Source organism: Actinoplanes lobatus (assembly GCF_014205215.1).
Taxonomy (GTDB): domain Bacteria; phylum Actinomycetota; class Actinomycetes; order Mycobacteriales; family Micromonosporaceae; genus Actinoplanes; species Actinoplanes lobatus.
Genome location: NZ_JACHNC010000001.1, coordinates 9953034 through 10067069 on the forward strand (window position 1 = coordinate 9953034; position 114036 = coordinate 10067069).

The 114036-nt window shown below is 72.1% G+C and carries 100 protein-coding genes and 3 pseudogenes (2 of these 103 running past the window's edge); 50 read left to right on the forward strand and 53 right to left on the reverse strand.

Going from position 1 to position 114036, the window contains the following annotated elements:
- A protein-coding gene (locus BJ964_RS49430) for a bifunctional NAD(P)/FAD-dependent oxidoreductase/class I SAM-dependent methyltransferase (RefSeq protein ID WP_188126403.1) crosses the window boundary here: on the reverse strand, positions 1–1203 show its 5' portion. 372 nt of this gene lie to the left of the window's left edge; only the first 1203 of its 1575 coding nucleotides appear in the window; the start codon lies at positions 1201–1203; the stop codon falls past the left edge of the window.
- A 73-nt stretch (positions 1204–1276) separates the two neighbouring features.
- On the opposite strand from BJ964_RS49430, the gene BJ964_RS45170 reads away from it, so the two are divergent.
- Positions 1277–1882 carry a helix-turn-helix domain-containing protein gene (locus tag BJ964_RS45170; RefSeq protein ID WP_188126404.1) on the forward strand — a complete coding sequence of 202 codons (606 nt, stop codon included), beginning with the start codon at positions 1277–1279 and terminating at the stop codon, positions 1880–1882.
- Here BJ964_RS45170 and BJ964_RS45175 read toward each other — a convergent pair.
- The 4 genes from BJ964_RS45175 to BJ964_RS45190 all read right to left on the reverse strand — a co-directional run bounded on the left by BJ964_RS45175 (position 1859) and on the right by BJ964_RS45190 (position 7400).
- Positions 1859–2797, reverse strand: a complete 939-nt coding sequence (locus tag BJ964_RS45175) for a phosphoglycerate dehydrogenase (protein ID WP_188126405.1) — start codon at positions 2795–2797, stop codon at positions 1859–1861. The genes BJ964_RS45170 and BJ964_RS45175 overlap by 24 nt on opposite strands.
- 18 nt (positions 2798–2815) lie before the next feature.
- A complete protein-coding gene (locus tag BJ964_RS45180) occupies positions 2816–4315 on the reverse strand; it encodes a glycosyltransferase family 39 protein (protein ID WP_188126406.1) in 1500 nt (499 codons plus the stop codon).
- A gap of 221 nt (positions 4316–4536) precedes the next feature.
- A complete protein-coding gene (locus tag BJ964_RS45185; protein ID WP_188126407.1) occupies positions 4537–5223 on the reverse strand; it encodes a hypothetical protein in 687 nt (228 codons plus the stop codon).
- A 77-nt stretch (positions 5224–5300) separates the two neighbouring features.
- Positions 5301–7400 (reverse strand): PhoX family protein, encoded by a 2100-nt coding sequence (locus BJ964_RS45190; RefSeq protein ID WP_188126408.1) that lies wholly within the window; start codon positions 7398–7400, stop codon positions 5301–5303.
- Between the two features lie 322 nt (positions 7401–7722).
- On the opposite strand from BJ964_RS45190, the gene BJ964_RS45195 reads away from it, so the two are divergent.
- The 8 genes from BJ964_RS45195 to BJ964_RS45230 all read left to right on the forward strand — a co-directional run bounded on the left by BJ964_RS45195 (position 7723) and on the right by BJ964_RS45230 (position 15841).
- Positions 7723–10218: an alpha-L-arabinofuranosidase C-terminal domain-containing protein gene (locus BJ964_RS45195; RefSeq protein ID WP_188126409.1), complete on the forward strand. Its 2496-nt coding sequence runs from the start codon at positions 7723–7725 to the stop codon at positions 10216–10218.
- A gap of 10 nt (positions 10219–10228) precedes the next feature.
- Positions 10229–11650 (forward strand): glycoside hydrolase family 43 protein, encoded by a 1422-nt coding sequence (locus BJ964_RS45200; RefSeq protein WP_188126410.1) that lies wholly within the window; start codon positions 10229–10231, stop codon positions 11648–11650.
- A gap of 90 nt (positions 11651–11740) precedes the next feature.
- Positions 11741–12178: an RrF2 family transcriptional regulator gene (locus BJ964_RS45205; protein ID WP_188126411.1), complete on the forward strand. Its 438-nt coding sequence runs from the start codon at positions 11741–11743 to the stop codon at positions 12176–12178.
- A gap of 14 nt (positions 12179–12192) precedes the next feature.
- A complete protein-coding gene (locus tag BJ964_RS45210; RefSeq protein ID WP_188126412.1) occupies positions 12193–13398 on the forward strand; it encodes an FAD-binding oxidoreductase in 1206 nt (401 codons plus the stop codon).
- A 152-nt stretch (positions 13399–13550) separates the two neighbouring features.
- The gene (locus BJ964_RS45215) at positions 13551–13940 is read left to right on the forward strand and encodes a YbaB/EbfC family nucleoid-associated protein (RefSeq protein WP_188126413.1); all 390 of its coding nucleotides are present in this window, start codon (positions 13551–13553) and stop codon (positions 13938–13940) included.
- Entirely contained in the window at positions 13940–14260 is a 321-nt protein-coding gene (locus BJ964_RS45220; RefSeq protein WP_188126414.1) for a hypothetical protein, read from the forward strand. Before BJ964_RS45215 ends, BJ964_RS45220 begins: the two co-directional genes overlap by 1 nt.
- Complete coding sequence (locus BJ964_RS45225) at positions 14257–15246, forward strand: hypothetical protein (RefSeq protein ID WP_188126415.1); 990 nt, start codon at positions 14257–14259, stop codon at positions 15244–15246. The genes BJ964_RS45220 and BJ964_RS45225 overlap by 4 nt, the downstream gene beginning before the upstream one ends.
- Before the next feature lie 13 nt (positions 15247–15259).
- Positions 15260–15841 carry a DUF6346 domain-containing protein gene (locus BJ964_RS45230; protein ID WP_188126416.1) on the forward strand — a complete coding sequence of 194 codons (582 nt, stop codon included), beginning with the start codon at positions 15260–15262 and terminating at the stop codon, positions 15839–15841.
- On the opposite strand, the gene BJ964_RS45235 is transcribed toward BJ964_RS45230, so the two are convergent.
- On the reverse strand, positions 15824–17269 hold the full coding sequence (locus tag BJ964_RS45235) for a flavin-containing monooxygenase (protein WP_188126417.1): 1446 nt from the start codon (positions 17267–17269) through the stop codon (positions 15824–15826). The two genes, BJ964_RS45230 and BJ964_RS45235, sit on opposite strands and share 18 nt — an antisense overlap.
- Entirely contained in the window at positions 17266–18936 is a 1671-nt protein-coding gene (locus tag BJ964_RS45240; protein ID WP_188126418.1) for a GMC oxidoreductase, read from the reverse strand. The genes BJ964_RS45235 and BJ964_RS45240 overlap by 4 nt, the downstream gene beginning before the upstream one ends.
- Before the next feature lie 187 nt (positions 18937–19123).
- Between BJ964_RS45240 and BJ964_RS45245 the strand changes: the two genes are divergently transcribed.
- The 3 genes from BJ964_RS45245 (at position 19124) to BJ964_RS45255 (ending at position 21774) form a co-directional block, all read left to right on the forward strand.
- Positions 19124–19987 carry an alpha/beta fold hydrolase gene (locus tag BJ964_RS45245; RefSeq protein ID WP_188126419.1) on the forward strand — a complete coding sequence of 288 codons (864 nt, stop codon included), beginning with the start codon at positions 19124–19126 and terminating at the stop codon, positions 19985–19987.
- Positions 19988–20029: 42 nt separating this feature from the next.
- Positions 20030–20296 carry a type II toxin-antitoxin system TacA family antitoxin gene (locus tag BJ964_RS45250; protein ID WP_188126420.1) on the forward strand — a complete coding sequence of 89 codons (267 nt, stop codon included), beginning with the start codon at positions 20030–20032 and terminating at the stop codon, positions 20294–20296.
- Between the two features lie 149 nt (positions 20297–20445).
- Positions 20446–21774, forward strand: a complete 1329-nt coding sequence (locus BJ964_RS45255) for an IS4 family transposase (RefSeq protein ID WP_239163895.1) — start codon at positions 20446–20448, stop codon at positions 21772–21774.
- Between the two features lie 643 nt (positions 21775–22417).
- Here the strand turns inward: BJ964_RS45255 and BJ964_RS45260 are convergent.
- On the reverse strand, positions 22418–23644 hold the full coding sequence (locus BJ964_RS45260; RefSeq protein WP_229807156.1) for a cytochrome P450: 1227 nt from the start codon (positions 23642–23644) through the stop codon (positions 22418–22420).
- Positions 23645–23739: 95 nt separating this feature from the next.
- Between BJ964_RS45260 and BJ964_RS45265 the strand changes: the two genes are divergently transcribed.
- The gene (locus BJ964_RS45265; protein WP_188126422.1) at positions 23740–24837 is read left to right on the forward strand and encodes a steroid 3-ketoacyl-CoA thiolase; all 1098 of its coding nucleotides are present in this window, start codon (positions 23740–23742) and stop codon (positions 24835–24837) included.
- Positions 24838–24849: 12 nt separating this feature from the next.
- Entirely contained in the window at positions 24850–25017 is a 168-nt protein-coding gene (locus BJ964_RS45270) for a hypothetical protein (RefSeq protein ID WP_188126423.1), read from the forward strand.
- 41 nt (positions 25018–25058) lie between these two features.
- Here the strand turns inward: BJ964_RS45270 and BJ964_RS45275 are convergent, their stop codons facing one another.
- From BJ964_RS45275 to BJ964_RS45285, 3 genes are all read right to left on the reverse strand, one after another.
- Complete coding sequence (locus BJ964_RS45275) at positions 25059–26111, reverse strand: DUF3068 domain-containing protein (protein ID WP_188126424.1); 1053 nt, start codon at positions 26109–26111, stop codon at positions 25059–25061.
- A 76-nt stretch (positions 26112–26187) separates the two neighbouring features.
- Positions 26188–26958, reverse strand: a complete 771-nt coding sequence (locus BJ964_RS45280; RefSeq protein WP_188126425.1) for an SDR family oxidoreductase — start codon at positions 26956–26958, stop codon at positions 26188–26190.
- Entirely contained in the window at positions 26955–28130 is a 1176-nt protein-coding gene (locus BJ964_RS45285; RefSeq protein WP_229807155.1) for an acyl-CoA dehydrogenase family protein, read from the reverse strand. The genes BJ964_RS45280 and BJ964_RS45285 overlap by 4 nt, the downstream gene beginning before the upstream one ends.
- A 63-nt stretch (positions 28131–28193) precedes the next feature.
- Between BJ964_RS45285 and BJ964_RS45290 the strand changes: the two genes are divergently transcribed.
- The 6 genes from BJ964_RS45290 to BJ964_RS49655 all read left to right on the forward strand — a co-directional run bounded on the left by BJ964_RS45290 (position 28194) and on the right by BJ964_RS49655 (position 35693).
- Positions 28194–29693: a FadD3 family acyl-CoA ligase gene (locus BJ964_RS45290; protein ID WP_188126426.1), complete on the forward strand. Its 1500-nt coding sequence runs from the start codon at positions 28194–28196 to the stop codon at positions 29691–29693.
- Between the two features lie 150 nt (positions 29694–29843).
- Positions 29844–30701: an enoyl-CoA hydratase gene (locus BJ964_RS45295; RefSeq protein WP_188126427.1), complete on the forward strand. Its 858-nt coding sequence runs from the start codon at positions 29844–29846 to the stop codon at positions 30699–30701.
- A complete protein-coding gene (locus tag BJ964_RS45300; RefSeq protein WP_188126428.1) occupies positions 30698–31813 on the forward strand; it encodes an acyl-CoA dehydrogenase family protein in 1116 nt (371 codons plus the stop codon). The genes BJ964_RS45295 and BJ964_RS45300 overlap by 4 nt, the downstream gene beginning before the upstream one ends.
- A complete protein-coding gene (locus tag BJ964_RS45305; protein ID WP_188126429.1) occupies positions 31810–32820 on the forward strand; it encodes an acyl-CoA dehydrogenase in 1011 nt (336 codons plus the stop codon). Before BJ964_RS45300 ends, BJ964_RS45305 begins: the two co-directional genes overlap by 4 nt.
- The gene (locus tag BJ964_RS45310) at positions 32817–33779 is read left to right on the forward strand and encodes an acyl-CoA dehydrogenase family protein (RefSeq protein WP_188126430.1); all 963 of its coding nucleotides are present in this window, start codon (positions 32817–32819) and stop codon (positions 33777–33779) included. The genes BJ964_RS45305 and BJ964_RS45310 overlap by 4 nt, the downstream gene beginning before the upstream one ends.
- A 63-nt stretch (positions 33780–33842) precedes the next feature.
- A complete protein-coding gene (locus BJ964_RS49655; protein ID WP_188126431.1) occupies positions 33843–35693 on the forward strand; it encodes a serine/threonine-protein kinase in 1851 nt (616 codons plus the stop codon).
- 3 nt (positions 35694–35696) lie between these two features.
- On the opposite strand, the gene BJ964_RS45320 is transcribed toward BJ964_RS49655, so the two are convergent.
- From BJ964_RS45320 to hsaA, 5 genes are all read right to left on the reverse strand, one after another.
- The gene (locus tag BJ964_RS45320; protein ID WP_316254237.1) at positions 35697–36230 is read right to left on the reverse strand and encodes a Uma2 family endonuclease; all 534 of its coding nucleotides are present in this window, start codon (positions 36228–36230) and stop codon (positions 35697–35699) included.
- 180 nt (positions 36231–36410) lie between these two features.
- Positions 36411–36965 carry a 3-hydroxy-9,10-secoandrosta-1,3,5(10)-triene-9,17-dione monooxygenase reductase subunit gene (gene hsaB, locus BJ964_RS45325; protein ID WP_188127536.1) on the reverse strand — a complete coding sequence of 185 codons (555 nt, stop codon included), beginning with the start codon at positions 36963–36965 and terminating at the stop codon, positions 36411–36413.
- A gap of 5 nt (positions 36966–36970) precedes the next feature.
- The gene (gene hsaC, locus BJ964_RS45330; RefSeq protein ID WP_229807154.1) at positions 36971–37879 is read right to left on the reverse strand and encodes an iron-dependent extradiol dioxygenase HsaC; all 909 of its coding nucleotides are present in this window, start codon (positions 37877–37879) and stop codon (positions 36971–36973) included.
- Between the two features lie 69 nt (positions 37880–37948).
- Positions 37949–38746 (reverse strand): 4,5:9,10-diseco-3-hydroxy-5,9,17-trioxoandrosta-1(10),2-diene-4-oate hydrolase, encoded by a 798-nt coding sequence (gene hsaD, locus BJ964_RS45335; protein WP_188126434.1) that lies wholly within the window; start codon positions 38744–38746, stop codon positions 37949–37951.
- Positions 38747–38750: 4 nt separating this feature from the next.
- Positions 38751–39917 carry a 3-hydroxy-9,10-secoandrosta-1,3,5(10)-triene-9,17-dione monooxygenase oxygenase subunit gene (gene hsaA, locus BJ964_RS45340; RefSeq protein ID WP_188126435.1) on the reverse strand — a complete coding sequence of 389 codons (1167 nt, stop codon included), beginning with the start codon at positions 39915–39917 and terminating at the stop codon, positions 38751–38753.
- A gap of 82 nt (positions 39918–39999) precedes the next feature.
- On the opposite strand from hsaA, the gene BJ964_RS45345 reads away from it, so the two are divergent.
- From BJ964_RS45345 to BJ964_RS45355, 3 genes are read left to right on the forward strand one after another with little or no spacing between them, the layout of a single operon-like run.
- Positions 40000–41124 (forward strand): Rieske 2Fe-2S domain-containing protein, encoded by a 1125-nt coding sequence (locus tag BJ964_RS45345; protein WP_188126436.1) that lies wholly within the window; start codon positions 40000–40002, stop codon positions 41122–41124.
- Between the two features lie 40 nt (positions 41125–41164).
- Positions 41165–41407 carry a hypothetical protein gene (locus BJ964_RS45350; RefSeq protein ID WP_188126437.1) on the forward strand — a complete coding sequence of 81 codons (243 nt, stop codon included), beginning with the start codon at positions 41165–41167 and terminating at the stop codon, positions 41405–41407.
- Entirely contained in the window at positions 41407–42441 is a 1035-nt protein-coding gene (locus tag BJ964_RS45355; RefSeq protein WP_188126438.1) for a ferredoxin--NADP reductase, read from the forward strand. The genes BJ964_RS45350 and BJ964_RS45355 overlap by 1 nt, the downstream gene beginning before the upstream one ends.
- Before the next feature lie 156 nt (positions 42442–42597).
- On the opposite strand, the gene dmpG is transcribed toward BJ964_RS45355, so the two are convergent.
- The 5 genes and pseudogenes from dmpG to BJ964_RS49665 all read right to left on the reverse strand — a co-directional run.
- A complete protein-coding gene (dmpG, locus tag BJ964_RS45360) occupies positions 42598–43602 on the reverse strand; it encodes a 4-hydroxy-2-oxovalerate aldolase (protein WP_203832561.1) in 1005 nt (334 codons plus the stop codon).
- Positions 43580–44458 (reverse strand): acetaldehyde dehydrogenase (acetylating), encoded by an 879-nt coding sequence (locus BJ964_RS45365; protein WP_188126440.1) that lies wholly within the window; start codon positions 44456–44458, stop codon positions 43580–43582. Before BJ964_RS45365 ends, dmpG begins: the two co-directional genes overlap by 23 nt.
- A complete protein-coding gene (locus tag BJ964_RS45370) occupies positions 44455–45381 on the reverse strand; it encodes a 2-keto-4-pentenoate hydratase (protein WP_188126441.1) in 927 nt (308 codons plus the stop codon). The genes BJ964_RS45365 and BJ964_RS45370 overlap by 4 nt, the downstream gene beginning before the upstream one ends.
- A gap of 281 nt (positions 45382–45662) precedes the next feature.
- Positions 45663–46916: pseudogene (locus BJ964_RS49660) on the reverse strand (FAD-binding protein); the annotation flags it as partial.
- A gap of 204 nt (positions 46917–47120) precedes the next feature.
- Positions 47121–47675, reverse strand: a pseudogene (locus tag BJ964_RS49665) (FAD-dependent oxidoreductase); the annotation flags it as partial.
- Positions 47676–47712: 37 nt separating this feature from the next.
- Between BJ964_RS49665 and kstD (BJ964_RS45390) the strand changes: the two are divergent.
- From kstD (BJ964_RS45390) to BJ964_RS45410, 5 genes are all read left to right on the forward strand, one after another.
- On the forward strand, positions 47713–49290 hold the full coding sequence (gene kstD, locus BJ964_RS45390; protein ID WP_188126442.1) for a 3-oxosteroid 1-dehydrogenase: 1578 nt from the start codon (positions 47713–47715) through the stop codon (positions 49288–49290).
- 62 nt (positions 49291–49352) lie between these two features.
- Positions 49353–50684, forward strand: coding sequence for a hypothetical protein (locus BJ964_RS45395; protein ID WP_188126443.1), 1332 nt, complete (start codon positions 49353–49355; stop codon positions 50682–50684).
- A 23-nt stretch (positions 50685–50707) separates the two neighbouring features.
- A complete protein-coding gene (locus BJ964_RS45400; RefSeq protein ID WP_188126444.1) occupies positions 50708–51682 on the forward strand; it encodes a glutamate ABC transporter substrate-binding protein in 975 nt (324 codons plus the stop codon).
- A gap of 88 nt (positions 51683–51770) precedes the next feature.
- Complete coding sequence (locus tag BJ964_RS45405) at positions 51771–52304, forward strand: NfeD family protein (protein ID WP_188126445.1); 534 nt, start codon at positions 51771–51773, stop codon at positions 52302–52304.
- Entirely contained in the window at positions 52305–53807 is a 1503-nt protein-coding gene (locus BJ964_RS45410; RefSeq protein ID WP_188126446.1) for a flotillin family protein, read from the forward strand.
- 16 nt (positions 53808–53823) lie between these two features.
- Here BJ964_RS45410 and BJ964_RS45415 read toward each other — a convergent pair whose 3' ends face one another.
- The 6 genes and pseudogenes from BJ964_RS45415 to BJ964_RS45435 form a co-directional block, all read right to left on the reverse strand.
- On the reverse strand, positions 53824–54438 hold the full coding sequence (locus BJ964_RS45415; protein ID WP_188126447.1) for a hypothetical protein: 615 nt from the start codon (positions 54436–54438) through the stop codon (positions 53824–53826).
- A gap of 42 nt (positions 54439–54480) precedes the next feature.
- Positions 54481–55629: a lipid-transfer protein gene (locus BJ964_RS45420; protein ID WP_188126448.1), complete on the reverse strand. Its 1149-nt coding sequence runs from the start codon at positions 55627–55629 to the stop codon at positions 54481–54483.
- Positions 55626–55973, reverse strand: a complete 348-nt coding sequence (locus tag BJ964_RS48885) for a hotdog family protein (RefSeq protein WP_229807160.1) — start codon at positions 55971–55973, stop codon at positions 55626–55628. The genes BJ964_RS45420 and BJ964_RS48885 overlap by 4 nt, the downstream gene beginning before the upstream one ends.
- Before the next feature lie 12 nt (positions 55974–55985).
- Positions 55986–56828, reverse strand: a pseudogene (locus tag BJ964_RS45425) (bifunctional MaoC family dehydratase N-terminal/OB-fold nucleic acid binding domain-containing protein); the annotation flags it as partial.
- A gap of 6 nt (positions 56829–56834) precedes the next feature.
- Entirely contained in the window at positions 56835–57977 is a 1143-nt protein-coding gene (locus BJ964_RS45430) for an acyl-CoA dehydrogenase family protein (RefSeq protein WP_188126450.1), read from the reverse strand.
- A complete protein-coding gene (locus tag BJ964_RS45435; protein WP_188126451.1) occupies positions 57958–58914 on the reverse strand; it encodes an acyl-CoA dehydrogenase family protein in 957 nt (318 codons plus the stop codon). The genes BJ964_RS45430 and BJ964_RS45435 overlap by 20 nt, the downstream gene beginning before the upstream one ends.
- 102 nt (positions 58915–59016) lie before the next feature.
- Here BJ964_RS45435 and kstR point away from each other — a divergent pair, with 102 nt between their 5' ends.
- Entirely contained in the window at positions 59017–59649 is a 633-nt protein-coding gene (gene kstR, locus BJ964_RS45440) for a cholesterol catabolism transcriptional regulator KstR (RefSeq protein WP_188126452.1), read from the forward strand.
- Positions 59650–59652: 3 nt separating this feature from the next.
- Here kstR and BJ964_RS45445 read toward each other — a convergent pair whose 3' ends face one another.
- A complete protein-coding gene (locus BJ964_RS45445) occupies positions 59653–60084 on the reverse strand; it encodes a type II toxin-antitoxin system Rv0910 family toxin (protein WP_188126453.1) in 432 nt (143 codons plus the stop codon).
- Positions 60085–60097: 13 nt separating this feature from the next.
- On the reverse strand, positions 60098–61741 hold the full coding sequence (gene kstD / locus BJ964_RS45450; RefSeq protein ID WP_188126454.1) for a 3-oxosteroid 1-dehydrogenase: 1644 nt from the start codon (positions 61739–61741) through the stop codon (positions 60098–60100).
- 110 nt (positions 61742–61851) lie between these two features.
- On the opposite strand from kstD (BJ964_RS45450), the gene BJ964_RS45455 reads away from it, so the two are divergent.
- On the forward strand, positions 61852–62544 hold the full coding sequence (locus BJ964_RS45455; RefSeq protein ID WP_229807152.1) for a PaaI family thioesterase: 693 nt from the start codon (positions 61852–61854) through the stop codon (positions 62542–62544).
- Between the two features lie 5 nt (positions 62545–62549).
- Here the strand turns inward: BJ964_RS45455 and BJ964_RS45460 are convergent, their stop codons facing one another.
- Positions 62550–63767: a hypothetical protein gene (locus BJ964_RS45460; protein WP_188126455.1), complete on the reverse strand. Its 1218-nt coding sequence runs from the start codon at positions 63765–63767 to the stop codon at positions 62550–62552.
- 59 nt (positions 63768–63826) lie between these two features.
- Entirely contained in the window at positions 63827–64879 is a 1053-nt protein-coding gene (locus tag BJ964_RS45465; RefSeq protein WP_188126456.1) for a pectinesterase family protein, read from the reverse strand.
- Positions 64880–65004: 125 nt separating this feature from the next.
- On the opposite strand from BJ964_RS45465, the gene BJ964_RS45470 reads away from it, so the two are divergent.
- Positions 65005–66555 carry a serine hydrolase domain-containing protein gene (locus tag BJ964_RS45470; RefSeq protein ID WP_188126457.1) on the forward strand — a complete coding sequence of 517 codons (1551 nt, stop codon included), beginning with the start codon at positions 65005–65007 and terminating at the stop codon, positions 66553–66555.
- A gap of 118 nt (positions 66556–66673) precedes the next feature.
- Here the strand turns inward: BJ964_RS45470 and BJ964_RS45475 are convergent, their stop codons facing one another.
- Positions 66674–66967: a hypothetical protein gene (locus tag BJ964_RS45475; protein WP_188126458.1), complete on the reverse strand. Its 294-nt coding sequence runs from the start codon at positions 66965–66967 to the stop codon at positions 66674–66676.
- A gap of 286 nt (positions 66968–67253) precedes the next feature.
- On the opposite strand from BJ964_RS45475, the gene BJ964_RS45480 reads away from it, so the two are divergent.
- Positions 67254–68171 carry a replication initiation protein gene (locus BJ964_RS45480; protein WP_188126459.1) on the forward strand — a complete coding sequence of 306 codons (918 nt, stop codon included), beginning with the start codon at positions 67254–67256 and terminating at the stop codon, positions 68169–68171.
- 6 nt (positions 68172–68177) lie between these two features.
- Here BJ964_RS45480 and BJ964_RS45485 read toward each other — a convergent pair whose 3' ends face one another.
- Positions 68178–69794, reverse strand: coding sequence for a TM0106 family RecB-like putative nuclease (locus tag BJ964_RS45485; protein ID WP_188126460.1), 1617 nt, complete (start codon positions 69792–69794; stop codon positions 68178–68180).
- Positions 69795–69866: 72 nt separating this feature from the next.
- Positions 69867–70829 (reverse strand): DMT family transporter, encoded by a 963-nt coding sequence (locus BJ964_RS45490; RefSeq protein WP_188126461.1) that lies wholly within the window; start codon positions 70827–70829, stop codon positions 69867–69869.
- Between BJ964_RS45490 and BJ964_RS45495 the strand changes: the two genes are divergently transcribed.
- On the forward strand, positions 70828–72216 hold the full coding sequence (locus BJ964_RS45495) for an aminotransferase-like domain-containing protein (RefSeq protein ID WP_188126462.1): 1389 nt from the start codon (positions 70828–70830) through the stop codon (positions 72214–72216). The genes BJ964_RS45490 and BJ964_RS45495 overlap by 2 nt on opposite strands.
- Positions 72217–72322: 106 nt before the next feature.
- On the opposite strand, the gene BJ964_RS45500 is transcribed toward BJ964_RS45495, so the two are convergent.
- Entirely contained in the window at positions 72323–73675 is a 1353-nt protein-coding gene (locus tag BJ964_RS45500; RefSeq protein ID WP_229807151.1) for a protein adenylyltransferase SelO, read from the reverse strand.
- A gap of 522 nt (positions 73676–74197) precedes the next feature.
- Between BJ964_RS45500 and BJ964_RS45505 the strand changes: the two genes are divergently transcribed.
- Positions 74198–74590: a DUF2752 domain-containing protein gene (locus BJ964_RS45505; protein ID WP_188126463.1), complete on the forward strand. Its 393-nt coding sequence runs from the start codon at positions 74198–74200 to the stop codon at positions 74588–74590.
- 26 nt (positions 74591–74616) lie between these two features.
- Positions 74617–75135, forward strand: a complete 519-nt coding sequence (locus BJ964_RS45510) for an RDD family protein (RefSeq protein ID WP_188126464.1) — start codon at positions 74617–74619, stop codon at positions 75133–75135.
- 105 nt (positions 75136–75240) lie between these two features.
- Here the strand turns inward: BJ964_RS45510 and BJ964_RS45515 are convergent, their stop codons facing one another.
- Positions 75241–75831 carry a hypothetical protein gene (locus BJ964_RS45515; RefSeq protein WP_188126465.1) on the reverse strand — a complete coding sequence of 197 codons (591 nt, stop codon included), beginning with the start codon at positions 75829–75831 and terminating at the stop codon, positions 75241–75243.
- Between the two features lie 76 nt (positions 75832–75907).
- Positions 75908–76372, reverse strand: a complete 465-nt coding sequence (locus BJ964_RS45520) for an Asp23/Gls24 family envelope stress response protein (RefSeq protein ID WP_188126466.1) — start codon at positions 76370–76372, stop codon at positions 75908–75910.
- A gap of 189 nt (positions 76373–76561) precedes the next feature.
- On the opposite strand from BJ964_RS45520, the gene BJ964_RS45525 reads away from it, so the two are divergent.
- The 5 genes from BJ964_RS45525 (at position 76562) to BJ964_RS45545 (ending at position 79961) form a co-directional block, all read left to right on the forward strand.
- Entirely contained in the window at positions 76562–76921 is a 360-nt protein-coding gene (locus tag BJ964_RS45525) for a PadR family transcriptional regulator (RefSeq protein ID WP_188126467.1), read from the forward strand.
- Positions 76918–77907, forward strand: coding sequence for a permease prefix domain 1-containing protein (locus BJ964_RS45530; RefSeq protein WP_188126468.1), 990 nt, complete (start codon positions 76918–76920; stop codon positions 77905–77907). Before BJ964_RS45525 ends, BJ964_RS45530 begins: the two co-directional genes overlap by 4 nt.
- A gap of 165 nt (positions 77908–78072) precedes the next feature.
- Positions 78073–78726 (forward strand): hypothetical protein, encoded by a 654-nt coding sequence (locus BJ964_RS45535; protein WP_188126469.1) that lies wholly within the window; start codon positions 78073–78075, stop codon positions 78724–78726.
- Positions 78727–79009: 283 nt separating this feature from the next.
- Positions 79010–79615 (forward strand): hypothetical protein, encoded by a 606-nt coding sequence (locus tag BJ964_RS45540; protein ID WP_229807150.1) that lies wholly within the window; start codon positions 79010–79012, stop codon positions 79613–79615.
- A 121-nt stretch (positions 79616–79736) separates the two neighbouring features.
- Positions 79737–79961: a hypothetical protein gene (locus tag BJ964_RS45545; protein WP_188126470.1), complete on the forward strand. Its 225-nt coding sequence runs from the start codon at positions 79737–79739 to the stop codon at positions 79959–79961.
- Here the strand turns inward: BJ964_RS45545 and BJ964_RS45550 are convergent.
- Positions 79884–80906, reverse strand: a complete 1023-nt coding sequence (locus BJ964_RS45550; RefSeq protein ID WP_188126471.1) for a hypothetical protein — start codon at positions 80904–80906, stop codon at positions 79884–79886. The genes BJ964_RS45545 and BJ964_RS45550 overlap by 78 nt on opposite strands.
- Before the next feature lie 229 nt (positions 80907–81135).
- On the opposite strand from BJ964_RS45550, the gene BJ964_RS45555 reads away from it, so the two are divergent.
- Genes BJ964_RS45555 through BJ964_RS45565 form a run of 3 tightly spaced genes read left to right on the forward strand, consistent with a single transcriptional unit; the run spans position 81136 to position 85233 of the window.
- The gene (locus tag BJ964_RS45555; protein ID WP_188126472.1) at positions 81136–82080 is read left to right on the forward strand and encodes a hypothetical protein; all 945 of its coding nucleotides are present in this window, start codon (positions 81136–81138) and stop codon (positions 82078–82080) included.
- A gap of 4 nt (positions 82081–82084) precedes the next feature.
- Entirely contained in the window at positions 82085–83350 is a 1266-nt protein-coding gene (locus tag BJ964_RS45560; RefSeq protein ID WP_188126473.1) for a hypothetical protein, read from the forward strand.
- On the forward strand, positions 83347–85233 hold the full coding sequence (locus BJ964_RS45565) for a caspase family protein (RefSeq protein ID WP_188126474.1): 1887 nt from the start codon (positions 83347–83349) through the stop codon (positions 85231–85233). Before BJ964_RS45560 ends, BJ964_RS45565 begins: the two co-directional genes overlap by 4 nt.
- Here the strand turns inward: BJ964_RS45565 and BJ964_RS45570 are convergent.
- From BJ964_RS45570 to BJ964_RS45585, 4 genes are all read right to left on the reverse strand, one after another.
- Positions 85230–85928, reverse strand: coding sequence for a Crp/Fnr family transcriptional regulator (locus tag BJ964_RS45570; RefSeq protein WP_183221892.1), 699 nt, complete (start codon positions 85926–85928; stop codon positions 85230–85232). The genes BJ964_RS45565 and BJ964_RS45570 overlap by 4 nt on opposite strands.
- A 112-nt stretch (positions 85929–86040) precedes the next feature.
- Positions 86041–87084, reverse strand: coding sequence for a hypothetical protein (locus BJ964_RS45575; protein WP_188126475.1), 1044 nt, complete (start codon positions 87082–87084; stop codon positions 86041–86043).
- Positions 87085–87243: 159 nt separating this feature from the next.
- Complete coding sequence (locus BJ964_RS45580; protein ID WP_188126476.1) at positions 87244–88518, reverse strand: hypothetical protein; 1275 nt, start codon at positions 88516–88518, stop codon at positions 87244–87246.
- 14 nt (positions 88519–88532) lie between these two features.
- Complete coding sequence (locus BJ964_RS45585) at positions 88533–91160, reverse strand: CHAT domain-containing protein (protein ID WP_188126477.1); 2628 nt, start codon at positions 91158–91160, stop codon at positions 88533–88535.
- 89 nt (positions 91161–91249) lie between these two features.
- On the opposite strand from BJ964_RS45585, the gene BJ964_RS45590 reads away from it, so the two are divergent.
- The 6 genes from BJ964_RS45590 (at position 91250) to BJ964_RS45615 (ending at position 99466) form a co-directional block, all read left to right on the forward strand.
- The gene (locus BJ964_RS45590; RefSeq protein WP_188126478.1) at positions 91250–91915 is read left to right on the forward strand and encodes a vWA domain-containing protein; all 666 of its coding nucleotides are present in this window, start codon (positions 91250–91252) and stop codon (positions 91913–91915) included.
- 257 nt (positions 91916–92172) lie between these two features.
- Positions 92173–93120, forward strand: coding sequence for an FHA domain-containing protein (locus tag BJ964_RS45595; RefSeq protein ID WP_188126479.1), 948 nt, complete (start codon positions 92173–92175; stop codon positions 93118–93120).
- A 1-nt stretch (position 93121) separates the two neighbouring features.
- Complete coding sequence (locus BJ964_RS45600; protein ID WP_188126480.1) at positions 93122–94459, forward strand: hypothetical protein; 1338 nt, start codon at positions 93122–93124, stop codon at positions 94457–94459.
- Entirely contained in the window at positions 94456–95802 is a 1347-nt protein-coding gene (locus BJ964_RS45605) for a hypothetical protein (protein ID WP_188126481.1), read from the forward strand. The genes BJ964_RS45600 and BJ964_RS45605 overlap by 4 nt, the downstream gene beginning before the upstream one ends.
- On the forward strand, positions 95799–97655 hold the full coding sequence (locus BJ964_RS45610; protein WP_188126482.1) for a vWA domain-containing protein: 1857 nt from the start codon (positions 95799–95801) through the stop codon (positions 97653–97655). Before BJ964_RS45605 ends, BJ964_RS45610 begins: the two co-directional genes overlap by 4 nt.
- Before the next feature lie 5 nt (positions 97656–97660).
- A complete protein-coding gene (locus BJ964_RS45615) occupies positions 97661–99466 on the forward strand; it encodes a protein kinase domain-containing protein (protein ID WP_188126483.1) in 1806 nt (601 codons plus the stop codon).
- Positions 99467–99568: 102 nt separating this feature from the next.
- Here the strand turns inward: BJ964_RS45615 and BJ964_RS45620 are convergent, their stop codons facing one another.
- The 5 genes from BJ964_RS45620 to BJ964_RS45640 are packed head-to-tail and all read right to left on the reverse strand — an operon-like array spanning position 99569 to position 106148.
- Positions 99569–99757 carry a hypothetical protein gene (locus tag BJ964_RS45620; protein WP_188126484.1) on the reverse strand — a complete coding sequence of 63 codons (189 nt, stop codon included), beginning with the start codon at positions 99755–99757 and terminating at the stop codon, positions 99569–99571.
- Positions 99750–101309 carry a TRAFAC clade GTPase domain-containing protein gene (locus BJ964_RS45625; RefSeq protein WP_188126485.1) on the reverse strand — a complete coding sequence of 520 codons (1560 nt, stop codon included), beginning with the start codon at positions 101307–101309 and terminating at the stop codon, positions 99750–99752. The genes BJ964_RS45620 and BJ964_RS45625 overlap by 8 nt, the downstream gene beginning before the upstream one ends.
- A complete protein-coding gene (locus BJ964_RS45630) occupies positions 101309–103702 on the reverse strand; it encodes a GTPase-associated protein 1-related protein (protein WP_188126486.1) in 2394 nt (797 codons plus the stop codon). Before BJ964_RS45630 ends, BJ964_RS45625 begins: the two co-directional genes overlap by 1 nt.
- Before the next feature lie 2 nt (positions 103703–103704).
- The gene (locus BJ964_RS45635; protein ID WP_203832554.1) at positions 103705–104880 is read right to left on the reverse strand and encodes a hypothetical protein; all 1176 of its coding nucleotides are present in this window, start codon (positions 104878–104880) and stop codon (positions 103705–103707) included.
- Positions 104880–106148 (reverse strand): hypothetical protein, encoded by a 1269-nt coding sequence (locus tag BJ964_RS45640; RefSeq protein WP_188126487.1) that lies wholly within the window; start codon positions 106146–106148, stop codon positions 104880–104882. The genes BJ964_RS45635 and BJ964_RS45640 overlap by 1 nt, the downstream gene beginning before the upstream one ends.
- Before the next feature lie 43 nt (positions 106149–106191).
- Between BJ964_RS45640 and BJ964_RS45645 the strand changes: the two genes are divergently transcribed.
- Positions 106192–107628, forward strand: a complete 1437-nt coding sequence (locus BJ964_RS45645; RefSeq protein ID WP_229807159.1) for a vWA domain-containing protein — start codon at positions 106192–106194, stop codon at positions 107626–107628.
- On the opposite strand, the gene BJ964_RS45650 is transcribed toward BJ964_RS45645, so the two are convergent.
- The 6 genes in view from BJ964_RS45650 to BJ964_RS45675 are tightly spaced (at most 23 nt apart) and all read right to left on the reverse strand, a layout consistent with a single transcriptional unit that may run on beyond the window.
- Complete coding sequence (locus BJ964_RS45650) at positions 107613–109310, reverse strand: Hsp70 family protein (RefSeq protein WP_188126489.1); 1698 nt, start codon at positions 109308–109310, stop codon at positions 107613–107615. The genes BJ964_RS45645 and BJ964_RS45650 overlap by 16 nt on opposite strands.
- Entirely contained in the window at positions 109307–109816 is a 510-nt protein-coding gene (locus BJ964_RS45655) for a hypothetical protein (RefSeq protein ID WP_188126490.1), read from the reverse strand. The genes BJ964_RS45650 and BJ964_RS45655 overlap by 4 nt, the downstream gene beginning before the upstream one ends.
- A 23-nt stretch (positions 109817–109839) precedes the next feature.
- The gene (locus BJ964_RS45660; RefSeq protein WP_188126491.1) at positions 109840–110232 is read right to left on the reverse strand and encodes a hypothetical protein; all 393 of its coding nucleotides are present in this window, start codon (positions 110230–110232) and stop codon (positions 109840–109842) included.
- On the reverse strand, positions 110232–112865 hold the full coding sequence (locus tag BJ964_RS45665; protein WP_188126492.1) for a hypothetical protein: 2634 nt from the start codon (positions 112863–112865) through the stop codon (positions 110232–110234). The genes BJ964_RS45660 and BJ964_RS45665 overlap by 1 nt, the downstream gene beginning before the upstream one ends.
- On the reverse strand, positions 112855–113982 hold the full coding sequence (locus tag BJ964_RS45670) for a hypothetical protein (RefSeq protein WP_188126493.1): 1128 nt from the start codon (positions 113980–113982) through the stop codon (positions 112855–112857). Before BJ964_RS45670 ends, BJ964_RS45665 begins: the two co-directional genes overlap by 11 nt.
- On the reverse strand, positions 113979–114036 hold the final stretch of the coding sequence (locus BJ964_RS45675) for a protein phosphatase 2C domain-containing protein (RefSeq protein ID WP_188126494.1). The gene runs 863 nt beyond the window's last position; 58 of the gene's 921 nt are visible here — the last part of the coding sequence; its start codon lies beyond the right edge, outside the window; it ends in the stop codon at positions 113979–113981. The genes BJ964_RS45670 and BJ964_RS45675 overlap by 4 nt, the downstream gene beginning before the upstream one ends.

Sequence of the window (114036 nt, forward strand, 5' to 3'; positions counted from 1 at the left end):
CCCGGCCCCGGCCGCGTGCCCGGCGGCCCGCTCCAGGGCGACCGTCGAGATGTCCACACCGGTCACCTCCCAGCCGCGTTCGGCGAGCCACACCGTGTCGGCGCCCTCGCCGCAGCCCACGTCCAGGGCACGTCCCGGGGTCAGTCCGGGCACCTCGGCGACCAGCTGCGGGTTGGGCCGCCCGCTCCAGATCGCGTCCTTGCCGCGGTAGCGCTGCTCCCAGGCCTCCTCGGTGAACATGGTGGAGATCCGCTCCCGGTAGCCGTCCACCGCCCGCCGGGTGTCCTCGGCGATCAGGTCCATGTTGATCGCGGCGGCGGCGGTCTGCCCGCCCGCGGCGGCCACCACGACGGTCGCGCCCAGGTTCGTCACGTTCCCGGCCACCCACACGCCGGGCACCCGGGTCGCCCCGGTCTCGTCGGCCGGGATCCGGCTGCCCAGCACCAGCCCGTGCATCTCGAACGGCTCGGCCGGAAGGTCCAGCGACTCCAGCACCCCGGAACGGGCGGCGAACCGGGGCCCGGCCACCAGCGCGTCCACCGCGACCGTCTCGCCGGACGCCAGCCGCACCCCGGTCATCCGGTCCCCGGACACCTGAACGCCCACCACCTCGCCGGCCACCACCGGGATGCCCCGGGCGGCCAGTTCCTCGGACTGTTCGGCGCCGGGCGCGGGATGGCCGTGGAGCAGGATCAGCACGTGCGGGCTGAGCTGCCGCCACATCTGCGCCTGGAGCAGGCTCAGCGGCCCGGTCACCAGCACGCCGATCCGCCTGTCCCGCAGCTCCCACCCGTGGCAGTACGGGCAGTGCGCCACGTCCCGGCCCCACCGTTCGGCCAGCCCCGGGATGTCCGGCAGCTCGTCGACCAGGCCGGTGGTGACCAGCAGGCGCCGCCCGCGGACCAGCCGGCCGTCGTCGATCGCCACCCGGAACCCGTCGCCGTCACGGACCGCCGACTCGGCGCGGCCGGTCAGCAGTTCGGCGCCGTAGCCGATGACCTCGGCCCGGCCGGCGGCCAGCAGCTCGGCCGGGGGTGTGCCGTCCCGGCCCAGGTAGTTGTGCATGTGCGCGGCCGGGGCGTTGCGCGGCTCCCCACTGTCGACGACGAGCACCGACCGCCGGGAGCGGGCCAGGGCCAGCGCTCCGCTCAGTCCGGCCGCGCCGCCGCCGATCACCACGACGTCGTACGTCTGCTCCTCCACGGCGTACTCCTCTCTCGCCTCTCCCGCTCACCGTGCCCAACACTCCGGCAGGACGGCAACTAATGTTGCTGTTATGGCAAAAGACCTGGAGTCCGCGCTCGCCGCCGTGGGGCCCCGGCTGCGCGAGCTGCGCCAGCGGCGCGAGATCACGCTCACCCGGCTGGCCGAGACCACCGGGATCTCGGTGAGCACGCTGTCCCGCCTCGAGTCGGGCAGCCGCCGCCCCACGCTGGAGTTGCTGCTGCCGCTGGCCGAGGCCTACCAGGTCACCCTCGACGAGCTGGTGGACGCGCCGGAGACCGGCGACCCGCGGGTCCGGGCGCGGCCGATCCAGCGAGGCGGGCACACGTACGTCCCGCTCAGCCGGCGGCCGGGCGGGTTGCAGGCCTTCAAGCAGATCCTGCCGCCCGAACCGGGGACGTGCGGGGTGGAACAGCAGACCCACGAGGGTTACGAGTGGCTCTACGTGCTGTCCGGGCGGGTCCGGCTGCTGCTCGGCGACCACGACCTGGTGCTCACCCCGGGCGAGGCGGCCGAGTTCGACACCCGGCTGCCGCACGCGATCCTCAACCCCGGACCGGAGCCGGCCGAGGTGCTCAACATCTTCGGGCCGCAGGGCGAGCGGGTGCACGTGCGCGCCCGCTCGACCCGCGGGTCAGGAGACGACGTTGCGCAGTGAGCCGCCGCTGCGGTAGGCCGCCAGGTTCTCGCCGAGCAGCGCGGACGCGCCCTCCGGACGGCCGCCGGCGGCGTGCGGCGTGATGATCACGTCGGGTTCGTCCCACAGGCCCGAGGCCACCGGCAGCGGTTCCTCGGCGAAGACGTCCAGGGCCGCCCCGCCGAGCCGCCCGGCCCGGATCGCGGCCAGCAGCGCGTCCTCGTCCAGGGTGGCGCCGCGGCCCACGTTCACCACCCAGGCGTGGGCGGGCAGCCGGTCCAGGATCGCGGCGCCCAGGACGCCGGCCGTCTCGGGGGTGGCCGGCAGGATGTTGATCAGCAGGTCGGTCTCCGGCAGCAGGCCCGGCAGGTCGGCGTCGGTCACCACCGGGAAGCCGTGCCGCTCGCCGGCGCCCCGGGCCACCCCGGTCACGTGCGCGCCCAGCGCGGCGAGCAGCGGGGCCAGCCGCGCCGCGATCCCGCCGAAACCCCAGATCACCACGTTCGCGTCGCGCAGCGTCCGGAACGCGCCCGGCTCGTCCACCGGTTGCGGGCCGCCCCACTCGCCCGCCCAGCGGCGGCCGATCTGCGCCCGGACCAGCCGATTGAGCCGGCGGGCGGCGGCCAGCACCAGGCCCAGCGTGTGCTCGGCGACGGTCCGGTCGTGCAGCCCCAGCCCCGCGGTGACCACCACGTCGGCGGCGAACCCGGCGGCCAGCACCGCGTCCGGCCCGGCGGCGAGCGTCTGCACCCAGCGGACCGCCTTGAGCCGCTGGGCCGCGTCGGACAGGTTCTCCGGCGTGTTGCCCCACACCACCAGCACCTCGGCGTCGGTGTGCTCGTCGGGGAGCGGGCGGCGGACGTCGTAGACGGCGGTGGTCACGCCGGCGGGCAGGTCCGGGTCGAGGGGGATGGTGTCGGGGAGCAGAACCTTCATGGCGGTCAGCTTGCCAGCTCAGCCCCGTAGTTCGTAGAGCGCGACGGTGGCCCGCTTGGGCTGCCAGACATCGACCTGGCGGTAGCCGCCGGTGAGCATCGCGCGCAGCTCCGGCCGGATGGTGAGCGGGTCGGCGACCCGGTCGCCGAGGACCAGCCAGACGCGGCGGGCGCCGGCCAGCCGGGCGGCCGTGTCCGGGTACTCCTCGGCGATCAGGGTGCCGGTCCGCGCCGACGGGACGCGGACCAGCGGGTCGGCCGGGACGACCGGCTCCGCGGCCAGGTAGTGGTCCATGCCGGCCCGGATCGACCGGTTCCGGGCCGGATAGACGACCACGTCCCCGGGCCGCGCCTCCCGGCCGATGATCGTCGCGACGGCCCGGTAGTCCGGCCCGTTCTTCGCGGTCTGGGCCCGGACCGCCCGCTGCCCCGGCACCGCGACAGCGGCGAGCACCAGCAGCACCGTCACCACCCGCGTCACGGTGAACCGGGACCAGCCGTCCCGGCCGCCGGTCAGCGCGACCGCCGCCAGGATCGCCACCGGGGCCAGCACCACCAGCAGGTAGCGGGCCACCCACATGGGCGAGATCAGGTAGGACACGGCGGCCAGGACCGTCAGCGGGCCGAGGGCGAGCAGCGCGACCGGGACCAGGCGGCGCAGCGGCCGCCAGGAGACCAGCGCCACCATGCCGATCAGGAACCAGGCCACCTCCCGCGAGCCGGCGATCCCGGCCGGCATGCCGGCGATGCCGCGCACGGTGATCGGGCCGACCCAGTGCAGCTGGGCGTCCTGCTGGCGCAGGCCCAGCCAGGCGATCGGGGCGAGCGGCAGCAGGGCGGCCAGCACCGTGCCGCCCCAGACCAGGGCGCGCCGGCGGCGCCTCCCGCCGGGTTGCAGGGCGACCAGGGCGGCATGCGCCACCAGGGTGGTCAGGGCGAGCAGGTGGAAGAGACCCAGCATCAGCACGCTCAGGCCGTAGGCGATCCACCGGTACGCGCCGCCGCGCCGGATCGCCTCCACCAGCAGGAGCAGCGCCAGGACCGAGAAGAAGCAGGCGAAGGCGTACGGGCGGGCCTCGGCCGCGTACCGGGTTGTGTTCGGCACGACGCACAGGATCAGTCCGGTGACCAGCCCGGCCAGCGGGGTGAACAGGCGCCTGCCCAGCTCGGCGGCGACCGCCACGCCGGCCGCCATGGCCACGATCGAGGGCAGCCGCAGGGCCACCTCGCCGGTGCCGGCCAGCCCGGTCCACCAGTGCAGGAGCAGGTAGTAGAAGCCGAAGACGGCGTCGATGTTCGGCGCCGTGGCGAGGATCTGCGGCACCGACCGGGAGGCCATCTCCGCGGAGGTGACCTCGTCCCAGCTGAGCGTGGGCCGGCCGGCCTGGATCAGGGCGATGCCGAGCATCAGCACGCCGGGCACCGCGGCCGGCAGGATCCGCAGCAGCCACGCGGCCACCCGGGAGCGGCGCCCGGGATCCGGGACGTCGCCTCCGGCCCCCCGGCGTGGCGGTGCCACGCGCGGATCGAAAACGTCCGGCCTCATCGTGGTCGGCGTCTCGGTCAAACCTGTCACCCCCGCAGGTGTTACGGCCCCTCAACGCCTAGGAACACGCCGGGCAGGGCCGTACGGATCACTTCGTAGCCCTTTTGAGCCGTGGGCCACGCACTTTCAGTGACCATGGAGCCGTGACCGGCCCCGAGATGATCACCATCCGATGATGGCGCGAATGAGGGACGTCACCGGGAGATTCGGGCCGATTCGGCCACGGTGCCGATGGCGGCCCGGCGGCCGGGGTCCGCGGCGTACTCCCGGATGATCCTGGCCAGCAGGTCGGGGTACGGGGTCGGCACCAGGACCGTGCGGCCGCTCGCGCGGCGCAGGCGGACGGACGGGATCGACCGGCGGCCGCCGGCGGTGATCGCGCCCGGCCCGGTGAGCTCGTCCCAGCGGATCAGGTGGTCGCGCCACGGTCCGCGCCGCAGCACCCCGGCGGGCTCCACCCGGATGCCGCGGGAGAACAGGGCCGTGTTCCAGGCGAAGACGATCAGCAGCACCGCGAACAGCGAGTACCATCCGTCGAAGGGCCAGTCCAGTTCTCCCCGGACCAGGTCGCCGATCGTCTCGGAGATGCCGAGCGGCACCCACATCAGGGTCTGGGCGACGGCCAGGCAGGTGGAATAGGGCACCACCGGTGTCTCGAACGCCGCCTCCCCGGTCGGCACCAGCGGGGCGCCGGACCGGTCGCGCAGGAGATGCCCCATCACCACCAGGAACAGCGCCAGGACGATCGAGCCGAACACCAGCAGGATCCCGAGCACCGGCTGGTCGACCGTCTGCACCGCGACGCCGAGAAGCACCGCGGCCAGCAGGGCGGCGAACAGAACCGGTTGCGGGCGGCGGGCAGCGGCGTACAACACGTTCACGAAGATCACTGTAGGAAGTGGACGCCAGGACGGCCGCGGCGTGGCACGCCGCGGCCGTCGGAGTGTTGCCCGGTGGATCAGCTGCCGACCGGGCCGCCGTCCTTGCGCCAGGTCACCACGACGCCGGGCTTGGCGAAGTCGCCGTCCGGCCAGACCGAGGCGGGCTTGTCCACCGACGCGCCGGTGATCTCGCCGGGGTGCTGGACCGCCACGAACACCGAACGGTCGTCGGAGGTGATGAAGGGGCCGCAGGTCTCGGCGCCCTTCGGCACGGTGAGGAACTGGCGCAGCCGGCCCCGCTCCCGGCCCTCGACCGGCGTCGCGAAGAGACCGTCGTTGCTGCCCAGCGCGTTGCCGTCGGTCGAGATCCAGAGGTTGCCGGCGCTGTCGAAGGCGACGTTGTCCGGGCAGGAGATCGGGGAGACCGCCGTCTTGTCGTAGCCGCCGAAGTAGGTGTCGGCCGCGGCCGGGTCGCCGCACACGATCGGCAGCTGCCAGGTGAAGGTGGCGCCGGTGTGGTCGCCCCGGTCCTCGGTGATCTCGAAGATGTGGCCGTGCTTGTTGGCGTTGCGCGGGTTGGCCTCGTCCGGCTTGGCGTTGGTGCCGACACCGCGGTTGGTGTTGTTGGTCATCGCCGCGTAGATCTTGCCGGTGCGCGGGCTCGGCTGGACGTCCTCGGGACGGTCCATCTTGGTGGCGCCGACCGCGTCGCCGGCCAGGCGGGTGAAGGTGAGCACGTCGATCGCGGTCATGCCGGGCACGTACGACGTGTTGCCGGACACCAGCTTGATCCACTCGCCCCGGCCGTCGAACTTCCCGTCGGCGGGCGGCTTGCCGGTGCCGTCGATCTCGGCCGGGTCGCTGTCGCCGGTGACCTTGGCGACGTAGAGCGTGCCCGACTCCAGCAGGGTCAGGTTGTGCCGGCGGGCCCACGGCGAGTCGCTGTCGATGTACTTCTTGTCCGAGACGAACTTGTACAGGTAGTCGAACCGCTCGTCGTCACCCATGTACGCGACGACCCGGCCGTTGCGGGCGACGATGACGTTGGCGCCCTCGTGCTTGAAGCGGCCCATGGCGGTGTGCTTGCGCGGACGGCCCTCGGGGTCGAACGGGTCGACCTCGACGACCCAGCCGAACCGGTTCGCCTCGTTCGGGTGCAGGGCCAGGTCGAAGCGCTCCTGGGCCCGGTCCCACTTGCGGCTGCCGCTCGGGTAGCGGGCGGTGGTGCTGATGCCGTACCGGTTGAGCTTCGGCTTGACGTCGGCCGCGACCGCGTCACCGCCGACGAGGTACTGGTTGAAGTTCTCCTCGCCGGAGAGCACGGTGCCCCACGGGGTGACGCCGCCGGCGCAGTTGTTCAGCGTGCCGATGACGATCCGGCCGGACGGGTCGGCGGCGGTCTTGACCAGCGCCGAGCCGGCCACCGGGCCGGTCAGCTCGAACTCGGTCGCGAGCGCGGTGATCCGGCGGTTCCAGCGCAGCCGGCGGCTCTTGGCCGGCTTCCACCGGCCGGTGCGGCCGACCCGCTCGATCTCGACCACGGACAGGCCGTGCGCCGCGATGGCGATCTTGAGTTGCTCGACGGTGAGGGCGTCCATGGTGGTGAAGCCACGGAACATCAGGTCCTCGTTGGTGTATTCGTGGTTCACCACGAGCAGCGCCCGGTCCCGGTCACCGGGGATCGGGATCACGCCGACGAAGTCGTTGTTGTAGCCGAACTGCTTCGACTGGGCGGCCGCCGTCTGCTTGTCGACGTCGAACGCCGGCGCGCCGGGCTCGACCGGATCGCCCCAGCGGATCACGACCGACGACTGGTACCCGGCCGGGATGGTCACCTGGTCCAGGGTGTTCGGGGCGACCGTCTCGAAGGTGAGCCGGCCGGCCCTGCCGCCGTGGCGGGCGGCCTCTACCGGGGCGGCCGGGGCGGCCGCGGCGGGGCCGGCCGCGGCGAGCGCCGAGCCGCCGAAGCCGAGCACCATCGCTCCGACGGCACCGGCCCGGACCACGCCGCGGCGGCTCATCTCGGCGTTGACGACGTCTCCGAGGTAGGGGTTGGCCGACTCGTTCGGCACGGGGTGGTCACACGCGTTGCCGCATCGGTACAGACAGGTCATCGCGTCGCGACTGCCACCGCTGTGTCCCAGCAGCGGAAGCAGGCGGCGGTTGAAGTCCGGCATCGGTTCAGTTCTCCTCGGTCTCACGTCACCGCGCTCGGTGACGGGCTGCCCGGACGCTAAAAGCCCAGGTGTACGGCGACCACCCCGGTCGGGTGCCCCCGAGGTGAACGAGGCGTGAACGTCCTCCGCACGTTGCCGCCCGGAGAACCGGTGTAGCCCAGGCCGCTAGTTAACGCTAACAAGATCCAGTCTTTGCGGTTGCAGCGCTGCAAATCCTGGTCGTGAAACACTTGACAGCCCTGTCGATGTTTGCGTACACATTGCGGAGCCCCTATACGGAAACACTCCCGAAACCGTTGCGATCCGCACCGGAGGACTCTTCATGCCCCGAATCCCCTACCGTCTCGTGGGCGCGGCCGCCGTACTGGTCTCGCTCCCGCTCGCGGTCGCCCCGCCGGTCGCCGCCGTGGCGGTCGAACCGGACTACACCATCACGGTGAACCCGGACGCGACCGGCGCCTCGATCCCCAAGTCCATGTACGGCGTCTTCTTCGAGGACATCAACTACGCGGCCGACGGCGGCCTCTACGCCGAACTGGTCCGCAACCGCTCGTTCGAGTTCACCAGCACCGACGCGTCCGGCTACAACGGGCTGACCGCGTGGGCGGCCACCGGCTCGGCCGTGGTGACCAACGACGACCAGCGGCTCAACGAGCGCAACCGCAACTACCTCAAGGTGACCGGCGCGGCCGGCCTCACCAACGCCGGCTACAACACCGGTCTGGCCGTCGCCCGGTCGGAGCACTACAACTTCTCGGTGTGGGCCCGGGCCGACGCGGCGTCCACCCTGGAGGTGGCGCTGCAGACCACCGCCGGGACCGCGCTCGCCGCCCCGCTGACGGTGGCGGTCTCCGGGGACACCTGGACGAAGTACACCGGCACGCTGCGGGCGACCGGCACCAGTGACGTCGCGCGCCTGTCGGTCCGGACCACCGGCACGGCGACGCTGCGCCTGGACGAGATCTCGCTGTTCCCGCGCGACACCTACAAGGGCCGGGCGAACGGCCTGCGCAGGGACCTGGCCGAGAAGATCGCGGCGCTCGAGCCGGGCTTCGTCCGCTTCCCGGGCGGCTGCCTCGTCAACACCGGCAGCATGTACCAGTACACGGCCGCCAACAACTACCCGCGCGCCCGGTCCTACCAGTGGAAGGACACCGTCGGGCCGGTCGAGACACGGGCCACCAACAAGAACTTCTGGGGCTACAACCAGAGCTACGGCCTCGGCTACTACGAGTACTTCCAGTTCGCCGAGGACATCGGCGCCATGCCGCTGCCGGTCCTGCCGGCCCTGGTGACCGGTTGTGGCCAGAATCGGGCCACGATCGACGAGGCGCTGCTCCAGCAGTACATCCAGGACACCCTGGACCTGATCGAGTTCGCCAACGGCGCGACCACCACCACGTGGGGCAAGGTGCGCGCCGACATGGGCCACCCGAAGCCGTTCAACCTCACCACGCTCGGCATCGGCAACGAGGAGAACCTGCCCGAGGAGTACTGGGCGAACTTCCTCAAGTTCGAGTCCGCCATCAAGGCGAAGCACCCGGACATCACGGTGGTCAGCAACTCCGGTCCGGACGACCAGGGTTCGACGTTCGAGAACCTGTGGGCCAAGAACCGGGCGAACGGCACGGACATGGTCGACGAGCACTACTACAACAGCCCGTCGTGGTTCCTGCAGAACAACAAGCGCTATGACTCGTACGACCGGAGCGGTCCGAAGGTCTTCCTCGGCGAATACGCGTCGCTCGACGCCAAGCTGTACAACTCGCTGGCCGAGGCGGCGTACATGACCGGCCTGGAGCGCAACGCCGACGTGGTGAAGATGGCGTCCTACGCGCCGCTGCTCGCCAACATCGACAACGTGCAGTGGAAGCCGGACATGATCTGGTTCGACAACGACGAGTCGTGGGGCTCCACCAGCTACCAGATGCAGAAGCTCTTCATGAACAACGTCGGTGACCGGGTCGTGCCGACCACCACCACCGGCAACGTGCTCCAGCCGAAGCCGATCACCGGCGGGGTCGGGCTCTCCACCTGGCGGACCGCCGCGACCTACGACGACGTCAAGGTCACCAGCCCGGACGGCGCCGTGCTGTTCAGCGACGACTTCAACGACGGCAACGCGGACGGCTGGACCTCGGTGACCAACCGCGGCAACTGGACGGTGACCAACGGCGCCTACACCCAGACGACCACGGACACCGAGGACACCATGGTCAAGGGCGCGACGATCAGCGCGACCGATTACGACTACACGCTGAAGGCCACCAAGACGGCCGGCGCGGAGGGCTTCCTGGTCGCGTTCGGCATCCAGGAGACCGGCCAGTTCTACTGGTGGAACCTGGGCGGCTGGAACAACACCCAGGGCGCCATCGAGAAGGGGATCACCTCCGCCAAGGAGCAGATCCTCACCAAGCCCAACAGCGTGACCACGGGCAGGACCTACGACCTCAAGATTTCGGTACGGGGTACGAAGGTCACCCTGTACCTGGACGGAGTGGAGTGGGGCTCGTTCGACGACAACGCCGTCACCGAGCCGTTCGCCCAGGTCGTCACGGAGGACACGAGGACCGGCGAGCTGATCGTCAAGGTCGTCAACGCGCAGGACACCCCGGCCGTCACAAGGATCGACCTGGGTGGGCGCAAGGTGGCCCGGACCGCGAAACAGACCGTGATCACCGGTGACCCGGGCGAGCAGAACACCCGCTCGGCCGAGCCGATCCTGCCGGTCACCAGCACCGTCAGCGGGATCGCCGCCACGTTTACCCGCGAGTTCCCGGCGAACTCGGTCACCTTCCTCCGGATCAAGACCCGATAAGGACGTGGACATGACGTTCGCACTGCATCGCCGTACGCTGCTCCGGGGTTCTCTCGGGGTGGCCGGCGCCGGAGCTCTCGGCGCGCTCGCCGCGAGCGGCGCGGAAGGCGCCCCGCAGCCGGGCCCGCTGCCCGATGACGCCGCCATCTACGGAGTGCCCACCATCGACCCGCTGATCAGCCAGCGCGCCGACCCCTTCATCACCAGGCCGGTCGGCGGCATGTACTACTTCACCGGCTCGGTGCCGGAGTACGACCGCCTGGTCGTGCGCGGCGCCACCACCATCGCCGGCCTCGCCGGGGCCGAGGAGACCGTCATCTGGCGGCGCCCCACCAGCGGCACCATGGGCGGCCACATCTGGGCGCCGGAGCTGCACCGGATCGGCGGGAAGTGGTACATCTACTTCGCCGCCGGCGACGCCGGGAACGTGTTCCGGATCCGGACGTACGTGATGGAGTCCGCGCTCGACGACCCGCGCGACCCGGCCGGCTGGACCCTCAAGGGGCAGCTGATCACCGAGTGGGACGGCTTCACCCTGGACGCCACCAGCTTCACCCATCGCGGGCGGCAGTACCTGGTGTGGGCCCAGAGCGAGCCGGAGATCGCGGTCAACACGAGCCTCTACATCGCCGAGATGGCGAACCCGTGGACGTTCCGGACCAAGCCGACCCGGATCACCACGCCCACGAAGAGCTGGGAGATCATCGGCTACCGGGTGAACGAGGGCCCGGCCGTGCTGATCCGTAACGGGAAGGTATTCATCACCTTCTCGGCCAGCGCCACCGACGCCAACTACTGCATGGGCCTGCTCTCCGCCGACGCGTCGGACGATCTTCTTTCGCGTTCCAGTTGGACGAAGCACCCGGATCCGATCTTCGTCTCCGACGACCGGACCCAGCGGTACGGGCCCGGGCACAACTCGTTCACGGTGGCCGAGGACGGGGAGACCGACGTGCTGGTCTACCACGCCCGCGACTACAAGCAGATCGTCGGCGACCCGCTGTACGACCCCAACCGGCACACCCGGGTGCAGAAGCTCTACTGGCACGAGGACGGGACGCCGCTGTTCGGCATCCCGGTCGGGACGGGCGGGCCGATCGTGCGCCTGTCGCCGTCCGGCGCGCCACGCTCGTTCGTCAAGCACGAGGGTGACGTGATCCGGGCCGCGCACGCGCCGCGTGAGCTGGAGCTGACCCAGTTCCGGTTCGTGGCCGGGGCGGACGGCACCGAGACGATCCAGTCGGTCGACCAGCCCACGAAGTTCCTCGTGGTCAGCGGCACGACCGTCGGGCTGGGCGCCACCGGCACCCCGGTCACCCGGATCGCGGCCAAGGGTGGCGTGACCATCCGGGTCGCGCCCGGCCAGTACCTCCAGCACAAGGGCGGTCAGATCACGGTCGCCGCGAAGGCCACGGTCTTCACCCTGAGCTAGATCACTCAGATCACGGAGGGGGCGCGCCCCCTCCGTGATCTATCGCTCAGAAACAGGACTTTCAGATACCTCTTTTAGTAGGGTCGGCCCGTGCGACTGAATCGCTCCACCGATATCGGCCTTCGCGTCCTGATGCTCGCCGCCGCACGGCCGGACGACCTGCTCACCATCGACGTGCTGGCGGACTCGGTGGCGGTCCCCCGCAGCCACCTCGCCAAGGTGGTCCAGCGGTTGCAGCACCTCGGCCTGCTGGACACCGTGCGCGGCCGCAACGGCGGCGTCCGGCTCGCCACCGGCGCCGCGGGCGCGTCCATCGGCGGCCTGGTCCGCGAACTCGAGGGCGACACCGAGGTGGTCGAGTGCGGCGGGGAGACGCCCTGCCCGCTCAACGCCGGCTGCCGGCTGCGCGGTGCGCTGCGCGTCGCACAGGAGGCGTTCTACGCCTCGCTCGACCCCATCACGATCGGCGACCTGGCCGCTCCCCCGGTCCGGCAGGTGCTCCTGACCCTCGGCCGATCTCCCCAGTGAAGAGGAGACCCCTCATGCTGTCCGCATCCAGTGCCCCGATCGTCGAGGCGACCCTGCCGGTCGTCGGCGAGCACCTCGAAGCCATCACCACCGTCTTCTACGAGACGATGATCGGGGAGAACCCGGAGCTGCTGAACCTGTTCAGCCGCAGCGCGCAGGCCACCGGCGAGCAGCGCAGCGCACTCTCCGGGGCGGTCGCGGCGTACGCCGCGCACCTCATCGGCGCCGGCCCGTCCGGCGTGGCGTTCGAGCACGTGGTGGACCGGATCGCCCACCGGCACTGCGCCCTCGGCATCCGCCCCGAGCAGTACACGATGGTCGGCCGCTACCTGCTGCGCGCCGTCGGCACGGTGCTCGGCGACGCCGTCACACCGGGGATCGCCGCCGCATGGGACGAGGTGTACTGGCTGTTCGCGGCCCAGTTGATCGGCCGGGAGGCGCGCCTCTACGCCGAGGCCGGGGTCGAGGGCGCCGACCCGTGGCGGTCCTACGCGGTCGCCAACAAGATCGAGGAGGCGCACGACACGGTCTCGTTCGTGCTGGTCCCGGCCGACCTGCGGGCCGCCCCCGACTACCACCCCGGGCAGTACGTGACGGTCGCCGTCGACCTGCCCGAGGCCGGCCGCCAGCTGCGGCAGTACACGCTGTCCCAGGCGCCGACCGGCGGCACCCTGCGGATCACCGTCCGGCGGGTCCGCGGCCGCGGCGGCGCCCCCGACGGCGTGGTCTCCGCGTTCCTGCACGACCAGGTCGGCATCGGCGACCGGCTGCGGATCAGCCAGCCGTACGGCGACCTCGTCCTGCGCCCCGGAGACTCCCCGCTGCTGCTGGTCAGCGCCGGAGTCGGGATCACCCCGATGGCGGCGATCCTGGAACAGACGGCACGGACCCAGCCGACCCGTGAGGTGACCGTCGTCCACGCCGACCGGGACCCGGGCCGCCACCCGCTGCGCGGCGACATGCTCAGCAGCGGCGCCCGGATCCGCTCGTTCCACGAGGTCCTCTGGTACGAGCAGGGCGGCCCCACCGGCGCGCACACCGGCCTGATCGACACCGACCAGGTCCCGGTGCACCCGGACGCCGAGGTGTACCTGTGCGGCCCGGCGCCGTTCATGCAGACCGTCCGGGCCGGCCTGCACCGGCAGGGCATCCCGGACGAGCGGATCCGGTACGAGGTGTTCGGCTCCGAACAGTGGCGCCCCGCTCCGGCGGCCGCCTGACAAGGCATTGAGCCGATCTTGGACGATCAACCACCGCATCAGGTGGGCCAACGTCCAAGATCGGCTCAGTTCTTGAGCGGCGTGATGAACCCGTTCCCGCTCGCGGGTGTGTACCGGGACGACCGGTACATGTCCCGGCGGGGAGGGAAGCCATGCCACAGGACCCGGAGGACCTGCTCGCCGACTGGCAGTGGCGCGTCCAGCGGCAGACCGAGACCACCCACGAGCTGAGCCGACGGATGCAGCAGGTCTCAGCCTCGGCGGAGTCCCGCGACGGCGGTGTCGCCGTGACCGTCGACCACGCCGGCGGGCTGAGCGGCCTGACCCTGACCGACGACGCGATGCGACTCGCTCCGGACGAGCTGGCGCGGCTCATCATGGCGACCGCTCGCCGGGCCCAGGCCAGGCTCTCCGACGAGATGGCCGAGTTGGTCAAGGGAATATTCGGCTCCGACTCGGCCACCACGTCGTTCATCGCCGGCACCTACGCCGACCAGTTCCCGGCACAGCCGTCCGACCACCACGAGGAGCGTGGTCGGTGATGGCCGTTCCCGAGCTCCACATCGATGTGGCGGCCGTCGACGCCCACGCGACCAAGGTGGACGAGATCGCGGACATGCTCGATCAGGTGACCGCGGCCGCCGGGTATCTCGACCAGCAGGACTCGGTATACGGCGAGTTCCCGAGCCTACTGATCCTGCCGATCCTCAACATCGTGCAGGAGTATGCCGTCCAGGATCTCCGGGCGGGAACCGACGCGACGGCGCATCTCGCCGATGTATTGCGGTCGATCACCGTGGAGATCGGCATCACCGACAACGAGGCTGCTCATGTCATCGGCTTCCAGGAGGGACGGCGATGAGCGATACCTACGCAGGGCTGATCGCACCGGCCGGCGGCACGAAGTTCTATGAGGGCGCCGGGATCTTCGAGTCGGTGAGCGGGATGGTGGACAGTCTCACCCAAAGGAACTTCCTCGCCGCGGGCGGCAACTTCGTCGCCAGCAGCCTGGCGGCCCTCGGCACGATCATGGACCCACTGCAATCGCTGTTCGCCGCCGGCGTGGGCTGGGCGATGGAGCACGTGGATGTCCTGCGTGAGCCACTGGACAAGCTGATGGGCGATCCGAAAGCCATCGAGGGGCACGCCGACAGCTGGAAGAACATCGAGAGACGCATCTACGAAACGACGGAACTCTTCGTCGCAGAGGTCAAATCCACCACAGCGGTCTGGACAGCCGCATCAGCTGCCGCATTTCGGAAGCGGGCCCGGGCACATGCCGAGACCGTTCAGGCTACGGGGGCGATCGCTGACGCACTCAGCAAGGCGACCACCGCACTCGGCGCGGTGGTCGGTATCGCCCGCAACACCATCCGCGACATCATTGCTCAGGTGGTGGGCGCCATCATCTCCAAGCTCTTGCAGGCCGCCACTGCCGTCCTGCTGCCCAAAGCCCTCATGGAAGTCGCCGTCCTGGTGTCCCAAACGAGCATCAAGATCCTGACGGTGATGAAGGAGTTGGTGTTGAAGATCAAGGAGATCGGATCCGGCATTGAAAAGCTGAGTCGGATGATCGAGAAGTTGACGAGCGCCAAATTGGATGTCACCCGCCTCATGACGCACCGGGTTGAGGCCGCCGGCGTCGCACGGGAAGGTTGGACCGGGCCGGTCAAGGCCTATGCCGCCCTCACCCTTGGCGACGCCCGTGTCTACGGCCCGATTCAGCAGGTGCTCATCAACACCGGACGATCTGCCGCGGAGACGAACACCTCACAGAATTCGGGGTCGGCCGCCGACAGCACACGCAAGAAGGATCCTGAGCCGAACCCTGTCGATCTGCCGGATTGAGAAGGGGAACGACATGGATCCGCATGACGATCCGATGGCGAAGTACCGTGCCAAAGCGGCGGAGATGAGGGCGGCCCTCGACCGCGAGATGGCGGAGGACGAGGCCAAAGGGGCCGCGATGTCCGCCGTCAGCGAGCACAGGGGCGGCACATTGCGCCTGGTCGCCGCGATGGCCGGAATCGCCGTGCTGAGCCTTGCCATCGTCGGCTTCGGTATCACTCTCGTCGGGATGTCCCACCACGACTTCGACGACGCCCATGGGACCGGTTGGGCGGTCGTGGAAGCTTGTGATCGCCACGGACCCGTTACCAACCAGGGATTCGGCTATTGGGACAGTTGCCGATTCACCGTCCGCTGGGATGACGGAACAGCCGATGATGATCTGGTGAGCGACGGCTTGTTCGCTTCTGCGGACATCGGTCGAGATGTTCGGGTGGGCTACCTCGACAGAAGCGCCGACAGCATGGAACTCGCCCGTGAGGACACACCGCCACGACCGTGGTTCAAGTGGATCGGTGTGGTCGTCGGGATCATCGGCGGGCTGCCGCTTCTGGTCATCGGCATCATGATCAGCCTGCTACTCCAACGGAAGTGAGCCCGGCAGGAAGTCGGAACGGTTGAGGGTGGCGGTTCGGCGGCGGTATTCGGTGGCCTTGCCCGGCCAGTTGGCGACCACGCGGCCGGCGGCGGTGCGGTACCAGCTCTGGCACGCCGTCCACACCGAGCCGGCCAGGCGGGACTGGATCTCGGTGTCGTAGGCGGCCGCGACCTCAGGCCGTACCTCCAGATCGTCGCCTGCCGCGACCCGCCGGACGGCCTGCGTTATCCACCTGGCCTGGGCCTCGTGGAAGTAGATCACCGAGGTGTTGCCGGTGTTCGTGTTCGGGCCGTAGACCAGGAACATGTTGGGGAAGCCGGGCACCGCGAGACCGAGGTACGCGTGTGCCCCGTCCCGCCATTCGTCGGCGAGCACGACGCCGTCGCGGCCGGTGACCCGGATCGGGACGAGGAACTCGGTGGCGGCGAAACCGGTGCCGTAGATCAGCACGTCGCACGGGTGGTCGGCGCCGTCGGCGGTGCGGACGCCGTCCGGGGTCACCGCGACGATCTTCTCGGTGACCAGGTCGACGTCGGGGCGGGCCATGGTGGGCAGCCAGGCGTTCGTGAACAGCACCCGCTTGCAGCCCATCGGCTCGTCCGGGGTGACCTTGGCGCGGAGTTCCGGATCGCGGACCTGCCAGCGCCGCTGACTCGACGAGTAGCCGCGGACCAGGGCGTTGACCACCCGGTTGCCGGTCAGGGCGGCGCCCGGGACGAGGGTGAGGCCCCAGGTGGCGGCGCGGGACAGCAGCATCAGCGACGGCATCCGGCGGTAGGCGGCCTTGCGGAGGCGGCCGTAGCGACGGTCGGGTTTGGGCAGTGTCCACGGCGCGGTGCGCTGGAAGACGGTGACGTGGGCGGCGGTTCCGGCGATCGCGGGGACGAGCTGGATGGCGCTGGCTCCGGTGCCGACGACCGCGACCCGGTTGCCCGCGACCGGGATGTCGGGGGTCCAGTGTGCGGTGTGCACGGCGACGCCCGCGAAGGTCTCCGCGCCGGGGAGCGCCGGGATCGACGGGCGGGACAGTTGACCGACGGCCGGGATCAGCACGTCCGCGCGTACGATCTCGTGGTCTTTCAACACAATCTCCCAGCCGCCGCCGGACCACGAGGCGGAGGCCACCTCGGCGCCGAAACGGACCCGCGGCGTGACGCCCCAGACGTCCGCGCACCGTTGCAGATAGGCGAGGATCTCGTCGTGCGGCGGGTAGCGGCGCGACCAGTCCGGGTTCAGGGCGCGGGAGTAGGAGTAGAGCGGCGCCGGCACGTCACAGGCACACCCCGGATAGGTGTTGTCGCGCCACACGCCGCCGGCCCGGTCGGCCTTCTCCAGCAGGACGATGTCGTCGAAGCCGGCGCGGAGCAGTTCGGCGGCGACCGCCACCCCGCCGAACCCGGCGCCGATGATCGCGATGCGGGTCATGGCCGCCGTCCGATGGTGAGCCGCAGCGCGGCGGGGGCGGACGCGGGCACCACGGGTTCGCGGGGCGCCACCGGTTCGACCGGCGCGAACCCGGATGACGGCCGCGGATCCGGCTCGCCGGCGTTCGGCCACAGCGCGACCGCCCGCTCGGCCAGGGCGGTGATCGTCAGGGACGGGTTGACGCCCAGGTTGGCGGCGACCACCGACCCGTCGATGACGTGCAGCCCGGGATGCCCGAAGAGCCGGTGGTACGGGTCGACGACCCCCTGCGAGGGGTCCGCGCCGATCGCGCACCCGCCGATGAAGTGCCCGGTGACCGGCCGCCCCACCAGCTCGGTGTAGGAGCCGGTCGGCACCCCGTCCACCTCGGCGGCGACCCGGCGGGCCACGTCGTGCGCGGCCGGCACCCACACCGGGTTCGGCTCGCCGATGCCGGGCCGGCTGGTGATCCGCCGCCCGAACAGGCCGCGCCGGGTGTGCACGGTGATCGAGTTGTCCAGCGGCTGCATGGCCAGCAGCACCACGGTCTCCTTGGACCAGTTCCGCGGCGAGAGGTAGAGCCGCATGTCCCGGCCGGCCTTCGCGATCGTCTTGACGGCCTGCCACCAGCGCGGGCGGCCCTCGTCGACCAGTGCCGTGGCGAGCAGCGCCAGCAGGTTGCTGCCGGGTCCGTACCGGACCGGTTCGACGTGGGTGACCGGGTCCGGGTGGATCGAGGAGGTGATCGCGATCCCGTGACTGAAGTCGCGGTCCGTGCGGCGGGTGCGCGCTCCGAGGATCGATTCCGAGTTGGTACGGCTGAGCTCGCCCAGCCGTGCCGAGACGTCCGGCAGCAGTCCCCGGTCGCGCATCCGGTGCAGCAGGCGCTGGGTGCCGAGGGCGCCACCGGCGAAGACGACCTGCTCGGCGGTGAAGGTCCGCTTCGTGAGCCCGCCGGTGCGCCGGGTCTCCACCAGGTAGCCGCCGCCGTCACGCGGTCGCACCGCACGGACCGTGGTGAGCGGGTGCACCTCGGCGCCGGCCCGCTCGGCGAGGTAGAGGTAGTTCTTGACCAGGGTGTTCTTGGCGTTGTCCCGGCAGCCGGTCATGCACGAGCCGCAGAGGGTGCAGGTGCGGCGGTCCGGTCCCGCTCCCCCGAAGAACGGATCCGTCACAGAAACGCCCGGCTCGTCCCCGAACAGCACGCCGACCGGGGTGTGCCGGTAGGTGTGGCCCACGCCCATGTCGTCGGCGACCGCGCGCAGGGCCCGGTCGGAGGCCGTCTCGACCGGGTTCGTCGTCACGCCGAGCATGCGTTTCGCCTGCTCGTAATAGGGGGCCAGCTCGGACTTCCAGTCGGCGATGCCGGACCACTGCGGGTCGGCGTAGAAGGCGTCGGGCGGCTCGTACAGGGTGTTGGCGTAGCCCAGGGAGCCACCGCCGACCCCGGCGCCCGACATGATCATCACGTCCCGGAGCAGGGTGAGCCGGAGGATGCCGTAGCAGCCGAACCCGGGCGCGTAGAGGTAGTCGCGCAGCCGCCAGGACGTCTTGGCGAACTGCTCGTCGGTGAACCGGCGGCCGGCTTCGAGGACGCCGACGCGGTAGCCCTTCTCGGTGAGACGCAGCGCGGTCACGCTGCCACCGAAACCGGAGCCGATGACGAGGACGTCGTAGTCGTACGACATCGCCGTACCATCACACCCTTATTGGCAACATGTCAACAACTGGTTTCCGGTCTTGACCCGCAGCGCGAATCACCTTCCCGTCCTGATCTCCCGGTGGAAGGCTGGCCCCCATGAGCGAGCTTGCGAGCGAATCATCGAGCTCAGCCATGAAGTCATTGCGGCGCCGGAGCGCAACGGAGGTGGCGGAATGACCGACCTGTCCTATGATCGCCGCGGATCCGGCCCGCCGTTGGTGCTCATCCATGGCCTGGGCAGCCACCGCCAGGTCTGGTCCCCCGTCCTCGACGCGGTCGCCGAGCACCACGACGTGATCGCGCTGGACCTGCCCGGCTTCGGCGACTCCCCACATTGGACCGGGCCCGCACCCCGCCCATCCCCCACGGCCCCCGCGCACCCGGACTCGCCCGGCAGCGGGACCGCGCCGTCGCCCGAAACGCCGCTCCCCGGCTCGGTCGCACATCTGGCCGATCAGGTCGAGGCGTTCCTGGAACGGCTCGGCATCGACACCCCCGCGATCGCCGGCAATTCGCTGGGCGGCGGCATCGCCCTGGAACTCGGCCGCCGCGGCCACGCCCGCGCGGTGACCGCCTTCGCCCCGATCGGCTTCTGGACCCGGGCGGAACGCCGCTGGTGCCAGACCGCCGTCACCGCGGCCCGGACCGTCGCCACCCGCCTGTCCCCCTCGCTGCCGCGGATCATGGCGTCCCCGGCGGGCAGGTCGGCGTTCTGCGCGCTCTTCTACGCCCACCCGGCCCGCCTCGACCCGGCCGGCAGCGTCCACGCGGCCCGCGCCCTGGCCGGCGCGCCCGGCTTCGCCGAGGCCCGCGACGCCTTCACCCACCTTCGCCCGTGGTCCTTCGCCGAGGCCGGCTCACTCCCCCGCATCCCGGTCACCATCGCCTGGGGTACGCGCGACGCCATCCTCCCCTTCCACCAGTCGCGCCGGGCCCGCACGATCCTCCCGACCGCCCGCCACGTGACCCTCCCGAGCGCCGGCCACCTCCCGTTCTCCGACGCCCCCACCCCCTGCGCCGCCCTCCTCACCCCCTGACGAGTGACCCCCGCTGGCGTATGTCGTGCGCATACTCGGACCATGAGCAAGAAGGCGGAACGGCTGCACCTACGGGTGGGCGCCGAACAGAAAGCGTTGCTGCAAGCGGCCAGTCACGCCACCGGCTCCAGCGTGTCGGCGTTCGTCCGGAACGCGGCCACCAAGGCAGCAGCCGACGTGCTCGCCGACCGGCGCACGTTCCTACTGGGTGAAGAGGCGTGGCAGGCGTTCGACGAGGCGCTCGATCGCCCGTCCCAGGACGTCGCGGGTCTGCGGAAACTGCTGACCGCGCCGACCGACCTCAACTAGCCGCAACGCCGTTCAGTTAGGCGGTCCGGGCTGGCGTCAAGGGTGTTGATCAGAAAGTAGGAAGCGGAGTTCCGGTATAGAGGTTTGTCACTCCAAGACAACCCACCCCAGGACTCCGCTTGCTCGATCAGATTGCCATAACCCGCACCGTGACGGTAGCTGCAGGGGTGTTCGCGCCGGGGCATCTGGGCGAGCTGACCCGGCTGATTCCGTTCGAGATGGTCGATGACGTTCTTGCCGCCACCGGGCGGGTGCAGCAGCGGGTACGGCTGCTGCCGGGCCGGGTGGTGGTGTATCTGCTGCTGGCCGGGGTGCTGTTCGCCGAATACGGCTACCTGCAGGTGTGGCAACAGTTGACCGCGGGGCTGGCCGGGTTGAGCCTGGCCGAGCCTTCTTCCAGTGCTTTGCGGCAGGCCCGGCAGCGTCTCGGATCCGCGCCGTTGCGAGCATTGTTCGATCTGCTGCGCGGCCCGGCCGCGACGTCGGCCACCCCAGCGGTCCGCTGGCAAGGCCTGCTGCTGACCGCGGTCGACGGGACGACGCTGTCGGTCGCCGATGCCGCCGCGGTCGGCGTCCGCTACCGCAAACAGCGCGGTAACCACGGCGGGGCCGGCTACCCGACGCTACGGCTGAGCGCTCTGCTGGCCTGCGGCACCCGCTCGGTGATCGACGCCGTTTTCGACCCGCTCGGCACCAGCGAACTCGATCAGGCCCGCGTACTGGCCCGCAGCCTGAAAGCGGGGATGCTGCTGCTGGCCGACCGCAACTACGCTGCCGCCGATCTGGTCAAGACCCTCGCCGCCACGAAGGCCGAGTTGCTGATCCGCTGCAAGAGTGGCCGCCGCCTGCCGGTCATCACCCGTCACCGGGACGGCTCCTGGCTGTCCACGATCGGCACCGTGCGGGTGCGGGTCATCGACGCCCGGATCGCGGTCAAGACCAGCACCGGCACGAGCACCGGTGACTACCGGCTGATCACCACCCTGCTGGACGCCCGCCGACACCCAGCCGGGGAACTGATCACGCTGTATCACCAGCGGTGGGAGATCGAGACCGCCTACCTGGAGCTGAAGTCCAGCATTCTCGGTGGCCGGGTCCTACGCGCCCGTACCCCGGACGGCATCGACCAGGAGATCCACGCGCTGCTGATCGTCTACCAGCTCCTACGCACCGCCATGGTCGATGCCACTGACACCCGGCCCGGCCTCGACCCGGACCGGGCCAGCTTCACCACCGCTTTGATCACCGCCCGCAACCAGGTCATCCAAGCCGCGGGCATCATCACCGACACCGTCGTCGACCTCGTCGGCGCGATCGGCCAGGCAGTCCTGGACCACCTACTGCCCGACCGCCGGATCCGGGTGAAAGCCCGCATGATCAAACGATCGAACTCCAAATACCAGGCCCGCGGCCCGAACATCGACCGGCGCACCTACCAAGCCACCATCGCCATCAACATCATCACCGACGGACCTTGACGAACCCGACGCTGGCCTAACTGAACGGCGTTGCAACTAGCCGAGCGAGGCCCTTGGGCCGTTCCGTCCGTGCGGCGCCGGCTTGCGTCGTGGTCCGGCCTTTGCCGCGCCCGCCGGGCTGAGATCGGTCGGATACCCCCGCATGTGCCGCCGGTCGCGCCGGGTGGGTGGTGGCGCTTGACGACGGTCGTGCCACGGGAACCCGCCAGGTGTCACTCACCGTGACCATGGCGGTGAGTGTGTGGAGGGGCGTGGTATTTCGGTGCTGTTCCGACGACCTCGATTTACCACATGAGCCGATGAACGGGGCTCCTCGCTCACACGGAGTTCCGGCCGGTCGGGTTTTCGGAGTGGGCGGGCCACCGGGTGGGTGACCGGCGCAACGGCTGAGAGCGGGCACCCCGGTTGCCTGGCCAGCAAGACCGCGACCACCCGCCCAGCGCGACCGGCCACAGAGGGGTAGGGAGCCGGCGCCCCGGCCGTGACCGGCGGCAGGCAGGGGGTGGTGGCGACCGGGCCGGCCTGCCCGGTCACCGATCTACGCCCGGCGGGCGCGGCACGGGCCGGAGCGGGCAGCCAGATCGCGCCGACCGGACGGGACGGGACAGATGAGGCGGGACGAGGACACGCGTACCGGAAAGGGTCAGTGGTATTTGACCGGAAGGTGTTTGATGCCGTTGATCCAGCCGGAGCGCAGGCGCTGAGCGGGACCGGCGAGGGTGATGCCGGGCATGTGGTCGGCGAGAGCGTTGAAGATGAGGTCGATCTCCAGGCGGGCGAGGTTGGCGCCCAGGCAGAAGTGGGCGCCGCTGCCGCCGAAGCCCAGGTGCGGGTTGGGGCTGCGGGTGATGTCGAAGGTGTGCGGCGCGGCGAAGACGTCGTCGTCGTAGTTGGCGGAGCCGTAGAACATGGCGACCCGCTGGCCGGTGTGGATCGGGACTCCGGCGAGGACCGTGTCGTGCAGGGCGGTGCGCTGGAAGGCGTTGATCGGGCTGCCCCAGCGGACGAACTCGTCGACGGCGGTGCGCGGGCGGGTCTGCTTGTAGAGATCCCACTGTGCGGGGTTGGACAGCAGCGCGAGCATGCCGTGGGAGATGGCGTTGCGGGTGGTCTCGTTTCCGGCGACGGCGAGCATCAGGACGAAGAAGCCGAATTCGTCGATGGACAGGTGTGAGCCGTCGATCTCGGCCTTGACCAGGGTGGTGACGATGTCGTCGCGGGGGCAGGACTGTCGTTCGTCGGCCATCTGCATGGCGTAGCCGAGCAGGCCCATCGCGGATTCCATCGGGTCGGCGCCGCTGAATTCGGGGTCGTCGTAGCCGATCATCGAGTTGGACCATTCGAAGACGTTGCCGCGGTCCTCCTGCGGGACGCCGAGCAGTTCGGCGATGGCCTGCAACGGCAGCTCGCAGGCGATCTCGGTGACGAAGTCGCCGGCGTCGCCGGTGGCGAGGGCGGTGTGGACGATCCGTTCGGCGCGGGATTCGAGGGCGGCGCGCAGGCTGTTGACGGCGCGCGGGGTGAAGCCGCGGGAGACGACGGCGCGCTGTTTGGTGTGCTGCGGCGGGTCCATGTTGAGCAGGACGGCCTGCTGCATCTCGATCCGGTCGCGGGTCATGTCCGGCTGGAAGCGGACGATCGCGGTGTTCTCCCGGCTGGAGTAGGTGTCGCTGTCGCGGGACACGGTCATCACGTCGGCGTGCCGGGTGACCGCCCAGTACCCCTCGTCGTCGAATCCGGCGCTGCCGCGCGGCTGCGGGATCCAGCAGACCGGTTCGGTGCGGCGCAGTTCGGCGAACTCGGCGTGCGGGATGCCGTGCAGGTAGATGTCCGGATCGGTGGGGTCGATGCGGGTGCGCGGCTCGGCCACGGCTCCTCCTACAGCAACAAGTTCTACCGATTCAAACATGGCATCAGAGAGATTTGGTAGGTTCAATCGAGAACAGGTTCTAGCTGGAGGTCGCGGTGGGGACACCGGTCATCGTCGATGCGGTTCGCACTCCGATCGGCAAGCGTGGCGGGTGGCTGTCCGGCCTGCATCCGGCCGAACTGCTCGGTGCCGCGCTGCGGGCGCTGCCGGCGGCCGATGTGGAACAGGCCATCGGCGGCTGTGTCACCCAGGGCGGCGAGCAGTCGAACAACATCACCCGTACGGCCTGGTTGCACGCGGGCCTGCCGCACACGACCGGCTGCACCACGATCGACGCGCAGTGCGGTTCGGCCCAGCAGGCGGCGCACCTGATCGCCGGCCTGATCGCGGCCGGCGCGATCGGCGCGGGCGTGGCCTGCGGGGTGGAGTCGATGAGCCGGGTGCCGTTGCGTGCCAACCTGGGCGACGCCGGCCTGCCCCGCCCCGGGTCGTGGGACATCGACCTGCCGAACCAGTACGTGGCCGCCGAACGGATCGCCGACCGCCGCGGCCTGACCCGCGAGGATCTGGACCGGTTCGGGGTGCGCTCGCAGGCGAACGCGGCACGGGCCTGGGCGGAGGGCCGGTTCGACCGGGAGGTGATCGCGGTCGGTGACGTCACTCGTGACCAGGGCCTGCGGGACACCACGGTCGAGGGGCTGGCCGGGTTGAGGCCGGTGCTGCCGGACGGGCGGCACACGGCGGGCACCTCGTCGCAGATCTCCGACGGCGCGGCCGCGCTCCTGATCATGGACGCCGGCCGGGCGCGGGCGCTGGGTCTGCGGCCACGGGCCCGGATCGTGGCGCAGTGCCTGGTCGGCGCGGAGCCGTACTACCACCTGGACGGCCCGATCGCGGCCACCGACCGGGTTCTGGCCACGGCCGGGATGAAGATCGAGGACCTGGACCGGTGCGAGGTGAACGAGGCGTTCGCCAGCGTGGTGCTGTCCTGGCTGGCGGTGCACCGCGCCGATCCGGACCGGGTCAACGTCAACGGCGGGGCGCTCGCGCTGGGCCATCCGGTCGGCAGCACCGGCGCCCGGCTGCTGACCACCGCGCTGCACGAGCTGGAACGTATCGACGGCACGACCGCGCTGGTGACCATGTGCGCCGGCGGGGCGATGTCGACCGCAAGCGTCATCGAACGGCTGTAGAGGAGCACTGTCATGGTTCGGTTCGGGTACATGCTGGTGAGCGCGGTGGTCGCGGCCGTGCTCGCCGCCATCGGCGTCACCGCGGTGATGGCCGCGATCAACCCCAGCGCGACCGAGGTGGCCTCGAACGTCTCGGACAACGACCCGGCCACCCCGCCCGATTTCTACGGCACGCGCTGATCCTTCGAGGATCAAAACCGGGCGGGGTACGGGTAGAGCGCTCAGCCCTGCGGAACCGGCGTCGGCAGCGGCCGGGTGGCGTCCGGCGCCCGGTGCCCGCCGCGCGGTCCGGCGCCCCGGGTCAGCAGCACCCCGGCGACGATCAGCAGCAGGCCGAGGACGGTGAGCCCGATCGGGACGTACCGGCCGAGCATGAGCAGCAGGTCGCGCCCGTGTTCGGCCTCGGCGCCGACGGCGTCCAGGGTGGCCTGGTCGTATTGCAGGTCGGCGTCGAAGATGACGATCGGGGCACCGACGTCCGGCACGAGTTCCCGGTGCTGCTGTTCGCGGTAGCCGACGATGGCGCCGGTCATCGGCTCGACCCAGAGGGTGCGGGTGGCCCGGTAGGAGATGCTGCCGGTGGTGGCGCCGGGAGCCAGGAACCCGAGCAGCCCGGCCAGGGTCTGCGGGTCCATCTCGGCCTCCTGCTCGGGCACCTGCTGCTGGAAGCGGTAGGTGGGCAGCCCGTGGAACTCCTCCTCGGCCTGGTAGCCGATCGGCAGCGCCTCACCCAGGGTGGAGTCCCAGTACTGGTAGGTGCGCTTCTCGGTGCCGAACGGGAAGAGGTAGAGCTGGCCCTCGAACTGCACGTTGCCGGGGGTGCAGCCGACGCCGGTGGCCGGGTCGGCCTTCTCCTCGAGGTGGCACTGCCCGGCCCACGGCACCGCTTCGCCGGTGGTGCGGTCGAGCGCGACCCGGCTCTCCGAACTGTTGATCATCTCGTCGGTGTCGGCCCGTCGGGTGGAGTGGTACACGTTCCAGACCAGGGTCTCGCCGGCCCGCTCGCCGGGGATCTCGGCGGCCGCCTCGAAGTCGGGTTTGATGCCGGTGGTCGACCGCAGGCCGGCGTGCTCCACGGCCACCTGCGGCGCCCCGTCCGGCAGCGTCTTGACCTGCACGAAGGAGGCATTGGGCGCCTCCACCACCACGTCCGGCGGCTCCAGGTCGAGCGGCACCTTCTCCTGCGAGGGCACGATGATCCAGACCAGGGCCATCGCGAGCAGGAGACTGAGGATGCCGAGTCCGAACAGGGCCGCGCCGGTGATCCGCCGCATCGCGGTCTCCCTTCGCAAAAAATAGAACGCGTTACAATCTACTGCTCCGTAACATCGATGGAAACCCCTGGGAGTTTCAGGCGTGCTGGCTGCTCACCGAGATGACCTCGCCGGTCAGATAGGAGGCGTAGTCGCTGGCGAGGAAGGCGATCACGGTGGCCACCTCCCACGGCTGCGCGGCCCGCCCGAAGGCCTCCCGCCCGGCCAGCTCGGCCAGTTCGGTCTCGCTGATCACCCGGCTCAGGTACGGGTGTGCGGCCAGGCTCGGCGCGACCGCGTTGACCCGGATGCCGTGCCCGGCCACGTCCAGGGCGGTGCACCGGGTGAACGCCATCACCCCGGCCTTCGCGGCGGCGTAGTGCGCCTGCCCGGCCTGGGCCCGCCAGCCGAGCACCGACGCGTTGTTGACGACCGCACCGCCGCCACCCTGCGCGATCATCTGGCGCAGCGCGGCCCGGGTGCAGCGGAACGTGCCGGTCAGGGTGACGTCCAGAACCAGGTGCCACTCCTCGTCGGACATCTGGGGAACCGGCCGGTTCCCGCCCAGCCCGGCGTTGTTGACCAGCACGTCGATCCGGCCGTACCGGGACACCGCGCCACCGATCAGCCGCCCCACCCCGGTCTCGTCGGTGACGTCGCAGGGGATCGCCCACACCCGGCCCGGATACAGGTCGGAGAGCTTGTCGCGGGTCTCGCCGAGGCGGCGCTCATGACTGTCGCCGAGCACCACCCGGGCCCCCTCGTCCAGGCAGCGCCGGGCCACCGCCGAGCCGATGCCGGCGCCGGCCGCCGCGGTCACCACCACGACCTTGCCGGTCAGCAGACCGCGCCCGGCCGGGCCGGTCATCCCCGGGCCTGACGGGGCAGCCCGAGCACCCGCTCGGCCACGATGCCGCGCTGGATCTCGTTGGACCCGCCGTAGATGGTGTCGGCCCGGCTGAACAGGAAGTACCGCTGCCAGCGCTCGGTCGCCTCCGGTCCCGCGTCACCGGCGGCCAGCACGTCCATGGCCAGGTCACCGAGGCCCTGCCGCCAACGGGTCCAGAGCAGTTTGATCACCGAGGAGCCGGCCGGCAGGTCCTCGGTGAGGCTGCGCAGCGTGTGCGCGCGCAGCACCGACAGATCGATCCAGGCGCGGGTGAGCCGGTCGCGCAGGGCCGGGTCGGTGGTGGCTCCGGTCCGCCGGGCCACCGCGATCAGGTCGTCCAGATCCCGCTGGAAGCCGACCTGCTGGCCGACGGTGGCCGCGCCCCGCTCGAAGGCGAGGGTGGCCATCGCGACCCGCCAGCCCTGACCCGGCTCGCCGACGACCAGGCCCGCCTCGGTGGTGGCGTCGTCGAAGAACACCTCGTTGAACTCGCTGTCCCCGGTGAGCTGCCGGATCGGCCGGACCGTGACGCCCGGCTGCCGCATCGGCACGAGCAGGTAGGACAGGCCGGCGTGGCGCGGGCCGCCGGGCGGGACCGGCTCGGTGCGGGCCAGCACGAAACACCAGTCGGCCACGTGGGCCAGCGAGGTCCACACCTTCTGGCCGGTCAGCACCCAGCGGTCGCCGTCGAGCCGGGCCCGGGTGGTGACGCCGGCCAGGTCGGAACCGGCGCCCGGCTCCGAGTAGCCCTGGCACCACAGCTGCTCGACGGCGGCGATCGCGGGCAGGAACCTCGTCCGCTGTTCCGGTGTGCCGAGGGCGATCAGGGTCGGGCCGACCATGGTGGTGCCGATGTGGTCGACGCGGCTCGGGGCGCCGGCTCTCGCGTACTCCTCATGGAAGATCACCTGCCGCTGGAGCGGCGCGCCGCGCCCACCGTGCGCCACCGGCCAGGCCAGCGTGGTCCACCCGCCCGCGGCGAGCCGCCGGGCGAAGGCCAGACGCTGCGGGAAGGCCTCGTTCTCGCGGCCCGGGCCACCGGCGCCGCGCAGCTCATCGGTCAGATTCGCGTCCAGCCAGTCCCGGATCTCGCGCCGGAACGCATCGTCGTCGGTCACTGGCGCCACCTCCGGGATCACGCGTAGGCTCACGCTACCGACCAAGCACTTGCTTGGTAAAGCTCCTCTCTTCGGTAAAGCCTCTTTGGGGGTCCCATGGAGACCGTCCCGGCGGCGCTCGCACGGGCGGCGCTCGAATTCGGCAGGCATCCGGCCCTGGTCGATCCGCATGTGCACCGATGGGATTTCGCCGGGCTGCACGACGAGGTCGTCACGGTGGCGCGCGCGCTGATCGCATCCGGGATCGAGCCCGGCGACCGGGTCGCGATCTGGGCCCCCAACAGCGCCCGATGGATGCTGTCCGCGCTCGGCGTCCTCTACGCGGGCGGCACGCTCGTGCCGGTCAACACCCGCTACACCGCGGTCGAGGCGGCCGACGTGATCGGCCGCAGCGGGGCGCGCGGCCTCATCGTCACCGGCCCGTTCCTCGGCACCGACCGGCTCGCCTCGCTGCGCGAGCACGGCGCCGAACTGCCGCCGTTCGTGCTCGCGCTGCCCGCATGGGACGCCTTCCGGGAGCGGTCCGGCGAGGTGCCGCGCGACGCGGCCGAGGAGCGGGCCGCAGCGGTACGGCCGGACGACGTCAGCGACATCCTCTACACCTCCGGGACGACCGGCCGCAGCAGAGGCGCGATGAGCGCGCACCGGCAGTCGCTCGGCGTGGCCCGGGACTGGGCGCGGATCGGCGGACTCGACATCCGCGACCGGTACCTGGTGGTCAACCCGTTCTTCCACAGCTTCGGGCTCAAGGCCGGCATCCTGGCCTGCCTGGTCAGCGGGGCCACCGTGGTGCCGCAGGCGGTGTTCGACGTGCCCCGGACCCTCGACCTGATCGAGACCGAGCGGATCAGCGTGCTGCCCGGGCCGCCGACGCTCTACATCGGGCTGCTCGACCATCCGGTACGGGGTGGGCGTGACCTGCGGTCCCTGCGGCTGGCCGTGACCGGGGCGGCCACCGTCCCGCCCGTGCTGGTCGAGCGGATCCGCGACGAGCTGGGGTTCGCCACCGTGCTCACGGCGTACGGGCTGACCGAGGCCGTGGTGGCGACCATGTGCCGGCCCGGCGACGACACCCGGACCGTGGCGTTCACCAGCGGACGGGCCGCCGCCGGTTTCGAGGTGCGGATCGCCGAAAAGGACGGCGAGGTGCTGCTGCGCGGGCCCAACGTGATGCTCGGCTACCTCGACGACCCGGCCGCCACCGCCGAGGCGATCGACCCGGACGGGTGGCTGCACACCGGCGACGTGGGGACCCTCGACGACGCCGGCAACCTGACCATCACCGACCGGCTCAAGGACATGTACGTGTGCGGCGGCTTCAACGTCTACCCCGCCGAGGTGGAGCGGGCACTGGCCGCCCTGCCCGGGGTGTCCGAGGCGGCCGTCGTCGGGGTGCCGGACGCGCGGCTCGGCGAGGTCGGGCGCGCGTACGTGGTGGCCCGTCCCGGACACGAGCTGACCGCCGGGCAGGTGATCGGCTTCTGCCGGGAGCGGCTGGCCGGCTACAAGGTGCCACGGTCGGTCGTGTTCCCGGACGGGTTGCCGCACAACGCGAGCGGCAAGGTGCTCAAGTACCGGCTGCGGGAGACGACATGAGCGAGCTTGCGAGCGAATCATCGAGCTCAGTCTTGAACTCATGGCGGCGCCGGAGCGAAGCGGAGGTGACGACATGAGCGAGCTTGCGAGCGAATCATCGAGCTCAGTCTTGAACTCATGGCGGCGCCGGAGCGAAGCGGAGGTGACGACATGAGCGATGTCGTCCTTTATGAACGGCGCGGCCCGGTCGGCCTGGTCACGATGAACCGGCCGCGCTACCGGAACGCACAGAACTCGGCGATGACGTACGCCCTCGACGACGCTTTCACGACGGCCGTCGACGACCCCGAGGTGGCGGTGATCGTGCTGGCCGGGGCGGGCGACCACTTCTCCGCCGGGCACGACATCGGCACCCCCGAACGGGACGCCGACACACCCTTCCCGCGCCGGGCGGTGACCTGGTGGGACCACACCGGACGCGACGGCGCCGACCGCAGGTACGCCCGCGAGATGGAGGTCTACCTGGGCATGTGCCGGCGCTGGCGGGAGATCCCGAAACCGTCCATCGCCATGGTGCAGGGCGCCTGCGTGGCCGGCGGGCTCATGCTGACCTGGGTGTGCGACCTGATCGTGGCGGCCGAGGACGCGTTCTTCGCCGACCCGGTGCTGCGGATGGGCATCCCCGGCGTCGAGTACTTCGCCCACCCGTGGGCGCTCGGGCCGCGCTTCGCCCGGGAGGTGCTGTTCACCGGCGATCGATTCGGGGCACAGCGGGCGTACGAGGTGGGCATGGTCAACCGGGTCGTCCCCCGGGCCGCACTCGAATCGGAGACGTTCGCGCTGGCCGCGAAGGTCGCCACGATGCCGTCGTTCGGGCTGGCGCTGGCCAAGCGGGCGGTCAACCTGTGCGAGGACCAGATGGGCATGCGCGCCGGCATGGACACGGTCTTCGGGCTGCACCATGTCGCCCACTCCCACAACGCGGAGACCACCGCCGACCCGCTGGCCGGCCTGACCCCCGCCACCATGAAGGCCGCCGCCTCCCCCGATCGCGGGGTGGCGGAGTGAATCTCGATCTCGACGACGCGGCGGTCCGTTTCCGGGACGAGGTGCGGGACTGGCTGGCGGCCAACGTCCCGGCCGGCCCCCTGCCCGGAGTGGACACCGCCGACGGGGATCGCGCGCACCGATCCTGGGAGCGCAGGCTCGCGGCGGCCGGGCTGGCCGCGGTGGGATGGCCGGTCGAATACGGCGGGCGGGCCGCGCCGCCCCTGCACACGCTGCTGTTCGACGAGGAGTACCACGCCGCCGGGGCTCCGGTGCGAATCGGGCAGAACGGCCTGTTCCTGCTGGCGCCGACCCTGCTGGCACACGGCACGGCCGAACAGTGCGCCCGGATCCTCCCGCCGATGGCCCGCGCCGGGCAGGTGTGGGCGCAGGCATGGTCAGAACCGGACGCCGGCAGCGATCTGGCGTCCCTGCGTTCCCGGGCCCGGCGGGTCGACGGCGGCTGGTCGCTGTCCGGCCAGAAGACGTGGAGCTCCCGGGCGGTGGTGGCGGACCGCGCGTTCGGGCTGTTCCGGTCCACGCCCGGGCAGAATCGTCACCGGGGCCTGACGTACCTGATGTTCGACCTGCGGGCGCCGGGCGTGACGGTCCGGCCGATCCGGCAGCTCGACGGCGCGGCCGGGTTCGCCGAGATCTTCCTGGACGACGTCTTCGTGCCGGACGCCGACGTGATCGGCGAACCGGGCGACGGCTGGCGGGTGGCGATGAGCACCGCCGCCCACGAGCGCGGCCTCTCCCTGCGCGGGCCGGGCCGTTTCACCGCCGCCGCCGACCGCCTGGTCCAGCTCTGGCTGACCACTCCTCGCTCCCGGCCGGTCGAGCGGGACCGGGTGGCGGGCGCGTGGGTCAGGGCACGCGCGTACCGGATGGCGGCGTATGCCTCGCTGGAGCGGCCGGTGCCGCCGAGCGCGACCAAACTGTTCTGGTCCGAACTGGACGTCCTGCTTCACGAGACGGCACTGGACGTGCTCGGCCCGCTCGCCGAGGCGGATCCGGAGTGGACCGCGGGCTACCTGTTCTCGCTGGCCGGGCCGATCTACGCGGGCACGAACGAGATCCAGCGCGACACCCTCGCCCAGCGGGTCCTGGGACTGCCCCGGGAGCCGCGATGAGACTGGCGCCCTCGACGGAACAGCTCGCCTTCGCGGCGGCCCTGCACGGCCTGCTGGCGGCCGCCGACCTGCCGAAGGTGTCGACGGCGTGGGCCGACGGCGATCCGGGAGCGGGGCGGGCACTGTGGTCGGCGCTGGCCGGGGCCGGGGTGACCGGGCTCCTCGTACCGGAACGCTGGGGCGGGCAGGACGCGGGCCCGGACGATCTGATCGTCGCCTGCGAGGAACTGGGCCACCACGCCGTTCCCGGCCCGCTCGCCGAGTCGATCGCCGCCGTCCCGGCCCTGCTGACCGCCGCCGCGACCCGGCCCGGCCCACGGGAGTGGCTCGCGGCGCTGGCCGAGGGCAGGCTGATGGCCTCGCTGGTGGCACCGCCGTGGCTGCCGTTCGCCGCCGACGGGGACAGCGCGGATCTGATCCTGGTGGCCGACGGTGACGAGATCCGGCAGGGTCACGCCCGATCGGTGCTGCCCTCGCTGAATCCCGCTCGGCGGCTGTCCGAGGTGACACCCGGCGAACTGATCGCTTCCGGACAGGACCCGGGGCGGGCGATGGAACTCGGCGTCCTGGCCTGCTCGGCGCAACTGCTCGGCGCTGCCCGGGCGCTACTGGAGAGGTCGGTCGACCACGCGAAACAGCGGGCGCAGTTCGGCCGGCCGATCGGCGCGTTCCAGGCGGTGCGCCATCAACTGGCCGACGTCGCGGTGGCGATCGAATTCGCACAACCCCTCCTGTACGCCGCAGCGGTCGCCCTGAAATCCGGATGCGGCCCGCTGGACGTGTCGGCGGCGAAGGTGGCCTGCGGGGAGGCCGCACGGCTGGCCGCCCGGGTGGCGCTACAGGTCCACGGGGCGGTCGGGTACACGCGGGAGCACGGCCTCTGGCGCTGGCTGGGCCTGGTACGGGTGCTGGATCTCGCCTGGGGCACGCCGTCCTGGCACCGGGCCCGGATCCTCACCGGCCTGGCGGGCGCCGGCACATCCGTACCCGAAGGAGGTTTTGAATGATCGAGGAGCGTGCGGCCCTGCGCGCGGCGGTGCGGGACCTGGCCGGCGGCTATGCAGCGCGGGACGGGTTCGACGCGGGGTTGTGGGGGCGGCTCTGCAAGGAGATCGGCGTGGCGGGGCTGGCGGTTCCGGAGCGGTACGGCGGTTCCGGCGCCACCCTGACCGAGTCGGCCGTGGTGCTGGAGGAGCTGGGGCGGCACCTGACCCCCGGCCCGATGCTGGGGTGCGGGGTGCTGGCCACGCATCTGCTGCTGCGGTCCGGTGACGTCCGGCTTCTTCCCGGGATCTGCGCCGGGGACCGGATCGTGGCGGTGGCCTGGGAGGGATCCGGGACCGTCGCGGACGGGCTGGTCAGCGGCTCGTTCTCCGACGTCCTGGACCTGGCGATCGCGGACACCCTGCTGGTGGCGTTGCCGGCCGGGCTGTACGAGGTCGATCCCAGGAGCGCCGAACCGCTGACGGTGGACCCGTTCGATCCGACGCGGCCGTTGAGCGCGATCCGGCTCGACCGGGCGCCGGGGCGGCGTCTCGGGAAGGCGGCGCCGATCCGGGATCTGGCGATGGTGGCGCTGGCCGCCGAGCAGACCGGCACGGCGGAGCGCGCACTCGAGCTGACGGTCGAGTACGTGCGGGCGCGGCATCAGTTCGGGCGGCCGATCGGGTCGTTCCAGGTGTTGCAGCACCGGCTGGCCGAGGCGTACATCCGGGTACAGGCGGCCCGGTCGGCGGTGAACGCGGCACTCGCGGGCGGCGGCGCCGAGGCCACGATCGCGAAGATCCACTGCTCGGAGACGCTGCGGGCGGTGGCCGCCGAGATGGTGCAGATGCACGGCGGCCTGGCGATCACCTGGGAACACGACGCACACCTCTACCTGCGGCGGGCCTGGGCGTCGGCCCGGCTGTTCGGGCAGCCGTCCGAACACGTCACCGGACTGGCTCCGTCCCTGTTGGATAGCTGACACGAGCGGCCCGAAGATCGGGACGGGCGAATCGGCGGGCGCCGCGGCGACTAGCATGATCCGGTGCTTTCACCGGGTGTCGTGCTCAATGGCCGCTACCAGCTGACCCAGCGCATCGCCGCGGGTGGCATGGGTGAGGTGTGGCGGGGCAACGACCTGCTGCTGCACCGGGAGATCGCGGTCAAGGTGCTGCTCCCGGCGCTGATGTCCGATGCGGACTTCATCACCCGGTTCCGCTCCGAGGCGCGGATGATGGCGGCGCTGCGGCATCCGGGGATCGTGCAGGTCTACGACTACGGCGAGAACGCGGCGGTCGGCGCACACCGGCTCGACTTCCTGGTGATGGAGTACATCGACGGCACCCCGCTGTCGAAGCGGATCCAGCAGGCGGGCCGTCTCGGTCCGGCCGAGACGATGACGATCGTGGCGCAGGTCGCCGAGGCGCTCCAGACCGCGCACGAGGCCGGCATCATCCACCGCGACGTCAAGCCGAGCAATCTGCTGGTCCGTCCCGCCGGCGCGATCGTGCTGGTCGACTTCGGGGTCGCCCGGTCGGCCGGGATCACCGGCATCACCAGCACGAACGTGGTCCTGGGAAGCGCGCACTACATGGCGCCGGAACAGGCGGAGGGCCGTCCGGTGACGGCCGCCACCGACATGTACGCGCTCGGCGCGGTGGCGTTCTGCTGCCTCACCGGCCGGCCGCCCTACGTCGGCGACAACCCGCTCGCCGTCCTGGCCCAGCTGGTGCACGGCAATCCGCCGGTCCTGCCGCCGGATGTGCCGCCCGCCACGGCGTCGGTGGTGATGCGTGCGCTCGCCCGCGATCCGGCCCGGCGTTTCCCCGATGCGGCCGGTCTGGCGGCGGCCGCGCGGGCCGCTTCACACCATTCGGGGTACGCGGTGAGCGCCCCGATCTCCCCGAACCCAACCCCATCGAACCGTTTCCCGGCAGGCCCCACCCCGCCACCGTCCGGCGCCGCACCCGCCCGATCGTCCGGCGCCGCACCCGCCCCATCTTTCGGCGCCGCAGCCTCCCCATCTTTTGGCCCCGCGCAGATACCGCCGGGCGCTCCTGGGATGCCGGGCGGTGCCGCGCAGATACCGCCGGGCGGTGGACAGGAGCGGCCGGGTGGTTCGGCCGTTTCCGGGGCGGTCTCGCTCGGCTCGCTGCGGCACGAGACCGGGACGAACGCGGGCGCGACCGGGGCGCATCCCGGCAAGAGCCGCCAACCGACCGTGGCACTGGCCGCCGTGGCGGTCGGTCTCATGCTGGCGGGCGGCGGCATCATGCTGGGCAACCAGTGGAGGGCCGACCCCGAGAAGACCAGCGAGTTCGTCAGCGGCGGCCAGCCACCGGCCGGTGGCGGGGAGAGCCCCCGCGCCCGTGACCAGGTGAACGACAAGCCGATCGAGCAGCGCAAGCCCTCGGCGAACGGCGACGAACCGGCCGAGCCCACCGCCCCGGCGAACGAGTCGTCACCACCCGTCTCGGCCCCGGCCGGCGAGCCGACCGCCCCGGCGAGCACCGATCCGTCCGTGCCCACCTCGCCGACGCCGACCACGACGACCGAGACGAACCCGTACAAGCCGGCGGACATCTGCGGCAGCGGCTACTCGGTGATCGACAAGCAGCCGCTGACCACGGCAGCCGGGGTCAAGCGGGGTGTCGTCTACCTGCTCTACGCGGCGGACGGCTCGAACTGTGTGGTCACCGTCAAGAGCAACACCCTCGACCAGAAGACGGCGATGTCCGCCACCCTGGAGGTGAAGGGTGGCACCCAGCAGGCCGACAAGGGCACGTTCCAGTACTACGCCGGCCCGGTCCGCGCCGCGGCCGACGGGATCTGCGTCAAGTGGGGCGGCACCATCGGCGGCCTGACCTACCAGAGCGCCTTCGAGCACTGCGGCTGACGGTCACATCCGGTCGATCTCGGTGAGGTCGATGTCGATCGGAAACGGAACTGGCAGGTCGACCCTGTCGTGGAAGATCCCCAACGGCCCATAGGCCTGAGTCGCTGGATCCCGCTCGAAGGCGTAGACGACCGGCTTCCCTCGCGACGAACGCTCCACCCTCCAATGGAACGGAATACCGGCGTCGGCATAGAGGTGTGGTTTCCACTCCCGGTCGAGGGTCACGGACCCGCGGGACGTCACCTCCAGGACGAGGACCACCGCGTCCGCCGGATAGCAGGTCTCTTCGTCGTCGATCTCGGCGCGGGCGTGAACGACGAGCAGATCCGGCCGTGGCCGCTGCCTCGGGCCGATCACGACCGATATATCCCTGCTAACCCGGTATGACTCCCGTGGCGCGAGCCGCACGAACGCGCTCTCAAAGAGTCGCAGAGCCTTCATGTGAGAGAGGGCTCTCGGGCTGGGGATCACAATGCTTCCGTCGATCAGCTCGGCATCGGACGGCAGCCCGGGAAGACGGTCCAGGTCCTCCGCCACATGGCCCTCGGGTGGTGGGCGATGCCACCGGCCTTCATGCTCCGCTTCCACAGTCAACTCCTCCGCTCAGCGCCCCACAGCCAAGGTAGTCGCCACGCAACTAGTCGTCAACCATGTCGGCACGCGACAAGCCCGCTTGCGGGCAGGAGGAGGAACACCTCGGGGGGTCGGTGGCCGGCATCAGATCCAGTCGGTGTGGCGGGGCCAGGAGAGCAGGGTGTCGACGACCTCGGGGGGCTCGTAGGGGGAGTTCGGCGCCGTGGAGGTGTAGCGGCTGCGGTAGAAGAGCAGTGGCGGGATGTCGCGGCACGGCCCCAAGGTGGTCACCCGGCCGATGACGATGACGTGGTCACCGCCCGGGTGGACCGCCTCGACCACACAGTCCGCCCAGGTCAGCACGTCGGCGAGGACGGGCGCTCCGGACGGGGCGGGTGCCCAGTCGAGGGCCGCGAACCGGTCGGCGCCCCGGGTGCCGAAGAGCCGGGAGACGTCGCGCTGGTCGGAGGCGAGCACGTTGACGCCGAAGATCCCGGCCGACTGGATCCGCCGCCAGGTCTCCGACTCGTTACGCGCGCAGAACAGCACGAGCGGCGGGTCCAGCGACAGCGGCGCGAAGGACTGGCAGGCGAATCCGGCGGGGCCGTCGGCGTCGGCCGTGGTGATGACCGTGACCCCGGTGCCGAAGTGCCCGAACACCCGCCGGAACCGCGCGGGCTCCAGGCCCGCGGCCGTCATCTCGGTCAATGGCCGCCCCCGCCGGAGAAGCGGTGGCCCCACACGCTGTGCGCGGTGGTCTGCCGGGCGACCCAGGTGCTGTCGTCGACGGTGAGCCCGCCGTACCCGTACTCGATGTCGAATCCGCTGGGCGTACGCACGTAGAAGGAGACCATCTCGTCGTTGGCGTGCCGGCCGAGCGTGGAGATCATCGGGGCTTTGTGGCGGCCGCAGCGGTCGATGGCGCGGCCCACGTCGTCGAGGGTCTCGGTCTCGATCATCAGGTGGATCAGCCCGGTCGGCGCCGGGATGGGCGCGAGCGCGACGCTGTGGTGCCGGGGTCCGCAGCCGAGGAACCGCATCCACAGTGGCCTGTCGACGGGCGGCAGGCCGAGATGTTCGGGGACGAGCCGCATCGAGTCGCGCAGCCGGAAGCCCAGCACCTCGGTGTAGAAGCGCAGCGAGGCGGCGTCGTCGCGGGACGGCAGGACGGCGTGCCCCATGCCCTGGCCGCCGGTGACGAACCGGGTGCCGGTGGCGCTCAGGAAGGGCCGGGTGTCGAGGGCCGCGCCGCAGAAGAACTCGAGGCGGTTGCCGGCCGGGTCGTCGACGCTGATCAGGTGGGAGACGCGGCGGTCGGCGAGTTCGTCGGCGCCGGCCGGTTTGACCGCGTACCCGGCCTCCTCGAGCGCCGCGGCGAGCCGGGTCATGGCGGCCGGGTCGGCGAGTTCCCAGCCGGAGGCGGCCAGCCGGTCCTTCTCGCCGGGCACCACCACGATGCGGGCCGGCAGGTCGTCCATGCGCAGGTAGACGGCCTGCTGGTCGGGGCCGCGGCCCTCGGCCATGCCGAGCACCTTGACGCCGAACTCGCGCCAGGCGGAGGGATCGGTGGACTCGACGCGCAGGTAGCCGAGGGAGCGGATGAGGTTGCTCACGAGCATTCCCCTCTCGAAGGCGTGAACCGAAAGTCGGGGCGGGTGCGATAGGGAGAGTGAAGGCGCGCTTCAGGAGGTGAGGAAGTCGATGGTCAGGCGGTTGAATTCGTCGAATTTCTCCAGGTGGGCCCAGTGGCCACAGCCGCCGAAGACGTGCAGGCGGGCGTTGCGCAGGAGTTTGAGGGCGACCAGCGCGCCGTCGAGCGGGTTGACCCGGTCCTCCCGGCCCCAGACGAGCAGGGTCTCGTGCCGCAGCCGGTGGGCGTCGCGCCAGAGCATTCCTTCCTCGAATGTCCGGGGGTCGCTGAAGGAGGCGCCCATCTCCCGCATGGCCCGCATGGCGGCCGGGTCAACCGCGGCCTGGAAGCGTTCCTCGATCAGTTCCTCGGTGATCAGGGAGGGGTCGAAGACGAGGGTCCGCAGGAAAGCCGCGAGCCTCTCCCGGCTGGGGTCACGGCCGAAGGCGCCGAGTCGTTTGACCCCTTCGGTCGGGTCGGCGGCGAAGACGTTGAGGGAGAGGCCACCGGGTCCCATGAGGAGCAGCCGGCGGGCGCGTGCCGGATGCTGGAGGGCGAAGCGCACGGCGGTGCCGCCGCCGAGCGAGTTGCCGATCAGGTCGACCCGTTCGATGCCGAGTTTGTCCAGCAGCGCGGTCAGTTCGCCGGCGGCGTGGGTGAAGTACTGCCCCACGATCGGGTCGCCGAGCGAGCCACCGTACCCGGGCTGGTCGACCGCGATGACGTCGAAGTGCGGCGCGAGCGCGGGGATCGTACGCCCGAAGTTGCTCTTGGCGGACGCGCCCGGACCGCCGCCGTGAAGAAGGACCACCGGAGAGCCCGCGCCGTCGCGGTGAAAGGCCAGTGTCATGGGATCACACCATCGCGTCGTTGAGCGGGAGGCCGAACTCCCCACGGCCGAACATGGACAGTGCCCGTTCCGGGTCGTTGATGGCGTGGACCCGGCCGGAGTGGGCGTCGCGCCAGAAACGCTGGATCGGGGTGCCGATCGCGAGCGCGCGGCCGCCCGAGTTCTCGAAGAGGCGGTCGACGGCGCGGATGGACAACTCGGTCCCGCGGACCTGGTCGCGGCGGACGCGCAGGCGCAACGGCATCGGCAGTTTCGCGCCCGCGGTGGCCAGGTCCATCAGCTCGCGCATGTTGGCCTGGAGGGCGAACCATGCGGAGTCGATGTCGCTGGCCGCCTCGGCGACGCGCACCTGCGAGTGCGGGTCCTCGGCGGCTTTCACACCGACGTAGGACGCCCGGACCCGGTCGCGCGTGTGGTCGACGTGGGCCCGGTAGGCGCCGGTGGCCATGCCGATGATCGGTGTGGTGATCGCGTAGGAGAAGATCGAGGCGTAGGGGATCCGGTAGAGCGGTCCCGGATTCTGCTCCTGACCCGGGCAGGCGCACCGCGAGGTGTCGTTGAAGCTCAGCGTCCGGTGTTCGGGGACGAACGCGTCGGAGACGACGATGTCGTTGGAGCCGGTGCCGCGCAGCCCGACGGTGTGCCAGACGTCCTCGATGGTGTAGTCGGCGGCCGGCAGCAGGAAGGTGCGGAAATCGGCGGGTGTCCCGTCCTCGCCGGGCGGGATGATGCCGCCGAGCAGCACCCAGGTGGCGTGGTCGCAGCCGGAGGAGAAGCTCCATCGGCCGTTGACCCGGAAGCCGCCGTCGACCCGGGTGATCCGGCCGGTCGGTGCGTAGGACGACGACATGCGGGTGCCGGTGTCGGCTCCCCACACGTCCTGCTGCGCCCGGTCCGGGAAGAGGGCGAGCTGCCAGTTGTGCACGCCGATGACCGAGGCGACCCAGCCGGTGGAGCCGCAGGCTGAGGCGATCTCCCGGACCGCGGTGAGGAAGTCGAGCGGGTGCGCCTCGTGGCCGCCGAACCGGGCGGGTTGCAGCAGGCGGAAGAAGCCTGTCTCGGCGAGTGCTTTGACGGTCTCCGGGTCGAGGGCCCGGCGATCCTCGGTGTCCTGTGCGTGCTCCCGAAGAACCGGTAACAGTTCCCGAACTCCGGCGAGGACCGCTTCCATGAGATCCCTCCAGGCTGGTTGGCCGTGTGTCGAGCGACCCCTATACTAGAACACGTTCTACCTAGCGGACCAGGAGCGGCGCATGAGCATCAGCCAGCAACCGCGCACCATCGACGCCGGGAAGCCGCCGGCGAGGTTCGCCCGGGGGTGGCACTGCCTGGGGCTGGCCGACACGTTCCGCGACGGGCGGCCACATGCGATCGAGGCGTTCGGCACGAAACTCGTGGTCTTCGCGGACTCCGGCGGGGCGATCAAGGTGCTCGACGGCTACTGCCGGCACATGGGCGGCGACCTCACCATGGGGACGATCAAGGGCGACACCATCGCCTGCCCGTTCCACGACTGGCGCTGGAGCGGGGACGGCCGCTGTGCCGAGGTGCCGTACGCGCACCGCATCCCGATGCGCGCCCGCACCCGATCCTGGACAACCTGTGAGCAGAACCGTCAACTGTTCGTCTGGAACGATCCGCAGGGCAATCCGCCGCCGCCCGAGGTGGCCATCCCCCGTATCGAGGGCGCCTTCTCCGACGAGTGGAGCGACTGGACGTGGGACTCGGTCCGGATCGACGGCGCCAACTGCCGGGAGATCATCGACAACGTGGTCGACATGGCCCACTTCTTCTACATCCACTTCGCCTTTCCGACGTTCTTCAAGAACGTGATGGAGGGGCATGTGGCGGCGCAGTTCCTGCACACCCGGCCACGTCCGGACGTGCCGAGCACCGCCAGCCAGTCCGGCGAGTCGACACTGCGCAGCGAGGCTGCCTACTACGGACCGTCCTACATGATCGACTACCTGTACAACGACTGGAACGGCATCGGCATCGAGTCGGTGCTGATCAACTGCCACTATCCGGTGTCACCCGACTCGTTCGTCCTCCAGTGGGGCCTGATCATGAAGCGGCTGCCCGGCCTCACCACCGAGCAGGCGGCGAAGGCGGCGGGCAGGTTCGCCAAGAGCATCGGCGTCGGGTTCCTCCAGGACGTCGAGATCTGGCAGAACAAGAGCCGCATCGACAACCCGCTGCTCTGCGCCGAGGACGGCCCGGTCTACCAACTGCGCCGGTGGTACGAACAGTTCTACGTGGACGTGGAGGACGTCACCGACGACATGGTGGCGCGCTACGAGTTCGAGGTCGACACCACCCGGGCGGTGCAGACCTGGGAGGCCGAGGTCGCCGCCAACCAGGCCCGGGCGGCGACATGAGCGAGCTTGCGAGCGAATCAGGCACAGCGGGGGCGGCGACATGAGCGAGCGGCGCGACTATCTGGAAGGTGGTCTCGTCGACATCGGCTGTGACGGCTGCGGGATCCCGGTCCGGGCCGGTAAGCGCAGCGCCATGCAGACCAGCGTGCAGTGGCGGGGCCAGGCCTGTGAACTGATCGCCGTGGAGGCGGGCGGCCGGCCGACCGCACTGGTCCCGACCTGCCCGAAACTGCGGGAGAGCATCGACCGCGCGATTCGTGAGGGCCGTCTGGAGGTGAGTTGATGCCGACGTTCCGCCCGGTCCGGATCGTGGACGTGATCCCGGAAACCGCGGATGCCCGCTCCCTGGTGCTCGACGCCGGCTTCGACTACCGCCCCGGCCAGTACCTGACGGTCCGGACACCGGCCGGGGCACGTTGCTACTCGCTGTCCAGCGCTCCCGGGGTCGACGCCGCGCCGAAGGTGACGGTCAAGCGGGTGCCCGGCGGCCAGGTGTCGAACTGGATCTGCGACCACGTCCGCACCGGGGACGTCCTGGACATGACGGGCCCGGCCGGCACGTTCACCCCGGACTCCCCCGACGACGACCTGCTCCTGCTCGCCGGCGGCTCCGGCATCACCCCGATCATGGGGATCATCAAGTCGATGCGCGGCGGCGCCCGGTCGCTTATCTACGCTAACCGGGACGTCGATTCCATCATCTTCCGGGACGAGCTGGACAGGCTGCTCCCGGTCACGCACTGGCTCGACAGCGAGCGCGGCGTGCCGACAGCCGACGCTCTGCGGGAACTGCTCACGGCGTACCCCGATCGATTGGCCTTCGTCTGCGGCCCGGAAGCGTTCGTCGCCGTCGCCGAGAAGGCGTTGCAGCTGGCCGGCGTCCCCGCATCGCGAATCCGGGTGGAGCGCTTCGAGCTCGAATCGGCCGGCTCACGCGCCATGGCCGATCCGGCCGGCTCACGGGCCGCGGACGCTCCGGCCGGCTCGCGCGCCGCGGTCGCTCCGGCCGACTCACGGGCCGTGGTCTATTCGGCCGGCTCGCGCGCCGCGGTGGCCGAGGTGGAACTCGACGGGCGGACCCACGTGCTGCCCTGGGCTCCCGGTAAACGCCTGCTCGACGTGATCATCGACGCCGGGCTGAACCCGCCCTACTCCTGCCGGCAGGGCCAGTGCGGCGCATGCGCCTGCCGCCTGCTCAGCGGCGAGGTCACCCTCGTCAACAACGAGATCCTCGAGGAGGAGGACTTCGCCGAGGGCTACATCCTGGCCTGCCAGGCGGTCCCGCTGACCGACTCGGTCACCGTCACCTACCAATAGATTTCGTACGTCTACGCGAACCCGCCGCACCAGACCCGCGAGCAACCGCGACCTCAGGCCGTGCCGCGCCCGCCGGGCTTGAGCGGGTGGTCCGGCTGGCCCTGGGGCTGCCTCGACCGCATCGAGACAGCCCTGAGAACCAGCCTGGGAGATCGCTCAGCGGGCGGCCAGTTCGCGGGCGATCGTGATCAGCTGGTCCTCCTGGCCGCCGACCAGGCGGCGCTCGCCGGCCCGGACCAGGATCTCGGCGCCGGAGACGCCGTAGCGCTCGGCCAGCGCGTAGGCGTGCGTCAGGAAACTGGAGTAGACCCCGGCGTACCCCATGATCAGGGCCATCCGGTCGAGTTTGCACTCGCCGGGCATGGCCGGGCGGACCACGTCCTCGGCCGCATCGACGATCTTGAAGAAGTCCACACCGGTTCGGATGCCCAGCTTGTCGCAGACCCCCACGAACGCCTCCACCGGCGTGTTTCCGGCGCCCGCCCCGAACCGGCGGGTACTGCCGTCGATCTGCTTCGCGCCGGCCCGGTAGGCGAGGATCGAGTTGGCCACGCCGAGCCCCAGGTTCTCGTGGCCGTGGAAACCCACCTGCGCGCCGGTGCCCAGTTCGGCGACCAGCGCCGCCACCCGGTCACCGACCTGGTCCATGACCAGCGCGCCGGCCGAGTCGACCACGTAGACGCACTGACATCCGGCGTCCGCCATGATCCTGGCCTGTTTCGCGAGCGCCTCCGGCGGCCGCGAGTGGGCCATCATCAGGAAGCCGACGGTCTCCAGCCCCAGGTCGCGGGCGATGCCGAAATGCTGGACCGCGATGTCGGCCTCGGTGCAGTGGGTGGCGATCCGGCAGACGCTCGCGCCGTTTCCCGCCGCCGCGCGGATGTCGTCGAGGACGCCGACGCCGGGCAGCATCAGGAAGGCGATCTTCGCGCGGGTGGCCGTCTCGACCGCGGCCGTGATCAGCTCCTGTTCCGGGGTGCGGCTGAACCCGTAGGTGAACGTCGATCCGCCGAGCCCGTCACCGTGAGTCACCTCGATCACCGGTACTCCGGCGTCGTCCAGGGCGCGGACGATCGCGGTGACCTCGTCCACGGTGAACTGATGCCGTTTCGCATGTGACCCGTCCCGCAACGACGAGTCAGTGATCCGGAGATCCAGCAAGTTCCTCACCCACCCTGGTCGCCGCCGCCGTCATGATGTCCAAGTTTCCCGCATATTTCGGTAGATAGTCGCCTGCGCCCTCGATCTCGATGAAGATCCCGACCCGGAGCTGATCGCCCGCCGGGTCGTACTGGGGCTCGTCGAGCAGCCGATACCCCGGCACGTATGCCGAGATCTCGGAGACACGGTCGACGATGGACTTGGTGACGGCCGCCTGATCCGCGTCCGGGGACACCGCGCAGAAGACGGTGTCCCGCATGATCAACGGCGGCTCGGCCGGATTGAGCACGATGATCGCCTTACCGCGCGCCGCTCCCCCGATGGTCTCCAGCCCACGGCTCGTCGTCCGGGTGAACTCGTCGATGTTCGCCCTGGTGCCCGGCCCGGCCGAGCGGGACGCCACACTGGCCACGATCTCCGCGTAGCTGACCGGCGTCACCCGCGACACGGCGTGCACGATCGGGATCGTCGCCTGCCCGCCACAGGTGATCAGGTTGACGTTGACCGCGTCCCGGTGCTCCCCGAGGTTGACCTCCGGCACCACGGCCGGTCCCACGGCGGCCGGAGTCAGGTCGATCGCCCGGATTCCCGCCTCCGCGTAGCGTGGCGCGCCGGCCCGGTGCACGGCCGCCGACGTGGCCTCGAACACCAGGTCCGGCCGTGGCTCCTGACTCAGCAGCCAGTCCGCGCCGCCAGCCCCGGTGACCAGTCCGTGCGACGCGGCCAGCCGCAGCCCCGGGCTCTCCGGGTCGATCCCGGCCATCCATCGTGGCTCGATCACCGGTGACCGGAGCAGCTTGTACAGCAGATCGGTGCCGATGTTCCCCGACCCCACGATCGCCGCGGTAACCGTCACGGCAAGCCCTCCTTGTCGCTGCTCTCACCCGTCGCGCTCTTGCCGCTCGCGCCGTCCTGGCCGCTCGCGCCGTCCCGGCCGGTCGCGCCGTCCCGGCCAGTCGCGCTGCTTTCGGTTCCCCGCCCGGTATGCCCACCGCTGCCGGCGAATGTCAACCGCACCTCCCCGAGCCCGCTGAACTCGGCCCGGAACTCGTCGCCCGGCCGCGCATCGACGGCCCGCGCACACGCTCCCGGCAGGATCAGATGGCCGGCCCGCAGCCGTACCCCGAATCTCGCCACCGTCCGCGCCAGCCAGGCGACCGCGGTCACCGGATTGCCGAGCACGGCGTCGGACCGGCCCGCTGCCACCACGTCCGCTCCCCGGCGCAACACCGCGGCGATGCCGCGAGGATCAAGATCATTCGGGGGTACGCGCGACGCGCCCACCACGAATCCCGCCGACGACGCGTTGTCGGCGATCGTGTCCGCGAGCCTGATCCGCCAGTCCACGATCCGGCTGTCGATCAGCTCGATCGACGGGGCGAACGCCTCGGTCGCCGCGAGCACGTCCGCCTCGGTGCAGTCCTCGCCCGGCAGATCGTCCCCGAGCAGGAACGCCACCTCGATCTCGACCCGCGGGTAGCAGTACCGCCCCGCGTCGGCCGGTACGTCCTCGGACAACCGCATGTCCGCGAGCAGATGCCCGTAGTCGGGTTCGTCGACGCCCATCATCTCCTGCATCGCCTTGGACGAGAGCCCCACCTTGTGCCCCACGACCGCGGCCGCCCGGCGCCGGATGTTGTGCAACTGGATCTCGTAGGCGTCCGCCGCACTCAACCACGGCCGTTCCACCGTGAGCGGCGGAACCGGCGCCCGGTCCCGCTCGGCGTCCCGCAGCCGGTCCGCGATCCCCCGCAACTCAGTGACGGCAAGCACGCTCATCCCCCTGTCCTCCCCCACTGCCCCGCACCGCCGGCCGGGTGGGGATCACTCGCTTCGGCGGCGGTGTGCCGGACGGCCGTCTCCGATTCCGGCGCGGACTCCGGCGCGGACTCCGGCGCGGACTCCGGAATCCCCAGCCGATCCGGTTCCGGCACGGACTCCGAAATCCCCTGCCAATCCGCTTCCGGCGCGGACTCCGAAATCCCTTGCCGATCTTGGGTGGTTGACCACCGCTCGCGGGAGCCAGGCGCCCAAGATCGCCGGAGAGAGAGGAGAGACGCGGCGGCGTCGCGACCGGCCCGGCGGCCGGAGAAGACACAGTCCGCCAACGACAGGCCGCTGACGTAGGAGCCGGAGCAGATGCCGACCGCGGTGCGCCCGGCCGCGTAGAGTCCCGGGATCTCGGTCGAGCCCGGGCGCAGCACCCGGCCGGTCTCCTCGTCGACGGTGAGACCACCGAGCGTCAGCATCGGAGCGGGGGACGCCCGGAGCGACATGTCCAGCAGCGAGAACGGTGGCCGGACCAGCGGCCGCACCAGCGCCAACGGCTTCCCGAAGTCATCGAATCCGACCGCATCGCGCACGGTGGCCTCGCTGTCGCACGTGCCGCCCGCCGCCGTGCCATGAGGAGCGATCAACCCGGCCATGTCGCCGGGCGCGGCGGGGCCCGATGGCCCGCCACCAGGACCAGGCACAGCCGAACCCGATAACCCGCCACCAGGACCAGGCACAGCCGAACCCGATAACCCGCCACCAGGACCAGGCACAGCCGAACCCGATAACCCGCCACCAGGACCAGGCGCGGCGGGGCCCGATGGCCCGGCTCCGGGGCCGGGCGCGGCGGCGGCGTTGTTGGTGGCGACGGTCGCGGCCAGGGCGGACGGGTCCATGCCGGCTCCGTGGGCCAGTTGAGCCAGGGTAGGGGCGTGGAGACGCTTGACGGTCAGCAGCCACCACGCGGGGAGGCGCTGGAACCACAGGGTCTGCGAACGCAACTGGCGGCGTGCCTCGGCGAGCACGGTCGCGTCGATGAGCAGCCAGGCCCGGCCGCCGGGGCGGTGCAGGATGGCGTCGCCGAGCGCTGCTCCGTACCGGGACTCGTCGCAGAAACGGTGACCGTCCCGGTCGACCAGCACGCCGCCGAGCAGCGCCGAAGGCGGTGTCAGGAAACGCCATAGGGTGACCCGGCCGAGATGCCCGACTCCCGCCCCGGCCTCCGTCCCGAGCCGGATGCCGGAACCGTCGTCACCGGGCGTTCCCAGGCGAAGCCCGCGGTAGCCGGGGGCGTGCTCCTGCATCATCTCCCGGTCGAAGACGAAGCCGCCCGCGGTCAACACCACCGCGCCCGCGTGGATGCGCAGCGTGCGGCCGTGGCGGTTCTCGATCCGGGCGGCCAGCCGGTGCATCGCGCGGCCGAATCCGGGCAGGTAGAGCCCGGGTTTCACCGACCAGCGGTGCAGTCGCCGGTGCGCGAACCGTGCCCAGGCGGGCGCGTCCCGCAGGGTCCGGCACTCCACGCCGACGACCCGCCTTTCCGCATGCTCGGCCCCGGCCGTCGACGTCGCGGTCTGCGGGCCCGGCGAGGGTGCGGCCGCCGAGGTCGCGGCCTGCGAGCCCGACGAGGGTGAGGCTGTCGAAGTCGCGGTCTGCGGACCGGGTAAGGGTGAGGCCGTCGAGGGCGCGGCCTGCGGGCCCGGTGAGGCCGCCGAGGACGGTTCGGCCGTGGAGGACTCGGGTGGGGGCGTGAGGATCAGGGAGACCGCCTGGGTCTGGGGGAGGAAGCGGACGCCCAGGGCGCGGGCCGCCGCGGCCAGGTGGGCGTGGAGGGTGCCGCCCGATGTGCCGGGGGCGTGGACGCGGTGGCCGCGCGGCGCCGGGTCGGGGTGGGCGTGTTCGCTGCCGGACTGGTACAGGTAGTGACGGTTCGTCGGGTAGGACGTCTTGTACGGGCACAGCCGCGCGTCGAACGGCACCCCGTGGTCCTCCAGCCAGGCGAGCATGTCGGCGGACTCGTCGCAGAACCGGCGCAGGGTGGCCGGTGACACCGCGTCGCCGGCTTCGTGGCGCAGGTAGGCGTACATCGCCGACGGGGTGTCGGTGACGCCGGCGGCTTGCTGCTGGCGGGTCCCGCCGCCGGCGTAGACGACGCCGCCGGAGATCGCGGTGGCGCCGCCGCCGGTGAACCGGTCGATGACCAGCACGTCGGCGCCCGCCTCGGCGGCCTCGATGGCGGCGCATGCCCCGGCCGCGCCGAAGCCCACCACCACGACCGTGGCCGATTCGTCCACATGCACCTCCCCGGATCCAGCCGGATAACTATAACCTGTTCTAGTGAAGACCGAGGAGGAGTACGACGTCGTCGTGGTCGGTAGCGGCGCGGCCGGGATGACCGCCGCCCTCACCGCGGCCCACCACGGGCTCAGCGCAGTGGTGATCGAGCGGGAGAAGGTGTACGGCGGCTCCACCGCCCGCTCCGGCGGCGGACTGTGGCTGCCCGGCCCGGAAGCGTCCACCTATCTGAAACACGTTGCAGGCGACGAGGTAGCACCGGCCCGGCGGGACGCGCTGCTGGCGTACGGCCCGGAGGTCCTGGCGTTCGTCGAGAAGCACACGCCACTGGAGTTCACCCGGGTGCCGGGCTATCCGGACTACCACCCGGAGGCGCCCGGCGGGCTGGCCGAGGGGCGGACCGTCGAGCCGCGGCCGCTGGACGTACGCCGGATCGGCGCTGATCTGGAGACGCTCGCCCCGCCGTACCGGGCCGCGCCGAACGGGATGGCGGTGACCGCGGTCGACTACCGCTGGCTGTCGCTGGGGATGCGCCATCCGCGGTCGGCGCTGACCGCGGTGCGGCTGGCGGCGAGCCGGTTCCGGGGCCACCGGCTCACCATGGGCCAGGCGCTGGCCGCCGGGCTGCGGGCGGGGCTGCGCCGGGCCGGGGTGCCGGTGCTCCTGGACACCCCGATGTCGGGCCTGTGCCGGGAGGGCGGCCGGGTCGCGGGCGTCCGGTCCGGCACGCGGACCGTGAACGCCCGCCGGGGGGTGATCCTGGCCAGCGGCGGCTTCGAGCGCAACGAGCGGATGCGCCGTGAGCATCAGGACCTGGGTACGGAGTGGACGGTCGGCGCGCCCGGCAACACCGGCGACGGCATCGTGATGGGCGAGGAGCTGGGCGCCGCCCTCGATCTGATGGACGAGGCGTGGTGGGGGCCGTCGCTGCCGCTCACCGGTGGCCCCTACTTCTGTCTGGCCGAGCGGAACCTGCCGGGCAGCCTCATGGTGGACGGCTCCGGTCGGCGGTTCGTGAACGAGTCCGCCCCGTACGTCGACGTCGTGCACGTCATGCTGGGCCGCCGCACCGGGACACCGCACCTGCCGTCCTGGCTGATCACCGACCGCACCTACCGGGACCGGTACCTGTTCGCCGGCCGGGCGCCGCGCACCCCGCTGCCGCGCCGTTGGTTCGACGCCGGTGTGGCGCACCGGGCGGACACCGTGGAAGGGCTGGCGGCGAGCATCGGGGTGCCGCCGGAGGAGCTGCGCCGTACGGTCGAAAGGTTCAACGGCTTCGCCGCGAGTGGCCGGGACGACGACTTCGGGCGGGGCGATTCGGCGTACGACCGCTACTACGGCGACCCGCGGCAGCGCCCGAACCCGTGCCTGGGCCCGCTGCTGAAACCGCCGTTCCACGCGTTCGCCCTGGTCCCCGGCGACCTGGGAACGAAGGGTGGGCTGCGCACCGACGAGCGGGCCCGGGTCCTGCGCGCGGACGGCACCCCGGTTCCGGGCCTGTACGCGGCCGGCAACACGTCCGCCTCGGTGATGGGCCGCGGGTATGCCGGCGCGGGCGCCACCCTCGGCCCGGCGATGACGTTCGGCTATCTGGCGGCCCTCGACCTGACCGGGTGAATCCTGGACGGCGGCACGTACCTTGGCGGTGTCGCCGTTCCAAGTGGATCGAAGGGGTGAGCGTGCCGACCCAACTCGCGCCTGCCGAGGTCAGAACCACCGAGACACCACCACCCCCGAGCGCGGGCACGCCGGCCCGGGTGCGTGGGCGGATGAACACCCCGAGGCTCTACTGGCTGGTCGCGACCGGTCTGGTGGTGCTGGGGCTGCTGGCCGGCACGGCGACGGTCGCCGCCGTCCGGGAGCGGTCCGCCCTGATCGAGGACGTGGCCTCGGCGAGCGGCCCGGTGAGCGTGGACGCGCAGACCCTGTACCGGGCGCTGGCGGACGCCGACGCGACGGCCGCGACCGCCTTCCTGGCCGGTGGCGCCGAGCCGGCCAAGCTGCGGCAGCGCTATCTGGACGACCTGGCCAGGGCGACCGCGGCGCTGACCGTGGCGCTGCGGGACGCCGGTGACGCCGACGCGGCCCGGCTGCGGGTGGTCGCCGATCAGCTGCCGGTCTACACCGGGCTGGTGGAGACGGCCCGGTCGTACCAGCGGTTGGGGGTGCCGCTCGGTGGGGCGTACCTGCGGGAGGCGTCGGCGCTGATGCAGCAGACGCTGCTGCCGGCGTCGGCCCAGGTGTTCGACAGCACGCAGCGGCGGGTGGGGGGCGAGCAGCGGGACGCGTCCGGCTTCCCGTGGCTGGTGGCGCTGCTCGCGCTGGTCACGGCCGGTGCGCTGGGGGCCGCGCAGGTGCTGGTGGCCCGCCGCAGCCGGCGCGTGCTCAACCCGGGGCTGGTCGCCGCGAGCCTGGTGCTGACGCTGGCGCTGCTCTGGTCGGCGGCCGCGCTGACGGTGTCGGCGAACCGGCTGGAGACCGGGCAGCGGGACGGCACCGACCTGGTGTCGACGCTCGCCAACGCCGGGCGGGCCAGCCTCCAGGCGCGGGCCAACGAGTCGCTGACGCTTGTCGCGCGGGGTGGTGGCGCCGAGTTCGAGAAGACGTTCGGCAAGCAGATCGCGGAGCTGACCGGTACGAACGGGTGGCTCGCGAGCGCTCTGGCGCAGGCCCCGGAGGGCGACCGGGAGCTCATCCAGTCGGCCCGGGACGAGGCGGCCCGCTGGCAGGAGCTGCACGGACAGGTTCGTGAGCTGGACGACGGCGGCGACTGGGACAAGGCCGTCGAGCTGGCCACCGCCACCGGTGACAAGGATCTCTCGTCGGTGTTCGGCCGGCTGGACGCGGCGATCATCGGCGCGCTCGACATCGCGAACGAGCGGGTGGACCGGCAGGCGGACGCGGCGGCCGGTGCGCTGCGCGGCCTGGCCGCCGGCCTGGTGCTGCTGACCCTAGGACTGGTGGCCGGGGTCGTATTGGGCTTCCGGCCACGGATCGGGGAGTACCGGTGAAGGCCACGGATCGGGGAGTACCGGTGAGAACTGCGAAGGTCGTCGCCTCGCTGCTGCTGATCACCCTCGCCGCCGGGTGCGGCGGGGCCGACGGGACGGTCCGCCCGGTGGCCGCCGACGCGACCGCGGCGGTACCGCGCCCGGTGAACGTGCAGGATCCGGCCGAGGTGCCGCCGGCCGCGGCGGCTCCGGACTGCGACCCCCGGGCCAGCCTGCGCCCGCAGGGGACGCTGCCGAAGGCGGGCGCCATGCCGGCCGGCAGCACGATGGCGACGATCGCCGCGAAGGGCCGCCTCGTGGTCGGCATCGACCAGAACGCGTACCTGTTCGGCTTCCGCGATCCGGAGACCGGTGAGCTGGTCGGTTTCGAGATCGACATGGCCCGGGAGATGGCCCGGGCGATCTTCGGCGATCCGAACCGGGTGCAGTTCCGGGCCATCACCACGGCCGACCGCATCCCGATGCTGGAGGACCACAAGGTCGACATGGTGATCCGGACCATGACGATGACCTGCGAGCGCTGGCAGAAGGTGTCGTTCTCGACCGAGTACATCGCCTCCCGGCAGCGGCTGCTGGTGCGCAAGGGCGACGGCATCAAGGAGTTCGCCGACCTGGCGAAGAAGAAGGTGTGCGCCACCCGGGGCAGCACCAGCATCCGGACCATCGCGGAGCAGCCGTCCCAGCCGGTCCCGGTGAGCACCGACAGCACCCTGGACTGCCTGGTGCTGCTCCAGCAGCATCAGGTGGACGCCGTCTCGACCATCGACATCCTGCTGGCCGGCCTGGCCGCGCAGGATCCCACCACCGAGGTGATCGGGACGCCGGTCTCGGACGAGCCGGCCGGCATCGGCATCCCGAAGGAGAACGAGGACATGGTCCGGTTCGTCAACGGGGTGCTGGAGAAGATGCGGGCCGACGGTACGTGGACCCGTATCTATGACGGGTGGCTGCGCGAGCGGCTGGGCGCGGCCGATCCGCCGGTGGCGGTCTACCGCTGACAGGTCGTTCGGCCGACGACGCGGGTGGACCGGCTGGACTACCCTGGCGCAGCCGGTCGATGACCGGGCTGAACTGGGAGGATGGCCGGTGCTGACGGCGACCGTGGTGTTTCTGGTGATCGGCGGCGTCGCCGTGGCGGTCCTGGCGCTGGCGCTGCTCGGCGGCGAGTTGCTGCACTTCGGTCATCCGGATGCGGGCGGGCCGGTGTCACTCGAGGTGGTGGCCGGTTTCGTGGGGGCGTTCGGGTTCGCCGGGGCCGCCGCCTCCGAGCTGCTCGGCGCCCGTACCCCGGCTGTGGTCGCCGTGTCGATGCTGGTCGGCGCGCTCGCGGCCGTGCCCGCCGCCTGGCTCGCGTGGCGCCTGTCACGGGCCGCGCGGAACATGCGCACCGACGCCACCCCGCAGCGCGCCCATCTGGTCGGTTCGCTCGGGGTGGTGGTCACCCCGGTGCCGGCCGGGACGGGTTACGGCGAGGTCCGGGTCCGGCTCGGCGGTCAGCCGGTGAAGCTCTACGCCCGCGCGGAGCGGGCGATTCCGGCGGGCGCCCAGATCTTCGTGATCGAGGCGCCGAGCGAGACGAGTGTCGTTGTCGAGGAAACCCCTCACAGTGGGAAGGCATAGATGTCTGGATTGTTGTACGCGATCGGCGGCGCCGTGCTGCTGGTCGTGCTGCTCGTCGTTTTCGTGCTCTCCCGGATCAAGGTGGCCGGGCCGAACGAGGCGTTCATCATCACCGGCCGCAAGGGCAAGACGACCCAGGGCCTGGACGGCACCAGCAGCACCGACATGTCGGGGCAGAAGGTCGTGATGGGCGCGTCGGTGTTCGTGCTGCCGATCGTGCAGAAGTTGCAGTCGCTGGACCTGTCCAGCCGCCGCATCGACGTGAGCATCAAGGGCGCGGTGTCCAAGCAGGGCATCCGGGCCGAGCTGCACGGTGTGGCGATCGTCAAGGTCGGCGGCACCGAGGGCGCGATCCGCGCGGCCGCGCAGCGGTTCCTGCACCAGCAGTCCGAGATCGAGGACTTCACCCGTGAGGTGCTGGCCGGTGCGCTGCGGTCGATCGTGGGCCGGCTCACCGTCGAGGAGATCATCCGGGACCGGGCGGCGTTCGCCAGCGCGGTCGCCGAGGAGGCCGAGCACTCGATGACCAACCAGGGTCTGGTGCTCGACACCTTCCAGTTGCAGGACATCCTGGCCGAGGGGTCGTACCTCCAGGACCTGGGTCGTCCGGAGGCGGCGCGCGTGCTCAAGGACGCGGCCATCGCCGAGGCCCGGGCCCGGCAGGCGGCCGAGCAGGAGCGGCTGCTCGCCGAGGAGGCGATCGCCGAGGCGAACCGGAATCTGTCGCTGAAGCAGGCCGCCATCCAGGCCGAGATCGACGCCGCGAAGGCGCAGTCGGCGGCGGCCGGCCCGCTGGCGCAGGCCGAGCGGGACCAGAAGATCCTGGCCGAGCAGCAGAAGGTGGCCGAGCAGAACGCCGAGCTCAAGCAGCGTCAGCTGGACACCGAGGTGCGTAAGCCGGCGGATGCCGAGCGGTACCGGGTGGAGCAGGAGGCCGAGGCGTCCCGCAGCGCCGCGGTGCTCCATGCGGACGCGCAGCGGCAGGCCACCATCGCGGCCGCGCAGGCGCAGGCCGAGCAGGCCCGCCTGGTCGGTGAGGGTGAGCGGGCCCGTCGTGCGGCGCTGGCCGAGGCGAACGCGATCGAGGGCGCCAAGGAGGGTGAGGCGGAGCAGCGTCGGCGTTCCGCGATCGCCGAGGCGATCGAGCGGGAGGGTGCGGCCGAGGCCGCGGCCATCCTGGCGAAGGGTCAGGCGGAGGCCGAGGCGATGGCCCGCAAGGCCGAGGCGTACGCCCAGTACGGCGACGCCGCGGTGATGGACCTGCTGGTCAAGGTGCTGCCGCAGGTGGTCGAGGCGGCCAGCGCCCCGATCGCGGGTATCGACAAGCTGACCGTCATCTCCACCGACGGCGCCTCGTCGCTGACCAAGTCGGTGGCCAGCAACGTGGCGCAGGGCCTGCAGCTGGGCACCGACCTGACCGGCATCGACCTGGCCGGGCTGCTGTCGCGGCTGGGCCCGAACGCCAACGGCGACCGGGCGGTCGAGGCGAAGCCTCAGGACTGATCCGTCACCGGGCCGCTCACTCGATCTTCAAGCACGAGGTGGATCGGGTGGCGGCCCGGTCGGTCTGTTTGAAGTCGCCGCCCTGGAGCTCGTAGCGGTAGGTGAGCTTGAGCTTCGGGCAGGCGTTGCTGTCGGAGCCGTCGGTCCCGTAGGCCTGGATGGTCACGGCGCCGCCCTTGACCGACAGGCCGATCACCCACGGCTGGTCGGTGGGGCCGACGTCGGTGAGGATCGCCTTGCCGATCCGGGTCGGCTCCTCCACCGGCGACTTGCCGTCGAAGGCCTCGACCGTCGACGGGAAGTAGGAGGTGGAGGCGTCGCAGGTGCGGGCGACCAGCGCGTCGGGGGTGCCGTCCGCGTTCACGTCGCCGACCGCCACGTGCTGGACGATCGGCTCCTGCTCGGCGTTGGCGCACGCGGCGACGTAGTTGTCCCAGTCACCGCCGTCACCGACGGCGGCCAGGGTGCCGGCCGGGTCCTCGGCCTCCGGCAGGTTCTCCGGCGCGACCGGGCTGGCCGTGATGCTCGGCGCGGGACCGATCGGCGCATCCGTGGCGCCCTTCTCGTCCGGTGTGCAGCCGGCGAGCAGGGCCAGCGCCACCAGTGAAACGGCCGAGGCTCTCTTGGACAACTCAGTCTCCCCCGTACGTGACGTGATCTGTCGCGCCACAGCCTAGGGGGTTGCCTCCAGCAGAAGGGCGCTGGTCGGAACGCCGGTGCCGGCGGTCACGAGCACCGGTCCGCTGCCGGGGACCTGGTTGACGGCGGTGCCGCGGATCTGCCGGACCGCCTCGGTGATGCCGTTCATGCCGTGGATGTACGCCTCCCCCAACTGGCCACCGTGCGGGTTCACCGGCAGCCGCCCGTCCAGTTCGATGCCGCCGCCGGCGATCAGGTGCCGGGCCTCGCCGGGAGCGCAGAAACCCAGTTCCTCCAACTGCATCAGGACGTACGGGGTGAAGTGGTCGTAGAGCATGGCGGTCCGTACGTCGGCGGGCCGGTATCCGGACTGCTCCCAGATCTGCCGCCCGGTCACCGCGATCTCCGGCAGCCCCGCCACGGTCGGCCGGTAGTAGCTGGTCATCACGAACTGCCCGGGTCCGCTGCCCTGGGCGGCGGCCGCGATCACCGCCGGTGGCCGGGGCAGGTCGCGGGCCCGGTCCACGCCGGTCACCACCACGGCCACCGCCCCGTCGCTCTCCTGGCAGCAGTCGAGCAGCCGTAACGGTTCGGCGATCCAGCGGGAGGCCCGGTGGTCGTCCAGGGTGATCGGGCGGCCGTGGAACCAGGCGTGCGGGTTGGTGGCGGCGTGCCGGCGGGCCGCGACGGTGACCCGCCCGAAGTCGTCGGTGCTCGCGCCGTGGTCGTGCAGGTAGCGGCGGGCCACCATGGCGACCTGCGCGGCCGGGGTGGCGAGGCCGGTCGGCACGTGCCAGCCGGCGTCGGTGTCCGGGGACGCGTAGGCCTGGCCGAACCGGCGGCCGGACCGCTCGTTGAGCGCGCGGTAGCAGACGACGACGTCGGCGAGCCCGGCGGTGACCGCGAGGACGGCCTGCTGCACGATCGCGCAGGCGGCGCCTCCGCCGTACCCGATCCGGGTCAGGAAGGTCAGCTCGCCGATGCCGAGTTCCCGGGCGACGGCGATCTCGCTGTTGTTGTCCATGGTGAAGGTGACCAGGCCGGAGACGTCGGCGGGCCGCAGGCCGGCGTCGTCGAGGGCGGCCCGGATCGCCTCGACGGCGAGGCGCAGCTCGCTGCGGCCGGAGTCCTTGCTGAACTCGGTGGCCCCGATGCCGGCGATCGCGGCGGTTCGGCTGATCATGACGCCACCTCGACGGTTCCGCTGACGTGCACACCCGCGGCGGTACGCCCGGCGACCTCGATGCCGTGCGGGAGGACCTGCCCGGTGAAGGTGAGCGTGTCGTACGCGAGGCACGGCGTCCCGAGGCGGATCCGGATGCCCCGCACCCGGGTGTCCGGGCCGAGCGCGTCGGTGACGAAGCGCTGCACCAGGCCGGTCGTGGTGAGGATGTTGAGGAAGATGTCCCTGCTACCGAGCCGGACCGCGGCGTCCCGGTCGTGGTGCACGTTCTGGAAGTCCCGGGTGGCCAGTGCCGTGCTGACGATCAGGGTGGGGGTGACCTCCAGCTTCCACGGGCCGAGCATCGGGACGTCGGGCCGCCACACCGGCAGGCGATCGTCGAAGTGGACCCGGACCGGGTCGCCGATCTCCGGGCGGGGGCCGCGGTATTCGGCGACCACCCGGACGCCCTCGGTGAGGTCGACGAGGGCGACCGTGTAGGGGGCGCGCCTGCCGGGGACGGGTGGATGGTGGTGCACCACGTAGCTGTGGATCCGTCCGGTTCCCTCGGCTGTCGTGTACTCCGGTTTCAGCGAGCCGCAGTGCGGGCAGGCCGGGCCGGGCGGGTGGCGCATGGTTCCGCACTCGCCGCACCGCTGGATGCGCAGTTCGCCCGCTGCGGCGCCCTCCCAGAAGGCGGCGTTGTCGGCGGTGACCATCGGCCGCATCTTCTCGGTAACCGGTTTGCCCGGATTTGCAGATGGTTTATACCGCAAGATCCGGAAACGCATCTCCCCGACCGGCTCGTCCCCGACCAGCCAGGTACTGAGCGTGGTGACGAACCACCCCTCACCCAGCGAGGTCCGCTTGGGTCCGGCTACAGCCTCCAACCGGCTGCGGACCGAGACCGTCTCACCGACGCGCAGCGGACGATGGTAGGTCTGTTCAGAATCAGTGGCGACAATCGCGCTATATCCGGAATTCTCCAGCAACTCGGACATTGTCTGCAAGGGATCGTCGACCGGAGACGGCGCGAGACCCCGCATCGTCCACACCTGGATCATCGCGGGCGGCGCGATACCCGACCGCTCATAGGCCGGATTCCCGTCCCCCATCGCCTCCAGCCACGTGCGGATCATCGGCAGGTTCACCGGATCCCGCCCGGCCCGCACCGGGGTCTCCCCCGCCGCGGTCAACCGCGCCACCACCTCTTCGATCATCACGACCTACCTGGGCACTCGGGGCAGGCCGAGGCCCGCGCTGGCGATGATCTCGCGCTGGATCTCGTTGACGCCGCCGCCGAAGGTCAGCACCAGGTCGCGCTTGGCGTGCAGGCCGAGCCAGTCGAGCAGGTCCGCGGTGCCGGGATCGGCCGGGTCACCGTGGCGGGCCACCAGTTCCTCCAGCTCCTGGCCGAGCCGCAGCAGGCGTTCGGAGGAGAAGACCTTGGTGGCGGAGGCGTCGGCCGGGGCCGGTTCGCCGCCGGCGATCTGCCAGTTGAGCAGTTCGTTGACACGCAGCGCCGCGTGGGTCCGGGCCAGCGCGCGGCGGACCTCCGCGATCTCCGAAACCCCATGGATGTACGCCCAATCGCGCACCCGATCGTGCAGGGCACCGATCCGCCCGGCCGGTCCGAGCATGACGCGCTCGTGGTTGAGCTGCGCGGTGAGCAGCCGCCAGCCGCCGTTCTCCGGCCCGACCCGGCGGCTGACCGGCACCCGGACACCGGTGAGGTAGGTGGCGTTGACGTGGTGCGACCCGTCGCTCGTGATGATCGGCGTCCACGCGTAGCCGGGGTCGCTCGTGTCGACGATCAGGATCGACAGGCCGCGGTGGCGTTCGGCGGCCGGGTCGGTGCGGCAGGCCAGCCACAGGAAGTCGGCGTCGTGCGCCCCGGTGGTGAAGGTCTTCTGGCCGTCCACCACGTACTCGTCGCCGTCGCGGACCGCCCGGGTCCGCAGCGCCGCGAGATCGGTGCCGGCCTCCGGTTCGGTGTAGCCGATCGCGAAGTGCAGCTCCCCGGCCAGGATCCGCGGCAGGAAGAAGCGTTTCTGCTCCTCGGTGCCGTGCGCCAGCAGGGTGGGCGCGACCGTCTGGAGCGTGACGGCGGGTAGCGGCACGTCGGCGCGGGCCGCCTCGTTGACGAGGATCTGCTGCTCGACGGGGCCGGGGCCGCGCCCGCCGTACTCGACCGGGAAGCCCAGCCCGAGCCAGCCGTCGCGGCCGAGGCGGGCCACCACGTCGCGGTAGGCGGGTCCGAGCCGTTCCCGCGCCAGTTCGCCACGCTGCGCGGGCGTCAGGACCCCGGCGAGGTACGACCGGAGCTCGTCCCGGAACGCACGCTGCCCGTCAGTCAGGTCGATGAACAAGCCGCTCCCCCAGTGTGGTCAGCCGGTGTTCGGCGCCGCCCAGGAGGCGGACCAGGTCCCGGATCAGCGTGGTGTGCCGGTGCAGCGGGTAGTCGATCGCCAGCCCGAGCCCGCCGTGCAGGTGATGGCAGGTACGGGCGGCGGGCGGCGCCTCGGCGGTGAGCCACTGGGCGGCGACGTGCAGGTCGTCGTCGGCGTCCCGGCCGGTGCCGAGCCGCCAGGCCGCGGCGAGGGTCGCCAGGTGCAGGGTGTGGCTGGCGATGTAGACGTCGGCGATCTGCTGGGCGACCGCCTGGAAGGTGGCGAGCGGCCGCCCGAACTGCCGCCGGGTCCGCACGTGCTCGGCGGTGAGCGCCAGCGCCCCGGCCAGTGCGCCGTCACCGAGTGCGCAGGCGCAGCTCACGGCGTACCGGTGAAGGTCTTGATGGGTTTGACCGTCACCCAGAATGGTGGCCGCCGCCCGGTCCAGGCGCAGGATGCCGCGGTCGAGGGTGGCGCCGGGCGCGGCCGGGTCGATCGTCACGACGGCCGGGCCGGCGACCGTGACGAGCAGCCGGTCGGCGGTGGTGACGCCGGTCTTGACCCCGGTGACCGTCCCGTCCGCGAAGGTCGTCCGCGGCACGGCCGGCAGCGGGTCGCCCGGTTCGGCGACGGCGATGCCGAAGGTCCGCCCGGGCTCGTGGGCGCCGGTGAGGATCGCGACGAGGTGTCCGAGGGCGGGCAGGTCGAGTGCGCGCCGCCCGATCTCGGTGAGCACGAGGGTGGTCTCCAGGACGCCGAGGCCGGCGCCGCCGAGGTGTTCCGGGACGGCGAGGGTGAGCAGTCCGGTCTGGCCGAGGGCGGCCCATGCCTTGTCCGGATCGCCGGCGCTCCCGTCGAGCACCTCACCGGCGAGCCGGCTGATCGCCTGGTGTGACCCGTCCGGCTGAAAATCCATGACACTGATTAGAACACGTTTCAGTTTGGGCGCACCACGGTCGGGTGACACGGGGACGCAACGCGCCGTTGCTAGGCTTGATTCAGAGGCGAAAGGGCGACCATGGCAGTCACGAGAACGAGTACCACCGGCACCGCACGCGGCGCGCTCACCGGCGCCGACATCGCGGGTTCGGCCGCGCAGCGCGACCGGCGCCGCCGGATCCTGGAGGCCACGCTGGCGCTGGCGTCCAAGGGCGGTTACGACGCGGTGCAGATGCGCACGGTCGCCGAGCGGGCCGGGGTCGCCCTGGGCACGCTCTACCGCTACTTCCCCTCGAAGATCCATCTGCTGGTGTCGGCGCTGGCCGGCGAGTTCGAGACGATCCAGGACAAGATCGGCCGCAAGCCCGTTCCGGGGGACACGCCGTATGACCGGACGCTCTACGTCCTCGGCCGGATGACCCGGACCATGCAGCGCGAGCCGCTGCTCGCCGAGGCGATGACCAGGGCCTTCATGTTCGCCGACCCGTCGGCGAGCGCCGAGGTCAACGCGGTGGCCGGCCTCATGGAGGACATGCTGACCCGCGCCATGCACGAGGGCGACGACAGTGAGCCGACCGCCGACGACCGGGCCAAGGCGCGGGTGATCGGTGACGTGTGGCTGTCCAATCTGGTGGCCTGGGTGACCCGCCGGGCGTCGGCGAACGATGTCGTCAACCACCTCGAGCTGGCCACCCGGCTGCTGGTCCGCTGAGCGTCACCCGGCCAGGGCGGTCAGCTTCTCCAGGGCCTGCTGCGCGGCGGGCCCGGCCTGTTTCTCCAGCATGGCGGCCATCGGCCCGTTGAGCGCCGGCCCGGCGAACTCCATCTCGTAGGTGACCCGGGAGCCGGCGCCCTCGGGTTCGATGACGAAGCGGTTCTTCGCCTTGACGCCCATCGGGCCGTCGCCGGCCATCTCCAGACGGTTCGGGGCGTCCGCGGCGACGACCTTCCAGGCCATCTCGGCGGGCATGCCCATCAGCTTCACCTTCTGCTTGTACGTGGTCCCCTCGGCCACGGTCGCCGGCACCTCACCGGTGAAGCCCTGGTGCATGGCGTTCCACTCGGGCGTCCGGGGCAGATCGGTGACGACCTGCCACACCTTGTCCGGCTCGGCGGTGGTGGTGGCCGAGACGCTCACCTTGGGCATGTCTTCCTCCTCATCACGGTGTGGCCGCCAGCTCCAGGCCGGCCACGTGTCCGAACGTCATCGCGGGTCCGAGGGTCGAGCCGGCGCCGGCGTAGCTGTGGCCCATCACGGCGGCGCTGGCGTTTCCGGCGGCGTACAGGCCGGGGATCACCGAGCCGTCCGGGCGCACCACCCGGGCCCGGGCGTCGGTGAGCAGGCCGCCCTTGGTGCCGAGGTCGCCGGGCACGATCGTGAAGGCGTAGAACGGCGGCAGCCAGATCGGCGCGAGGCAGGGGCTGGGCGTGTTGGTGGGGTCGGCGAAGTAGGCGTCGTACGCGCTGTCGCCCCGGCGCCAGTCGGTGTCGCGTCCGGCGCGGGCCTGGGCGTTGAACCGGTCGACGGTGGCCCGCAGCGCACCGGCCGGCACGCCGATCTTCGCGGCCAGCCCGGCGAGGGTCCAGTCCTTGACCAGGGCGCCGCTGGAGTACCACTCGTCCGGGTAGGGCAGCAGCGGGGCGAGGTCCTTGAACAGGTAGCGGTTCCGGTAGTCCTGGTCGGTGATCATCCAGCAGGGGATGTGGCCCTTCTCGTACATCACGTGCACGACGTCGCTGTACGGCGCGGCCTCGTTGACGAACCGCTGCCCGGCCCGGTTGACGAAGATGGTGCCGGGCAGGGTCCGCTCGGAGAGGCAGAACCACGGCTCGCCCGGCAGCGGGATCATCGGCCCCCACCAGGCGTCCTCCATCAGCGCGAGGGCGGCCCCGGCCCGCTCGCCGGCCTCGATGCCGTCACCGGTGTTGGAGTCCGCCCCGATCGTCCAGTCGGTGCCGATCGGCGCGGCCTGGTACTGCTTGCGCATCCGCTCGTTGTGCTCGAACCCGCCGCTGGCCACCACCACGCCGCGCCGGGCCCGGATCAGCGTCTCGGCGCCGTCGCGCCGGACCAGCACCCCGGCCACCCGCCCGTTCTCCACGTGCAGGTCGAGCAGCGGGGTGTTCAGCCAGACCGGCACACCGGCGGCGATCAGCCCGGCCCGCAGCCCACCGGCCAGCGCCTGGCCCATGGTGACCGGCTTCTGGCCCTGGGCCGCGAGCTGGAGGTAGCGCCAGAGGATCTCGCTGGCCGTGGCGACGCCGCGCGGGTGGCGGGCGACCAGCGACAGCCACTTGTAGTCGATCGTGTAGACCACGGTTCCGGCGGGACTGGCCTGGTAGGGCCCGTTGAGGTGGGCCAGTTCGTCACCGAGGACGTTGGCGTCGAGGGCCTGCGGCTCGATCGAGCGGCCGTTCGGCATGCCGCCGGGCAGCTCGGGATAGTAGTCCGGGTAGTCCTTCATCCAGGCGAACCGCAGCGGTGTCCAGCGTTGCAGGAACGCGATGGTCCGCGGCCCGTTGGTGAGGAAGGCCTGGCGGCGGGCGGCCGGCACGGCCGGCCCGACCACGGCCGCCAGATACGTGTCGGCCTTGCTGAACGTGTCCGGCACCCCGGCGGCGAGCAGAACGTCGTTGTTCGGCACCCAGATCCCGGCGCCGGACCGGGCCGCCGATCCACCGTAGACGGCCGCCTTCTCGACGAGAACCGTGTTCAGTCCGCTGCGGGCTGTCGTGAGGGCGGCTGTCATCCCGGCTGCGCCGGCACCCACCACGACCACGTCGTACTCCACGGTGACCGCCATGGTTTCCCCATCCGCCGGGCCGTTTACCGCTCCGCAACAACTAGAACAGGTTATAGCAGTGTGATGAGATTCACTAGGTCCGATGGGGTGGGGTGTAGGAGCCTGACAGGGTGACCGACAGTGAGAACGGCCGCCGGCTGCACGCCGTCGACGACGCGCTGCTGCGCCGTCGCGAGGCGATCAGCGACCTGGGCGACGCGCTGCGACTGCTCATCGAGCACGCCACCGCCACCGAGGCGCCCACCGAGGAGCTGCGCCGGGCCGCCGAGCGGATCCGGCAGGCGGCCGCACCGCTGGGCGAGCGGGCCCGCGGCCGGCACGAACCGCCGTCCGCCGACGACATGCGCGCCGGGGTGCGCCTCTACAACCCGGTGACCGGCGCGGGCAGCGCCTTCGCCCCGCCGCTGGAGATCCACCAGGAGGGTGAGATCACGGTCGGCGCCTGCACGCTCGGGCTGGCCTTCGAGGGGCCGCCCAGCTATGCGCACGGCGGGGTCAGCGCCATGCTGCTCGACCAGATGCTGGGCTACGCGGCCGGCGCCTCCGGCAATCCGGGCATGACGGTCCGGCTCGACACCGGCTATCGCAAACCCGTCCCGCTGCTCACCCCGCTGCGGCTGACCGCCGAGGTGGTCGACGTGGACGGGCGCCGGGTCACCGTGGCCGGGTCGATCGCCACGGCGGCCGAGCCCGGCGAGATCCTGGTCGCGGCGACCGGCGTGTTCGTCGGTCTGCGTGCCGAGCAGGCGCGGAGGCTGTTCGGCGCGGTCATCGGGCGCGGCGAGGAGTCCCGGGCCGGCTGATCCTCCTACTCGATCACGCGGGCCTGGTGGGCGTCACGGTCGCCGGGGGCGACATCCGGATGGATCAGACCTTCGGCGTACGGGCGGGCGCGCGCCACCAGCTCCGGGGTGAGCCCGTTCCGGCCGGCCAGCAGATCCACCCAGCCCGGCAGCAGCGCGAGAACCGGGCCGGCCTCGTCGCCGTACTCCTCGCGGATCTGCTGGGCCACGTACGCGACCCGGTGCGGTGAACAGCCGACCGCCAGCGCGGGAACGTCCAGCGGCCACGCGTCGAGCACCGCGCCCGCCTCGTCCTGAGCCTCCGGCCACCGGCTCATCCACTCGGCGGCCAGCTTCGGCAGATCCTCGCGGTGGCGCGGCACGGGGTGGGCGGGCAGCGACGCCACGACCGTCTCGGCCAGGCGGCGGCAGCGCAGGTACTCGGCGTGCTGCTCGACCGACTCGCCGCCCAGCGCGGTCAGCCCGAACAGCCCGGGCAGCACGTCCTTGAGCAGCTCGGGGTCGTCGGCCGCGCGCCACGAGGTGCCGCCCGCCGCGACCGGGCCGACGCCGACCTGCCACGCGGCCAGGGCCTCCTCCGGTGAGGCGTAGAAGCCGGCGTGCACCGGGAGCGGGGTGAGGGTGCACGTGTCGACATCCCAGAGGTACCAGCGCACCGGGGCGTCCGGCACGGCGAACGGCGCCACCACGGCGAAGCGGGTGCCGTACCGGTCGGGGGTCCACAGCACCGGGCCGCCGAGCGCCGGGCCGGGTGTCGCGAGGCCCGTCCGCTCACGCAGCGGCGACGGCAGGATCGCCGTGACGGCGGCGCGTACCCGGTCGGCGCCCGTATCGGCGACCGCGTCGGCCAGCGCCTCGGCGAAGTGTTCCGGCCCGATGTGGTCGTCGCTCTTGGCGAGCAGCTCGTCCAGGTGCCCGCTCCCGGCGGCCGCGAGCAGCTCGGCGGGATCGGCCGGGGTGCGGTCCGCGAGCTCGGTGAGCAGCGGGCCGAGCCGGGCGCACAGCTCGTCCTCCAGGGCGGTGCCGGTCGCCGGCGACTCCCGCAACGACTCGGCCAGGGCCCGGGCGTGTGGCCGGGCCGCCTCCACCCGGCGGGTGAACGTCTCCGCCCAACCGGAGACCATGTTGGACAGCGACACCCTCCGGGTGTGGTCGCGCCGGCGGCTCGCCCTGGCCGCCGCCGCCGATTTCTGGGACTTCTTGCGCTTACGTGAGACCGGCACGGGCCGAGAATATGTGGCCGTCACTGTCCCGGCCCGTCGTCGTCACCCGCACGGGCGGTTCAGCACCGCTCCGGGGCCCAGTCGTCACCGCCCCGCAGGAACGCCGCGGCGGTGAGGTCCCCGGCCTGCTCGGCGGTCAGCTGCGGCCGGTTCGCCGAGACGATCGCGCCCGGCCCGGCGTTGCGGTACTCGAAGAACCGCGCCTCCTCCCACGGCCAGGTGCCGAAGTCGCTCCACGCGACGTCGGGGATGTGCGCGCCGATCCAGGACTCCCGGATGATCGTCTGGCCGATCGCGTTCGGGTCGTTGCTCGGGTGCCACGGGCGGCCCAGCAGGACCGTCCCGGCCGGGGCGTCCGAGGTGAACCGGCTGCGCCGGAAGAGCAGGCCGTACGGGTTGGTGATGTCGGTGCTCGGCGCGGTGACGTAACCGTTCGGGGTGCTGCCGCGGTTCAGCGAGTGGATCCGGCAGCGGTCGAAGACGGCGGTGGCCCGGCCGAAGATGAAGTCGACGTCACCCTCCACATAGCAGTCGCGCAGGTAGACCCGGGCCACCACACCGGCCGCGCTGCTGTTCACGTACAGGGTGTCCTGGTTGGCCAGGAACCGCACCCGGTCGAAGACCAGCCGGTCGGCCCGGGTCAGCACGGCCACCGCCTGCCGGTTGGTGATCTCCGGGTGGGCGGCCTCGTCGAAGAGGTTCGCGAAGGTCAGGTTCACGGCCCGGAAGTCGGCGCCGTTGACGGTGACCGAGGCGCTGCCGGAGGTGCCCCAGGGCGTGCCGTCCGGCTTGAGGGTGCCGTTGGCGCGGTCGTCGGCGATCACCACGTCGTCCGGGCGGCGGCCGAGGCCGCGCAGCTCCAGGAACGGCTTCGTGGCGGGGACGATGACCTGGCCCAGGTAGGTGCCGGGACGCACGCCGATGACGAACGGCTCGGTCGCCCCGGCCGGGGCCGCGTCGATCGCCGCCTGGATGCCGGTGTGGTCGCCGCTGCCGTCGACGGCGACTGTCAGGTCCGGTCGCCGGCCGCCCGCGAGAGCCGGGGTGGTGGTCAGGCCGGTCGCCACGATGCCGAGGCCGGAGGACATGCCGAGGAAGGTACGCCGACGCATACCACAACTCCTTGATGAGGGGATTGCGCTGGGGGAAAGCGCTTTCCTCGACACCGTAGACGGGTCCTCGTCCCACGTCAACGAAATGTTCTCCGGTGAGTGACACGCATGGATACAGTGGCGTGATGGTCGAACCGATCTCCCGCCGGTCCCTGCTGCGCACCGCGGCGGCCGGCGCCGCGGCGGTCACCACCGGAGCCACCGCCACCGCCACCGCCGCACCCGCGACCGCCGGCGCCGGGGCCCGGGTTCCCGCCGCGGTCCGTGAACTCCTGGAGAAGATCCAGGCCGGCATGGCGGCATACCGGATTCCCGGCGTCGCCTACGGCCTCTACCACCAGGGCCGCGAATACGTGGGCGGCTTCGGCGTCACCGACGTGGCCGCGCCCGCCCCGGTCGACGGCGACACCGTCTTCCGGATCGCCTCCACCACCAAGACCTTCACCGGTACGGCCGTGATGCGGCTGACCGAACGCGGCCGGATCGACCTCGATCGCACCGTCCGCGCCTACCTGCCCGGCTTCCGGACCGCCACCTCCCCCGGGGTCACCGTGCGGCAGGTCCTCAACCACAGCGCCGGCTGGCTCGGCGACGTCTTCACCGACACCGGCAGCGGCGACGACACCCTGGCGAAATACGTGGCGGCGCTGGAGACGGTGCCGCAGCTGACCCCGCCCGGGACGGTGATGGCGTACAACAACGCCGCCATCGGCCTGGCCGGCCGGCTCATCGAGGTGACCACCGGCGCCGTCTACGAACGCGCCATGCGGTCCCTGGTGCTCGACCCGCTCCGGCTGCGGGGCACCGCGTTCACACTGGACGAACTGGCGGGCGCCACGGTGGCCATGCCGCACGGCTCCGACGCGTCCGGCAACCCGGTGTCGGTGCCGGAGGCGCTGGTCATCCCGCGCAGCCTGCACGCGGCCGGCGGTCTCTACTCCACGGCCCGCGACCAGCTGCGCTGGGCCCGCTTCCACCTCGGCGACGGCGACCCGCTGCTCACCCGGCGCTCACTACGGGCCATGCGGTGGCGGCCCGGCCCCGGCGGCACCCTGTTCGTCGAGGTCGACGGCTTCGGCGTCACCTGGATGCTGCGCCCCACCGCCGAGGGCCCGCGCGTCATCCAGCACGGCGGCGACCTGCCCGGCCAGCACTCCGGCTTCCTGCTCGTACCGGAACGCGGCCTCGCGCTCACCGTCCTCACCAACTCGGAGAGCGGCCCGGCCCTGCTCGCCGAACTGTTCGCCGACGACTGGGCGCTGACCCGCCTGGCCGGTCTGCACAACCTGCCGGCCACCCCGCGCCCGCTCACCCCCGCCCAGCTGTCCGGGTACGAGGGCCGTTACGTGGCCGAGCAGATCGGCTCCACCGGCGAGCAGGCGTCCATCACCCTCGACCTGGTCGCCGCGGGCGGCCGCCTGAGCGGCCGCGTCGACGGCACCGAGGCGATGGTGCTGCCGTTCTACCGTCGCGACCACGTGCTGGTGTGGGCCCCCGACGGCACCGACGCACACACCCGCGCCGACTTCGTCCGCGACCCGGACGGCTCGGTCGGCTGGCTCCGCTTCGGCGGCCGCCTCTTCCGGCGCACCCCACCCGGCCCGGCCGCCCTCCGCACCACCGCCAACACCCCGGCCCTGCTACCCGTCACCCTGCCCCACCCGGCCCGCCCCTGACGGCACCCGACCCGGCACAGCCCGCTCCGCCACCGACCGCACCCGACCCGGCGCGGCCCGAAAGACCGGGACCGCTCAGCGGCGGCGTTACCGTCGGCTCATGCCGCGGGGCCGGCGGTCAGTAGTTCTCGCCGGTCTGCTGACGGCGCTGGAGGCGGCGTTCCTCCAGCTTGCGCCAACGGTTGTAGACCAGGACCGCGGCCTCGACCGGCTCCGGCGCGCAGCCGGCCTTCCACTGCCGCGGCAGGAACGACTCGGCGCCCAGCCACAGCAGGTCACTCATCGGAACCGTGCCACCGTTCATCCGCATCAGCTCCTCCGCCACCTGAACCGCGTGATCGCTGCGGCGCCACATCTCGAGGCTGGAGCTGCCGTGCGTCAGCTCGTCGTGGTCGTCCGGATGCAGATCCATGTGCGCGTTTCGTCCTTCGTAGCTGCGTATTCGCAGGTCAGCGGGGGTGAATCCGCCACTCTGGTGCGCTGCCGCCGATCCTGTCAAGGCCGCCCGGACGAAGATCACGCCAAACCCCGGGACATATCGGTCACCCTGCCGCCGGCCACACCGCGCCGTTGGTCGCGGCCGACTCCTCCGCACCCACACCGCCTGCGGGTGCCGCTCGTCGACCTGGACGGTGGGCTGCACCCATTCTTGAAGATCACTCGTTCACCGCAGAGGAACTTCCCCGCGGGAGGACGATGTGAGTTTCTCGTTCCGGCACGGCGACGTCGCCGTCCACATCACCGTCGAGCCGGAGACCGGCGCGCACAGCGGATGCCGCCTGCCCGGCTCCGCCGGATCATCCGGTGAGACGATCCTCTACCCACCGTTGCACGCCGACCTGGTGCTGCCGGAGACCGACCCCGGTGAGGTCGAGCTGCACTACCGGCCCGGCCTCGGCAGCTGGCGGTCCGGTCTCAGCGAGGGCGAGTTCGCGCGTTACGCCGGCGTCCCGTACGGGCTGCTCGGCCGCCACCTGGTGATGTTCCTGTGCACCGAGGCGTTCCGCTGCCGCAGCCGCACCATCACGTTCCAGCCGCACCGGCTCTACGCGTTCCTGGCCGGCCTCGGCTCACTCTCCGAGTCGACCGTCGGCGGTGGCTGGTTCACCGAACTGGAGGACCAGCTGCACCGCACGCTGCGGCACGGCTGGGTCAACGAGGGCACCGGCGGCTCGGGCTTCCTGGTCAGCGGCCGCAGCCGCCAGACCCACGGCTTCCTCGACTCGTCGTCGGAATGCCCGCCGGTGATCACCCTGGAGGCCGAGTTCGCCAAGTCGGCGCTGCGCTGGATCCCGCTCGACGCCGACACCGTACGTACGCTGGGCCGCCACTCGTGCCTCGCCCTGGACGTCTACATCTGGCTCACCCTGGTCGGCACATACCTCGACGACGCCCGGCAGTTCCCCTGGCCGTCGCTGCTCGCCCGGTTCGGCGCGGCGGGCGAGGACCAGGCCGCCTTCCGCTCCCGGTTCGAGGCCTGCCTCAACGACATCCGCAAGGTCACTTCCCTGCCGCTGGTCACCGCCGACACCCCGGGCATCGAGATCCGCCCGGCGTCGTCGTGCGTCGGCTCCTTCCACCGCGCGTGGCCCCTCCCCCGCCCGGCCCCGGCATGATCAATGTCAGGCCGACCGCAACCAGGTGCGGACGGCCAGGGTGGCGCGGACGTCGTCCTCGTTGTAGGTCAGGAGGCGGGTGGCGGCCGCCCGGTCGCCCTGGCGGGCGGCGGCGTGCCAGGACTGGGACTGCAGGCCGCCCGGGTCGGGGTCGCGCCAGGTGTGGCCGGGGCCGTGGGTGGCCATCGCCTTGAGGCCGTGGCCGGCGCGGGAGTCCACGGTGGCGCGGACCAGTGGCAGCAGGTCGATCCAGCGGTCCGGGCCGGCGGGGCCGGACGGCAGGGGCGGGAAGCGGCGGGCCTGGCGGGGCTCGGGGGTGCCGTAGTGGAAGACCAGCAGGTCGGGGGTCTCCGCGGCCAGGCCGGTGAGACGGTCGAGGCAGCGGCGGGCGAGGAGTTCCTCGTCCCGGTCGGTGGTCACCCTCGGGTCGAAGAACGACTCGTAGCGGCTTGCGCCGTTCGACGTGATCAGCAGGCCCCACAGGTAGACGCGGTCGTCGGCGCCCCATTCGATGTCGATGTCGACCTCGACGGCGGCCCGGGGGACGTCGGCCCGTTCACGGCGGCGCACGATCAGGCCGGCGGCGGCCAGGCGGGCGGCGGTCACCGCCTTACGGAGACGGAAGGCGCGGGTACGCAGGTGCGGGACCTCGGCGCCGTACATGCCGGTGAGCAGGTTCTCCGGATCGCTGCCGGCCAGGTCCGTCACGGTGTGCACGCCGGCCGCGCGCAGGGCCAGGTATTCGCGGGCGCTGAGGGCGCCACGGAGGACGGCGCTCACGTCCGTACCGGGAAGGGTGTCGACACAGACCGGCGACCAGCGGCAGGTGGCGCACTCGGCCTGGCCGATCGGATCGACCAGCGGAAGCGGGTCGCCGGCGGCGCCGGTGCGGTGCCGGGCCACGTCGGCGACCCGGCGGCGGAAACCGTGTTCGTGGTCGTAGCGTTCCAGGGCGCTGCGGGTGGCGACGCCGGTGGTCCGGGAGAAGGTGCGGAAGGCGGGGGCCGTCAGGTCGTACCAGACGAGCAGCGGGTCGCCGGGGCGGTCGTCGCCGCAGATCGCGCCGCGCGGGTGGGTGGCCTGGTGGCCGCACGCCTCCAGCATCCGCCAGTAGTGGGCCAGCTGGAGCAGATCCTCCTCGCGCTGTCGCGCGCCGCCGTCCGGCAGCGGCACGGCGTCCTCGAAGGACGGCGCCTTGAGGGTACTGGCCAGGGCGTTGTCATATTTGCGGTCAAGGACGTGGTGGGCCTTGATGTCGGCCGGGTGGTAGCCGCCGCCGGTGTCACGGAGCAGGATGTCGGGCTTGCCGGTGCGGCCGCCGGCGACGTCGTCGGGGAGCCGGCCACCGACGATGACGGCCGCGCCGGCCCGCATGGCGCCGACCGTCGCGCCGATGTGCACGCGTTTGTCGCCGTCGAGGTCGCGCAGGTCGACGTAGCCGGGCAGGGCCAGTGCCGGCCAGGCGGTGAGGATCTCGGTCTCGAAGTCGACACCGGTGTCGTAGAGGGCCTGCAACTCGGGTGCGACCGGCAGCACCGGGCGGGGGACGGTGGGGTCGTAGTCGTTGTGGACGGCGCGCGGGCAGGACTTGGCCGCATAGCCGCCGAGCAGGATCGGCCGCAAGTCAGGGCTGCTCGGGGCGGAGCGTGCCGGTGACATCGCCGGCCACGTGGGCGGCGCCGGAGAGGGGACCTGTCACGGGCCCGACCCTACATGTTGATCAGCGTTCTCACGGCGGCGGCGCACAACAGTGTCACCACATCCCGGCCGGTTCCGGGCCCGGGTTCGCTGGGTGAGGACCACGCAGGCCAGGACGGCCAGGGCCGCGACGACGGCCGACGGCGCCAAGCGCTCGCCGAGCAGCAGGGCGGACCAGAGCAGGGTCAGGATCGGCTGGACCAGCTGGATCTGGCCGACCCGGGCGATGCCGCCCCGGGCCAGGCCCGCGTACCAGGCGAAGAACGCCAGGAACATCGAGATCACCGTGAGGTACGTGAAAGCCGCCCATGCCGTGGGACCCGCCTGCGGTGGATGGCTCCCGGCGGCGGCCAGGGTGAATGGGACGGTCACCGGGAGAGCCACGAGCAGGGCCCAGCAGATGGTGCGGGCGCCGCCCAGTTCCCGGGCGAGGGCGCCGCCCTCGGCGTAACCGAGGCCGCACAGGGCGATGGCCGCCAGCAGGTACAGGTCGGAAGTGGACAGTGTGCCGTGGACGGTTCCGCCGGCGGCCAGGAACGCCAGGACGGCCAGCAGCCCGGCGCCGCCGGCCAGCCAGAACGCGGGTGGTGGGCGCTCGCCGGCGCGCAGGACGGCCAGCACCGCGGTGGTGGCGGGCAGCAGGGTGACGACCACGGCGCCGTGCGAGGCGGTCTCGCTCGTCAGCGCCAGTGAGGTGAACAGCGGGAACCCGGCCACCACCCCCGCCGCCACGACGGCGAGCCGCCGCCACTGGGCCGCGGTCGGGCGGGGCGCCCGGGTGAGCCACAGGTAGGCCGCGGCGAGGACGGCCGCGCCGACCGCCCGGCCGAACGCCACGAACCACGGGTCCAGCTCCTGCACCGCCACCCGGGTGGCCGGTAGGGACAGGCTGAAACCGAGCACTCCCAGGGCTCCGGCCGTTATCGCGCCGGCGACAGTAGCGTTACTCTTGTCCCTCATGGGTAACAGTAACGCAGCCGATCGGGTCGTCCAAGATCTACGAGTGCTGGCGGGCACCGCCACGGCCGGGACACGGCTGCCGTCGGTGCGTGAGCTGACCCTCCGGCACCAGGCCTCCCCGGTCACCGTGGCCGAGGCGATCCGGCAGCTCGTGGCGGAAGGGCTGGTGGAGACCAGGCCCGGGCGGGGCACCTTCGTGGCGGCCCGCCCCGGCCCGGCGGCGGCGCCCGACCTGTCCTGGCAGACGGTGGCGCTGGGCCCCCGGCGGTTCGGCGAGGAGGAGATGCAGGCGTTACTGGCGTTACCGCCGTCCGGCGCGATCCCGCTGTCCGGCGGTTACCTGGACGCCGATCTGCAACCGGCCGCCGCGCTCGGGGCGGCGCTGGCCCGGGCCGCCCGTCAGCCGGCCGCGTGGCAGCGGGGGCCGGTCGAGGGGCGGGAGGATCTGCGGGCCTGGTTCGCCCGGGAGGCCGGTGGCGGACTGCGCGCCGACGACATGGTGATCTGCCCGGGCGGTCAGGCGGCGCTGTCGTCGACGTTGCGGGCGCTGACCGGGCCGGGCGACACCCTGCTCGTCGAGTCGCCCACCTATCTCGGGGCGCTGGCCGCCGCCCACGCCACCGGGCTGCGTGTGGTGCCGGTGCCGGCCGACCACGACGGGGTGCGGCCCGACCAGCTGGCGGCGGCGTTCGCCCGCACCGGGGCGCGGCTGTTCTACTGCCAGCCGCTGTTCGCGAACCCGACCGGCGCGACCCTCTCCCCCGCCCGGCGGCCGGAGGTGCTCGCCGCCGTGCAGGACGCCGGGGCGTTCCTGATCGAGGACGACTACGCCCGCGACCTGGCCATCGACGGGGACCCGCCCGCACCGCTGGCGTCGGCCGACCCGCACGGTCACGTCATCCACCTGCGGTCGCTGACCAAGTCGGCGGCGCCGGGGCTGCGGGTCGCCGCGCTCGGGGCGCGCGGTCCGGCGGGAGCACGGCTGCGGGCCGCCCGGCTGCTCGACGACTTCTTCGTGTCCGGGCCGTTGCAGCAGGCCACTGTGGAGTTCGTGACCAGCCCGGCGTGGGGGCGGCATCGTCGCGGGCTGCGGGCCGAGCTGGGCAATCGACGGGCGGCTCTGCTCGATGCGCTACGGCGGCATCTGCCCGGCCTGGTGCCGGCGGTGGTCCCGCGCGGGGGCCTGCATCTGTGGGTCCGGCTGCCGGACGGGGCCGACGACGTGGCGGTGGCCGCTGCCGCCGCTGCCGCCGGGGTGATCGTCTTTCCCGGGCGGGCCTGGCACGCGACCGAGCCGCCCGGGCCGTTCCTGCGGCTGACCTATGCGGCCACCGGGGCGGAGACGATGGACGAGGCGGTCCAGCGCCTCCGCCGGGTGTTGCTCTGAGCCGGAGTGGGCAGGTCAGCCCGGCGGGCGCGGCAGACGCCCGCGTTCGCGGCGGCTCGCGGGGTGGGGCGGTACCGGGCCTGACCCGTACGATAAATGGGTTTTGTCAGGTTCCGCAGAAGGTCCGATAGGTGCCGAAGTCCGGCGGAGCCGGGGCCGCGAAGCGGGCCAGTTCGGGGCGCTCGTCGAAGGGTGACGTGACCGCCTCGAGGAGGTGGTGGACCTCGGCGTCGGCCAGGGCTTCCTCGACCAGGTGATTCCGGGGGATGTAGATGGGATTGACCCGGTTCATCGCCTCGGTGTCGGGGTTCTCGGCCCGCCAGCGGTCGACCCATTCACCGGACTCCTCGCCCGCGGCCAGCCTGCGGAAGAACGAGGTGAAATCGGCCTTCTCGGCGGCCAGGTGGGCGAGAAGGTCCTCGGCCAGCGGGGCGTTGCCGGTCCTGAGGCCCAGCTTGGCGCTCATGCCGGTGATCGTGGCGGCGGCGTAGCGGGTGCGGAACGCCCCCAGTGCCTCGGTGGCCAGGACGATCGCCTTCTCCTGGTCGTCGTCGAAGAGCGGCAGCAGCGACTCGGCGAGGCGGGCCAGGTTCCACTGGGCGATCGCCGGCTGGTTGCCGTAGGCGTAGCGGCCCGTCTCGTCGATCGAGCTGAACACGGTGGCCGGGTCGAAGGCGTCCATGAAGGCGCACGGACCGTAATCGATGGTCTCGCCGGAGATGGTCATGTTGTCGGTGTTCATCACACCGTGGACGAACCCGGTGAGCATCCACTTCGCGATCAGTTCGGCCTGCGCGCCCACCACCGCCTGGAACAGCTCCAGCGCGTTCCCGGCGTGCGGATGGTGACGGGCGATCGCGTGGTCGGCGAGGCGGCGCAGCAGGTCGGCGTCACCGGTGGCGCGGGCGTACTGGAAACTGCCCACCCGCAGATGGCCGGCCGCGACCCGGGTGAGGACGGCGCCCGGGGCCAGGTTCTCCCGGACGATGCTCTTCCCGGTGGCGACGACCGCGAGGGAACGGGTGGTCGGGATGCCGAGGGCGTGCATGGCCTCGCTGACCACGTACTCGCGGAGCATCGGGCCGACCGCGGCCAGGCCGTCGCCGCCGCGCGCCCACGGGGTGCGGCCGGAACCCTTGAGGTGGATGTCACGCCCGTGCAGCTCGCCGAGCAGCAGGGCGCGGCCGTCGCCGAGGCGTGGCGAGTAGCCGCCGAACTGGTGGCCGGCGTAGGCCTGGGCCACCGGTTTCGCCTGCTCCGGGAGGTTGGTGCCGGTGAGGAAGCGGACGCCGTCGGGGGTCTCCAGCCAGTCCGGGTCGAGGCCGAGCTCCTCCGCCAGGGGGCGGTTGAGGATCAGCAGGCGCGGACCGGGCGGGTCAGCGGCCCGCCAGGGGGTCGCCATCTCCGGGAAGGTGTCGGCGAAGACGGAGGTCAGGGGGATGGCGGGGGCGGCGCTCACCCGATCGAGACTACGTCGGAAGCCGCGGGCCCAGCGCCCCCGGTTCGCCGGGCCCTGGCCCGCCGGGGCAGGACCCCTCCAGGGCGCCGAGATCAATGCATGGCCGTGGTGCACCACCTGCACGGGAAGGGCGTTGTACTGCGACTCGGGCATTTCGCCGAACGGCGATGAACTGGTCACGATCGTTCTCCGTATTCCCATTTGGAACCTGACTGATCGTGATTGCCATTTCACCGTCGGCTACACGGTCAGCGTGTTGAGAGTTCCGGGGAGGAGCCGGCCGGCGCGCCGGCCGCCTCTGGTGGGCACTGTCGCGAGCCGGACACCGCCATCGGTACGAGTTCCGCCTTACCGTGTCGGAGTTGCTCCGTTTACGCGCCGAACCGGTCGCGGCGGCGGAGGAACTGCGGGAAATCGGTCACTCGAACGGGCGTTTAGTGGTTCCACGCTGCGGATACGGGGTCGCCGACAAGGCCCGAACACCCGTATGATCCTCCAACTTTGAGATCTAGAGGTGTGTGCATGCGTGAGTTCTCCGTTCCCGAGCGATTGGGCGGCTTCGGCGTGCTCGTCGCGGTGGGGGCGGCGGTCTGGCCGACGGTCACCGCCCGTACCGGCTTGGGTCTGCCGTGTCTGTTGCGGACGCTGACCGGTGTGCCGTGCCCGGGGTGCGGTATGACGACTGCCGCCGTGGCGCTGGTGCGCGGCCAGGTCGAGACGGCTTTCCAGGCCAACCCTCTGATCTTCGGTCTGGCGGCGTTCACTGCCGTCGCCGGCCCGCTCGTGGCGCTACGTGCCGCGGGCGTGCTGCAACCGCCACGCTCGTGGTCGTCCGCGCGACGGCGACAGGTGGGCTGGCTCGCCGGGCTGACCGCCCTGGCGAGCTGGATATTTCAACTGCACCGGCTCGGATGAGCCGACCCCCTACGAAGGAAACGAATATGAGCTACCCGCCTCCGCCCCCGAACGACCCCTACGGCAACCAGACCCCGCCGCCCCCGCCCTACGGTGGCGCGCCCTACGGTGGCGCCCCCTACGGCGGCCCGGCCGTCAACTACGCCAACTGGGGCCAGCGCGTCGGTGCCTACCTGATCGACGGCATCATCACGGCGCCGTTCGGCATCCTCGCCTCCACTCTGGGCCAGGGCACCGACGAGAACGGCCTGCCCACGGTCAACGCCTTCTACTGGATCTTCCAGCTGCTGGCGTTCGTCGTGTCGGGTTACAACCGCTGGTACCTCGCCGGCAAGACCGGGCAGAGCTGGGGCAAGAAGGCGCTGGGCCTCACGCTGGTGGACGTCAACTCGGGCCAGCCGATCGGCGCCGGCAAGGCGTTCCTGCGTGACCTCGCGCACATCATCGACGGCCTCATCTGCCTGATCGGCTACCTGTTCCCGCTGTGGGACGCGAAGCGCCAGACCATCGCTGACAAGATCGTCAGCACGGTCGTCACCCGCTGATTCAGCTGATGGCCTGACGGCCCGCCCGGCGCCTGGTTGCGCTGGGCGGGCCGTCTCGCTGTTCGCGTCGTTCTTCCGGGGTACGGCGCCGACCCGCGGCGGGAGTCAGCGGCCGAGGCAGAAGCGGGCCAGTTCGGTGGCTCCGCTGGGGTCTATCCACTCGAAGGTGCCCCGTAGCAGGTCGGCTCGCTGGTCGACGGTGGTGATGGTGGCGGTCATCTCGCCCCACGGCATGGTGACGTGCAGGAGGATGCGCTCGATGCCGTACGGCAGGGCCGGCAGGTTGTCGTCGGTCGTGGCTCTCAGCAGGAGGCCGTCGGTGGAGATGTCCTCCACCCGGCCGGTGATCGGCACCCGCTGGCGGCCGTCGATGGTCTCGATCTCGGCGGTGCCGATGGCCGGGTAGTTGCCGGGGCGGCGGGCGGCGGCCCGGCGCTGGACCACGTCGGTGGGGGCGTCGCCGATGACGGTGAGCTGGTCGTTGCGCAGTTCGGCCTCGACCCAGGTGACGCCGGAGGCGGTGACGAGTTCGAGGATGCCGATGCGGCGCACGCCGGGTCCGTCGAGGCTGAGCACCGGGATGGGCGGGAGTTCGGCGAGGAACGGCGCGCTCACCTCGGCCAGCGAGACGAGGACGATGGGTTGGGTGTCCGGGCAGCGCATGGTGAGACTGCTGCCCGCCGGAACGGTGATCATCGCCCCTCCCGGGTGAAAGGCCGCCGACGAACCGACCCTACCGGCCGCCGGGAGCCCTCACCGGGCGATTCGGTGGTCAGGCCTCGGGCAGGCGGATGTCGTCGACCTTGACGGTGCAGTCGCTGACGTGCAGACCGTAGCGTTCGACGGCCTCGATGACCTCGTGGCGGACGTTGGCGGTCACGTCGGAGACCACCTCGCCCGCGTTGATCACCAGGATGACGGTGATCTCGACGTCGGTGCCGTCCACCTTGGCCCAGACGCCGCGGGTGGCGTCGCCGACCTTGTCCAGGCCGATCTTGTCGAGCACCGAGTTGAGGAAGCGGGCCACGTCGCCGCCGAGTTCGGCGACGCCGGGAACGGATTTGGCCGCGGAGGCGGCGATCTTCTCGATCACCTCGCGCTCGAACTTGGTGTCGCCGCGGTAGGCGGCCACCTCGATGACCTCGGCCCCGCCGTGCTGCGGTGGCACGGCCGGAACCACGGCCGGCAGGTAGAACTCCTGCGTCCGGTCCGCGTGGAATTCGGCCTCGTCACTCATATCCGTCCCTCTGCCTGTGCCTTTCGGAAACCAGGCGAGAGCCTACTAGTGAGTCTCGCTCACACCTCTCACGGACTCGTGCCAGTCATGTGTCGGACCGCCGACTTCTGCGGCCCGGCAGCCCCGCTCATCGCTGACACGATAGCGCGCCTGTTGCGATAGTGTGTGAGACACACTATGGTGAGTGGCATGACAATGGATGCGACGCTCTCCGGTCACCTGCAGGAGCTGCGCCGCGGCACGGTCGTCGTCGCGAGCCTCACCGTCCTCCGCGAGCCGGGGTATGGGTACTCGCTGCTCGAAACGCTGAGCACGGCCGGGTTCGAGGTGGAGGCGAACACGCTCTACCCGCTGCTGCGGCGACTGGAGGCGCAGGGCCTGCTGACCAGTTCGTGGAACACCGATGAGGCACGGCCGCGCAAGTTCTACCGCACCACCGAGCAGGGCGATGCCATCGCGGCCGCGCTGCGCGACGAGTGGGTGCGGCTGGACAAGGCGATCGGAGACCTGGACCACCCCGCCGGCACCGATTCAAGGAGTGAGAAGTGACCACCAGCCTCATCGACCGTTACGTCTTCACCGTGCTGCGCCGGGTTCCGGAGGGGCAGCGCTCGGACATCGAGCGGGAGTTGCGCACGTCCATCGAGGACGCGGTGGACGCCCGGATCGACGGCGGCCAGGACCGGGCGGCCGCGGTCGAGCAGACCCTGCTGGAGCTGGGCGACCCGGACCGGCTGGCCGACGGGTACGCGGACCGCCCCCACTACCTGATCGGCCCGGTCTTCTACCCGGTCTGGCAGCGGATCATCGTCATGCTGCTCTCCATCGTCTTGCCGATCGTGGTCGCCGTCATGGTGGTCATCCGGATCCTGGAGGACGCCTCGATCGGCGAGGTGATCGGGACCGCGGTCGGCACGGCGCTGACGGCCGGCGCGCACATGGTGTTCTGGGTGACGCTGACCTTCGCGATCCTGGAGCGCACCGGGGTGGCCCGGGGCGAGATGCGCGGCCGGGCCTGGTCGCCGGCCGATCTGCCGCGTTACGAGCCGGGCGCTCCGACGCCGGTGCAGCTGGTCGCCACTCTCGGATGGGCGGTGCTGCTGATCGCCGTCATCGTGCTCCAGCAGTTCGCGTTCACCGAGGTGCCCGTGCTGGATCCGGCGAACTGGTCGTTCTGGTGGCCGTACCTGATCGGGGTGTTGATCCTGGAGGGCGTCTACTCCGTCTGGCTGTTCCGTCGCGGCGCCTGGTCCCGCACGGTGGCGGTGGTGAACGCGGTGCTCGCGGCGATGTTCGCGATCCCGGTGACGTGGCTGGCCGCGAACGAGCGGTTCTTCAACCCGGAGTGGGTCGCCACCCTGGACTGGGGCGCCACGGACCCGCTGGCCTGGCTGACCGGCATCACGATCTGCATCGCGGTGGGCGGCGCGCTCTACGACGTCGTCGAGGTGGCGGTGCGCGCCGAGCGTGCCCGCCGGGGACTGGCGACGCCGGTGCCGGGCACCGGGCGGGAGTTCAGCGCCCCGCTGTCCTGACGGTTCGGGAGGGTCGCGGCAAGAAGGGGGAAAGATTGCCCTCAGGTCGCCCTGCGCCGTGCCGATTCTCGCGGCACTGCCGGAGAGAGGCACGGTCTGCAACGTGGCCAGGGCAATCGCTCCGCCGGTCCCAGACACGGATGTTCGGGAAGGAAGCGACCCCCCATGACGAAGGTTGCCGCACATGGCATGCCGGTACGCCACGATGAGTGGAAGCCGGTGAATCCACAGCTGGACAGTGTGATCCGCAAGTACATCGACGAGGCGCGGCGTACCGTGTCCGATTCCACCGGCAACTCCGCGACGCTCACGGGCGGCGCGCTGGTCCTGGTGGGGCTCGGGCTGATCCTGGCCATCGGCAGCGGCAATCCGGTGCTGGCGATCGCTCTCGTGGTGGTGCTGGCGCTGGGCGGGATGGCCTACACCGGGATGAAGTCGCCGCCGCTGAAGGTGGATCAGTTGCGGATCCTGCGGTCGCTGGGCGGTCCGGGCAACCTGCCGGCCGGGTATCTGGTGCATCCGCTGGCCTGGCGGGCCGGGTTGCCGGAGTACCTGGCCGGTATCCCGGAGCGGCGGATACGGATCGCGGTCGAGCTGTGCCGCACGCACCCGGGCGCGATCAACGACCTGCTGAGAATGGTGGAACGGGCCGAGTGGTTCGTCGCCGAGAACAAGCCCGGCAACGACTTCACCGAGGCGGGCCGGGAGGCGGAGATCCTGAGGATCGCGACCCAGACCGCGGAGGAGCACGTTCTGCGGGTGGCGGCGATGGCCAGCGCGGCCGGCAGCGGCAAGAAGGGCAAGAAGAAAAAGAAATAGTGGTGAACGACAGGGCGCCCCGGCGATGCCGGGGCGCCCTGTCGTGCCTTGAGGTCTCCCGGCGGCAACGCCCGGCGGGCGCGCCGCGGGCCGGACCCGGCAGCGCCTCGCGGGTCTGCACGATCGGGTACGGGTAGGCGTACCGGAAATGCTCTGAAGGGTGATACGCGCCGAGCGCAACCGGACAGCGGGGTGGAAACGGTCCATCGGGGGCTTAAGTTGATCTTCCCGGGCGGACAGAATCGGCCTCAAGAACGCCTCGCCGAGCCGATCGGAGCGACCGATGACGATGGGTGCCCGGACCGAGACGGTCGCGGAGCTCGACGGGACGGCCGTCGGCGGGTGGGTCCGGCGGCTGGCCGGCAACACCGCCCCGCGGCGTAATCATTGGCACACCCGGCAGATCTACTACCGGGCGGCGGAGGCGCTGCTGGACGCGCCGGCCGAGCTGACCTGGAAGAGCATCGTGGAGCAGGCCGGGCCGCGCGGGTCGCGGAGCACGTTCTACGAGGTGGCGGGCGGGCACGCGCGGCACCGGATGGTCGACGACCTGATCGGGGACGGGCGGCCCGGGGTGATCGAGATCGCGCTGCGGTACCTGCGGACCGATCCGGTGGTGCAGCTGCTCGACGAGACCAAGGTGTGGTCGTTCTGGGACATCCGCCAGGAGGCGATGCGGCAGCTCAGCGACCGGATGCCGGTGGATGAGATGGAGCGGGTGCTGACCGCCTCGGTGGCCGGATGGGCCAGGCTGCGGCCGGCGCTGGCGCGGGCCGGCGGGTGCACGCCGCCCGCCTGTGCGGTGGAGGATCTGACCGTGCTGCACCGCGGGCACCTGTCCGGCACGGAGGCGCTCGCGCGCCTTACCGAGGTGGTCCGCGCGGCCTGATCCGGCTCACCCGCCGTCCCGTCCGCCAGTTCTAGGTGTGCGCCGCAGACGGTATGAGAAGAGGCCGGGATGATCAGTCATCATTTGTTCATGATCGAAGATCGCGACCGGTAGCCCTCTCATGGAACTCACCCCGGGGCAGGAGGAGCGGATCCGGCGTCTTCTCGAGGAGGCGCTGGCGGAGGCCGCCCGTGTCGCCCTCGAACAGCACGACGCGGCGGAGGTCGGGAAGTTCGCCGCCGACCGCCGCCGCGCTCTCGAACGGTTGCTATCCGGGCCCGCGCACGATCCGCAGGACCCGCTGGACCAGGGCGGTGACGGCGGCGGGATCGCCGAGCACGGTTGACAGCCGGTCCTCGGCGAGTGAACCCCCGCCCGGGGCGCGGTCGATCTCGTCGGCGCCGCTGCCGTTGAGGAACAGGGTGGTGAGGACGGTGACCACGGTGACGGTCGGGTCCTCGTCACGGCTCAGCCGGGCCCGGATCGCCTCGACGGCGAGGGCGGCCAGGTCCGCGAACCGGGCCTCGCCGGCCTCGGCCGCGTCGAGCACCAGCAGCGGGCGGGGTTCGCCGATCCGCTCCCCCGGCGAGCCGCCGACCGGGGTGGTCTTGCGGCCGAGGGGGCGTTCGACGTTGCGCTCGTACCAGTCGGGGCGGCGGCGCATCACCGCGAGGACCCGGTCGATGTCGGCCTGCACCCGGGCCGGGGTGCTGCCCCGGTGATCGCCGGTGTGGTCGGCGCGGTCGCGGGCCCAGCTGTCCAGTGGCCACACGGTGACGCCGACGCCGCCGGGCAGACCCACCCAGGTGAGGATCTTGAGGGCCAGCTCGCGCAGCCACGGATCGCCGAGCCCCTCGGACAGCGTCTTGGTCATCCGCGGGCGCTGGAGGGCGCCCTGCTCGCCGCGCCGCCGCCGGTGGCCGTCGATGGCGGCGTTCTGCGCGCGGCGGGCCAGCCAGCCCTCCAGGTCGGTGATCGGCTGGGTGACGGCGAGCAGGTGCTCGGCCACCGCTTCAAGATCATCGTGAAAGCCGTCCAGACAGGACTCCTCCATGTGCCGCAGCCCGTGACTACAGGCGTTGTGCCCCCGGTTACGGGCGATGCGACGGGTGATCACGTCGTAGACGATCGGATAGGCCACCTCGTAGGCGGCCGGAAGCAGGCGCCGTCGCTCCTCCTGGGACAGGGCGCCCAGCAGGCCCGTCTCGGCGAGGCGGCGCAGGCGGGCCCGGTCCGCGGCCGTGCTGCGCCGCTGGCGCGGGATCCGTGTCCGGCCCGGCCCAGCATTCATACTGTAACTCTCTGTGACCCTATCCCCCCAGATCATCGGCCCATACTGGACTCTGGGAAATCCGGATCGCGGCAACTCAGTGGCCATATTTCTGGCCGTCGCACTGGCCATCGAGGACATTCTCAACTCGATGACAATCCGTAGTTTTCCGGGATCACGGTCACCGGCGGTGTGCTAGCCGACACAAATATGCACTACGGTCAGTCTGTTGTATAGCCGAAGGACGACCATGGCCGACTCCGATCTGTACCACGAGCTGAAGAGACTCCGCCGGGGCCGGGGCGTGGAGCGCCTCGGGCTGGGCGGATTCCTCGGGCCGGAGATCCGCCGCCGCTGCCGGCTCGGCACGCACGAACGCGAGAACCGGGTGCACGCGGCGGTCGGGACGCTGCTGCGGGAGCTCGCCGCCGACCTGGCGCCGGACATCCGGCAGGCCGCCATGCTCGCGTTCGCACTGGACCGCGACTCCCGCTTCCCCACCCTCCTCGACCGCGAGCAGCGCCTGGCCGACCTCCAGAAGGTGTCGGTGCGCACCGCCCGGCGGCGGATCGACGACGCGGTGGCGCTGATGGCCCAGGCCGGCGAGAAGACCCCGGAGCCGCCCGCCGATCCGGCGAACGGCTCCGGCTGGCGGGTGTCGTCGCTGCGCGCCCTGTTCCGGCTGGACACCGCGACACCCGAGCTGTACGAGATGCGCACCATCGTGGCCACCCGCGAGATAGACGAGATCGTGATCCGGATCGGCCTGCCGGAGTCCCCCGCCGAGGTCGGCCCGCCGGCGGTGGACGCGCTGTTCGGCGCCCGGGTGCGGGCAATGGAGCCGAACGGCAGCGGCCAGCGGGTCGCCCTCGAACTCCCCGGCAAGATGCAGCCCGGCGACATACACGAATTCTGGCTGCGGGTCACGCTGGCGCCCGGGCAGCCGATCTGGCCGTACTACGCGATCGTGCCGCTCGACCCGTGCGAGTCCGGGAGGGTGCGGGTCCGGTTCGGGGCACGCCGGCCGGCCGAGGTGTGGCTGCTCGACGAGGTGCCGTACACCGATCTGCGCAACCGGCCGCCCGGGCGTGCCGTGATCGAGCCGTCCGCGCTGGGCGAGGTGGTCCGCGACTTCCACAATCTGCGCGAGGGCCACGGGTACGGCCTGGCCTGGACGCCGCTGTCCGTCAGCTAGGGGCATGTGGGACGACGAAGAGCTGACCGGCGCCGAGATCCTGGGCCACCACACGCTCGGCCCGGCCGGCGGCAAAGGCCTGTCCGGGCCGGACGGATGGCGGGGCGGGGTGCGCTGCGGACACCCGCTGGTCTATCCGGTGCCGGCCGAGGATCTACCGGTCACCCTGCGCGGTCGCGCCGCTCTCGGACATCATCGGTACGTAGGAGCACTGTTCGCCTTCGACCTGGACGTCCTGGAGCCGGGCCGCCGCTACACCGCCGCCCGCTTCGACGTGACGCTGGCCGACGGCGGCTCCCGGGCCGTCCGGCTGGACCTCGACGGCGACGAGTTCGGGCTGGTCACCGGCAGTCCCGCGTCCGGCGTGGCGGCCCTGGCGACGGCCGCCGCCGGCAAGCGCGGCGGGCTGCTGCGGCGGCTGCTCGGCCGCCGCGGAGTGCCGCGCGCCTGGGCGAACGGGGTGCAGACGGCCTCGTTCGGGTGGTCCTGGGAGGATCCCCGAGGGCGGTTCGTGCTGCCCCGCACGTACGGCATGCACGCCCTGCTGGAGATCCCGGCCGGCGCGCCCGAGGTCGCCGGGCTGCTGTCGGTGCAGGTGGAGACGACCGGGCCGGGCGGCCGGGAGACCGCGGTGCTGTCCGACGCCGTCCCGTTCACCGAGCCGCTCACCCCGGCCGCCGGGCCGGACGGCGCCTCCGTGCGGCTGTGCATGGCCGCCGACGTGGTCGGGTACAGCCGCCGCGGCAACGCCGAGACCGAGCTGCTGCAACACGACCTGGTCGAGGTCCTGGGGCGGGCCCGGCTGGCGGCCGGCATCACGGACCGGCAGGTGGACCCGCAGCCGCAGGGGGACGGGCAGTTCACCGTCCTGCCGTACGGCATCGACGAGTCGCGGGTGATCCCGGCGCTGCTGCGCGAGCTCGGCGAACGGCTCGCCGAACGGGACCGGGGCCGGGCCGCCGACGAGACGATGCGGCTGCGCGTGGCGCTGCACCGGGGCCTGGTCAAACAGGGTGAGAACGGGTGGGTCGGCACGTCGGCGATCGCCGTGCACCGGCTGCTGGACAGCGCGCCACTGCGCGAGGCGATCAAGACCAACCCCTCGGCCGTGTACGCGCTGGGCGTACCGGACGTGCTCTACCGGGACGTGATCGTGCACGCCGTACAGCCGCCGGTGGCCGCCGACTTCCGGGCGATGACCGTCGAGCTGCCGGAGAAGGGCTTCCTCGAACGTGGCTGGATCCACGTCGGACCGGAGGTGACCGCGTGAAGGTGCTGTACGCGCTGCTCGTCGGCATCAACGAGTACAAGGCCGTCGCACCGAACCTGTCCGGCTGCGTCAACGACGTGGAGGCGGCCGAGGCACACGTGCGGGCCACGCTGGCGCCCGGCGTCCGGCTGGAGGCGCTGATCCTGCGCGACGGCGAGGCCACCCGCGAGGCGGTGATCGCCGCGTTCCGATCCCATCTCGGTCAGGCCGGGCCGGACGACGTGGCGCTGTTCTGGTTCAGCGGGCACGGTTCGGACGCCGAGGCCCCGGACTGGGCGGAAGGATTGGAGGCCTCGGGCCGGGTGCAGACGCTGGTCTGCGCGGACAGCCGTAGCGACGGCGTGCCGGACCTGTGGGACAAGGAGCTGGCGCTGCTCATCGACGAGCTGGCCGCCGGGCACATCACCGTGGTGCTGGACAGCTGCCACTCGGGCGGCGCCTCCCGCATCCTGCGCGGCCGGGAACCGGAGGCCCGGATCCGGACGACGCCGCGCCCGGCTGAATCCCGCCCGCCGGAGTCGTTCCTGCCCGGCACCATCAAGCGGGCCGCCGCCGTCCCGCCGATGCGGCACATCGAACTGGCCGCCTGCGAGGCCCTCGAAACCGCGGAGGAGCTGATCCTGGACGGCGAGTGGCGAGGCGTCTTCAGCTGGGCGCTGCTGGAGGCCCGCAGCCAGCTCGGCTCCAAGGCGACCTACTACGAGCTGTTGCAGGCCATACGGGCCCGGTTGGCGGCGCGGCAGGCATACCAGGGATCGTCGGCGCGGTCGCACATCCCCGAACAACTCGACCAGCCGTTTCTGGGCGGGGTCGTGGTGACGCCGGAGAGCAGCATCTGGATGCGGTACACACACGACCGCTGGGCGATCGACGCCGGGACGGTGCACGGGCTCCCGGTCGAAGACGGGCTGCGGGTCGGCGTGCACGACACCTCCGGGCGGGAGGCGGAGATCGTCGAGGTGCGCCCGACCGACAGCCTCGTCGAACCGGTCGGTGGCTGGGAACCGGACCGGGACCGTCAGTTCCGGGTCGTGACGACGTCGGTGCCGCTGCCGCGTGCCGCGGTGGTGGTGGCCGGGGTGGATCCAGCTGAGATCATCGAACTGACCGCGGCGATCGGACGGTCGCCGCACCTACGGGTGGCCGGGCCAGGCGAGCCCGTGGACCTGCGCGTCACGCTGGCCGCCGACGGCAACCTGGTGATCACCGACCGGCACGCGGAACGGTACGCCGAATGGGCGTACGAAGGCGGCGAGCGCATCACCCGGGTGGTCGAGGCCCTGAGGCACATCGCCCAGTGGATGCTGATCTGGAGACTGGAGAACCCGGCGCCGGGGCTCACGTCGCAGGTCCGCCTCGAGATCGTCGATGCGGAGACCGACGAGCCGCTGACGCCGGGCGGCCACGGTGAGCACGTCCTCTCCTACGCCCCGGGCGACCAGGACTGGGATCCGCCGAAGATCCGGATCCGGCTGCACAACACCGGCGCTGAGCCACTCTTCTGCGTGCTGCTCAACCTCAGACCGGCGTTCGCGGTGACCTCGTTCCTGTTCCCGGGCGACTTCATCGGGCCGGGCGTCACCGTCTACTGCTGGTACCGGAGGACCATCTCGGTACGCCTGCCCAAGGACATCCCGGTCCAGCCTGGGGCGTTCGCCCGCGACCGGCTGAAACTGTTCGCCGCAGAGGAGCGATTCTCGACCAAGCCGTACCTGCTTCCGGTGTTGGGCCGACGCTTCACCTACCGCAAGGCTCTCAGTTTCCCGGGTCTGCTGGACCGGCTCGGCGGGGGCCTGCACCACCGTGACCTGGTCGACGCTGAACTGGGCGTGGCCTACGACTGGACCACCACCGAGGCGGTGATCAAGACCGTCGTCCCCTAGAGCCACTCGGCCTTCTCGGTGAGGGCGCGCAGGGCGGCCGCGTCGAGCACGGTGATCCGGCGGTAGCCGGTCCGGACCAGGCCCTCGCGGCGCAGGTCGCGCAGTGCCCGCTGGACGGTGTCCTCGCGGGCGCCGACCAGTGACGCCAGTTCGGTCTGGCTCAGTTCGACCCGGATCAGCCACGTGTCGCCGACGGCCTCGCCGCAGCTGGTGGCGATCTCCAGCAGCACCCGGCCGAGGCGGACGTGCACCGGGAAGGCGGAGAACTCGGACCTCCTGTCGTTGGCCCACCGCAGCTTGCGGCCGACCGCCGCGGTGACCTGTGCGGCGACGTGTGGATGGCGGTTGACGAAGTGCAGGAACTCGGCCTGCCGGATCACCGTGGAGACGACGTCGCCGCAGGTGGTGACGGTGGCGATGCGGCCGCTGCCGGTGATCGCGGCGAGTTCGCCGACCAGGTCGCCGGGCAGCCGGATGGCGAGCAGCCGGGGCAGCCCACCGACCGTGGTGGTGATCTTCACGTGGCCCTGCCGGATCACCTCGACCTGGGTGTCCTGGCGGCCCTCGACGAGCAGGTGCCGGCCGCCTGGCAGCCGCCGGGTGGTGCCGAGCGACAGCAGCTCGTCGCGTTCGGCGACGGTGAGCAGGGTCAGAAAGGATCCCGGTGCCCAGGCCGGTTCACCCGCACGCGTCATGTCCTCATTGGACCTTACGGACGGTGACCGCGCAATCGCTGGAATGACAGCACGAAGTCCGGCAATTTCCGGAATCTCGGACCACCGATTGGGGTCGGATCACGGCATGGAATCACACCGATAAGGCGCCACCGTCATCGCCCTCATCCACGATCGCCACGATCTCGGCCACCACGCGATCCACTCTCGAACGGTCGGTGAGCCCTCCGACGATCCCGCCGAGCGGGTCGGCCATGCCGTACGGCATCTGGTCGAGCATGCCGCTGAAGGCGCCTCCGAAGACGACCTGGAGCACTTCGAGGACGACCGGCTCGGCCGGTTCGCCACGGCCGAGACGGGCGGCTATGACCCGTACGGCGTCACCGGCGAGGTGGCGGAGCTCGGACTCGACCCCGGCGTCGGGGTCACCGGGGACCAGCGGTAGCACGGGTTCACCGTACGGGTCGACGGCCATCGTGACCACTGGTGGCCGTTTGGCTCCGATCGGTCGTTCCACGAAGGATTGAAACCAGGTGGGACGGGCCCGCATCGCGACCAGCACCGATTCGATCTCCCGCCGTACCGTGGCCGGGTCGCTGCCCTGCCAGTCCCCGGTGCACGCGCCCCGGGACTGCGCCCACGACTCGACCGGCCACAGCTGGTCGCCGGCCGTGCCGCTCACCCCGACCCAGACCAGCATGTCGACGGCCAGCGCCATCAGCCACCGGTCGCGGCCCAGGCCGTCGGCGAGCCAGCCGGGCAGCCGTGGCCGTTGCAGCGCGCCGCGTTCGCCCCGGCGGCGGCGGTGCGCGTTCACGGTGGCCGCGCCGAGCCGGGCGGTCACCCACGCCTCCAGGTGCCGGATCGGTTGGCGGGCGTGGGTCAGCAGATCGTCGACCACCGCCTCGACGTCGTCGTGGAACCGGTCGAGACATTCGTCGGCCAGTTTGGTCAGCCCCGAGGCGCAGACGGCGTGGCCGCGCTGCCGCTCGAACCGGCGGGTCACCCGGGCGAAGACGATCGGCCACACCAGCTCGTACGCGGCGCCCGCCAGCACGGTCCGCTCAGCACCGTCCCCGGACGCCACCGAGGCCAGGGAACCGGCCGCGGCCAGCTCCCGAAGCCGGCACAGGGTGTCCGGTTCTGATCGGGTGATCGAGCCGTGCGAGATGACCACCGAGGACTCCTTCCGACTGCGGGCCGGGATCGGTGGTTGAAGCTTGCTCTAAACACCGTCCTACGGGGAGTCCCATCGGGGCGGTCGAACCGTCCGCTGCCCGGATTCCGCACGTTCAGAGGCCACCATCGGGTGGACAGTCGATTCATTCCGGCTACCTCAGCGACCGCCTTCACGTTCGCGGAGGATGGCGGTCAGGCGGTGACCGGCGCGTATCGCCGGGTCGGCCTGGTCCACCAGGTCGGCCACCCGGCGCATCACGCGTACCGCCTCGGGGGGTGGGGTGCGAGCCGAGCCGGCCGCCTCGACCAGCGCGTCCGCGGCCTCGGTGAGGTCGCGGCGGGCCCGGCGGCCACCGGCCGCGCGGGCCCGCAGGCTCAGCCCGGCGGCGAGCAGCAGCTGGTCGGTGCGGTTCGCGGCGCCCGCGTCGACGACCGCGGTGGCCAGCGCGACCATGTCGTCGACCAGGCCGGGCGCCGGGGCGGGAGTCCGCAGCAGCCGGTCCAGCGCCGGGAAGAGGTCGCCGCCGCCGGTGATCAGCTCACGCAGTTCGCGGCGCAGGGCCGTGGCGTCGTTCGGCGCCGGCACGGGGGCCGGGACCCGGGAAGTGGTCCGGGTGGGACGCGGGGCGGGGCGCGGCCGGGGCACGGCCGGGGCGGACTGCACGAGTGGCACCGGGCGGTCCAGCGGATCCTGGTCGGCGATCCGGTCCGCGCCGTAGAACGCGCCGTTGGTGCCGATCGGCACGACCATGTGCATGGCCGACTGTTCCTGGTGGATCTGCTGGATGACCTTCATGGCCTCCATCCACCGGTTCATGATCTCGACGCTGGAGGTGCCCTTCGGCGTGGTGACGAAGATCCGCAGCGCGCCGGCCATCCGGAGCAGGGGTCCGGTGATGTCGCGGGCCTGGTGGGGCGCGCCGGCCTCGTCGCGTACCCGCTCGAAACAGGCGACCGCCCGGTCCACGTCGGTCGTCGCGGTCGCCGGCAGGCGGCCTTCGGTGATCATGCTGACGGCGCCCGGCTGTTGCAGGATCCCGGTCACCCGGCTCATGTACAGCTGCCCCTGGGTGAGCCGCATCGAGCTGCTGAGCACCGGCGACAGGCCGGGCGCCCGCAGGCCCTCCTCGATCTGCTGGAGCCCGATGTCGCGGTCCTCGGCGGGGCTGGCGTGCGCCAGGTGGCGGGAGCCGTGCAGCCAGCCGCGCATCCCGGCCACGTTGCGGCGCATCGGGTCGGCGGCGTCGAAGTAGCCGTACGCCTCGTCGATCGCCGCGATGGCCTGATCGAGCAGGATCCGCGACTCGGGTTTGCCCGGCCCGGCCTGCCAGTACGCGTCACTGAGCAGCTGTGTCAGGTCCAGCAGCGGCCGGGCGCGGGCGGGGCCCCTGAGCTTGCTCAGCCGGGCCCGCAGGGCGTCGATCTTGGACAAACTCCGGTCTCCTCTCAACGACCGCCGTGCAGGAAGCCGGCCCATCCGGTGACGTCGGCCGGGTCGCCGTCGTCGAGCTGCGCGCTCAGCCGGGCGGGCATGGACTCGGGCACCTCACGGTCCGGGTCGAGCATCCACAGCTGGGCGCGGTGCAGCGCCTCCCAGACCGGCAGCCGTTCGGTCATCAGGTGATGGTGGAACATGAACATCAGCAGTGAGGTGCTGCTGTCCGGAATCGTCCACTGGGTGGACAGCACCGAACGGGCGCCGCCGGCCAGGAAGGCGGTGCCCAGGCTGTACGCCTCGTCGTAGTCGCGGGCGGCCATCCCGGAGCTGCACGCGGCCAGCACGACCAGCCCGACCGCGCGTTCCGGCACCGCGGTCATCAGCTTCACCAGTTCCTCGGCGGCCAGCCGCTGTCCGGCCAGCATCAGGTAGGAGCCGCCGTCCGGGTCGGCGACGCCGTGGCAGGCCAGGTGCAGCATGGCCCCGGCGGCGCGGCCGGTGCTGGTCAGCCAGGCGCGTACCTGCTCCGGGGTGCCCTCGCCGGAAGGGCTGACGGCGCCGTCGTCGCCGGGCAGGCGGCCCAGGTAGCGGGCGCCGCGGTAGAGGACGTCGTGGATCGCGGACGCCTCGTCGCGGGCGCCGTGCAGGTCCACGGCGGCGGCGCCGGTGGCCGGGTCGGCGACGATCAGGCCGAGCCGGGACGGCGCGACCGGCGGCAGGGCGGCGCTGCGCAGCAGCATCCGCGCGGACGCGGCCTGGGAGAACGCCACCGTACGGATGGCCGGTTCGCCTCCCGCGCGGCAGGCCGCCTGCCACGGGATGAGCGCCAGTTCCCCCATCGGCACGAGCGCCATCCGGGGCACCCGGTGGCCGGGTACGTGCGTCCAGGTCGGCAGCACGGTGTCGATGATCGGGCCCATGGCGGCCCGCCACGCCCAGTCGCGGACGATGTCGAGCCGGTCGGTCAGATCGTCGTCCTCCGGCACCAGGTCGCGGTTGCCGGCGCGGCCCACGGCGGCGCTGTCCCGGCTGCTCATGGTGGCCAGGTAGTCGTCCACCTCGGGGCTGTCGGCGGGTTTCAGGGCGGGCAGGCCGAGATAGGACAGCTCACCCTCGGCGGGCACCGCGACGGCCAGGCCCGGCCACACATCCGACGACGGGACCAGGTAGACCAGACCGTCGAGGTCCAGTTCGGACAGCGCGTCACGGATCTCGTCGATCTCCGGCGGGTCGAACAGGGCGCCACCCGGGGCGATGTCGGCCAGCACGCCGAACACCCGGCGGCGCAGGCCCGGCGACGGCCCGTCCGCGTCGATCGCCCGCTGCCAGCCGGCGGCCAGGTCGTCACGGCCGGCGGCCCGCAGCAGCTCCGGCACCGAGCGCATCTCGGTCGCCGCGTAGAGGGCCAGGCCACGGCCCGCGTCCAGGGCACGGACCGCCCCGGCGACGTCGTGGACGCGCAGGCAGCCGCGGGCGGCGGAGACGGCCGCGTCCCCGGCCTCCCGCGCGACGGCGGCGGCTCCGGCCGCGTCCGGCTGCATCAGGACCCGCCAGACATGGGTACGCAGGGAGACCACCGAGTCCAGGTAGGAGTCCTGTTCGGCGCCCATCCGCTGGCGTACCAGGGACAGGCCCTCGTGGACGATCTCCCAGCCCCGGTCCTGCGGGCCGCTGAGCAGCCCCTGCGCCTCCACCAGCAGCCGCTCCGCCTCCGGCAGGTCACCGATGTCGTTGGTGGTCTCGGCCCGCCGGGCGAGGGCTCCGGCCAGCCCGGTCAGGTGCATGATCCGCTGGTGGGGGTTGTCCGGGCTGGCGGCGAGGGCGGCCCGCAGCCGGTCCACCGCCCGGTCCAGGTCCTCGGCGGTGGCGTCCTCCGCGGAGAGCGGGCCGATGACCGAGGCGGCGAGGTGGAGCGCGTCCGCGCCGCCGCCGGACGAGGGGATCGCGTCCAGGTTGCCGCCGATGACCTGGCGGATCTGGTCGGCGGTCGATTCGATCATCGAGCGGGCCGCCGAGTCGGGCAGCCGGGTGGCGACCTCGCGCAGCCGTTCGAGCCGGGTGTCGAGGTCGGTGTGCGGGTCGTTCATCAGCGCCTGGGAGATGTCGATGGCCTCACCGAGGGCGACGGCCTCGGGCTGGCCGGAGCCCTCGGCGAGCTTGCGGAACCGTTGCCACGCCTCGCTCTGGAACGGGTCGTCGCCGTCGGTCACCGCGTGGTACATGGAGACGGCGAGGCGGGCGCGCTCCAGTTGGATCCGGCCCATCCGGTCGCCGTCGGTGATCGCGGCGGCCAGTTCGTCGAGCTCCTCCAGAGCGTCCGCGGTGTTCGGCAGGTCGTAGCGCATGGCGGCCATGGCGAGGGCGGCGGACCGGCCCAGCGCCCGGGTCCGCGGCCAGGACGGCCCGGCCGGCGGGTCGCCGTCGCCGATCGCGATCAGGGCCTCCAACGGCTCCCGGTCGCCGAAGAGCTGGCTCTCCTCGTCGGCCACCAGCCGGTCGATCAGCCCGGCGGCGAGAGCACCACGGTACGGTCCGCCGGCCGGCACCGATCGCAGCGCACCCACCGCGTCGGCGATCGGGGCGTGCCCGGCCAGCGCGGCGGCGATCACGGCGTACCGCTCGGCGTCCTCGTCCATCCCCTGCCTCCTCTCGCATCGGTATCTGACGGACAGGCGGGCGCTGTCCGTCAGATACCGGGTGAGATCACCCGCCCGGAAAGGTGACAATGGAGCCCCGGTTCGTCACGTTGCTGCTGGACACGTCCGATTCGATGCGCACCACCGAGACCGGTGGGGTGCCGGCCGTCGTGGCGCTGAACCGGCAGCTCGCCGCATGGCTGCCGGCCGTGCGGGCGGAGGGCGCCGGTGCGCTGCGGGGCGTCGAGTTCGCGGTTCTGACGTTCGGGCTGGGCGGTGTCCTGGTGGTCTCCGGCGACGGCACGCCGTCGGCCGCGGCCGGTGGCGCGTTCGTGCCGGCGGCCCGGCTGGAGATCCCGGAGCTGACGGCGGGCGGGGCCACGCCCATGGTGGCCGCCATCGACCTGGCACTGCACCTGCTGGAGGAGCGGCGGGCGCTGGCGCCGGGCCCGGCCGCGTCCCGGATCATCCTGGTCGGTGACGGCGCGCCGACCGATTTCGAGGGCAACCCGAGCGACGAGTGGCGGCCACTGGCGCTGCGGCTCGCGCGGGCCCGCGAGCACCGGCGTACCCAGATCTTCGCGTTCGGCCTGCCCGGTGCCGACGACACGGTGATGCGGGCGCTGGCCACCGACGACGGCTGTTTCGAACTGCCCGGCCTGGACCTGGCCGGGCTGCTCGGCGCGGTGCTCGCGGCGAGCGCCGAGGAGACCGACTTCAGCGAGGTCCGCCGCTTTCTCTCCACCCATCCCTGATCATCGGAGCGCTTATGTCGAAATTCTTGGAAACCGAAACGGGTAGCCGATGCAGACCCAAGTTTCCGGCCGAACGTGTCATCCAAGAATGCGCCGCCGCCGAGTACGTTTCGGCGATGCCCTCCCCTGCCGCGACGGTCGACGTGTCCAATGTCTGCTGGTCAACGGAATTGCCGTCGACAAACGGCCATCCGGATCTCGATCGGGTGATACGCCTGGCCAGCGCATGGCGCGAGCGCTATGGTGCGGACGCGGAAATGGCATTCGTGGCCGACACATCGTTACGCGATCGCCTTCCGGAGGCCGACCAGGAACGCTGGCCCGCCCTGGTGACGGAGTGGGGTGTCATCGAGGCCGCGGTGGCCGACGAGGTCATTCTTCCGATGGCTCGCGACAACCCGAAAATGATGGTTCTCAGCCGCGACAATTTCATCGATCATCGGCGCGAGCACCCGTGGATCGAAGATCACCCGGAACGCTTTCTCGCCTGGCAGATGAACGGCGACTCGATCGCATTCGTGCCGTCCGGCGTCAAGCCGGAGCCGCTCCAGCGAGTCTCCCGGGAGAAGGAGGACAAGCTCGTCCACGCGGCCGGGCTGGCCAGGTCGGTGCTGCGGACCCGGTGGTCCTGCGGCGACCCGTACTGCACGGCGGCGATGACCCGGCAGGGCGAGCTGCTGTTGTGGCCGGTCGCCGACACCGAAGGACGGGCTCGCTGCCCGTTCTGCGAGGGCCTGCTGGCCGCGATCGGGCCACGGGAGCAGACGAAGCAGCTCGTGCTGTGCGACATGGCCGGCGCCGAACTGCTGCGATTCCCCATCGAGGCGGGTGTGGACGTGGTCATCGGCCGGGGACGCGCCATCTTCGGCGTCGGCATCGACTCGCTGCCCTCGCCTCCGGAGCGTCATGGCCGGATCAGTCGCCAGCACCTGCTCCTGCGGTTGCGGCCGGACGGCTGCGTCACAGCCGTCGACCTCGGCTCGGCCAACGGCACGCGGATTCATCGCGCCGGCGCCCCGCCGGGCGACGGCGCCCGGCTCGAACCGCACACGGCCGTCACGCTCGGCGGGCACGACCTGCTTTCCCTGGCCCGGTCCGTCCGGGTCTACGTGTCCGGCCAGAGGTATCCCGTCGGCGACGACCGAACCTGGTCCGGCCGATCCGAACCGCCCAGGACCGAAATCGAGAGCGAAGGAACGACCTGACGTGCTCGTAGGTGTGACCCGGATCGGCGCGTTGCGCCAGCACGTGGCAAAGGGTTTCGTCGTCGTCGACGGCCACCTGCCCGCCACCGGCCGGCGCGGGACCGTGTTCAACCAGGGTGGCGGCGAACGCGTCGCCGGCAAGCCCGCGCTGTGGTACGCCGAACCGGCGCCGCGCTGGCTCGGCAGCCCGGCCGCCCGTGCCGAGTGGGCCGGCGCCATCGCGGCGGATCTCGCCGAAACCGTGGCGGCGGCCCACGTATCGCTCCTGCCGGCCTCGGTCGCCGCCGAGGTTGACGGACGGCAGGTCGTCGGACCACCCGGCGACGATCGGCATGTCATCGAGGTCGCCTCGGCGGTGGAGCAGGAGGTGCTGTGCAACCTGCTGCGGGAGCACGTGCCGTTGCTGATCGCGCTGACCGGGCGGGCCGATCCGGAGGGCTCCGGCACCGGGGGCTCCCATCGGCTCGGCATGTCACGGCAGCACGTCGCGACCCGCTACCTCGCCTCCGCCTCGACGACCCACCTCGCGCGTGTCGAGGCGGAGCTGCGGCGTACCGACGGCGTGGCGCAACTGGAACGGATGGACGTCCACCCGGCCACCCTCCCCGACGGGACGCCTGCCGTGGTGCTGCGCTGCATCGACGCCGCCGCCAGTGTCTCGACGACGACGGCCTGGGCCCTGTTGGTCGCCGCCTTCGGATTGCGGGCCCGCCGGCTGGTGCGGGACGGGCGGCGACTGCGGAACCTGCCACAGCAGATCCTCGAGGAGAACCGTGCCCGGGCGGTCGCCCGCGGGCTGCGTGCCCGGCTGACGGTCGAGGAGCCGGCCGCCCGGGGCGAGCAGCCGAAACTCGTCGAGTGCAGCGCGCGGGACCTGTTACGGACGCTGATCGTCGACACCCTGTCGGTGGAGCTCGACAACCTGGGGGCGACCCCGCAGGAACTCTTCCCGATCGCGGCGGCGCTGGACCTGCCGCAGCTCGGGTTGTCCGGCTGCGTCAGTGACGACACGCTGTTGCGTGGCTGGGCGCGGCAGCACCGGTCCGGGTTCGCGGCCATCGCGGGCAACGTCCTGCTGGACGCCGCCCCGGGCGGGCCGTGTCTCGCGGCGGCGAATCAGATCGCGCCGGGCCGCACGCACCTGGTGCTCGGCGAGTGGGCGGCGATCGTGGCGGCGCGCAAGGGCGCCGAGCCTCCTCGCAGGCCGTCCGCGGGGCGCGGCCCGGCGCAGCAGTCCGGCCGGGACCGGCCGCCACGGCAGCGCTCCGAGCCCCGAGGGCGGAGCGGGCAGCGCGGTGGCGGACAGCATCAACGGCCGCACAAGGGAGAACAGTCATGACCACCGTCGCGGCGCCGGTCGCCGACATGCAGATCCTTCTCGACGTGCGCGAGTGGCCCGACGGGCTGCACGACCAGGACAGGATCGTCGAACTGTGGGCCATGATCGAGCCCGTGCTGCACGGGCGCGACCTGACGAGGCGGCCGCGATACACCCTCGGGCACCCGAACGGCGACGTGCACATCGCCCTCGCCCGGCTCGCACCCGGCGCCGATCCGATCGTCGGGCCGTCCACGACGTTCCAGATCGTCGGCATGCTGGAACCCGCCAAAGTCAGGTACCGCTGCCAGGGCTGCACCGCCGAGGGACGCGAGCGCTACGGCTCGTTCACCTGCCGGGAGTGCGGCACCGAGGCGCTCGACAAGCGCCTGTGCGACGTGCACGCCAGAATCCTCGACGGCGCGCTGATCGCGACCTGCACGGACCACGAGCCCACCTGCGTCGAATGCGGCGCGACGGCGACGTTCCGGTGCGCCGGCGGCCGGTGCCAGCGGCAGAGGGCACACTGCGACAGGCATCGGCGAGCCCATCCGAGCGGCCCGGACCTCAGCTACTGCCCGTCCTGCTACGACGCCCAGTTCCCGGCCTGCGAACACCGCGGCTGCGCCAACATGGGCAAGGCCCGCTGTGAGGTCACCGAAGCGGGCCTGACACCGTGCGGCGTGAAGATGTGCGCCCAGCACCTGCGCCGGTGGCAGGTCTTCGGCGGCGAGGGACTCGGCCTCGCGCTGTGCGGCCGGCATCACCGGGAGCTGCCCGCCTACGCGCCACCCGTGCTGATCCGCCAGATCGTCGCGGGAGCGTATTTGCGGTCCAAGCGCCGCCGCGACGCCGAACCGCTGCCGAGCCTGCGCGGCTTCGGCCACAGCCTGCGGCGGGCCGGCCACACCGAACCGGCCCTGGACTTCCGCTGGATCCTGAGCACGATCGACGCCGCCCAGCAGGAGCTCGCCGGAGCGGGCGGACGGGATGCCGACGGCCTGCGCACACTGATCCAGCGCCGGCGCCGCCGGTGGGACGAAGAGATCAAACTGATCGCCGAGGGCAACGACCGGGGCGCGGAGCTCGTCGAACGGCTGAAGGTTCTGGTCCGGCACGCGATCCCGGAGCACGGCGACGCCATCGCCGCGAACCTCACTCTCGCCGACTACAACCGGCCCCGCCGGCAGCGCGACGGTGATCGGCCGGGCCTGCTGTTCGTCCGGGTGCCGGAGGCGTACCGGGGCCTGTTCATCGGCCGGCAGGGCACGCTCATCCGGTACTTCTCCGACCAGCTGTCGCAGGGCGAACAGGGCGGCGTCCGCGTACAGATCGAGAGCGACAAGCGAGGGAGTCGGCGATGACCCGGCCGGGGGAGCAACGAGTCGTGGCGCTGCCGCCGAGGGGGCTGCTGCGCGGCTGGCGGGTCGGTGTCTCGGCGGACGGCGTGAGCTGGCCGGAGGGGCCCGCGCTGCTGAGCGCCGAGACGGCGGGCGGCATGCACCTGCGCGCCGTCGAGGTCTGCCGGCTCCGGGAGGTGCCCGCCGGTGTCCTGGCCGTTGGCGAGGATCTGCGCGACGAGCTGTTCCTGCTGGACGACGCGCGCTGGAACCTGCACCCGCAGCAGGCGGTCGACGCGAGGCGGATCGTCCTGGAGCTGCCGACCGAACGCCAGCCGGAGACGGCGGCCGAGCAGATCGCACGGGCGGGAATCGTGGGCACGCCGCTGTGGGTGCCGTCGCAGCCCGGTGAGCTGTTTCTCGATGTCGCCGGGGTGCCGCATCGGGTGATCGAGGTGGACACCGGCTCCCGGTACGACGTCATCGCCCGGATCGGGCCACGCACGATCGTGGAGGTGTTCGCACCCGGGGTGAAGGCCGGTGTGGACATGGTGATCCTGGCCGACTGCAGCGGTTCGATGGAGGCCGAGGACATCCCGGTCCCCCGCGAGTCGATGCTCGCGCTGCGCCGCAACGGGTACATCCAGCGGATGGAGGCGCTGCAACAGGCGCTGCGGGACCTGCTCGAGGTCCGGCTCCGGGTGGCCGGGCGGGTGTCCCGGGTCGCGCTGATGTCGTTCACCTCGACGGCGACGCCGCGGTTCCCCCGCTCCGGCGGCATGGCGCAGCTCGACGGCGGTTCCCCGCCGGAGGTCATCCAGGAGTTCCGGGAGGCGGTGGCGCTGCTGCGGCCCCGGGGCCTGACGCACATCGGCAACGCCATCCACGCCGCCGCTGACCTGCTGTACCAGCACGGGCATCCGGGCAACGAGCGTCTCGTCGTGCTGGTCAGCGACGGCGCCGACTGGGCGCCGCGGGGCGATCAGGGCACCGGCGAGATCATGGAGGCGACCTCCGAGCCGGTCGGGCTGATGGAGCACCTGCATCGGGACATGAACATCAGGCTGCACGCGATCGGGATCAGCACCCGGGAGCTGTTCCTGCGCCGGTACCGGGCCGAGCAGCCGGGGATCACGCCGAACCACGATCTGCTGGAAGCACTGGTCAAGGTGGGTGGCGGCGACCCGACCACGATCGGTGGGCTCGACGTGCTCGTCGAGTACTTCTCCGGGGTCGGCGGCGGCATCACGCACCGCGTACGGCAGACGCTGTCGAGCGCACCCCGCGAGCCGCTCGACGCCGGGGCACGCGACATCCTGCAGCGATCGGCCGGCGACGGGGCCCGAGCCGGCGACCGCAACGCCGCGCTGGAAGCGTTCGGCATCGTGATCACCAAGGTGGAGGCGGTCTCCGACCGCGTCTTCCCGGGCAAGCTGATCTCCACCGACAACTCCGGACGTGCCCAGCGGCGGCTCGGCTCCGACGTTACCGAGGACCAGCTCGGCAATACGCTCCGTGCGGTCGTGAAGCTGCTGTACCCGACGCTGCCTACGGACTTCGCGCGGCCGCCCGCCGTGGCCGGATACGTCGCGCTGCTGGACCAGTTGAAGGCGCGGGTCGAGGCGCGGCCGCCCGACCTGAGCGGGCTCGCCGCCGTCTGCCGCCCCGACGGCACCGGCCCGGATGCGCTGGTGGTCGCGGTCATCCAGCGGCTCACCGAAGCGCTGGGTGGGGTCGAGGCGGAGGCGGCGACGCTGCCCGACTACGCGCCGGCGCCGGTTCCGGCCCCGATGCGGCCCGCGCAGCGGGCACCGGAGACGGAGCCGGCGACGAGCGCCACGAGTTCCGTCATGCCCGGTTTCGTGATGAGGGACTGACCCGGATGCGGGGAGCGGACACCGTCGGGCGGGACGGCTGGTACGTCAGCAGTGACGAGGACGCCGCGATGTACCGGCTGGTCCGGCTGGTCCATACCGGCTACGAGGGTGAGCTCTGGGAGGCCGAGCGTGTTCTCGGCCGGCTGGGCGGCTCCTGGGCGATCAAGATCCTGCTTCCGCGGCACGTCGTTCCGGACGACAACGAGACCCCGAACGAGGCCCTTGACCGGTGGCGGCGGATGTGGCAGGACACGATCGACCGCACCATCGAGTTGCGGGACATTCCGGGGGTGGTGCCGACGGCTCGGGCGTTCACCGGCCCGGCGCCGCACCCGGACTCCCGGCCGCCGGAGTCCGCCGGGCGCTCACTGTTCCTGGTCACCCCCTGGGTCGACGGGCGGAATCTCGGAACCTGGCAGCAGGAGGAACGCCCCGCGCCCGGCGCCGTCGCCGACGTGGTGGCCCAGTTCGCCCGCCAGCTCGACGCGCTGGCCGACCACGGGCAGGTGCACCGCGACATCTCGCCGGGCAACGTCATGGTCGGAAGTGACGGTCAGGTCAAGCTCATCGACTTCGCGTTCATGCGCGCGACCGGATCGGCCACCACGCGGCGGTTGGCCACGCCGGGCTATGCCGCGCCGGAGCACGAGATCACCCCGGCGTGTGACCGGTACTCGTTCGGCGCGATCGTCTACTACCTGCTGACCGGCGCCCACCCGCCGATGGCGCACGCCCGGGAGCAGGCGGCGCGGGACCTGATCGGCTTCGGGTATCCGGCACGGCTCGCCGAACACGTCGGGTCGCTGCTCGCGTACGAGCCGCGGCAGCGGCCCGCCCCGCTCGTGGACTGGGCGGAGGAGTTCCGGGCGCTGTTCGCCGAGGGTGTTCCCGCCGGGGCGTACCGGGATGTCGCGATCGCGGCGACCGGCGCCGGGGCGATCCGCCTCGCCGCCGCCGGTGTCGACCGGATCGGCGCGGTGACCGTCTCGCCGGTCCGGCATCCGGCGCTGCTCGGCGACGACGCCGGACCGGGGAACCCGCTGTCGGTCGCGGCGGCGCGGCACGGCAGCGGCGAGGTGATCCTCATGGCGACGGCCGCTGACGGAGGCGTCTGGCACCGCAGTGGTGCGCGCTGGCATCAGGTCGAGGATCTTCGGGTGACCGGGCCGGTACGGGTGGCGGCCGGCGGCGACGGCTCGGTGGCCGGATTCGCGGTCGACCGGCAGGGTGTCCTCGCGACGGTGACGGTGTCGCTCGACGGCCGCGCCGAGGTCGTCCGGTCCGCGGTCGCGCGCCGGGTGCTCGCCGCCGCGACCGGGGTGGACGGCCGGCCCCAGGTCGTCGTCGAGGCGGCGGACGGCTCTGTGCTGTGCGGGCCACCACCGCGCCTGGAAGCCGTCGGGCTGGTCGGCGCCGACGCCGCCGCGCTGACCCTGAACACGTGGGGCGAGCTCGTCTGCACGGCGATTCTCACGGCGCAGCGGCGCGTCGCGATCGCCGAGACGCTGCTCGGCGACTGGGAGGAGCCGATGTGGCTCGACGCGCCGGACGAGCCCCTCGACGTCGCCTGCGCCGGACACCGGCAGGGCGTCAGCGTGGCGATCGCGACGGCGGGTGGCCTGTGGCTGCACGACATCTGGACCGAAGCCGACTGGCGGCTGCTGTGGAGCGGGCGCGTCACGCGGGTCGTCATGACACACGGCGGCGGCTGGCGCACGGTGGTGGCGGCCGTGGCGGACCAGCAGATCGTCATGTGCGAGGAGAACGCCGGTGGCGGATGGCCCGCCACCGCGACCCTGGTCAAGGGCTGACCGAAGCACTCGACCCTTGCCGCGCCAGCGTCATCGTCCGCGTGATCGCCTCGTCGCCCATGTAAGCGTAGTTACTGTAACTGTACTTACATGACTTGCCGGTCAGGATGTCTCGGTCAGGGGGCGCCAGATCGTGGCGGTGATGTCGGAGACGACGGTGGTGGCCCAGTCGACGGCGGTCAGGGCGAGGGCCGAGGTGCCGAACCAGACGGCCAGCGCCACGATGACGAGCAGGATCGTGAGCCGGGACAGCCGGTGTACGAGCGGGGGCCGGGTGCGCGGGTCAGCCAATGCCTCCCCATCCCTTCATGAGGATCCAGCGCAGCACCGAGACGGGGCCGCCCGGGTCGGTGTCGCGGCCGGAGACGAGGAAGAAGCGGACCTGCCGGAAGTCGCGCTCGGCGGTCACCAGCAGGTTCTCCAGGCCGTACGAGCGGAGCCAGTCACGGACCGCGGCGCTGTCGTCGCCGGGCATGGTCAGCGGCAGGCGGCATAGCAGGTCGGCCTTGGTGACCACGAAGGCCAGCCGGTTCCGGTCGGTGCGCACTCCGTACTCCTGGAGCCGCTGGGCGGTGGCGTTGTAGGCGTCCTCCGGGTCGTGCAGGGCCGCGTTGGCGTCGGTGAAGACGGTCGCCGACGCGGCGCCGTGCTCGTCGCGGATCCGGCGGATGGAGAACGGGTCGAGGACGAAGGTGAGCGTCTCGGCGGTGTCCAGGTAGGACAGGCCGGCGTTCTGTTCGCGGTCGGTCAGCGTCTCGCCGGCCGCGTCGAACAGGTGCAGCAGGGTGGTGTTCAGGCCCTGTTCGAGGCGGACGGTGACGGCGACCGGCGCGGTGGTGTCGGTCTTCGGGGCCGGGGCGGCGCGGGAGATCAGGTCGGCGTAGACCTCGTACGCGATCCGGCCGCGGTTGTCCGGCATGGTGACGGCGACGCCGGCCTTGTCGGCGGCGCGGTGCAGCCCGACCAGAGCGGCCATGATGAACTGGGTCTTGCCGGCCGACGCCGGGCCGAAGACCGGCGCCCGGACGTCGCGGACCCGGCCGGCGCCGGCGAAGAGCGCCTCCCCGCAGCTGGGGCAGCAGGCCTCCAGATGCCGGCTGTGCGCGGCCCGCAGCACCATGGTGGGCAGCCGCAGCCCGCACGAGCAGCGCCGCCACAGCACGCCGAGCCGGCCGGGCCGCACGTCGCGGTGCAGGTCGTCGCCGGAGGCCCGCTGGGCCGGGCCGTGCCCGCCCCGGCAGCGGTAGGCGGGCACCGCGGCGGTGGCGAAGCAGGCGGTGCAGCTGGCCCGGGACCGCCACATCCGCCGCCAGCCGGCGTCCACGCCGCGCAGCAGGTAGACCAGCGGCGGCCCGGTGATCCAGGCGGCCAGGGTCAGCGCGGCGATCACGAGCAGGCAGGCGGGCAGCACGACGGCGGCGCCGAGGGAGCCGGCGGCCAGGACGGTGAGCACCGGCAGGACCACGATCGGCCACCAGAATCCGCCGCAGTTGTTGCCGGCCAGCCAGCCGACGCCGGTGCGCCAGGCGCCGGTGGTCCAGGCCCAGGCGCGGCCGGTGGTGGCGCCCGCGTCGAGGACCGCCTGTGCCGCGAAGTACTGCGGCCAGGCCGGGTCGCGGCGGACGAACTCGCGGGCGACCCGGCCGGGCAGGCCGGTCCGGGCGCCGTCGGGGGTGAGCAGGCCGGCGCCGGGGCCGGCGAGGACCAGGCCGGCGGCCACGATGACGGCCACGGCGCCGGTCACCACGCTCACCCCGGCCAGCACCAGGCTGACCGGCACGGTGACGAAGAGCAGGCAGGCCAGGGCGCCGGCGTAGTAGACGGCGAATCCGATCACGCGCATCAGGAGCGTCCCCCGCCGAACGGGTGGGTGATGCGGTACCGCTTGCGGCGGCCGGCGAGCCGGTCCACCCGGTTGTCCCAGGCCTCCGCCCACTTGCGGCCCAGCACCTCGGTGACCTGCTGGGCGGCCTGCGTCACGCTCCGGTCGGGCACCCAGGTCAGCCAGTGGTCGAGGGCCTTGCCGAGCGCCGCCTTGCGGGTCTTGTCGTCGCGCAGCCGGTTGCCCTCCAGTTGGAAGGCCATCACCGCGAGCGCGGCCCGGGTGCTGGTCCGCAGCGTGGCGGCGAGCTCGTTGAGGTACGGGTCGAGCAGGTCCGGATGGCGGTCGAACACCTTGTCGCCGGACCGGAAGACGGGCAGGTCGAGCAGGGCGGCGAGGATCCGGGAGGTACGGGCGCGGACCAGTCGGGGCGGGGCGTCGGCGATGTTGGTGAGCAGGCCGGTGACCCGGTCGTCGGGCGGGTCGCCGAGCAGCCGGGCGACCGCGCCGGCGAGGATCTCGTCGGCGGCCAGGGCGACCTCGAGGGCCCGGTCCGGCTGGATCAGGCCGCGGTGGCGCAGGTCGTGGCAGAGCTTGAGCTGGCGGGTGGTGACCGGGCCCTGGCCGGCGACCGGCTCGGTGACTCCGCGGAACACCCGGTCGAGCGGGGGTGTGCCGGGTGGCGCGTTCTCGGCGATCAGCTGCATCTCGTCGGGGCGGGCGAGGGTCTGGCTGAACAGGTCGGTGACGCGTCGCGCGTACCGGTCGGGGTCTTGAAGAACCGCGGAGAGCTCGTCGCGCAGCAGCCCGGGCCGGTCGCCGCCCTCGCGGATCGCGGCGCCCAGCGCCGCGGCGCGCAGCTCGCGTGGCAGCCGGGGGCGGCGGCGCAGCAGCCAGTCCCCCCACATGTCGCCGACGAGGGCCGGTTCGGCGCCGCCGCGTGCGGCCCGGGCCCGCAGCGCCGCGACGACCAGGTCCTCGGTCTCGGCGGCGTGCGGCCATTCGGTGGGGCGCAGCAGCCGGGGGTCGCGGGACAGGTACCGGGCGAGTTCGGTGGAGGCCTCACCGAGCTGGGCCGGGTGCACGTCGGCGCGGTAGCGGTGGGCGACCCGCAGCAGCGCCTCGATGGCGTGCCCGGACCGGCCGGGGGCCCGCAGCGCCTCCAGGAGCAGGGCGAGCGCCTGGTCGTCGCGGTCCGGTCCCCATTCACCGGCGGGCAGTGGGGCGGGCGGCTCGGAGGTGACCGGGCCGCCGGTGACGGCCTCCTCGATGTCCTTGATGAGCAGGGCGATCCGTACCTCGGCGGCCTTGCCGGGCAGCAGGCCGTCGCTGCCGACCTCGTCGAGCAGCCGCAGCACCTCGCGGGACCAGCGTTCGGGCATCTCGGCGAAGAGGTCGGTGAGGTCGGCGCCGTACGCGTCACGCAGTCGTGCCGGCCCGCGCCGCAGCCAGCCGACGACCGCCTCGGCGTGTTCGGGGGGCGGTTCGGCGTGCAGGATGGCGGCGAGCCCGAGGGCCGCGGCGGCCGCGCCGTCGTCGATGCCGGACTCGCTGGCCACGTCGAGGGCGTCGACGGCGTCGCGCGGGTCGCCGTCGAGGAACAGTCGCACCCAGCGGCCGGCGCTGTCGGTGACGGCGACCGGGCTGTGCCGGTGGGTGGTGAGGTCGAAGACGAGGTAGCCGAGCTGGTTGTCGACGCGGGTGGCGGGTCCGGCGAAGTCGGGGTGTACGGCGACGACCGGGGCCGGTGACCGGGCCGGATCGTTGGAGTAGATCTTGAAACCGAGTTCCAGGGCGCGCGGGCGGGGTACCAGCAGGGTGCCGGCGACCAGCCATTCCACGATGTCGCCGACGTCGTCGCCGAGGAACAGCACCCGGCCGTCGCTGCCGGCCCGTTCCAGGGCGGAGACCAGCGCGAACAGCATGGCGGCGCCGTTCGGCCGGGCGAGCACGAACTTGCGGGCGCGGGCCGGGGTGTACGGCACGTCCTCCGGGCTGACGGTGACCGGCGTGGACCGGCCGCCGGGCGCCGGGGTGGTGGTCCAGAACCCGGCGCCGTACAGCTGGGCCGGGCGCAGACCGCGGTACGCCTCCGGAGCGGTGGTGACGAGGGCGTGGGTGAGCTGGTTGCCCTCGCGTACCCCGTTGGCCTCCCGTCCCAGGTAGACGCCGGCCGCGGTGGCCAGGTAGCCGGAGGCGCTGAGGTGCCCGAAGGAGGGCGGGTACTCCCCCGCCGGGCGGCGGTCGGCCATCCAGCGGGCCGGCGGCTCGTACAGCAGGCGGTCCTTGACCAGGGTCTGCGCGGCCACGGCGGCGTCGCTGGAGCGGGCCTGGAACTGGAGGCCGGCGCCGCCGCCGAGGCCTTCGCCGGGGCGGCAGTCGGTGTAGACGAGCGTCTCGAATCGTCGGTCCATGCTCAGCCCCTGTCCGGCACCACGCCGAACTGGCTGAGCAGCCACAGCAGCGGCTCGTCGACCCGGAAGGGGTGTACGCCGTTCGGGTCGATGATGTCGTTGTCGTAGTCGGGTTCGGCGCCCAGCGCGGAGACGGCGAAGTAGCGGAAGTTCTTGTAGTTGTGGGTCAGGTGGTTGTCGACGTCGTGGGCGCCCCAGTCGGCGAGCTGGCCGCGTACGTACTCGTGGGTGGCCCGTCCGGCGGTCTCGTCGTAGTAGGGGCCCTGCTCCGGTCGCTGGACCAGTGGGTGGTCCTCGCCCCAGACGTCGAAGAACGCGTCGATCTTGGCAAAGACCACGGCGACCGGGATCGGGATGTTCTTCCGGCCGCCCAGGTGGCGGCTCTCGCGCAGGTTGTCGGTGACCCGGTTGAGCACGTCCACGGTCGACTGGTTGGTGGTGTACGCCGACTTGGGCAGGTTGATCTGGTCGCGGGCGCGCGGGATGAGGAACGGGTCGAGCAGCAGGATGAGCGCGTCGGCGGCGCCCAGGTAGCGCAGGTTGTCGACGGTCGACATGGACGACAGGTCCTCGCCGGCGGTGTCGAAGAAGGACAGCAGCGTGGTGTCGTACCGGCCCATGCGCCGCTGCCGCCAGCCGAAGACGATCGGGTCGCGGCGGCCCTCGGAGGCCTGCTGGGTCTTGGCGTAGAGCTGCCCGCCGGGGAACAGCTCGCCGGCCGGGTCGAGGTAGTCGGCGCGGCCGGTGGTGTTGCTGAACTGCTCGTCGCCGATCAGCTTGACGTCGGCGCCGAAGCGCAGGCCCATGCCGTGGCGCAGCTGGTCGGCGAGGATGCGCAAGTAGACGCTCTTGCCGGTGTGCGGGGCGCCGGCCATGGCGATGAGCGGGCTGCGGCCCTCGCCGAACGACGGTGGCATCCGGCTGTGGCAGTGCGGGCACACCTTGACGCCGGAGACGGCGTTGCAGACGTCGTGCACCGCCGAGTTGACCGGCAGCAGGCCGCGGCCGGGCGCCGGGAAGGACGGCAGGACCAGCTCGTCGATGCCGGTCAGCTCCTTGCGGGCCGGGTCCTTCTGCGGGACGCACGCCGGCCGGCCGGGGGCTTTGCGCCCGGTGCAGCGGAACCAGAGCCGGCGGGTGTTGATCCGCTCGTAGCAGTAGGGGCAGGCGACGTTCATCAGGAAACCTTCATCTCGTCGATCGGGTCCACGACCCGGATGCCGCGCGGTGACACCACGAAGCAGCGCAGCCGGCCGGGGCGGGCGTGGCGCGGCACGGTGAACGGGACCTCCCACGGGGTGCCGGCCTCGAACCTGAGGCCGGTGAAGTGCAGCAGCGTCTCGCCGGCGTCCGGCCGGGCCGGCAGGGCGTTGCCGGGCATCACGACCAGCCGCAGCTCGACGCCCTCGCAGGTGCGGTCGACGGTGACGCGCAGCATCCGGCGGCCGCGGCTGAGCGGCCCGCCCACCTTGGGCAGCCGGTACGTCAGCGTGCCGCCCACCCCCTCGACGGTCACCGACCGTGGCGCGGACAGCAGGTCGCCGTCGCGGGTGCGGGTCACCGCGCAGACCGTGATCCGGCCGCCACCGGCCCCGGCCGGGATCCGGCAGCCCTGTTCGGCGACCTCGCCGCGGGTCATCCGCCGCCGCTGGACCGGCCCGTCGGCGGGGGTGAAGGTGATGTCGACCAGGTTGATCGACGGCGGCCAGATCCACGACAGGACCACTTCGGACCCGGTACGCCGGGCGCGCAGTTGCTGCACCGAGTCGGCGACGCCGGCGCTGACCGGTTCGCCGACCACCCCGCCGCCCTGGTCGTCGAGGGTGAACGGGGTGTAGACGTGCGGGCCGCCGGGGACCCGGACCGCGATCTGCGACTCCGGCCCGACGGTGAGGCGGTCGCCGGCCAGCGGTTCCCCGAATCCGCGCAGGTCGGCGGCCCGGACCGGGGTGCCGGGCGGCCAGACGGGCGGGACCGGGGAGCGGCGGATCGACACCCGGCCGGAGGGCGGGGTGTGCCAGGCGATGTGCGCGATGGCGCTGTCCTGGTCCTCGGCGGTGACGGTGACCCTGAGCCGCTCCACATGGGCCACCGGTTTCACCGGCTCCGGCTCTTCGTCCTCCTCGAAATCCTCCTCGAACTCCTCCGGCGCTTCCTCCTCCGGGAGGGACGTCCACCAGTCCGGGGAGTGCATCCGGTCGCCGTGGTCGCGCCGCAGGATCTCGTCACGGTCCAGCATCCGGGCGCAGACCCGGGCCGCCGCTCCGGAGCCGCCCTGGCGCTGCTCCCAGAACTCGCGCACCTTTCCCAGCCGGTCGGCGATCTCGGTGCTGGTCATCCCGGGTTCCACGCCGTAGTGGCGGGCCAGGTCGCCGGGCAGGGCGCCGACCTGGTCGCGCAGCGGGTTGACGACGTCCCGCAGGTAGGCCCTGGAATCGAAGGTCACGCCGGTATCTGACGGACAGCTCTGTCCGTCAGATACCGGCGTGATGCTGATCCGAGCGGCTGTGGCGGCGACGCTGCTGGCGGCGACGCCCGCGCAGGCGCCACCGGCCGGGCCCGACGAGGTGTACGCGGCTCTCGGTGTGGACCGGGTGGCGTCCGACTACGTGGTGATGGTGGACGTGTCCGGGTCGATGCGCGGCGCCCGGTACCAGCAGTTGCGCCGAAGCCTGACCGGCTTCTTCGCGGCGCTGGCCCCGGAGGACCGGGTGACGCTGGTGCCGTTCGACGAGCGGGCGAAGGCGGTCACCCGGCAGGTGGGGCGGGAGCCGGGTCAGCTGGCGGCCGGGCTGCCACGGGACGCGGTGGGGGCGTACACGGACATCGGCGCGGCCCTGGAGGCGGGGGTGACGGCGCTGGCCCGGCCGGACGCTCCGCCGCTGGCCACGGTGGTGCTGCTGACCGACGGGCGGCACGATCCGGGGCCGCGCAGCGCCTACCCGCTGACCCAGGGGCACAACTGGAACCAGCTCGCCGACCGGGCCGCGAAGTTGAACAAGGTGTCGCTTCGGGCGTACGCGATCCCGCTCTCCGGCGCGACCGGCGCGACCCTGCTGCGGAAGGTGTTCCCGGGCGCCAGCGTGCTGGCGCCGACGTCGGTGGACCGGCTGACCGCGCAGCTGGCCCGGCCGAAGGCCGAGGCCCGCGCCGCGAAGGCGCGCAGTCTGCTGGCCGCCGAGGTGACCGAGCCGGTGCGGGTGACGTGGCCGGCCGAGCCGATCGGCGCGGGCCGGACCACCGTCGATGTGCGGGTAGAGAATCCGATGCCGCACGTGCCGCTGGTGCTGACCGACCTCGCGGTGACGGGCGCCGAGGTCGCTCCCGGCCCGGTCGAGCTGCCACCGGGGGCGACGGTGACGGTGCCGGTGACCGTCGACTGGGATCCCGGCCCGCGCTCCCTGGCCCCGTTGAAGACGGTGACCGAGCAGCGGGATCTCCAGCTCACCGCCCGGGTGGACTCCCCCTGGTCGGCGGTGCTGACCGGGGATCTGGGGCTGACCCTGGCCGGAGCGCCGGCGGCCGCGCCCGGCACAGCTGAGTTCTCCGCCCAGCGCGGCAGCCTGTGGTGGTGGGTGACCACGGCGGTGCTGCTGGCCGCCCTCACGGTGGTCCTCGTCCGCTGGCGGCGGGGCCGGCTGAGCCCACCGCTGACCGGGGCCGTGACCATCCGGCGGGGCGGCGCCGAGCAGCGCGTCCTGCCGCTGTCCGGGCGCCGGGTGGTGCTCAGCGCGGACGCGACCGGCCTGCCGGGCAGCGGTGAGATCACCGCTGCCCGGTCCGGCGTGGGCTCGTCCGACGTACGGTTGATGATCAGCTATTCACCGGACGGATCGGCGGGCAGTCGCGGTTCGGCGGCCTGCCCGCCGGGCGGCACCGTCTCGGTGGCCGGCACGTCGTTCAGCTGGGATCACCACAACAGGTAGGCGTGGTTGCGCAGTTCCGCCTCGAGGGCCTCGGTCCGGTCCTTCTCGGTCTCCGGGGCGGCCGCCTCCAGGTCGGTGACCAGTTTCTCCAGGGTGTCGCGGTCGTCGTCGGCGACGAACGGCAGCACCTTGTCGCGGGCCTTGCGGACGACCGCCTGCGCCTCGGCGGAGATCCGCGGTTTCGGTGTCGCGCCGACGGTCATCAGGCTGTCCACGTTGCGGCGCATCAGGGGCAGCTGGGTGCGGTCCTCGGCGGCGCCGACCGCGACCTCCGTTTCGGAGAGCACGTTGCCGGTGCGCTGGTCGCGGACCAGGACGTGCAGGATGCCGTCCAGGTCGTACTCGTAGGTGACGGTGAACGAGGCGTCGGTGCGCAGCCGCTGCTCGGGCAGGTCGATGTCCCAGTCCTTGAGGACCACGTTGTCCTCGTGACCGATCGGCTTGTCCGGGTCACCCTCGATCACCTGGACGTTGACCTGCTCCTGGAAGTCCATGGCCGGCACGTACGAGTCGGTGGCCCGGGCCGGGTACTTGGTGTTGCGGCGGATCAGCACCGAGAAGGAGCCCTCCGGCGGTGACGAGTCGTTGTGCACCACGATGCCGAGGGCGTGTTCGGTGCCGACGTGGAAGTCGAGGTCGGTGACGGTGCCCTGGAGGATGCCGGAGGCGATGGCGGCGCCCTGGGCGACGGCGAGCATCGGGTTGACGCCGGTGGACGGCTCGACGCCGACGATGTCGGAGACGAACCGGCGGATCACCGGCATGTTGGAGCTGCCGCCGACCATGACCAGGTGGTCGATGCGGCCGGGGCTGTCGCGCAGGCAGATGTCGACGGGTTCGCGGGTGCGCTGGACGAGGGCGGCGACCGACTCCTCCAGCAGGGCGCGGCTGACCTGGTGGTAGCCGCCGCCCGGCAGCGGGATCCGGGTGGTGTCCTGCTGCGACAGTTCGATCTTGGCGCGTTCCAGGTCGAGCCGGAACAGGCCCTGCTTCTCGTCGTCCCAGTCGGCCGAGCCGGGGATCTGCGGCAGGACGGCGGCCCGGAAGGCGTCGTCGATGTCGAGGCCGCCGAGCCGCTGCACGCCCTTGGACGCCTGCTCGATGAAGACGCCGTCGAAGGCCTGCAGGACGGTGACGTCGAGGGTGCCGCCGCCCCAGTCGAAGACCAGGATCCGCTGGTTCTGGCCGATCGCGTGGGCGTACGCCATGGCGGCCGCGGTGGGCTCGTTGATGAGGGCGAGCACCTCCATGCCGGCCAGCCCGGCGGACAGTTTGGTGCGGAAGCGGGCCAGGCCGCGGCTGTTCGCCGGGATGGTGACGACGGCCCGGTTGAGTTTGGCGATGATGCCGGCCGCGGCGGCCTGCTGCTGGATGTGCCGGAAGAACATGGCGGCCGCCACCTCGACCTTGAGGTCCTGGTCGCCGATGGTGACCGAGTCCTCCGTGGCGAACAGCCGCTTGACCGCCTCCAGCTTGCCGGTGCGCTGGCGTTTGGCGGCCCAGCCGAACACCGGGTCGCCGCCCTCGAAGCCGATGACCGATGGCAGCACCCGGTCGAATTCGAGGTTCGCCCACTCCAGCGGCAGGCCGGGGTCGAGCGGCACGGCCTCGACCCCGTTCGCCGTGGTACGGGCGAGAACGCTGTTGGTGGTGCCGAAGTCGATCCCGAAAGCGTCGCTCATTCTGTTTCTTCCTCCCCCTCATCCTGTGGAGACCGGTGCCCCTCGTCCTGTGGAGACCGGTGCCCCACGTACTTGGCGACGCCGAGCCGCACCGTGCGGCCGGTCGCCCGGTCCACGTAGGCGGCCTCGATCACCTCGGGGCGGCCGCTGTCGCGGTCGCCGACGAACTTGAAGTAGCGGGTGGATTCAGGGTCGTCGGCGTCGTCAACCTTCTCCAGGCCGGCCTGGTCCAGACAGCGGCCGAGCAGCTCGGCGAGGTCCTCGGCGGCGGCGCCGTGTGCGACGGCGGCGTCGATCTGGGCCAGCTGCGACAGGTGGCTGGTCCGGTTCTGTACGGCGGCGACGACCTGTTTGCGCAGTCCCTCGTACGCCTCGGCGGCCGCGGCCGTACTCGGTTCGCGGACCAGGGTGACGGTCTCGATCCGCTCGACCCGGCGGTCGATCTGGTCGATGAGCTTGGCTATCTTCTCGATGGCCTCGAACTGCTGCTGTCTCCTGCCGAACACGGTCTTCCCTTCGGATGCGGTGGTCAGGGTGCCGGGATCGCGGTCCGGCCGGCCCGGTCGAGGACGAGGTGGCGCAGGTGTTCGCGGGCGGCGGCCCGCTGCACGGCGTCGAGGCCGGGGCCGCTGTCGCCGCTGCGGCGGGCCATCGGCCGGGGCCTGGGCGCGAACTCGCCCGGTCCGCTGGGGGCGAGCACCGCCGGGTCGTGCGGGATCCGGTAGAGCCACAGCACCGTGTCCGGCTCCTTGATGGCCTCGTCGATCTGGTTGAGCGCCCAGGTCAGTTCGGTCATCCGGTCGCGGCCCTCGGCGCCGAGGCGGCGCAGCGGGCGGGCCCGGCGGGCGAAGGCGAGGTTGGCCTCCTCACGGCCGGCGCCGAACGGGATGCCGAGGATGACGTACGGGTTGCGGTCGGCCATCAGAAGTCCCCCCGGAGCGTGTCGATCTGTCCGGCGAGCGCGTCCGCCTGGCCGCGCAGCATGTCCGGGATCTCGTTCATCGGGCCGTCCAGCGGGAACTGGACGAGAAGTACCTGGTAGGCGCGCATCCGGTCGACGATCGTCTGCATGTGGTCGAGGAGCTCCAGCTGGATGCGGGACAGCGACCAGTCGTTGCTGCGGTCCCAGCTGCGGCGTTCGACGAGTTCGTTGTACTGGTCGCCGAGGTTGTCGACGGCGCGGGACATGGCGTTGCCGAGGGCGAACGCGGCGACGCCCAGACAGCGGCCCAGTTCCTCGGCGAGGGCCTCGCGGACCGGCTCGGGGAACTCGTCGCGGGTACGCAGGAACTCGTACGCCGGCTCGAACAGGAACCGTTTCTCCGACTCCGGCCGCAGGTCCTGGTCGTCGCCGAGGCCCATGGCCAGGTGGCCGCCGGCCTGCATGGACAGGATCAGCCGTGCGCGGGGTTCCAGGACGCCGCCGTCGAGCAGGAGCTCGATCACCCCGGCCAGGCCGGCCGCCTCGCCGAAGTCGCGGTGCACCAGGTCGAGCAGCAGGTCGGCGAACCAGTCCCGCTCGCGGGCCTGCCACTCCGGGCGGGGGTCGCGCCGCCAGATCTGCGACAACACCTCGGCCAGGTCGGCGAACGTCTCCGGCCGGTGCTCCTCCAGGATCCGGCAGCGGGTCTGGAAGTAGCGCACCATGTCGGCCTGGTTCCAGCCGGTGGCGCGGATCGCGGGGGTGGCGGCCACCCAGGACGCGTCGTTGTTGGCGCTGAACTTGACCAGGTCCAGGAAGAAGTCGTCGTCGTCGATCTGGTCGGCGAGCCGGCCGTGCACCAGGGCGGCCAGCTCCGGCGGGTACTCGGTGACCGCGTCGTCACCGATCCACAACCCCAGCGCCTTGATCAGTGCGCCGTTGCGCAGCCGCTGGTCGGGGGCCTCACGGGCCAGCCGGACCAGCGGTGCCTCCGCGGCCGCGGAACCCTGCTCGGCGGCGATCACCGAGGCGTTCAGGGTGAGACCGGCACGGAACCTGGCGGCCGGTCCGGTGTCGAGGGCGGCGAGCGCGCCGTCGTGGTCGCCGAGCTGCCATTTGGCGTACGCCACGAGGCTCGCGACCTCGTCGGCGAGCGGCCCGCCGCGGGTGGCCCGGCCGATCGCGCGGGCCAGCCGGACGGTTCCCTCCCAGTCGCCGTCGTAGACCAGGCGGGTGAGGCGGCACAGCCCGTACCAGGCGGCGAAGTCGGGGTGGGCGGTGCTGACGTGCTCGGGGACGGTGATCCGGCCCTGGAGGGCGGCGTCGCGCAGCAGGGGCCAGGCGGACCGGTCGGCGGCGAGCTGTTCCGGGACCTCGCCGCCGCCGTCGATCAGGTCGACGAGGGCACGGGTCTCCGGCCACAGCTCGTCGGCGTGGCCGCGGTCGCGGTCCCGGACGAAGGCGAGCAGCGCCCGGTAGTGGCCGACGGCGGGGTCGGTGCCGTCGAGGGCGTCGAGGGCCTCGGTGTCGCGGGCCAGGTAGTGGCGGCGGGCCTGTTCGGCGGTGAACCCGGCGGCGGCCAGCTCGTCCGGGGTGACCCGGCCCGGGTGCAGCCGGCATCGCAGGTAGGCGCCGCGGGCGGTGCCGTCGGCGTCGACCTTGGTCAGGGCGTGGGCGTCGACCAGGTCGTCGAGCAGCGCCTCGGGTAGCTCGGTGAGCAGTCCGGCGTACTGGTCGAGGTTGGTTCCGTTGAGGCCGGCAAAGTAGGCGTCGAGGGCCCGGGTGTTCGGGCCGGCATGCGGCTCGATCGGGATGCGGCGGCGGTCCCGGATCCGCTCGGCGGCGGCCACCGCCTTCGGGACTCCGCTGGTGGCGGCGTAGGCGACGGTCACCTGGACCAGATCGTCGGCGTCCTGGTCGAGCAGGTGGCGCAGGGCGCGGGCGTCCGGGTCGGTGTCCTCGAACGGGGCGAGCTGGGCGGCGGCCTGCGCGGCCAGGCCGGTGTCGGCGAGCAGCCCGGCGGTGTGCGACAGCAGCAGCGGGATCCGGACCGCGTACCGGCCGACGGGCAGTTTGGCGAGCCAGGCCATCATCTGGCCGAGGTCGCCGCGCAGCGCCGCCTGGCGGGCCTGGTACCAGCAGAGTTCGGTCTCGGTGAGCTTGGCCTGCGGCAGCCAGAACTGCCGGCCGAGTGCGATGGCGTCCGCCGCGGCGGCCCGGCGGCGGCCCAGGTCGCGGCCGGCGAGGTCGTCGGCGTACGTCTTGAGGCGGGCGTCGTTCCAGGACGCCTTGACCGCGCCGGCGCCGGCCGCGTGGGAGGCCGCCCAGAGCCGGCCGGCCTCGCCGATGACCGCCGGTCCGGGCACGTCGACGTGGCGCATCCGGGCGAACTCGGCGGCGCCGACGCTGTTCGGCTGGTCACCCTTGCCGAGCACGGACAGCGTGTCGCCGGTCGCGGCCACGACGATCCCGGTACGGGTGAGGAACAGTCCGGGGAGCACCACCACCTGTCCGATGCGGGCGTCCCCGGCCGCCGGGGCGGTCAGGTCGGTGCCGCATTCGGCGCAGTTCCCGGCGCCGTCACCGGCGGTCGTCCCGCAGGCACGGCACCACCTGCCCGGGTCATCTGCCATCGCGTACCCACCCCCGGCCCTCGACGAAGACGAACGATCCGGCCCGTTTGCCGTTCTCGATCGGACCGGTGCCGGTCTTCGGCGGGTCCGGCGGGCGTGGCTTCGGGACCTGTGGCTGTTGCTGTGGTCGTGGTTTCGGCGCGGGCGGTCCGCCGGGCCGCATCGACTCGTACAGCTCGCGGGCGGCGGGCCGGTCGTCCGGTGCGGCGCCGATCGCGCGTTCCAGCAGTTCGGCGGCGGGTTTCCCCCAGGCCCGGCGGAAGATCCGCAGGGCGGCGTCCGGCTTCCGGTTGACCGCCTTGCCGCGGCCGTTGTCGACCACCCGGACCAGCATCAGGGCGAGCTTGTAGACGTCGGTGGCCCGGTTCTGCACGGTGGTCCGCGGCAGCAGCGTGTTGATCGACTTCTGGTCGCCGCGTTTGCGGGCGGCGCGCAGCTGCGAGGCGGCGAGCAGCGCCTCGGGCGGTTCCCAGTGCGGGGTCTGCGGCTGGCCGCCGAAGGCGCCGCGGCTGCCCTCGACGCGGGCCGCGTCCGCGTCGATGATCATCACCTGGGGCCGGGGGCCGCTCACGTCGTAGACCATGTTGCGGCCGGAGATGTCGCCGAGCACCACGTTGCGGTGGTGGGTGAGGGCGCACACCCGGGCGATCTGCACGGCGACCGCGCGGCGCTGCTCTCCGCTGGTGGCGGGCAGGCCGATGCGGGCCATGTCCTTGGTGTCGCCGAACAGCATGTCGACCTCGCGGGGCACCCGCCGCCGCTGCCCGGAGCGGGTGTGCAGGTCCTGGAAGTAGGCGGCCGGGATGAGCGGCAGGAGGATGCCGCACGCCTCGTCGCCGTCGACGACGACCCGCAACGGCCAGGTGACCAGCCTGTCCCAGGCGGCGCGCTGCTGGTCGGTCATGGCGAGCCGCCGCCGGACCAGGTCGAGCAGGCCCCGCTTGAGCGCGGGGCCGGCGATCGTCCTGGTCCGGTCCTTGTACTCCTTGTAGACCAACGGCGGGTGGCCGGGCAACTGGAAGCCGGGCAGCCGGTAGATCACCGCGGTGCCGCCCTTGCCCAGGTGGTCGAGCCGCCCGAGCACCCCCTTGCCGACCGTCTCCGGATCAGTGGTCATGTCGGCTCCGGGGCGACCCAGACGGCGATCACGGTGCGGTCGTCCATGAAGGTC

Bases quoted from the DNA above. Each gene is read 5' to 3' on its own strand.
- BJ964_RS45170 (WP_188126404.1), top strand. From the start codon at position 1,277: ATGGCAAAAGACCTGGAGTCCGCGCTCGCCGCCGTGGGGCCCCGGCTG.
- BJ964_RS45175 (WP_188126405.1), bottom strand. From the start codon at position 2,797: ATGAAGGTTCTGCTCCCCGACACCATCCCCCTCGACCCGGACCTGCCC.
- BJ964_RS45190 (WP_188126408.1), bottom strand. From the start codon at position 7,400: ATGCCGGACTTCAACCGCCGCCTGCTTCCGCTGCTGGGACACAGCGGT.
- BJ964_RS45195 (WP_188126409.1), top strand. From the start codon at position 7,723: ATGCCCCGAATCCCCTACCGTCTCGTGGGCGCGGCCGCCGTACTGGTC.
- BJ964_RS45200 (WP_188126410.1), top strand. From the start codon at position 10,229: ATGACGTTCGCACTGCATCGCCGTACGCTGCTCCGGGGTTCTCTCGGG.
- BJ964_RS45210 (WP_188126412.1), top strand. From the start codon at position 12,193: ATGCTGTCCGCATCCAGTGCCCCGATCGTCGAGGCGACCCTGCCGGTC.
- BJ964_RS45215 (WP_188126413.1), top strand. From the start codon at position 13,551: ATGCCACAGGACCCGGAGGACCTGCTCGCCGACTGGCAGTGGCGCGTC.
- BJ964_RS45220 (WP_188126414.1), top strand. From the start codon at position 13,940: ATGGCCGTTCCCGAGCTCCACATCGATGTGGCGGCCGTCGACGCCCAC.
- BJ964_RS45225 (WP_188126415.1), top strand. From the start codon at position 14,257: ATGAGCGATACCTACGCAGGGCTGATCGCACCGGCCGGCGGCACGAAG.
- BJ964_RS45230 (WP_188126416.1), top strand. From the start codon at position 15,260: ATGGATCCGCATGACGATCCGATGGCGAAGTACCGTGCCAAAGCGGCG.
- BJ964_RS45235 (WP_188126417.1), bottom strand. From the start codon at position 17,269: ATGACCCGCATCGCGATCATCGGCGCCGGGTTCGGCGGGGTGGCGGTC.
- BJ964_RS45240 (WP_188126418.1), bottom strand. From the start codon at position 18,936: ATGTCGTACGACTACGACGTCCTCGTCATCGGCTCCGGTTTCGGTGGC.
- BJ964_RS45245 (WP_188126419.1), top strand. From the start codon at position 19,124: ATGACCGACCTGTCCTATGATCGCCGCGGATCCGGCCCGCCGTTGGTG.
- BJ964_RS45250 (WP_188126420.1), top strand. From the start codon at position 20,030: ATGAGCAAGAAGGCGGAACGGCTGCACCTACGGGTGGGCGCCGAACAG.
- BJ964_RS45270 (WP_188126423.1), top strand. From the start codon at position 24,850: ATGGTTCGGTTCGGGTACATGCTGGTGAGCGCGGTGGTCGCGGCCGTG.
- BJ964_RS45275 (WP_188126424.1), bottom strand. From the start codon at position 26,111: ATGCGGCGGATCACCGGCGCGGCCCTGTTCGGACTCGGCATCCTCAGT.
- BJ964_RS45280 (WP_188126425.1), bottom strand. From the start codon at position 26,958: ATGACCGGCCCGGCCGGGCGCGGTCTGCTGACCGGCAAGGTCGTGGTG.
- BJ964_RS45290 (WP_188126426.1), top strand. From the start codon at position 28,194: ATGGAGACCGTCCCGGCGGCGCTCGCACGGGCGGCGCTCGAATTCGGC.
- BJ964_RS45295 (WP_188126427.1), top strand. From the start codon at position 29,844: ATGAGCGATGTCGTCCTTTATGAACGGCGCGGCCCGGTCGGCCTGGTC.
- BJ964_RS45305 (WP_188126429.1), top strand. From the start codon at position 31,810: ATGAGACTGGCGCCCTCGACGGAACAGCTCGCCTTCGCGGCGGCCCTG.
- BJ964_RS45310 (WP_188126430.1), top strand. From the start codon at position 32,817: ATGATCGAGGAGCGTGCGGCCCTGCGCGCGGCGGTGCGGGACCTGGCC.
- hsaB (WP_188127536.1), bottom strand. From the start codon at position 36,965: ATGACGGCCGCGGGCCTGGAGCCCGCGCGGTTCCGGCGGGTGTTCGGG.
- hsaD (WP_188126434.1), bottom strand. From the start codon at position 38,746: ATGACACTGGCCTTTCACCGCGACGGCGCGGGCTCTCCGGTGGTCCTT.
- hsaA (WP_188126435.1), bottom strand. From the start codon at position 39,917: ATGGAAGCGGTCCTCGCCGGAGTTCGGGAACTGTTACCGGTTCTTCGG.
- BJ964_RS45345 (WP_188126436.1), top strand. From the start codon at position 40,000: ATGAGCATCAGCCAGCAACCGCGCACCATCGACGCCGGGAAGCCGCCG.
- BJ964_RS45350 (WP_188126437.1), top strand. From the start codon at position 41,165: ATGAGCGAGCGGCGCGACTATCTGGAAGGTGGTCTCGTCGACATCGGC.
- BJ964_RS45355 (WP_188126438.1), top strand. From the start codon at position 41,407: ATGCCGACGTTCCGCCCGGTCCGGATCGTGGACGTGATCCCGGAAACC.
- BJ964_RS45370 (WP_188126441.1), bottom strand. From the start codon at position 45,381: ATGAGCGTGCTTGCCGTCACTGAGTTGCGGGGGATCGCGGACCGGCTG.
- BJ964_RS45410 (WP_188126446.1), top strand. From the start codon at position 52,305: ATGTCTGGATTGTTGTACGCGATCGGCGGCGCCGTGCTGCTGGTCGTG.
- BJ964_RS45420 (WP_188126448.1), bottom strand. From the start codon at position 55,629: ATGATCAGCCGAACCGCCGCGATCGCCGGCATCGGGGCCACCGAGTTC.
- BJ964_RS48885 (WP_229807160.1), bottom strand. From the start codon at position 55,973: ATGCTCGGCCCGTGGAAGCTGGAGGTCACCCCCACCCTGATCGTCAGC.
- BJ964_RS45435 (WP_188126451.1), bottom strand. From the start codon at position 58,914: ATGGATTTTCAGCCGGACGGGTCACACCAGGCGATCAGCCGGCTCGCC.
- kstR (WP_188126452.1), top strand. From the start codon at position 59,017: ATGGCAGTCACGAGAACGAGTACCACCGGCACCGCACGCGGCGCGCTC.
- BJ964_RS45445 (WP_188126453.1), bottom strand. From the start codon at position 60,084: ATGCCCAAGGTGAGCGTCTCGGCCACCACCACCGCCGAGCCGGACAAG.
- kstD (WP_188126454.1), bottom strand. From the start codon at position 61,741: ATGGCGGTCACCGTGGAGTACGACGTGGTCGTGGTGGGTGCCGGCGCA.
- BJ964_RS45465 (WP_188126456.1), bottom strand. From the start codon at position 64,879: ATGCGTCGGCGTACCTTCCTCGGCATGTCCTCCGGCCTCGGCATCGTG.
- BJ964_RS45470 (WP_188126457.1), top strand. From the start codon at position 65,005: ATGGTCGAACCGATCTCCCGCCGGTCCCTGCTGCGCACCGCGGCGGCC.
- BJ964_RS45475 (WP_188126458.1), bottom strand. From the start codon at position 66,967: ATGGATCTGCATCCGGACGACCACGACGAGCTGACGCACGGCAGCTCC.
- BJ964_RS45495 (WP_188126462.1), top strand. From the start codon at position 70,828: ATGGGTAACAGTAACGCAGCCGATCGGGTCGTCCAAGATCTACGAGTG.
- BJ964_RS45490 (WP_188126461.1), bottom strand. From the start codon at position 70,829: ATGAGGGACAAGAGTAACGCTACTGTCGCCGGCGCGATAACGGCCGGA.
- BJ964_RS45505 (WP_188126463.1), top strand. From the start codon at position 74,198: ATGCGTGAGTTCTCCGTTCCCGAGCGATTGGGCGGCTTCGGCGTGCTC.
- BJ964_RS45510 (WP_188126464.1), top strand. From the start codon at position 74,617: ATGAGCTACCCGCCTCCGCCCCCGAACGACCCCTACGGCAACCAGACC.
- BJ964_RS45515 (WP_188126465.1), bottom strand. From the start codon at position 75,831: ATGATCACCGTTCCGGCGGGCAGCAGTCTCACCATGCGCTGCCCGGAC.
- BJ964_RS45520 (WP_188126466.1), bottom strand. From the start codon at position 76,372: ATGAGTGACGAGGCCGAATTCCACGCGGACCGGACGCAGGAGTTCTAC.
- BJ964_RS45525 (WP_188126467.1), top strand. From the start codon at position 76,562: ATGACAATGGATGCGACGCTCTCCGGTCACCTGCAGGAGCTGCGCCGC.
- BJ964_RS45535 (WP_188126469.1), top strand. From the start codon at position 78,073: ATGACGAAGGTTGCCGCACATGGCATGCCGGTACGCCACGATGAGTGG.
- BJ964_RS45540 (WP_229807150.1), top strand. From the start codon at position 79,010: ATGACGATGGGTGCCCGGACCGAGACGGTCGCGGAGCTCGACGGGACG.
- BJ964_RS45545 (WP_188126470.1), top strand. From the start codon at position 79,737: ATGGAACTCACCCCGGGGCAGGAGGAGCGGATCCGGCGTCTTCTCGAG.
- BJ964_RS45550 (WP_188126471.1), bottom strand. From the start codon at position 80,906: ATGAATGCTGGGCCGGGCCGGACACGGATCCCGCGCCAGCGGCGCAGC.
- BJ964_RS45555 (WP_188126472.1), top strand. From the start codon at position 81,136: ATGGCCGACTCCGATCTGTACCACGAGCTGAAGAGACTCCGCCGGGGC.
- BJ964_RS45560 (WP_188126473.1), top strand. From the start codon at position 82,085: ATGTGGGACGACGAAGAGCTGACCGGCGCCGAGATCCTGGGCCACCAC.
- BJ964_RS45570 (WP_183221892.1), bottom strand. From the start codon at position 85,928: ATGACGCGTGCGGGTGAACCGGCCTGGGCACCGGGATCCTTTCTGACC.
- BJ964_RS45585 (WP_188126477.1), bottom strand. From the start codon at position 91,160: ATGGACGAGGACGCCGAGCGGTACGCCGTGATCGCCGCCGCGCTGGCC.
- BJ964_RS45590 (WP_188126478.1), top strand. From the start codon at position 91,250: ATGGAGCCCCGGTTCGTCACGTTGCTGCTGGACACGTCCGATTCGATG.
- BJ964_RS45595 (WP_188126479.1), top strand. From the start codon at position 92,173: ATGGCATTCGTGGCCGACACATCGTTACGCGATCGCCTTCCGGAGGCC.
- BJ964_RS45605 (WP_188126481.1), top strand. From the start codon at position 94,456: ATGACCACCGTCGCGGCGCCGGTCGCCGACATGCAGATCCTTCTCGAC.
- BJ964_RS45610 (WP_188126482.1), top strand. From the start codon at position 95,799: ATGACCCGGCCGGGGGAGCAACGAGTCGTGGCGCTGCCGCCGAGGGGG.
- BJ964_RS45615 (WP_188126483.1), top strand. From the start codon at position 97,661: ATGCGGGGAGCGGACACCGTCGGGCGGGACGGCTGGTACGTCAGCAGT.
- BJ964_RS45625 (WP_188126485.1), bottom strand. From the start codon at position 101,309: ATGCGCGTGATCGGATTCGCCGTCTACTACGCCGGCGCCCTGGCCTGC.
- BJ964_RS45630 (WP_188126486.1), bottom strand. From the start codon at position 103,702: ATGGACCGACGATTCGAGACGCTCGTCTACACCGACTGCCGCCCCGGC.
- BJ964_RS45635 (WP_203832554.1), bottom strand. From the start codon at position 104,880: ATGAACGTCGCCTGCCCCTACTGCTACGAGCGGATCAACACCCGCCGG.
- BJ964_RS45645 (WP_229807159.1), top strand. From the start codon at position 106,192: ATGCTGATCCGAGCGGCTGTGGCGGCGACGCTGCTGGCGGCGACGCCC.
- BJ964_RS45650 (WP_188126489.1), bottom strand. From the start codon at position 109,310: ATGAGCGACGCTTTCGGGATCGACTTCGGCACCACCAACAGCGTTCTC.
- BJ964_RS45660 (WP_188126491.1), bottom strand. From the start codon at position 110,232: ATGGCCGACCGCAACCCGTACGTCATCCTCGGCATCCCGTTCGGCGCC.
- BJ964_RS45665 (WP_188126492.1), bottom strand. From the start codon at position 112,865: ATGGCAGATGACCCGGGCAGGTGGTGCCGTGCCTGCGGGACGACCGCC.
- BJ964_RS45670 (WP_188126493.1), bottom strand. From the start codon at position 113,982: ATGACCACTGATCCGGAGACGGTCGGCAAGGGGGTGCTCGGGCGGCTC.